Raw genomic sequence first — 110758 nt, 5'->3', positions numbered from 1 at the left:
CGAACACCTTCGGTCTGCATGCGCTGCTGCGCAATCTCGGTGCCGCGCCGCGCCTGTTGCCAATCGCCCGCGACACCAGAGCCTCTCTGGCCACCGCCTTCGATCTGGCGGCCGGGGCCGATCTTGTCGTCACCATCGGCGGCGCCAGCGTCGGCGATCATGATCTGGTCGCGGATGTCACCTCCGAACGCGGCATGGAGCGCGCGTTCTACAAGGTCGCCATGCGCCCGGGCAAGCCGCTGATGGCCGGTCGCCTGGGCGACGCCATGATGCTGGGCCTGCCCGGAAATCCGGTGTCTGCCATGGTCTGTGGCCATGTCTTTCTGGCGCCGGTCATCCGCGCAATGATCGGCCTCGCGGCGGCGCCCGCACCGCGCATCACGGCGCCGCTGGCCGCCGGTATCGCCACCAACGGCCCCCGCGAGCATTACATGCGCGCAACCCTGACCCCGCAGGGCATTCTGCCCTTCGCCGCACAGGATTCCGCCCTGCTGCACGTGCTGTCGCGGGCCGATGCCCTGCTTGTCCGCCCGCCCCGCGACGGCGCTCGCAAGGCCGGCGAGATGGCCGAGTATATTTCACTGCAAAGTTAAAGAATTCTTAATCGCCCACCGGCATTCTCGGGCGCATTCTAAACATGTTATCCACAGGGCCCATTGACACAAAACGGGAACATGCGTAGAACAAAACCCAAATCAATAAATTCCGAAGGGCGAATACCATGTTAACGAAAAAGCAACTCGATTTGCTCGATTTCATTAACAAGCGCATCCAGACTGACGGTGTTCCGCCCTCGTTTGACGAGATGAAAGAGGCGCTCGACCTGCGATCGAAATCGGGCATCCATCGGCTGATCACAGCGCTGGAAGAACGCGGATTCATCCGTCGCCTCGCCCACAAGGCGCGCGCGCTCGAGATCGTGAAACTGCCGGAATCCCTTGGCGGCGCGCCGACTGCGGCGACGCAGGCCTTTCAGCCGCGGGTCATCGATGGCGGCGGCACCGGCCCACGCGATCCGCAGGGCGCGCCGATGCATGTGGCGGAACTGCCGGTCATGGGGCAGATCGCCGCCGGCGTCCCGATCGAGGCGATCAGCCATGCCTCGCATGCCGTGGCCGTTCCCGGGCAGATGCTGCGCCATGGCTCGGATCATTATGCTCTTGAAGTCAAAGGCGATTCGATGATCGACGCCGGGATCAACGATGGCGATGTCGTGGTGATCCGTGAAACCGACGTGGCCGACAATGGCGATATCGTGGTGGCCCTGATCGAAGGTCAGGAGGCCACCTTGAAACGGTTTCGCCGCGCCGGTGGCGGGGCCATCGCGCTGGAGGCCGCGAATCCCGCTTACGAGACCCGCATCGTGCGCGAGGACATGGTTCAGGTGCAGGGCCGGCTGGTCGGGCTGATCCGCACTTACTGAGCCTTACGGCGTCCAGAGCCGTCGCCCGCTCTGATCCGCGACGGTGCGGACCTGCGGCGCGCCCTCCGAGAAGGTGACAGCCAGGGCGCCGCTTTGGCGCAGCGTTTCGGGAGTGAAGGCAAGGCAGGCGCCCGGATGCGGCCCGGGGGTGTTGAAGACCGCCAGGTCGGAGGAGCGACAGCCGGGAAAGGATGCCCGCCCCCGCTGGCCCGCGACATGCCAGAGCGTGCCGCCGCCCGGCATCGGCGCAGAGGCCAGGCCGCCGTCGACCTCTGGCCAGCGCAGGGCAGCGCCGGCCTGATCGGCACCGTCGCCATCGTTCTCGAGCCAGACCCGGGCGACGAAGCCGGAGCCGCGCGCGCGGCTCAACGCCCGGCCGCTCTCGCCGGTGAGGCCGACCAGACCGCCGGATGCGGCGATCAAGATCGCCGGCCTTTCCGCGGTGGACCAGAGCGCCAGAGCCGCGAGAACCGGCCCCGCGCCCAGCATCGCGACCCGGCCGCGCCAGAGCATGGAAAACAGCCCGCCCAGGGCCATCAGCGGCAAAACCAGAGCGCCCGGCGCCACCACATGCCGCAGCGCGCCATCCCATCCGGCGACCTCGTGCGCCACGGTCAGAACCCAGGCCAGGCCGCGCCCCAGAAACCAGAGCGCCGGCGCCTCGAGACCGAACGGCGCTAGGCAGGCCGCCACCACCGCGGCCGGCATCACGACGAGGCCCATCAGCGGCACGGTCGTGAGATTGGCCAACAGCCCCCATTGCGCGATCCGGTTGAAATGCGCCGCCGCGACCGGCGCGGTGGCCAGCCCCGCCACCGCCGAGGACAGCATGACCGCCACCAACGGCCAGAGCCAGCGCGGCATCATCTGCGGCGCGCCGCGCAGCCGCGAAAACACCGCCACCAGCGCCGTTGTCGCGGCAAAGGACATCTGGAATCCCGGGCCCAGCAGGGCCTCGGGCCGCAGGATCAGCACGATCATCGCCGCAACCGCCACCGCGCGCAGGCTGATCGCGCGGCGGTCGAACAGCACGGCCGTCAGGGCCACGGCAACCATGACAAAGGCGCGTTCCGTCGCCACGTTGCCACCCGACAGCGCCAGATAGCCCGCCGCCGCAACAAGCGCGGCAAGGGCCGCGATCTTGCGCCCCGGCACCCGCAACGCCACCACCGGCACCGCCGCCAGCGCCAGCCGCACGGCGCCAAAGACGAAACTGGCCAACAACCCCATGTGCAGCCCCGAGATCGCCAGCAGATGCGCAAGGTTGGTGTCACGCAGCGCCTGCTTGGTCGCTTCGCCCATGCCGGACCGGTCGCCGGTGGTGATGGCGGCGGCAAAGGCCCCGACCTCTCCGGGCAACGCCGCCTGAACCGCCCGCGACAGGCGCATGCGCAGGGCAAAGACCGGTTGCCCGCCATCGGGCTGTGCGCTCACCACCAGCGGCACCCGGGCATAGCCCACCGCACCGACCCCGAGAAACCAGGCGTGGCGGCGAAAGTCGAAACCGCCGGGTTCGACCGGGCCCTGGGGCGGCGACAGATGGCCGGTGGTCATCACCCGCAGGCCGGGGCGCGGCACCGCCCCCGGCGGCCCGTGCAAGGAGATACGCACCCGGGCCGGCACCTCGCGCACCCGATGCAGCCGCACCCGGTCCAGCGTCAGCCGCAAAGCGCCCGAGGCCGACCGGTCCATGCCGACAACACGGCCCTCGATCGGGCCATAGTAGCGAAAATCCAGAACCGGCGCGGCCACCGCCTGTGCCCGGGCGCCGGCAAGCGCCACCCCGGCCGCAACCAGACCGGCAGCAAGAAGGCCGGGCCCGAGCAGTGGCCCGGCCTTCCAGGCAACCAGGAACGCCACCACGGCGCAGCCGGCAAGCGCGATCAGCGCCCAGACCGGCGGCTCCTGGCGAAGCGCAAAGTACCCCCCAATGCCCAGAGCAAGCATCACCGGCGACCATGGCATCAGCGCGCCCCGCTGACCGAGGATCCCCTGACCGATTGCCTGCCACATCCACATGCTTGTTCCCGCCCGCTGCGGAGGGTAATCAGGCCTCAAGCTATCCCGCCATGGTTATCGAAAGGTTAACGGCCCCCATGTCCGACGTCTCTCAGGTGGTGACCCGTTTCGCCCCCTCGCCCACAGGTTTCCTTCACATCGGCGGCGCGCGCACCGCGCTGTTCAACTGGCTGTTCGCCCGCGGCCGTGGCGGCAAGTTTCTGCTGCGCATCGAAGACACCGACCGCGCGCGTTCGACCCCGGAAGCCACCGATGCGATCCTGCGCGGTCTCGACTGGCTGGGCCTCGATCACGATGGCGAGGTGATCAGCCAGCACGCCCGCGCCGACCGCCATGCCGAGGTGGCGCATCAGTTGCTCGCCGACGGCAAGGCCTACAAGTGCTTCTCGAGCCAGGAAGAGATCGCCGCCTTCCGCGAGGCTGCCAAGGCCCGGGGCACCTCCACCCTGTTCCGCTCGCCCTGGCGCGACGCCGACCCGGCATCCCATCCCGAGGCGCCTTTCGTGGTGCGCATCAAGGCGCCGCTCGACGGCGCGACGGTGATCCGCGACGCGGTGCAGGGCGATGTGACGATCCGCAACGACCAGCTCGACGACATGGTGCTGCTGCGCTCTGACGGCACGCCGGTCTACATGCTGGCGGTGGTGGTCGACGATCACGACATGGGGGTGACCCATGCGATCCGCGGCGACGACCACCTCAACAATGCCGCCCGGCAGATGATGATCTATCAGGCGATGGGCTGGGATGTGCCGGTCTGGGCGCATATTCCGCTGATCCACGGGCCCGACGGCAAGAAGCTCTCGAAACGCCACGGCGCGCTCGGGGTCGAGGAGTATCAGGCGATGGGCTACCCGGCGGCCGGCATGCGCAACTATCTGGCGCGGCTGGGCTGGAGCCATGGCGACGACGAGTTCTTTACCGACGGCCAGGCCATCGAGTGGTTCGGCCTCGACGGGATCGGCAAATCCCCCGCCCGGTTCGATTTCAAAAAGCTGGAAAATCTCTGCGGCCAGCATATCGCCGTCGCCGACGATGCTGCGCTGCTGCAAGAAGTGCAGGCCTATCTCGCCGTGAGCGGCCAGCCGCCCCTGACCGAAGCGCAGCGGGCAAAAATGCTGAGCGCCATGTACTGCCTCAAGGAGCGCGCGAAGACATTCCCGGAACTGCTTGAAAAGGCACACTTTGCCCTGACGAGCACCCCGATCGAGCCGGATGCCAAGGCGGCCAAGAACCTGGACGATGTATCCCGTGGTATACTGGACAGATTGACGCCGCAGTTGCAAAATGCTAGCTGGACCCGGGAAGAGCTGGAGGCGGTCACAGCCCGGGTTGGCGAGACCCTCGGGATCAAATTCGGAAAGATGGCAGGCCCGCTCAGGGCCGCTCTGGCCGGGCGCGCGGTGACCCCCAGCGTCTTTGACATGATGCTGGTACTGGGCAAGGACGAGACTATTCTGCGACTGACCCACGCCGCGACTGAGGCCGGTTGAGGTTTTGCAAACCGATTGACCGTCACGTGATTTATGGATTGCCGAGGCAGGATTGCGCGGCTCAAGGACGAAGGGATGACCATGGCAGACAGCAACAAGACCGCGAACCTCACGATTGGCGATCAGAGCTATGAGCTCCCGATCCACAGCCCGACCGTGGGGCCGGACGTGCTCGACATCCGCAAGCTTTACGGCCAGGCGGGTGTTTTCACCTATGATCCGGGCTTCACCTCGACGGCGGCCTGCGACTCGACCATCACCTATATCGACGGCGAAGAGGGCGTGCTGCTGCACCGCGGCTACCCGATCGACCAGCTGGCCAGCAAATCGCATTACCTCGAGGTCTGCTTCCTGCTGCTCTACGGCAACCTGCCCACCGCCACCGAGCTCGAGGATTTCGAAAGCCGGGTGACCAACCACACCATGCTGCACGAGCAGATGCAGTATTTCTTCCGCGGCTTCCGCCGTGACGCCCATCCGATGGCGATCATGGTGGGTGTGGTCGGCGCAATGTCGGCCTTCTACCATGACAGCACCGACATCTCCGATCCCTGGCAGCGCGAGGTCGCCTCGATCCGGCTGATCGCCAAGATGCCGACCATCGCGGCCTGGGCCTACAAATACCACACCGGCCAGCCCTTCGTGTATCCGCGCAACGATCTGGACTATGCGTCGAACTTCCTGCGCATGTGTTTCAGCGTTCCGGCCGAGGATTACGAGGTCAACCCGATCCTGAGCCGCGCGATGGACCGGATCTTTACCCTGCACGCCGATCACGAGCAGAATGCCTCGACCTCGACGGTGCGGCTGGCCTCCTCCTCCGGCGCCAACCCCTTTGCCTGTATCGCGGCCGGCATCGCCTGCCTCTGGGGGCCCGCGCATGGCGGCGCCAACCAGGCCTGTCTGGAAATGCTCAAGGAAATCGGTTCGCCCGAGAACATCCCCGAGTATATCGCCCGCGCCAAGGACAAGAACGATCCGTTCCGCCTGATGGGCTTCGGCCACCGGGTCTACAAGAACTTCGACCCGCGCGCGACGGTGATGAAGCAGAGCGCCGACGAGGTGCTTGATCTGCTGGGGGTCGAGAACAACCCGGTGCTGGCCACCGCCAAGGCGCTCGAGGAAGCGGCGCTGAGCGATCCCTACTTCGCCGAGAAAAAGCTCTTCCCGAATGTCGATTTCTACTCCGGCATCATCCTCGAGGCGATGGGCTTTCCGACCTCGATGTTCACCCCGATCTTCGCGCTGTCGCGCACCGTCGGCTGGGTGAGCCAGTGGAAGGAAATGCTGACCGATCCGCAGAACAAGATCGGCCGCCCGCGCCAGCTCTACCTCGGCGAGACCGCGCGCGACTACGTGGATATCGAAAAGCGCTGAGCCGCAGTGTCCTGACAGCTCAAGGGCGCCTCCGTCACCGGGGGCGCCTTTTTCGTGACCGGCGCACCTCTTGGCGGTCGGGCTTGCGTATTTGCCAAAGAGAAGAAGACCCTGCCGCTTCTTCTCTTTCCAAAGTACGCGGCTCCACGGCGGCGGCGGGCGCGGCGCTTACATGTGGATCGCCCGGTCAAAGGCATCCAGCACGCTTTCGTGCATCATCTCGCTCAGCGTCGGATGCGGGAAGACGGTGTGCATCAAATCTTCCTCCGTGGTCTCGAGCTGGCGGGCGACGATATAGCCCTGGATCAGCTCGGTCACTTCGGCCCCCACCATATGCGCGCCGAGCAGCGCGCCGGTTTTGGCGTCGAACACCGTCTTGATCAGCCCTTCCGGCTCGCCCAGGGCGATGGCCTTGCCATTGCCGATAAACGGAAAGCGGCCGATCCGGATCTCGTGGCCGGCCTCTTTCGCCTGCGCCTCGGTGAGCCCGACCGAGGCGATCTGCGGCTGGCAATAGGTGCAGCCGGCAATCGCATCGGGATCGACCGCATGCGGGGCGCCGCCGGCGATAAGCTCGGCCACCATGACCCCCTCGTGCGAGGCCTTGTGCGCCAGCCAGGGCGCGCCGGCGACATCGCCAATGGCATAAAGCCCCTCGACGCCGGTGCGGCAGTGCCGGTCGGTCACCACATGGGCCCGCTCGACCTTCACGCCAAGCGCCTCGAGCCCCAGGCCTTCGGTATTGCCTACAATGCCCACCGCCGAGATCACCGTGTCGAAGTCTTCCCTGGTGACCTTGCCGCCCTGCTCCAGATGCGCCGTGACCTTGCCCTTGCCGCGGTCCAGCTGTTTGACCATGCATGCCTCACGGATCACCATGCCCTGTTTCTCAAAGGCCTTCTTCGCGAAGGCCGAGATCTCGGCATCTTCCACCGGCAGGATGCGGTCGAGTACTTCGACCACCGTCGTCTCGGCGCCCAGGGTATTGTAGAAACTGGCGAATTCTATGCCGATGGCGCCCGATCCGATGACCAGAAGCTTTTTCGGCATGCGCGGTGGCACCAGCGCGTGCTTGTAGGTCCAGACCAGATCGCCGTCGGCCTCGAGCCCGGGCAATTCGCGGGCGCGGGCACCGGTGGCGAGCACGATGTTCTTCGATGACAGCTCTTCGGTGCCGCTGTCAGTCTTGACCCGGACCTTGGCGGCGCCGGGCAGTGTCGCCGCCCCCATGAAGGTGGTGACCTTGTTCTTCTTCATCAGGTGGCTGACGCCGGCGTTGAGCTGTTTCGCCACCCCGCGCGAGCGTTTGACAACGGCGTCGAGGTCGTAATCCACCGCATCGGCCCTGAGCCCGTAGGCGCCGGCGTTCTGCATCAGATGGAAGACCTCCGAAGAGCGCAGCAGCGCCTTGGTCGGGATGCAGCCCCAGTTCAGGCAGATGCCGCCCATGTGCTCGCGTTCGACAATCGCCACGCTGAGGCCAAGCTGGGCGCCCCGGATGGCGGCCACATAGCCGCCCGGCCCTGCCCCGATTACGATCATGTCAAAGCTCTGGCCTGCCATTCTGCGCCCTCCCGTTCATGTCGGCAAACGCTAGCCGATGGCCGGGGGAGCTTCAATCGCTATGGCTCAGACCGCCTGTTGCAGCTCCTGCAAGGTCTCGCCATAGCCGCCTTCGGCAAGATAGGCCTGCTCGGGCGCGGTGGCCCGCCGCGACAGCGCCTCGTTGCGATAGGGAAAACGGCCGAATTTGCGGATGATCTCGCGGTGAGCGCGGGCATGCAGCAGGTTGCCCTCGGCCTCGGGCATCCGCTCGGCCATCAGCCGCACGCAACGCTCCTGATCGCAGAGGTTTTCCGAATGCATCAGCGGCAGGTAAAAGAACTGCCGCGCCGGCGGGTCGATCTTGAGGTCATAGCCCTTGGCGATCGCGCTCTTGGCGGCGGCGATTGCCACCCGGTCCGAGCTGAAGGCCCTGGCCTCGCCCCGGAACATGTTGCGCGAGAATTGATCCAGCAGGATCAGATAGGCCAGGGTGCCGCTGGGATAGGTCAGCCAAAGCGCGTATCGCCCCTCCATCGCGCCGGTCCAGGCGTCGAGAAATCTGTCGCGGATCTTGGCGTCAAGCGCGGCATCGGCCACGTACCAGCCTTCGGGTCCAATATCGTCCAGCCAAAAGGCCAGAATATCCTCGGGTGCTACCATCTCTGGTCTCCTCACGTTCACCCCCCTTATATTCACGTTACATAATGTTTGGCTAAAATGGTGATCACAATTTGCGACAGAGTTAACACTTTATCCCGACTTTTCATCCTCTTCGGCCTCGGCAACGGCATATTCCTGCGCGAATTCGACGGCGACCATCGTGGCCGACGGGCCGACCGGCGCGTAAGAGGTGGTCTCTTCCACCTGCACCGAGGGCCGCACCATGGCGCGATAGGCGGCATAGGCCGACATCAGGATCATCAGCGAGCCGATATAGAGGAAATATCCGGTCGGGCCAAAGAACCCCATCGCCCAGCCGGTGATCAGCGGGCCGGAAATGGCGCCGACGCCATTGATGAAGATCATCCCGCCCGAGGCTGCGGCCATGTCCTCGACCTGAAGGTAATCGTTGGTATAGGCCATGAGCAGCGAATACAGCGGGTTCGACATGCCGCCGATCATGAAGGCGGCCACCAGCAGCACCGGGAAATAGCCGCCGGTCAGCGCGCCGAGAAAGGCCCCCAGGCCGCAAACCAGCGCCGCAGCAAGGATCAGCATCCGCCGGTCCATCCGGTCCGACAGCCAGCCCAGCGGATATTGCACCACCAGCGCGCCGATGTAGAAGGCCGCGACGAACATCGAAATCTGGCTCAGCGTCAGCCCCGCCTCGGCGCCATAGACCGCCGCCATGCCGAACTGGGCCGAGAACACGCCCCCCAGCAGGAACATGCCGACACAGCCCAGCGGCGAGATGCTGTAAAGCTCGCGCAGGCTCAGCGGCTTGGTGGTGTCGAAGGCCGGCGTTGGCGAAATCGACAACAGGATCGGCGCAAAGGACACCGAAACCAGCACCGAGATGATGACAAAGAGCGCATAGCCCGAAGGATCGGCGACCAGCAGCAGCCCCTGCGCCGCGACGATGCCCACCATCTGGACAATCATGTAGGCCGAAAGCGTCTGGCCCCGGGTTTCATTGGTGGCAGCATTGTTGAGCCAGCTTTCGGCGGTGACATAGACGCCGGAAAAGCAAAAGCCGATGATCACCCGCCCCAGCGTCCAGGCAATGGGATGGGTCAGTGCCGGATAGAGGATCAGCACCGCCGAGATGAACGAGCCCAGCGCGGCAAAGACCCGCACATGCCCGACGCGGCGGATCATTTCGGGCGCCATGCGCGACCCGCCTAGGAAGCCGACGAAATAGGCCGACATCACGATCGACATCTCGAGCGTCGTAAAGCCCTCGATCTCGCCCCGGACACCGAGCAGCGTACCTTGCAGGCCGTTGCCAACCATCAGGAGCATAATACCAAGGAGCAACGCCCAGGCGTTTGAAACCACGGCCATCATGGGCTTATCCCTTTCACTTCCGGCACTCTAGCGCCAGTTCGGTGTCAACGCTGGCCCAAAAGCGACTCGATGCGGGCTTGGCCTGACGCCTCTCAGATTACCTCTGCGGGATCAAGAGCGAGGCGTCGCCATAGGAGAAAAATCGGTAGCCGCTAGCGATGGCGTGATCGTAGACGCGCAAAATGCGGTCGCGGCCCATCAGGGCGGCGACAAGCATCATCAGGGTCGAGCGCGGCAGGTGGAAGTTGGTCATCAGCGCATCGGTGACACGAAAGGCGAAACCGGGATAGATGAAAATGTCGGTCTCGCCCTGCCAGGGCCGGATGGCGCCGGTGTCGCGGGCCGCCGTCTCGATCAGCCGCAGGGCGGTGGTGCCGACCGGGATCACCCGGCCGCCCGCCGCCTTGGTGGCCGCGATCTCGGCCGCGGCCTCTTCGCTGACGTCGCCCCATTCGGCATGCATCTTGTGGGTGGTCACGTCCTCGACCTTGACCGGCAGAAAGGTGCCGGCGCCGACATGCAACGTGACCTTGGTAAAGCCGACGCCCCGGGCCTCGAGCGCTGCCAGAAGCGCGGCGTCGAAATGCAACGAGGCGGTGGGCGCGGCCACCGCCCCTTTGCGCGCCGCCCAGACGGTCTGGTAATCCTCGCGGTCCTGCGCGTCGGCCGGGCGCAGCGCCTCGATGTAAGGCGGCAGCGGCATGGCGCCGGCCTCGGCCAGCGCGGCATCGAAATCCTCGCCTTCAAGGTTGAAGCGCAACAGGCCCTGGCCTTCGGCCCGGGCCTCCATCACCGCAGACAGGGCGTCGGAAAAGCGGATCACCTCGCCATCGGCCACCTTCTTGAGCGGCTTGATCAACGCCGACCAGGTGCCGTCTGCCTGCGGCTCGAGCAGGGTCACGCCGATGCGCGCCTCGGTCGGCCCCTGGGCGCCCTCGCGCCGCCGGCTGCCCGAGAGCCGCGCCGGGATCACCCGCGTGTCGTTAAGCACCAGCCGGTCGCCGGGGCGCAGCCAATCCGGCAGGTCGAAGACATGGGCATCGGTCACGGCGTCGCCCTCGGCCACCAGCAGGCGGGCCGAGGAACGGGGCCGCGCGGGGCGCGTTGCGATGCGGTCTTGCGGCAGGTCGAAATCGAAATCGGAGAGTTGCATGCGCTTCCTCTAGCCGAGCCTCCCTGCGGGGGCAATCGGCGGGTCTTGCATCCCCGCAGCAAATTGCTAGCGTCCCGGCAAATATCAGGAGTTTGCCCATGTCCCCCGACTTCGACGAGATCATCGACCGCCGCGGAACCCATTCCTCGAAATGGGATGCGATGGAGGGCCATTACGGCGTCTCGCCCGACGACGGCATTCCGATGTGGGTGGCTGACATGGATTTCCGCCCGCCGCAGGCGGTGCAGGCCAAGCTGGAAGAAATCGCCGCCCATGGTGTCTATGGCTATTTCGGCGATGCCTCGGCCACCAATGCCGCCGTCGTCTGGTGGATGAAGAACCGCCACGGCTGGGAGATCGAGGACAGCTGGATCCGCTATACGCCGGGGGTGGTGACCGGGGCGGCGCTCTGCATCCATGCCTTTTCCGAGCCGGGCGACGGCATTGTCGTCATGTCGCCGGTCTACCACGCCTTTGGCCGGATCATCCGCGCCGCCGGCCGCACGGCGGTGGAATGTGAACTGGCCAACCGCGATGGCCGCTACGAAATGGATTTCGACGCCTGGGATGCGCAGATGACCGGGCGCGAAAAGGTGCTGCTGCTGTGTTCGCCGCACAATCCCGGCGGCCGGGTCTGGAGCGCGGAGGAGCTGCGCGGCGTGGCCGAATTCTGCCGCCGCCATGACCTGATCCTGGTGTCGGACGAAATCCACCAGGACATCGTCTTTCCCGGGGCCAACTTCCTGCCCACCGATGTGGCGGTGCCCGAGGCCCGCGACAGGCTGATCGTGCTGGGCGCCACCAGCAAGACCTTCAACCTTGCCGGCCATCACACCGGCCATGCGATCATCCCCGACGCCAGGCTGCGCGCGAGATATTCCGCCGTCATGGGGGGCCTTGGGATTTCCACCAATGCCTTTGGCATGCACATGGTCGAGGCGGCCTACAGCCCCGAGGGCGCTGCCTGGGTCGATGCGCTGGTCGCCTATCTCGACGGCAACCGCAAGCTGCTGGACGAGGGGCTGAACGGGTTGCCGGGCGTCACCTCCATGCCGCTCGAGGCGACCTATCTGGCCTGGGCCGATTTCAAGGGCACCGGCATGGAGCATGAAGAGCTGCTGCGCCGAGTCGAGAAACACGCCCGCATCGCGGTGAACCACGGGCCGACCTTCGGCGCCGGCGGCGAGACCTTCCTGCGGTTCAATTTCGCCACCCCCCGCGCCCGGGTGGCCGAAGCGGTGGAGCGGCTGCAAAAGGCCTTTGGCGACCTTCAATAAGTGGCGGCGCGGGGGTTACCCGGCCCACCGCCGGGTTCCCACCAGAGCTGTGCAGAAATGCGCAGGTCTTGCGCGTTAATTCCGGTGTTCTGTGCGCCGATGCAAGCTATGTCTTGTGTCAACTCAAAGGAGGATGACATGGGACTTCTGATCGACGGCACATGGCACGACCAATGGTATGACACCAAGAAAACCGGCGGCGCCTTTGAACGCTCGACCGCGAAATTCCGCAACTGGATCACCGCAGACGGTGCGCCCGGCCCCAGTGGCGATGGCGGTTTTCCGGCCGAATGCGGACGGTATCACCTCTATGTCAGTCTTGCCTGCCCTTGGGCGCATCGCACGCTGATCTTTCGCAAGCTCAAGGGGCTCGAGGATTTCATCAGCGTTTCGGTGGTGCATCCCGACATGCTGTCAGACGGCTGGGAGCTCGACGCCGGCTATCCCGGTGCCACCGGCGACCGGCTCTATGGGCTGCCCTACCTGCGCGACATCTATCTCAAGGCCGATCCCAAGGTCTCGGGCCGGGTGACGGTGCCTGTTCTCTGGGACAAGGTGCGCAAGACGATCGTCAGCAACGAAAGCGCCGAGATCATCCGCATGTTCAACAGCGCCTTCGACGAAATCACCGGCAACCATGACGACTACTGGCCCGAAGCGCTGCGCGACGAGATCGAAGAGGTCAACGCCCGGGTCTATGACACGGTCAACAACGGCGTCTACAAGGCCGGTTTCGCCACCAAGCAAAAGGCTTATGACGCGGCTGTCCGGCCGCTGTTCGACACGCTCGACTGGCTGGAAGACCGGCTGAGCGGCAAACGCTATCTGATGGGTGACCGGTTGACCGAGGCCGACTGGCGGCTGTTCACCACGCTGGTGCGTTTCGATCACGTCTATCACGGCCATTTCAAATGCAACCGCGCGCGGATCGTCGATTACCCCAATCTCTGGGCCTATACCCGAGAACTCTATCAGGTGCCGGGCGTGGCCGAGACGGTAAATTTCGATCACATCCGACGGCACTACCACTACAGCCACGAGACCATCAATCCGCACCGGATCGTGCCGATCGGGCCCGACATCGATTTCAACGCGCCTCATGGCCGCGAATTGTCGGTTCCGAAAGCGGCGTGATGCTCGACCAGCGCCGCCAGATCCTCTGGCGGCGTCGTGCACGGCACGATGGCGGCGGCATTGCCGAAGAACTGAAAGATCGACCCGTCCGAGAAAAAGCCGGCGTTGGTGACAAAGATGATCCGTGCCTCGGGCTGGCGATAGGAGGCGAAATCGGCCACGGTCAGCGCCGCCCCGTCACCCAGCACGAGGTTGAGAACGATCACTTCGAATTCGGTGTCGGTCAGCGCCTGAATCGCCGGCGGAGGCGCATCTACGAGCACCACCCGAGCGCCGAAACGCTCGAGATGACGCGCCCATATGAGACCCAGCGACGGATTGGATTCGACGATCAATACGTGCATGTCCCTGACCTCAATGACCTCATGACCTGAACTCGTGAATGTCACCGTGCCCTGAGGTGCAGCCTCGGCCAAATTCCTTAACAAGTGATTAAAATCCGGAGCGCAGGCGATAATTCGCCCGCCGCGGCCCCAGCCCGGCGGGCGGCGGCCCGGCTTCGGGCTTGGCGCTTGTCCCCGGGCCGATGGCTGCTAGGTTGCCGTGAAATTGGCATATCCAGAGGGTCCTTCATGAGATTTTTCCGCCGTGCGTCCGTTTTGGCTTGCGTGCTTGCCCTGTCTTCGCCCGTCCTGACGTCACCCGCCCTGGCGCAGGACTGCGGCGGCTCGTTTTCGCAATTCGTGGCCGGGCTGAAATCCGAGGCTGTCTCCAAGGGCCATTCCGCCGCCGCCGTCGATCGCTTTTTTGCCGGCGTCCAGCAGGATCCGGCGGTGCTGCGCGCCGATCGGCGTCAGGGGGTGTTTCAGATGCCCTTTGTCGATTTCGCCCGCCGCCTGATCAGCCAGAACCGGATCGACAACGGCAAGGCCAACCGGCAGCGCCATGCCGACGTCTTCGCACGGATGGAGCGGGAATACGGCGTCTCGCCCGGCGTGCTGCTGGCGTTCTGGGCCTTCGAGACCGACTATGGCCAGGTGCAGGGCGATTTCAACACGTTGAATGCGCTGGTGACGCTGAGCCATGATTGCCGCCGGCCCGAGCTCTTCCGGCCGCAGGTCTTTGCGGCGCTGGACCTCTTTGAGCGCGGCAATTTCGATCCCCGCACCACCACCGGCGCCTGGGCCGGCGAGATCGGCATGGTCCAGATGCTGCCCGAGGACATCCTGACCAATGGCGTCGACGGTGATGGCGACGGCCAGGTCAGCCTCAAGACCTCGCCCCCCGATGCGCTGCTCTCGGGCGCCAACATGCTGCGCGATCTGGGCTGGCGGGCCGGCGAGCCGTGGTTGCAGGAGGTGACCGTGCCCGCCGATCTCGACTGGTCGCTCACCGGGCTCGACCAGCCGCGCCCCCCCTCGGACTGGCAGGCGATGGGCGTGCGCGTGCGCGATGGTCAGGCGGCGGATCTGCCGGCGGCGCTGATCCTGCCGCAGGGCCGCAAGGGCCCGGCGTTTTTCGCCTATCCCAATTTCAACGTCTACTTCGAGTGGAACAAGAGTTTTGTCTATGTGCTGACCGCCGCCTATTTCGCCAACCGGCTGGAAGGCGCCGCGGTGTTCGACGCCGGCACCCCGGAACCGGGCCTGGGCGACGAAGAGATGAAGCAGCTTCAGCGCAAGCTCCGGGCGCGCGGCCATGATGTCGGCGAGATCGACGGCATCCTTGGTGCCGGCACCCGCAACGCGGTGCAACAGGTGCAGCAGGAGCTGGGCTTGCCCGCCGACGCCTGGCCGACCCGCGATCTGTTGAACCGGCTGTAATCCCGGATGCGGCGCGCCCCCGGTGCGCCGCGCCGGCTGACGTCCCGCGTCAGGACGAAGTGCCGACGATCATGCGCGCCCGGCCCGGCCGGCCTAACGCCACGTAAGATTAGCGCTCTCGCCCCGCCGTCCCTATCCTCTGACCAACAGGGCAATCCCACCGGAGGGGCGATGAGACTGACCGTGGACGGCGTGGCGCATGAGGTGGATGTCGAGGCCGACATGCCGCTGTTGTGGGTTTTGCGCGACGAGCTGAAGATCAAGGGTGTGAAATACGGCTGCGGCATTGCCCAATGCGGCGCCTGTACCGTGCATCTCGATGGCGCCGCCGTCCGCTCTTGTCAGGTCTGGGCCGAGGATGCCGAGGGCGCGGAAATCACCACCATTCAAGGACTTGGCCAACCCGAGGCCTTGCACGCGGTGCAGGCCGCCTGGATCGAACATCAGGTGGCGCAATGCGGCTACTGCCAGTCCGGCCAGATCATGCAGGCCGCCGCGCTTCTGGCCGAAGACCCGGCCCCCAGCGACGCGGTGATCGATGAGGTGATGTCGGGCAATCTCTGCCGCTGCGGCACCTATCCGCGGATTCGCGCGGCGATCCACAGCGCCGCCGCCAGGCTGCGGGAGGCGTGACATGGGCCGGTTGAAGACCTTCACCCGCCGCGCCTTCCTTGTCGGCTCTGCCGCTGTCGCCGGCGGCGTCGCCTTTGGCATCTATACGGTGCGCAAGCCACATGAAAACCCGCTGGCCGACAGCCTAGCCCCGGGCGAGGCCGCGCTCACGCCCTATCTGCGGCTCGACGCCCGGGGGGTGACGCTGATCACCCCGCGCGCCGACATGGGCCAGGGCGCCTATCACGTGCAGGCGGCGCTTCTGGCGGAAGAGCTCGACCTCGATCTGGCAGAGGTCCGCACCGATCCCGGCCCGCCGGGGGCGGCCTATTGGAATACCGCGCTGGCCGAAGAGGCGGCGGAGTTCTCGGTACCCTCCGAAGGGCTGATGCGCACTGTCGCCGAAACCGCCGTCGGCGCGGTGATGAAGATGATGGGCATGCAGATCACCGGCGGCTCGACCACGGTGCCCGACCAGTTCGACAAGCTGCGCGCCGCCGCCGCTTCGGCCCGCGAAACGTTGAAGGCGGCCGCGGCTCACCAGACCGGCGTGGCGGCAGACAAGCTGCGCACCGAAAACGGCCAGGTTCTCCTGCCCGACGGCAGCGCCCTGCCCTATGCCGCGCTGACCCCCGCGCTGGCCCAGGTCGAGGTGGTGCAGGACGTGCCGCCACGCGATCCCTCGCAATGGCGCCAGCTCGGTCAGCCGATGCAGAGGATCGACATTCTGGCCAAGAGCACCGGCACCCAGGTCTATGGCATCGATGTCGAGATCGACGGCATGGCGCATGCCGCCGTCAAGCTGAACCCGGCGCAGGGCGGCGAAATGCGGGGGTTTGACGCCAGCGTGGCCGAAAAGATGCGCGGCGTTCAGGCGGTGCTGCCGGTTACCGGCGGCGTCGCCGTGGTGGCTGACAACACCTGGCGCGCCTTTCAGGCGGCACAGGCGATCGAGGTGCAATGGGGACCGGCCGAGATGCCCGCCACGATGGCGGATCATTGGCAGGCCTTGGCGGACGCCTTCACCGAGGACGCCCGCGACAGCCGCCAGCGCGACGACGGCGATGTCGACACGGCGCTCGAGGCCGCCGAGGTGATCGAGGCCGAGTACCGCGCGCCCTATCTCGCCCATGCGCCGCTGGAACCGATCAGCGCCGTCGTGCGCGTGAGGGACGGCAAGGCCGAGGTCTGGACCGGCACGCAAGTCCCTCGCTTCGTTCAGAAAAACGTCGCCGCCATTGCCGGGATCGCGGCCGAGGATGTCACGCTGCATGTGCAGATGATGGGCGGTTCCTTTGGGCACCGGCTCGAGGATGAGGTGGTCAGACGCGCTGCCGAAATCGCGGTGCAGATGCCCGGCGTGCCGATCAAGCTCACCTATTCGCGCGAAGAGGACATGACCCACGACTTTCCCCGCCAGATCGCCATGGCGCGGCTGCGCGGCACGGTCGACGCCGGCCAGGTCGCGGCGATGGATCTGTCGATCGCCAGCCCGTCGGTCATGGTCTCGCAGATGGGCCGCCAGGGCATTTCCGTCCCCGGCCCCGACAGCCAGATTGTCGCCGGCGCCTGGAACGCGCCCTTTGCCATTCCGCATCATCGGGTCACCGGCTACCGCGCCGCGCCGCTGGCGCCGATCTCGTCCTGGCGCTCGGTGGGCGCCTCGCACGCCGGCTTTTTCCACAATGCCGCGCTGGACGAGCTGATCCATGCCGCCGGGGCCGATCCGCTGGCGGAACGCTTGCGGCTCTGTAACGACCCGCTGGCGCGGCACGTGCTCGAGGCGGTGGGCGAGATGTCGTCGTGGGAGGGTGTGCTGGGCGATGGCCGGGGGCGCGGCGTGGCGCTGACCACCAGCTTCGACGTGCGCTGCGCCGAAGTAGTCGAGGTGCGGGCCACCGATGACGGCATCAGGCTCGAAAAGGTCTGGGTCGCGGCCGAGGTGGGCCGGGTGCTCGACCCGGTGAATTTCGAAAACCTGGTGCAGGGCGGCGTGATCTTTGCGCTGGGCCATGCGATCCACAGCGAGATCACCTATCGGGACGGCCGAGCGGAGCAGTCGAACTATGACGGCTATCCGGCCATGCGGCTATATCAGACCCCCAAGATCGCGGTGCGCGGGCTGGAGAACGGCGACAGGGTCCGTGGCATTGGCGAGCCGCCGGTGCCGCCCGCCGCCCCTGCCCTGGCCAGCGCGATCTTTGCCGCCACCGGCACACGGCTGCGCGAAATGCCGTTTGCGAAATTCGTCGATTTCGTCTGAAGCTCAGCGCTTCGGAAACACCGTGACAATCGCCAGGCCGGCGATCAGCAGCACCGCGCCCGCCAGCTTGGCGGGCGTCAGCACCTCGCCCACCACCACGGTCGCCAGCGCCCAGGCGGTCAGCGGCTCGATCAGCGCGAGGGTGACGGCGGTCGAGGCCGCGACCCGTCCCAGCCCCCAGGTGTAGAGCGCATAAGAGACGCCGGTGGCACAGATGCCGAGAAACAGCATCGCAGGCCAGATGCCCGGCGCCGCCAGCCACCCCAGCGGCACGATCAGGAAGACCGGCAGCACCGCGACGGCGGCAACGGTGAAGGTGGCGGCGGCCACGGTGGCCGAGGGCGCGCGCTGGCTGATGCGGCTGGTGGCCAGCGAATAGGCGGCATAAGCCGCGCCGCTCAGCGCCGCGAGGGCGACGCCGAACCCCGAGGCGCCGGCGTCCGCGCCCGACAGCACCAGCAACGCCGCGCCGCAGATCGAGATCGCCTGGCCGAAAGCACGCAGCCTGTCGGGCAACTGGCGTTTGATACCGATCTCATAGGCGGTGACCCAGAGCGGCGCCGAGCCGATGGCGATGGCCGTGCCGACCCCCACGCCGGTCTCGAAAACCGCCCAGAAAAACAACAGGTTATAAAGCCCGATCGCCAGCCCGGCAAAGATCACCACCGCCGGCGGCAAATCGCGAAAGGCCCGCCGGCTCTCAGGGCGCAGCGCCGCCAGAAAGATCAGCGCGGCGGCGCCGAAGGAGAGCCGCAGCGCCGCGACCACAAGTGGCTGCTTGCCCTCCGGCAACAGCGCCTGAACCGTGCCGGTGGTGCCCCAGAGCGCCGCCGCGGCGATCACCGCCGCGATGCCCATCATCCGTCCGCCCCGTGTCATGCCGCTGCCCCGCCAGAATGCCTTTTACCGCTGCCTATCGGGCCTGCGGCGGCGCGGCAATGCGCAAGATCTCAGCCAAGGCTTTCGGCAAATGCGGTGAAGTCTGCCAGCGCCGCCGGATCGGCCTCTTGCCCGGTGAAGCCCAGCAGATAGCCCCGGGTGCGCGCCACCCGGTCGGCCATCGGCTCGGTCTGGTCAAGCGCGTGATAGCCGAGCTGCATGAAATAGAGGATGCGGGCGCGGACATCGGCCTCGTAGCTGTCATATCCGTACCGTGCAAACATCGCGGTGACCGCCTTGATCCGGGCCTTGTCGGCCAGATCGATGCGGCGGCGCACCTGGCCGTCGCGGCGCGACCATTCGCGGATGGCGAAATCCAGCCCCTGATCGAAATGCGCCGGATCCATGAAACAGCGGAAGAAATTGCAGATCGCACCGGTGATCGTCGCCGCGGGCGCGGCACAATGGGCCTCGATCCGGGCGGTGTTGCGCGCCTCCCAATCGTCGAGCAATTGCGACAGAAGATCCTTGCGGCTCTTGAAATACCAGTAAAAGCTCGAGCGCGAGACCTCGAGCCGGGTGCCGATGGCCAGCACCTTGACCTCGGCCACACCATCGGTCACCAGAATATCGCGCGCCACGTTGAGCCAATCCTCGCGGGTGACCTTTATATGGCCGACCAGCGGCTCCTTGTCGGGATCGTCGCGGTGCAGCACCGGGCCGTTTGCCATGCGCTTGCCTCAGCTTTCCGGCGGCGCGCCGCCTTCGGCGCTGCGTCTGGTGATATAGGCGTGCAAGGCGGCGACGCGGGCGGGGTCGGTCCCGGGGCGTTTGCCGGCCGCGAGAATGCCCTGCCAGATGCCAGTGGCGCGTTCGGTGGCGTTCTGGCTGCCGGTTTCCTGCCAGCGGCCGTAATTCGACCAATCGGCGACCAGCGGCTGATAGAACTGGGTCTGATAGCGTTCCATGGTATGGGCGCAGCCAAAGAAATGGCCGCCCGGCTGCACCTCGGCCAGGGCATCGAGCGCCAGCTCCGCATCGGCGGCGGATGTGGGCGTGCAGAGTTCGGCCACCATTTGCAGAACCTCCATATCGGTGATCAGCTTTTCATAGCCCAGCGTCAGCCCGCCTTCCAGCCAGCCCGCCGCATGGATCACCACCGTCGCGCCGGACAGCAGGCAGCCCCAGAGGCCGAATTGCGTTTCATTCGCCGCCTGCGCATCCGCCGCCGCCCCGGCCGCGCCGCTGGCGCAGCGCCATGGCAGGCCGATGTGTCGCGCCAACTGGCCGGCGACCAGCGAGGCGGTGAAATGCTCGGGCGTGCCAAAGGCCGGCGCGCCGGATTTCATGTCGACGTTCGAGGTGAAGGTGCCATAGAGCACCGGCGCGCCGGGCAGCGCCAGCTGGTTGAGGGTAATCGCGGCCAGCGCCTCGGCATGGCTCAGCGTCATGGCACCGGCCACGGTGATCGGCGCCATCGCCCCCATCAGGGTAAACGGCGTGACAATCACCATCTGGCCATGGCGGGCAAAATCGATCAGTCCCTGGGCCATGGGAATATCGATCTGGCGCGGCGAATTGGTATTGATGACGGTGTAGCTCCAGGGCTCGGCGGCAAAAGCCGCGTCCGACAGCCCCCTGAAATCGCGGATCATCTCGAAGCTCTCGCGGACCTGCGGGCTGCCGCGGCCATAGACGAAAGGCGATTTGTCCATCAATGTGAGTTGCGCCTCGATCATGAAGTAATGGCGCAAACTGGGGGCAATGTCCTGCGGCTCGAGCAGCGCCGAGACCATTTGCAGCGCGTCGAAATGATGGGTGAGCTGCACCAGCTCGCGGAAATCGCGGCCGGTGCCGGGGCGGCGGCCGCGCAACCGGTCGGAGGCATGCGGCGTGCCGCCGCCGGGCTGAAACACCAGCCGGCCAAGCTCCAGCGTCACATCGCGCTCGGGTCGGCCGCCCTTCATCACCACACGGCGCGGCGCCGTGGCCAGCGCGGCGCGCACGATCTCGCGGCCGATGCGCACCATCTGGCTTTCGTCATCGACGCTTGCACCGGCGGACTTCAAAATCTGTCGCGCCTCAGGCAGCAGCACCTTGATGCCGGCGGTTTCCAGAAGGTTCAGCGCCGCCGTGTGGATCGCCGCGATCCGGTCGTCGGAAAAGGCCTTCATGATCGGGAACGGGCTGCGCAGCTCGGTGTAATCGATCTGGCGGTGATGCGCTTCTGCGCCGCGAGGGGCGCGCTTGCGGCGGCGAGATTTGGTCTGATCGCTCATCATGCCCTCATTGCCTTGCCTTGCGGGTCATAGGGCGAAGGCGCGATCACCCGCGCCGCCCGCGCCTTGCCCACCACATGCACCGTCAGGTCGGTGCCCACATTCGCCGCCTCGCGGTCCAGCATCGCCATCGCCAGCGACCGGCCGACGGAATGGCCATAGCCGCCCGAGGTGACGTAGCCCGCCAGCCGGTCGCCCTGCCACACCGGCTCGTAGCCGCTGGCGTCGGCGTCTTCGGCATCGATCGCCAGCGTGGCGATCACCCGGGCCGGGCCGTTGCCATCGCGTTCGGCGCGGGCCGCATCACTTCCGAAGAACTCTTTCGACCAGTCGATCCAGCGGTCCATGCCGGTCTGTGCCGGGGTGTAGATCTGGGTAAATTCGCGCGACCAGATACCAAAGCTCTTTTCCAGCCTCAGGCTGCCGAGCGCCTCATAGCCGATTTCGCGTATCCCGAGGTCCGCCCCCGCCGCCAGCAGCATGCGGCGCAGCGCGACATGTTCGGCGGCGGTGCAATTGATCTCGTAGCCCAGCGCGCCACTGACCGAGAGCCGGCCGACATGGGCGCGGATCAGCCCGATGTCGAAGCGCCCGCAGCCCATGAAGGGCAGCTCGGAAATCGGACCTTCGGTGAGCTGTTCCAGCACCCGGCGGCTGTTCGGGCCGGAAAGCGAAAACCCCACCACCGCATCCGAAATGTCGCGCAGCGCCACCCCGGGGCGCGCATGATCGGCAAACCAGCGCATGTGCCATTCACGCAGGTAGTAGCTGCCCATGATCCACCAGATGCCATCGCCCCAGTTGAACACCGTCAGATCGCCCTTGAGCCGTCCGCTGGGCGAGAGCATCGGCGCCAGCCGGGTGCGGCCCGGCCCCGGCAGCCGACCGGCCAGCAGGTGATCGAGCCAGGCGGCGGCCTCCGGCCCCGTCACCTCGAAACGCGAAAAGCCCGAAATATCCAGCAGCCCCACGGCCTCGCGCGTGGCGCGCACCTCTTGGGCCACCAGATCGAAGGCATTGGAACGGCGCAGGCTCGGATGTTCCTCGAACCCCTCGGGCGCAAAGTAGAGCGGCACCTCCAGCCCCCAGCTCTCGCCCCAGCGGGCGCCGGCGGCACGCATGGCGTCATGCGCCGGGGCCATCTTGAGCGGCCGGCCGGCCGGCAGTTGCTCGTTGGGATAGGTCATCACGAAGCGGCGGGAATAGAACTGGCCGGTGGTTTCGCGGATATAGGTCTTGTTCGCCGCGTAGTCGCCGTAGCGCGCGACATCCATGCCAAAGACATCGGCCTCGGTCTCGCCGTGGATCATCCATTCCGCCAGCGATTTGCCGACACCGCCGCCTTGCAGGAACCCGGCCATGACCGCGCAGGCGCACCAATAGCCGGGCTTGCCGCGCACCGGCCCGACCAACGGGTTGCCATCCGGCGAAAAGGTAAAGGCGCCATGCACCCAGGTCTTGACGCCGACGCTTTCCAGCACCGGGAAACGTTTGAAGACGTGGCACAGCTCGCTTTCGATCCGGTCGGGTTCCTCCTGCAACAGCTCGACCCCGTAATTCCAGGGTGCGCCGTCCATCATCCAGTGCTTGGGGGTCAGCTCATAGATCCCCACCAGCATCCCCTGCTGATCCTGCCGCGAATAGGTAAAGCCTTCGAGATCGACGCACATCGGCAGTTCCCGCTCCAGCCCCTGCAATTGCGGGATGGTGTCGGTGATCAGGTAATGATGCGCCAGCGGCGAGACCGGCAGCTCGACCCCGGCCATCCGCCCGACCTGCTTGGCCCAGAGCCCGCCGGCGTTGACCACATGTTCGCAGCTCACGGTGCCCTGCTCGGTCACCACCTGCCAGCCGCCGGGCACCTGATGCAGTTCGAGCACGCGGTTCTTCTCGATCACCTCGGCGCCGCGCTTTTTCGCGGCGATGGCATAGGCATGCACCGTGCCGGTGGTATCGACATACCCTTCGCGGTCGGCCCACATGCCGCCGAGGATGCCCTCGGTGTTGAGCACCGGCGAGAGCTGCGCCGCCTCGTCGGGGGTAATAAGGTGCACGTCGTCGATGCCGATGGATTGAAAGGTGCGGTAATTGGCCTGCAACCATTCCCAACGGTCGGGGGTGCCGGCCAGATGCATGCCACCGGTCATATGCATGCCGATGGACTGGCCGCTTTCGGCCTCGACCTCTGACAGCAGGTCGATGGTATAGCCTTGCAGCGCCGCGATATTTGGATCGGCGTTCAAGGCATGAAAGCCCCCAGCCGCATGCCAGCTCGACCCTGCGGTCAGCACGTCGCGCTCGATCAGGCAGACATCGGTCCAGCCATACCGGGCCAGATGATAGAGCACCGAGGCGCCCACGACGCCTCCCCCGATCACGACCACGCGGTATTGCGATTTCATGGCGCTCTCCCTGGCTGTCAGGGCGACGGTAGGACGGGTCTCTGATTCCGTCTAGACATTTTTGTCCAATGCTCTCGCGATGCCTTCAGCGACGCTGCGGCGACGCGAACAAATCGCCAGCCGGGGCTTTTCCCGTCGGGGCAAATCGCCTAGACGTCGCCGCGCGGGACGACAACCGGGCGAGATCATGAGCTACACCATTCTGGAACGCTGCGAGGCCAAGGGCCTGCGCATGACCGGCCAGCGACGGGTCATTGCGGCAGTGCTGGAAGACAGCGACGATCACCCGGACGTCGAAGAGCTTTATGCCCGCGCCTCGGCCCGCGACGCGGCGATTTCCATCGCCACGGTCTATCGCACGGTGAAACTGTTCGAAGAGGCTGGCATTCTGGAAAAGCACGAATTCGGCGACGGCCGGGCGCGCTATGAAGATGCCGAGCGCGACCACCACGACCATCTGATCGACATGAACTCGGGCGCGGTGATCGAATTCGTCGATCCCGAGATCGAGGCCTTGCAGGAAAAGATCGCCGAAAAGCTGGGTTATCGGCTCAAGGGGCACCGGCTCGAGCTCTATGGGGTGCCGCTCAAGAAGTAAGCGCCTTGGCTTCCCGCTGTGCAGAGGATAGTCAGGGCGGGATACTTAACATTGAAAGTAAGCTGATGCAGGTGCTGCGCGCGATCCTTTTCATGACGGCGTCGATGGCCTGCCTCGCGCTGAGCGATCTGTTCATCAAGCTTTCGGCGCAAAGCCTGCCGCCCGGGCAGGTGATGTTCTTTCTCAGCCTTGGCGGCACGCTTCTGTTCATGCTGATCGCGGCACTGCGCGGCATCCCGCTTGTCAGCCCGGCGTTCTGGCATCCGACCGTGATGTCCCGCAACCTGGCCGAGGTGCTCGCGGCCTTGGGGATGGTGACCGGCATCGCCTGGACACCGCTGCCGATGGTGGCGGCGATCATGCAGACTACGCCCCTGCTTGTCACCCTGGGCGCGGCGCTGTTTCTGGGCGAGGCCGTGGGCTGGCGCCGCTGGGCCGCGATCCTGGCCGGGCTGGTCGGCATGCTGCTGGTGATCCGGCCGGGCATGGCGGGGTTCGAGCCGGCGGCGCTTCTGGTGGCGCTTGGCGCCTGTGGGCTGGCGGCACGCGATCTTCTGACGCGACGGGTGCCGGCGGCGATCAATTCGCTGACCCTCTCGACCTGGGGATTTGGCGCGACGGTGCCGGCAGGGCTGGTGCTGATGCTGATCATGGGGCCGGACTGGAGCACCGGCGGCGGCGGATTTGCCTATATCGGCGTGGCCGTGGTGGTCACCACCTCGGGCTATTACCTCGTCACCGCCGCGATGCGGCTTGCGCCGGCGGCCATCGTCTCGCCGTTCCGCTACAGCCGGCTGGTCTTTACCATGGGGCTTGGCGTGATCGTCCTGGGCGACCGGCCCGATACGCTGACGCTGCTGGGCGCGGCGATCATCCTGATCTCCGGCCTCTACACCTTTTTCCGCGAACGACAGCTGGCCAGGGCGCCGGTCCAGGCCCCGGCCTGAGCAAGATTCGCGACAGGCCGCCCTGCCCGCACCATACGCAGGGCCTGCCGCAAGGGCAGCAGCGCGGCGTTGCGCTGCAACGGCGCACTTGTTAGCGCTAACCAAACTGGTTCCCAAAGCCCGAGGCCTCTGTTAAGGAGGCACCAACTTTATCGTCATGAGGGACATGCCCATGAGCACTATCATTGATATCCATGCACGCGAAATTCTCGACAGCCGCGGCAACCCGACCGTCGAAGTCGACGTCACCCTGGAAGACGGCACCATCGGCCGCGCCGCTGTGCCCTCGGGCGCCTCGACCGGCGCCTATGAGGCCGTCGAAAAACGTGACGGCGACAAGGCCCGCTACATGGGCAAGGGCGTTCTCGAAGCCGTGGCCGCGGTCAATGGCGAGATCGCCGACGAGATCGTCGGCATGGATGCGACCGAACAGGTCTCGATCGACCTGGCGATGTGCGAGCTCGACGGCACCGACAACAAGGGCCGGCTCGGCGCCAATGCCATCCTTGGCGTGTCGCTGGCAGTGGCCAAGGCGGCCGCAGATTACACCGCGCAGCCGCTCTTCCGCTATGTCGGCGGCACCTCGGCTCGTGTCCTGCCGGTGCCGATGATGAACATCATCAACGGCGGCGAACATGCCGACAATCCGATCGACATCCAGGAATTCATGATCATGCCGGTCGCCGCGGAGAACATCCGCGACGCGGTGCGCATGGGGTCCGAAGTGTTCCACACCCTGAAGAAAGAGCTCTCGGCCGCCGGCATGTCGACCGGCCTCGGCGACGAAGGCGGTTTCGCGCCCGAGCTGGGCTCGACCCGCGAGGCGCTCGACTTCATCCTCAAGTCGATCGAGAAGGCCGGCTACAAGCCCGGCGAAGACATCTATCTCGCCATGGATTGCGCCGCGACCGAATACTTCAAGGACGGCAAATACCAGATGAAGGGCGAAGGCAAATCGCTGACGTCCGAGGAAAATGCCGACTATCTTGCCGCGCTCTGCAACGACTACCCGATCATCTCGATCGAGGACGGCATGTCCGAGGACGACTGGGACGGCTGGAAAATCCTCACCGACAAGCTGGGCGACAAGATCCAGCTTGTGGGCGATGACCTGTTCGTCACCAACCCGACCCGCCTGGCCGACGGCATCGAACGCGGCGTGGCAAACTCGATGCTGGTCAAGGTGAACCAGATCGGCTCGCTCACCGAGACGCTGAAGGCGGTCGATATGGCCCACCGCGCGCGCTATACCAACGTGATGTCGCACCGTTCGGGCGAAACCGAGGACGCCACCATTGCCGATCTCGCCGTGGCCACCAACTGCGGCCAGATCAAGACCGGCTCGCTGGCGCGCTCGGACCGGCTGGCCAAATACAACCAGCTGATCCGCATCGAAGAGATGCTGGGCGAGACGGCGGAATATGCCGGGCGGTCGATTCTGAAGAAATAACCTTTTGCCGCCTCGGGTGGCATGGGTCTAGGGTCTCTCTATTCGCTTGGAGAGGCCCTTTTTGTTGCCGGACCTACGGATCATATCGCCCCGCACCCCCGCCGAGCTCGAGGCGGTCCGACAGCTGTGCTGGGAGTACCGGGCCTATCTGATGTCGCTCTCGGCCTTTGACGCCGAACTGGTCACCCTGTTCTACCCCGAGGCCAAATATGCCGCGCTGATGGAGCAGATCGCCGAGAGCCATGCGCCGCCGCACGGCTTCATCAGATTGGCAATGCTGGGCGAATCATCCGTAGGGTGCGGAATGGTGCATTCGCTCTCCCCAAGGTCGGCCGAAATCAAGCGAGTCTATGTCACAGACACCACCAGAGGCATAGGCGCAGGCTATGCACTCATGCAGTCCTTGATCGCAGAATGTCGGAGATTGCACTTTGAACGTATCCTGATGGATACGTCCAAACCGCTTGTTGCGGCGCAGAGGCTCTATCTGTCGCTCGGCTTTCGCCTGCGCGGCCCCTATCAACCGGTGCCCCCCGAAGCCGAGGGGCACCTGCTGTACTTTGAAATGACGCTTTAGCAGGGCGCCTTGTAGTAGGTCCCGTCGCCACGCGCGTAGGCGCAGCTGCCGGTGGCGGTGTTCTGCGCCACGACCGTCCCTGCCGCCGCGCCGGCCAGAGCCGAGATCAGGCGCCAGTTGTCATCAGCCTCGAGAGCGGAGGCCGCGATAAGGCCCGCTGCCGCGCCGCCGGTCACACCAACGACAGAACGTTGCTCAGGTGTCAGGGACTCGCAGGCCGCGAGGCCAGTGAGCGCAAAGGCCGCAGCCGCAATACTTGGGAGTTTCATCTGTGTCTCCTGGTTCCAGTGTTGATGACCCCGAACCTAGTGCCGCTGCGCGTCGGGGCCAGCCGGATTATGCCGCCAAGCGCGTTTTTGCGTAAAAACTTTTATGGTCGGCGAAACCCCGCCGAAACCGCTTTGGCCAAAGCGAAATAGTCAATCGGCTGACGTGCCGAATACCCACGTCAACATCTATAGGCAGAGACTATCATTGGTAATTCAGTGCAACTTACAAATTAGCCAAAGCGCCTCGACACAATCGATACAACCTGTGCGGTCGCTAAATCAGCCTGATTTACATATTGCGTGACGCGAACGCCACGGTAATCAATGTAACATCAATACCAACAACTGTTTAAAATCAACGTATTAACTCAAGTCCGCCGTTACTTCACATATTAAACAGCATCTGACATGCACCTTTTTGGTTGAATTGCTAATTTTGTTAAATATGATGAACTCAACTAAAAGATAACAAGATCCTACCGAGGCAGTGATGAAATACGAACGCTACATGACACTTCTGTTGCGTCTGTTCTGTGGGTACACGCTCCTGCTGTGTGCCCTCACGACAATCGGCGTTTACCGGGGGCCGTTTTCCCATTCATGGATGAACTTCGACTACGTGTCGCAGTTTCGCTTCATGACCGTCCCCCTCGTCCTGCTGATCCTGATCTTCGCACTGTGGCTGATGCTGGGCATCCGCACCCGCATCATCGCCTTTTCGTCGATGGTCCTGATCACGGTGTTGATCCTGTTTGATTTTACCGCCCCCTATGCTGTCTACGGTCCGGCGGCCGTCTGGGAATTCCTGCATGCCACAGGCTTCCTCTTCGCGCTGCTGATCCTGACAATCCAGGGCGGTGGCGAGACGGCCCTTGTCCGTGGTGGTTGGCAAGGCCTGTTCTAGCCTTCCCCGGCCGGAACCTTTTTTTACCACCAGCTCTACTAACTTGGACGGGATATATTCCCGTCCATTTTTCGTTTGGGCCTGCGCTTGCTCCGGCCCCTTCGGGCCAGGCCGGAGACGGCCACAGGCGCCGGTGCCCTGCCGGCGCCCAAGGACCGCGCCCCGCCACAACGACGCCAAGACCGCGGCGCCGGGCGACTGGGGACCTGAAATTTTGGAAATGATCATGTGCGGCCGCGCCGCATGGGCCAGATCGGGGCCACCCCGGTCCTGCCGAGGCGTGGCCCGGCCGGTGCGGGACCGGCCGGGTCTGGCGGCGCTCAGCCGCGGTGTTTCAGGACGTATTCCACCAACTGGCGGGTCGAGCCGTCCTTGCTCTCGGCGCTTTCCTCGCCGGCGACGATCGGGCCCAGCGCGGTGGCCAGCTCCTTGCCCAGTTCGACGCCCCATTGGTCGTAGGAGTTGATGTCGAGAATGACGCCTTCGACAAAGACCCGATGCTCGTAAAGCGCCACGATTTGGCCGAGTATCTCGGGCGTCAGCTGCGGATAGATCAGCGTGGTCGAGGGCCGGTTGCCGGGAAAGACCCGGTGCCGTGCCTGCCGTTCCATCTCGTCGCCCTCGAACTTGCCGGCCACCTTCTCGCGCGCCTCGTCGAGCGTGCGGCCGCGCATCAGCGCCTCGGATTGCGCCAGGCAATTGGCGACCAGAAGTTGATGGTGATGCGCCAGCTCGGGCTCATGACCTTCGGCGGCGACCAGAAACTCGCAGGGAATGACCCGCGTGCCCTGGTGAATGAGCTGATAGAAGGCGTGCTGACCGTTGGTCCCCGGCTCGCCCCAGACCACCGGCCCGGAATTGTGGCCAAGGTCCGATCCGTCAATGGCGACGCTCTTGCCGTTGCTCTCCATCTCGAGCTGTTGCAAGTAGGCCGGCAGGCGCACAAGCCGGTTGTCATAGGGCAGGACCGCGCGGGTGGCGTGGCCCAGCACCTGGTTGTGCCAGATCCCCACCAGCGCCAGCAGCACCGGCATGTTCTCGGCAAACTCCGCCTCCTTGAAGTGCCGATCCATCGCCTGGCCGCCACGCAGGAAGGCGCGGAAGGCATCGGAGCCGATGCCGATCATCAGCGACAGGCCAATCGGACCCCAGACGGAATAACGCCCGCCAACCCAATCCTCGAAGCCGAAGACGCGGGCCGGGTCGATGCCGAAAGCGCCGGTCTTTTCCTGATCCGTGCTCAGCGCCGCGAATTGCGCCGCCGGATCCGAGACCTTTTCCGACATCCAGGCTCGCGCGGTGCGGGCATTGGTCATCGTCTCGATGGTGGTAAAGGTCTTGGACGCCACGATCACCAGCGTGGTTTCCGGGTTCAGCCCGCGCAGCGTATCGGCAATGTCGGCGCCGTCGACGTTCGACACATAGTGCACCCGCGGGCCGTCCGCATATGGCGCAAGCGCCTTGTAGGCCATCACCGGCCCCAGATCCGATCCGCCGATGCCGATGTTGACCACATCGGTGATCGCGCCGCCCTGCCCCCGGAAGCTGCCGTCGCGCACCTGGCCGGCAAAGTCGCTCATCCGGTCCAGCGTCTTCAGGACGCCGGGCATGACATCCTCGCCGTCGACCGCCACCGGCGCGCCGTCGAGGTTGCGCAGCGCGGTATGAAGCACGGCGCGGCCTTCGGTTTCATTGATCTTCGCGCCCGAGAACATCGCATCGCGCTTGGTTGCGACGCCGGCGTTTTCGGCCAGTTCGAGCAGCGCCGCAAGCGTGGCGGCGTCAATGTTGGTCTTGGAAAAATCAAACAGGGTCTGGTCGAAACTGGTAGAGAAGGCCTCCGCGCGCCCGGGGTCTTCGAACAGCTCGGTGATTTTACGGGTCTCGGCGTCCTGCGCCAGAGACTTCAGCTTGGTCCACATGAATTCCATGTCCTTCGTAAGGCCGGTTGATCTGTTCAGGGCGCCCAATGCACCTGGGCCTGCGACAGCACGGCCGCCACCGGCGCTTCGCTGGGCTTGAGGTGGCGGGCACGTTCCAGCGCCTCGCGCTTTTCCGCGCCAAAGATGATGATGTGCTTGGACATGGCCCCATCGAGCACCGGCGCGGTCAGGGTAATCCGCGGCTCGGGCGCGCCGGGGGCACGCATTGCCATCAGCGCCGGCGCCTTGGGATCGAGCGCCTCGGCCAGCTTGTCGGCGCCGGGAAAGAGCGAGGCGGTGTGCATGTCGGCCCCCATGCCCAGCACCAGCACCTGAATGGGCAGCCGCGGGGTGATATTGGCCTCGAGCTCTTCCAACCGTTCTTCGGGCGCATCGCCCGGCAGATAGAGCGGCAGATACCGCGCCGCCGCCGCCCGTTCGACCAGAAGCCGCTGCCGCAGCAGGCGGGTGTTGGAACGCTCGCTGTCCTCGGGCACCCAGCGCTCGTCAGAGAGCATGACGTCGACCCGGCTCCAATCGAGATCGGCGGCGCAGAGATCGTCGAAGATCGGCCCCGGCGTGGTGCCGCCCGGCACCGCCATCAGCACCCGGTCCTCGTGTTCCAGTGCCGCACGCAGCTCGCCGGCCAGTTTGTTGGCGACGTCGATCGCCAGCATTTCACGGTCAGGATAGTCGACGAAGTCCATGACATGTCCTTTCTTGTCTCAGTTGCGGTGCCGGGAGATCAGGGCCTGATTTCCCGCCATTTGCGGCCGTCGCGGTGCATCAGCATCAGCGAATCCTCTGGCCCCGACGACATCGGGTCATAGAGTTTGGGCACATCGTTGCGCGCTTCCCAGCCCTCGATGATCGGATCGGTCCAGGCCCAGGCGGCCTCGACCTCGTCGCCACGCATGAAGAGCGTCTGGTTGCCGCGGATCACATCCATGATCAAGCGCTCGTAGGCATCCGGCACCTCTTCGGCATCGGGCCCCAGCGCGTCAGAGAACGACATGTCGAGCGGCACATCAACAAGACGCATGCCCCCCGGCCCCGGTTCCTTGATCGTCACCCCGAGCTCCATGCCCTCGTTCGGCTGAAGCCGGATGGTCAGGATATTGCGGTGGCGCCCGGCGTCATCGTCAAAGATTGAATGCGGGGTTTCCTTGAAGACCACGGCAATCTCGCTGGTGCGCGCCCGAAGCCGCTTGCCGGTGCGCAGATAGATCGGCGTGCCGGCCCAGCGCCAGTTCGAGATATGGCACTTCAGCGCCACGAAGCTTTCGGTGCGCGAGCGCGGATTCTCGGCATGGTCGCGATAGCTGCCTTCGTCGCCCTGGGCGTCATACTGGCCGCGCACGATGTGATGCGGCTCGACCGGTTCGAGCGCGCGGATCACCTTGAGCTTTTCGTCGCGCACCGCGCCCGGTTCGAATTTCGAGGGCGGCTCCATGGCAATCAGGCAGAGCAGCTGCATCAGGTGGTTCTGCACCATATCGCGCATCGCGCCGGATTTGTCGTAATAGCCGCCACGGCCGCCGACGCTGACGGTCTCGGCCACGGTGATCTGGATGTGGTCGATGTACTGGCTGTTCCACAGCGGCTCGAACAGCATGTTGCCGAAACGGACCGCCATCAGGTTCTGCACGGTTTCCTTGCCGAGGTAATGGTCGATCCGGTAGATCTGATCCTCGTGGAAATAGGCCGCCAGCGATTTGTTCAGCGCCTGCGCCGACGCCAGATCGCGGCCAAAGGGTTTTTCCACCACGATGCGCGCGTCGCGCTTGGCCAGCCCGTTGTTCTTGAGCCGCTCCGCGATATCGCCGAAGAGAGAGGGCGCCACCGAAAAGTAGAAGGCCTTGACGGTGTCCTTGCGCAGCAGTTCCTTGAGCTCCTGCCAGCCGCCTTCGCCCTGGGCGTCGACCTGCACATAGCTGAGACGGCTGAGAAACCCCTCAAGCTCGGGGCATTCCTCGGGCCGCCGACCGTCGAATTCATGGATCGCGTCGCGCACCATCTGGCGATAGCCCTCGGCATCCATCTCGGAACGCGCGGCGCCGATCACCTGGGCGTCCTGCGGCATCTGACCGGCGCAGAACCGGCGAAACAGGCCGGGAAGAATCTTGCGGCGGGCCAGATCGCCCGTGCCGCCAAACACAACCAGATCAAACGGGTTCACAGGGATGACACGTGAAACCATGAGCTATCCTTTTGCTGTCATTGGTCTTTTTTAAGACCGGCATCAGTTTCCGCCGCAACGCTGTTAGCGCTAACTTCCGGCTTCGGTGCCTCACTACCCGGTTGGTCGCGAAAAGTCTAACACGCATTTTGCGCATCACAATGGCGTCAGGCTCAGTGTTGAGCATTGGCAACGTTTCGCCCGCAAGTTACCCCGGAAGAAACGGGAGATATGCGACAAGTTCATGAAAGATCAAACGCTTTCCGACGCCAATGTCGGCAAATTCATCGACCCCGACCTGACCGCCAAGGGCGAGCCGCGCGCCAAGGTCGCGCTCAGCGATCCGCAGACCCTGTGGTTCAACACCGGCACCCTGTGCAACATCGAATGCGCGAATTGTTATATCGAAAGCTCGCCCAGCAACGATGCGCTGGTCTATATCACCGAGGCCGAAGTGGCGCGCTATCTCGATGAACTCGAGGCGCGGCGCTGGGGCGTGCGCGAGATCGGCTTTACCGGCGGCGAGCCCTTCATGAATCCCGAGATGGTCGCCATGGCGCGCGCTGCGCTGGCGCGCGGCTACGAGGTTCTGATCCTGACCAATGCCATGCGACCGATGATGCGCAAACGCGTGCAGGCGGGGATTGCCGAGCTTCAGGCGGAATACGGCGACAAGCTCACGCTGCGCGTCTCACTCGATCACTGGAGCCGGGTGCATCACGACGCCGAGCGCGGCGAGGGCAGCTACGAGTCCACGCTTGTCGGCATGCGCTGGCTGCGCGATCAGGGCGTGCGCATGGCGGTTGCCGGGCGGATCATCTGGGCCGAGAGCGAAGCGGCGGCGCGGCAGGGCTTTGGCCGGCTCTTTGCCGACGAAGGCTTTGCCATCGACGCCGACAGCCCGGCAGAGACGGTGCTGTTTCCCGAAATGGACACCCGGGTCGAAGTGCCCGAGATCACCACCGCCTGCTGGGGCATCCTGGGCAAATCGCCCAAGGATGTGATGTGCTCCTCCTCCCGGATGGTGGTCAAGCGCAAGGGCGCCGGGCATCTTTCGGTGCTGGCCTGCACGCTCCTGCCGTATGAGCCCGAGTTCGACCTCGGCCAGACGCTGGAAGAGGCCGAGCGCCCGGTCGCGCTCAACCATCCCCATTGTGCCAAGTTCTGCGTGCTGGGCGGGGCGAGCTGCTCGGGCTGAGCCGCGCGGCCCCGCCTGAGCAGGGCCGCAGGGCCAAAGCCCGGTCTCGCGTGCGGCCTTACTGTCCCAGCATCCAGCGGCCATCGGGCCAGAAGGCATGGAAGGCAAAGGCGAACAACATGTCATGTGGCAGGTCGCGGCCCGACGCGTCGCGCACCCGGATGGTGCCGACTTCCCTGCCCTGATCGATCCGGCTGGCGTCCAGCGCCGAGGCCTGACCTTTGCTCCAGGTCAGCGTGACGCCGGCTTCGCTAATCTTCTGCTGGGTGTCGAAACGCGACATCGGCCAGGCCCGGTCGCCGACCCGCACCACCCGCATCAGCGGCGGAATGCCATGCGGTGGCATCTCGCCGTTATAGAGGAAGGGCTGCTTCGAGCTGTCGTAGTTGCGATAGGGGTTGCGGCCGTAATCGCGGGACCATGACGGCTCTTTCATCACCAGCCCCTGGGGGTTGCGCTCCTTGAACTGCGCCCAGCTTTCCATCCAGGTCGGCAGGGTGTCGAGCACGGTGCCGGTCAGATCGCCGACAATCGCCTCGCCCAGGGCCTGCTGCCACCAGCTCTCGGTCTGGCGGTCATACATCACCATGTCGGAATTGCGCAGCTTGCCCGAAACCCCGAAGCTCAGCACACCGTGGCGCGTGCGCCGGTCGAAGGTGATGCCGGAGTTGCACAGCGGGCAGAAGGTGACGGCGATCGGCACCCCGGCCACGGTGTCATTGACGATTTCGTGCCAGGTCAGATATCGGATCGGATAGGCACGCGGCTCGGCGCCCCTGACCTCGACGGTGATGACCGGTTCGCGCGCCCCGATCCGGGTTTCGCGCGCCGCCGGAATGAAACCGGGATTGTCGAGCGCCGGTATGCCGTCCTTGGGCGGGCCGCCTGAGAGGATTTCGGACCAGGCGTCGACGGTGGTCTTGTTGAAATTGGTATCGGGCCATTCGCCCTGCCAGGCCCTCGGTTCGGCCGTGGCCAGCGTGGCCAGCGCCGCACAGACCGCGGCAAGAATGGTGGTTCTGAAAATCATGGCGCATCCCCTTTTCTTCAGGATGCGCCGCGCGGGGGGCCCTTGCCTAGCCCCCGGCACGCGGGTTTGATCATCCGTGCACACCCGCCCCCCGCGTCCCGGACCCCGATCCGGGACCTCGCGGTCGATGACCGGGAAACCCCGGATCACGTCCGGGGCAGGCTCCCGGATCACGTCCGGGGCAGGCTCCCGGACCAGGTCCGAGGCGGGCCCCTTCAGGCGCCCGCGAAGGAGGTCACTCGGTGACAGTCACCGTTTTCATCAGGTCCGGCGCGCCCACGACCGCACCATTCGGCCCGGTGCCGCGATGGATGGCGTCGACCACCTCCATACCTTCGGTCACTTCGCCGACGACGGTGTATTGCCCGTTCAGGAAATACCCCGGCTCGAACATGATGAAGAACTGCGAATTGGCGCTGTTGGGCGATTGCGAGCGGGCCATACCGACCACGCCGCGCTCGAAAGCGAGATCGGAGAACTCCGCCGGCAGGTCGGGCTTGTCCGAACCGCCGCGGCCCGCCATCTGCATCGAGAACCCTTCAGCCTGGGAATTGCCGAACTGCACGTCGCCGGTCTGTGCCATGAAGCCGTCGATCACCCGGTGAAACACCACGCCGTCATAGGCGCCGGCCGCCGCCAGCTCGGTGATCTGCGCCACGTGTTTCGGGGCGACATCTTCGAAGAGATCGATGCTGACGGTGCCGTTGGCCGCGCCTTCGATCTCGATTTCGAGACCGGTGGCGCCTGCCGGCGCACCCGCCAGACCTGCCAGCACCGGGCCGGCCATCACGCCGAGGGCAAGGGTCAGTTTACGCATCGGCGGCCACCTTGACCGAGATCATCCGGTCCGGCTCCGCAGGCGGCTCGCCGCGGGTGATGGCATCGACATGTTCCATGCCCGCGACCACACGGCCATAGACGGTGTATTGACCGTTGAGGAAATGGTTGTCCTTGAAGTTGATGAAGAACTGCGAATTGGCGGAATTCGGGTTCTGCGAGCGGGCCGCGCCCAGGGTGCCGCGGTCATGCGGCAGCTTGGAGAATTCGGCCGGCAGATCGGGCTTGTCGGAGCCGCCGGTGCCGGCCATGCGGATGTTGAACCCGTCTTCCATGTCGCCGTGCTGGACGTCGCCGGTCTGCGCCATGAAACCGTCGATCACCCGGTGAAAGGCGACGTTGTCATATTCGCCGGAGCGCGCCAGCTCTTTCATGCGCTCGGCATGTTTGGGGGCCACGTCGGGCAACAGCTCGATGGTGACAGTGCCGCCCTTGAGTTCCATCAGGATGGTGTTTTCGGGATCCTTGATCTCGGCCATAGGGCCCTCCTCTGCATGCAATTGGCCTGATACCTAATTTGCCAGCGCGCCCGCGGCAAGCACGCGATTGACCCTCCGGCCGTTAGCGGCCAAACAAGGCGCAACCTGAACCCTAGGGAAGGAACACCGAGATGGGCTGGAAAACTCTCGACGACATGGACCTCGACGGCAAGATCGTGCTGACGCGTGTCGACATCAACGTGCCGATGGATAACGGCAAAGTGACCGATGACACCCGCATTCAGCGCATCGTTCCGACGATCCGGGATATCCTCGCCAAGGGCGGCACCCCGGTGATGCTGGCCCACTTCGGCCGCCCCAAGGGCAAGCCGGTGCCCGAGATGAGCCTGCGACAGGTGGTGCCCGCGCTCGAAGCCGCGCTCGGCCAGGCGGTCACCTTTGTCGAACGCCCCTCGCGCGAGGCGCTGGACGATCTGGCCCCGGGGACCATCGTGCTGGTGGAAAACACCCGGTTCTCCGAGATGGAAGAGAAGAACGATCCCAAGATGGCGCAATTCCTCGCCTCGCTGGGCGACGTCTACTGCAACGACGCGTTTTCCGCCGCGCACCGCGCCCATGCCTCGACCGAGGGCGTGGCGCGGCTGCTGCCGGCCTGCGCCGGCCGGCTGATGCAGGCCGAGCTTTCGGCGCTGGAAAAGGCGCTCGGCCAGCCGGAGCGCCCGGTGGTGGCCGTGGTCGGCGGCGCCAAGGTCTCGACCAAGCTCGACCTGCTGGGCAATCTGGTCAGCAAGGTCGATCATCTGGTGATCGGTGGCGGCATGGCCAATACCTTCCTCGCCGCGCAGGGAATCGACGTCGGCAAATCGCTGGCCGAACATGACATGACCGACACCGCCCGCGAGATCATGGCCAAGGCCCAGGCCGCCGGCTGCAACATCCTGCTGCCCCTCGACGTGGTGGTCGCCCGCGAATTCAAGGCCGGGGCCGAAAACGAGACCGTCGCCGCCGATGCCTGCCCCGCCGACGCGATGATCCTCGACGCCGGGCCGGAGACGGTGAAGAAGGTGGCCGAGGTGCTGGAAGACGCCAAGACGCTGATCTGGAACGGCCCGATGGGCGCCTTCGAGATCGAGCCTTTCGACCGCGCCACCAATGCCGCCGCGAAACAGGCCGCCGAACTGTCCAAGGCCGGCAGGCTGATCTCGGTCGCCGGCGGCGGCGACACCGTGGCGGCGCTCAACAAGGCCGGGGCGGCCGAGGATTTCACCTATATCTCCACCGCCGGCGGCGCCTTTCTCGAATGGATGGAAGGCAAGACCCTGCCCGGCGTCGCCGCCCTCGGCTGACACCTCCGACCAAGGCCGGAGGCCCGGAGCAGGCGTTGCACACAGGCGCCCTCGCAGATCGTTGCGAGGGCATTTGACCTTGGGTGCCTGCTGGCGGACGAAGCGGTTGTTCACGCCGAAGCGGCGAATGACGGCACCCAGCCCGAAGCGGACGCTGCAGAATACCCGACCTGTTACATATCGGGGGCTTTTGCGTCCTTTTACAGACCTTTCGCGGGACCATTCTTTAGGGAAAACGCCTCCTCTTACATTCGCGTTTGAGTTGTTGTACATTGTGTCAGTATCGGCTTAACACGCAATATATGGAGTACTCCGGTTGGCTACCTTTTTTAGCGATGCATTCAATTTGGAAAAATCAGCGGTCGACGAGTACGGGGCTTTCGATGTGTCGATCATCAACGATTTGCCACTTTTTATTGATCCGTTCCTTCTCTTTCACAGCGAGAAGCAAGAATATCAGGACCTGCACGAGGGCATCATCGAATACCTGATCTTTCTGAGAGATAGGGCAGCGGACAGCAACGTCAGTGACGGAATGCTACGTAACTGGTATTGCTTCCCGGAAGTAAAACAAAACTGGTTTGGCTTCTCGATGGTTGGAAACGGTGGTTCCGGTCTCGGGATGGGCTTTGCAAGAAGTTTACACGAAAATTTGAATGTCATCTTCGCAAACTTTGGCGAGGAGAGCATCACCGAAAGCTCTCACTTGGAGAAAGTATGCTTGGTGTCGAGCGGAGTCGGACGGGATAACATAAGCGATTTCGTGACAAACCTTATCCAGGACTTTCTGTGCAAATACACGGAGAGCTTCGCCAAGGTGCATTTGCGTGAAGACCAAACACGAGAAGTCTGGATTGATAGGGCCGTTTTCAATTTCAAAACACAATCATGGCAGAGGAAGCGCTACGAACTGCCTTGGTACAAAGGTGATTATATTATCCTTACCCCCAAGGACATACTTACGAGGGACGACACATGGATCAATACTAGTGATTTAATCCATAGGTTCCAAGATATTCCTACAGCCATCCCTGACGGTAGCCTTAGGGCGTCCGTCAGCAACTACTTTGAGAGAGAACTCAAAGCACGCAAGAAGAAGGGGCGACATCCTACGAAAGCAGAGAGGGCTGAGGCAGCGACAGAGACTATCCGGCAGTTTCCTGAACTTATCGACTATTACATCAAGTTGAAAGAAGACACTGGCGATGATGCTACTGATTTGAGCTTTGAGAAGGTCTTCGCAACGGAATTGTTTTTCTCCAAGCGCCTCCGCGAAGTTCTCCAGCCTGTTCTGGCTGGAACCGATTTCTACCGCGTAAAGCCCGGCACGTACGAAGAAGCTCATATTCGACTCGCTTACCTGAAGCACGTCATCGAAGACATGGGAGGCTGGCGTATCTTCTATGACGAAAATGGAAATGCGGTCGAAAGAGAGAAAGACGTTCAGATACTGTACCGATTGGTTTGGTTCGGAACACCGTCGGATGCAGGTACCGAGGCCAATGATGGTCGCGGGCCGGTTGACTTCAAAATATCCCGCGGTAGAGAAAAGACGCTGGTCGAGATGAAGCTGGCAAAAAACACAAAACTTGAGATGAATCTCAAAAAGCAAACTGACATATATCAAGCATCATCAGATGCGCAACGCGCTATAAAGGCCATTGTTTACTTCTCGTATTCACAGTTGACTCGCGTTCAGCGAATATTGAAGCGGCTTGCTCTCGAAGACAGCAAAGACATTGTTCTCATCGATGCGCGCAAGGACAATAAAGCTTCAGGTTCGAAGGCCGTTTGAACGACCAAGATGGTGCGTAAGGTCATGACATGTGCACCATCCCTGTGAAAGGAGGAAAACAAAGCTGTGGATGTGGTGTACAAAGCCGGTGCGCTTTGCCTTGAGCCGTCAACAGTATTTTGCAAAGTCTGCTATCTGCGCATTGCAGCCGTTCGCGCGTAGCGCAGCATCAAATAGTCCGGCCTCCAAGCCCCCCTTCCCCCTGGATGGATCGCGCGCGCCGTCGCCCGCCCAGGCTCCCCTCGCGCAAGGCGCCCGGGCCCGCCGGCCCTTGTCCGAGGCCACGCCCGGTGCGCCGCGCCTGCCCTGTCGCCCCGTGGGCAACAGAGCGGCCAAGTTAGCGCCATCACGCCGCGCTGCACATTGCAAGCGCCGGCCCCCTCGCTTACCACTGCCAGACAGGGGGCGGTCACGCCCCGGTGATCAACTTTCGGGACGGACATTTCCATGAGCAACGACGCAATGGCCAAGCAGATGGCCAACAAGGACGGCTTTATCGCGGCACTCGACCAGTCGGGCGGCTCGACCCCCAAGGCGCTGCGTCTTTACGGCATCGAGGAAGACGCCTATTCCGGTGACGAAGAGATGTACGGCCTGATCCACGAGATGCGGGCCCGGATCATCAAATCGCCGGCCTTTTCCGGCGACAAGGTGATCGGCGCGATCCTGTTCGAACGCACCATGGACGGCGACATCGACGGCACGCCCACCGCCGAATACCTCTGGGACACATGCGGCGTCGTGCCCTTTCTCAAGGTCGACAAGGGGCTTTGCGAACCGACCGATGGCGTCAAGCTGATGAAGGCCATTCCCGGTCTCGACGCGCTCTGCGCCCGCGCCGTGGGCAAGGGCATCTACGGCACCAAGATGCGTTCGGTGATCGATGCGGCCAACCCGGCCGGCATCACCGCCATCGTCTCGCAACAGTTCGAGTTCGGCCGCGAGATCAAGGCCAACGGGCTGATGCCGATCCTCGAACCGGAGGTGACGATCACCATCGACGACAAGGCCGAAGCCGAGGCGATCCTGCGCGACGAGATCCTCAAGCACCTCGACAAACTGCCCGAAGGCGAGCAGATCATGCTCAAGCTGTCGCTGCCCAGCGAGGACAATTTCTACAAGCCGCTGATCGACCACCCCAAGGTGATGCGCGTCGTGGCGCTCTCGGGCGGCTATTCGCGCGACGAGGCCAACACGCTTCTGGCCAGAAACGAAGGGCTGATCGCCAGCTTCTCGCGCGGGCTGACCGAAGGCCTCTCGGCACAGCAGAGCGACGAGGATTTCAACGCCAAGCTGGGCGACGCGATCGACTCGATCTATCAGGCGTCGAAAGCGGGCTGAGCCCCGGCGCATTTCCGGAACGACACCGGGCGGCCCTGCGAGGCCGCCCTTTTCACGCGCTGCCGCCTCCTGTCGCCGGCGCCCCGGCAGTGAGCGGCAACCGCAACCGCAAGAGCGCGCCATTGGGCACATCGCCGACTTCGACCTCGCCATCGTGAAGCGTGGCGACCGATTGCACGATGGAGAGGCCGAGGCCGCTGCCTTCGCCGGGCTCGACCTGACCGAACCGCCGAAAGGCGATCTCGGAGTTGTCGGGGGACAGCCCGTGCCCGTCGTCAGTGACCTCGACCAATGCCCGATCCTCCTGCCGCAGGGTTCGGATCGCGATCCGGCCGAGCCCCGGCCCGCCATGGCGCAGCGCATTGTCGATCAGATTGCGGACGGCCTCGCCGATCAGCGTGGCATCGCCGCAGACCGGCAAGGGCTCGGGGCTGCGGTCGAAGGAAAAGGCGATATCCTGACCGAGCACCGCCGGCGCCAGATCGGCGGAGACTTCCTCGACCACGGCATTCAGGTCAAAGGGTTCCGGCGTGGCGGTGTTGCCATAGTGCAGCCGTTCCAGATGCAGCAGCTGCCCGGCCAGCCGCGCCGATTTGCGCGAGGCGGAAATCAGCTCCTGCTCGCGCTGGCGCCGGGCCTCGGGGTCGGTCACATCCGGCAGGGTCTCTGCCAGCGACAGGATCGCCGCCGCCGGATTGCGCAGCTGGTGCGCGGCGTCGGAGATAAAGGCCTGGTGGGTCTGGATCGAATGATCGACCTGGCCGAGCAGACGATTCAGCGTCGCGACGATCCCCGTGACTTCGGCCGGCACCGGCCGCCGGATGCGGCTCAGGTCGTCCGGCGACCGCTGTTCGATGGCGTCCTGAAGATCGCGCAGCGGGCGCAGGCCGAATTGCACGCCGAACCAGACGACGATGGCCAGCGTCGCGATCAGCGCGGCCATCAGGGCCACCGCGCGGCGGGCCAGCGCGGCGGCAAAGGCGTTGCGGTCGCTGATCCGCTGCCAGGCGGTCACCACGGTCTCGCCGGTCAGATTGCCGATGGTGGTGGTTTCCGACATCCGCAGCACGCGCACCGCCTCGCCGCGATAGAGGGCGCGGAAATAATGCGGGCCGTCGCCCGCGCGCGGCTCGCTCTGGCGCGGCGGATAGGCGTAGCCGGTGACATAGATGCCGCCGGGACCGGTCACGTGATAGAACAATTCGCCGCCGCCCGCGTCCGAGATCAGCCCGCGGGTGCGCGGCGACAGCGCGTCACCCTCGGAAATCGCCACATCGCGGGAAATGGCCAGCGCGGCGGCCAGCAGGCCGCGGTCGAACAGGTCTTCGGCGGTGGCCCGCGCCGTCTCGATCCGCCAGAATCCCAGCAGGATCGCCACCAGGATCAACGGCGCCAGGATCATCAGAAAGAGCCGCGCACGCAGCGACAGGGCGGTGCGGGTCATGCGCCGTCGACATCCAGCATGTAGCCCAGCCCGCGCGCCGTCTTGATCCGCACGCCGTAGGATTCCAGGCGCTTACGCAGCCGCGAGACATGCGGCTCGATGGCGCTGTCCTCGACATCGGCGCCGGTGCCGTAGACATGCGCCATGAGCTGCGGCTTCGACACGATCCGCCCGCGCCGTTCGAACAGGCATTCCAGCGTCGCGATCTCCTTGCGCGGGATCTCGAGCGGCCGGTCGCCATCGAGGAGCTGCCGCGCGCTGCGGTCGAAGACCAGCCCGCCAAGCCTGTCACGGGCCGAGAACACAAGATCCTTGCGCCGTGCCAGCGCCCGGAGCCGCGCCTCGAGCTCGTCCATCTCGAAGGGTTTGGTCAGGTAATCGTCGGCCCCGGCATCCAGCCCCGCCACCCGCTCTTCGGTTTCGCTGCGCGCGGTCAGGAGGATCACCGGCGTGCCGTCCCCGCGCCGCCGCAGCGCACGCAGGATATCCAGCCCGGACATGCCCGGCAGGTTGATGTCGAGCACCACCAGATCGGCGCCTTCCTGGGCGAGAAACCGGTCGGCCTCTTCGCCGTCATGCAGCGCGTCCACGGCATGACCACGGTCGCGCAGCCGATAGGCAATGCCGTGGGCCAGCTCCACGTTGTCTTCGATGATGGCAATTCGCATGGCGTGAACTTTGTCATGTTGCGCAAGTTTCGCGCAAGGTTGGAACGTCATTGTGTCTCCATTGGAGAGGGGATTCGTTCCCTTAATGGAAGACCGATTGCGCCGGACGGGAGACCGTGAGGCAATCGAAACCGTCCAGGGAGGACACCAATGACCATACGTACACTCGCATCCACCGTGGCTGCGGCCGCGCTTGTCGCCGCCACCGCCGCCTCGGCCGAGGTCGATTTTTCCGGGGAGACCATCGAATGGGTTATCCCGTTCTCGGAAACCGGCGGTTCGGCCAAATGGGCCAATTTCTTTGCCCCGCTGCTCTCGGAAGAGCTGCCCGGCAACCCCACCGTCGTCGTCAAGTTCATGCCGGGCGCAGGCTCGACCAAGGGCGCCAACTGGTTCCAGGAACAGGAACACGAAGACGGCACGCTGATGTTCGGCACCTCCGGCTCGACCCAATTCCCCTATCTGCTCGGCGATCCCCGCGTGCGCTATGAATACAGCGACTGGGTGCCGGTCATGGCCTCGGGCACCGGCGGCGTGGCCTATCTCAACGCCGAAGACGGCAAGAAATTCGACGGCTCGGCCAACAACCTGAAAGACATCGATTTCATCTACGGCTCGCAGGGCGCCACCCGCCTCGATCTGGTGCCGCTGCTCGCCTGGCAGATGCTGGGCATGAACGTCGAGCCGGTGTTCGGCATCAAGGGCCGCGGCGATGGCCGGCTGATGTTCGAGCGCGGCGAAGCCACCATCGACTATCAGACCTCCTCGGCCTACCTCGGCGCCGCCAAGGATCTCGTCGATGCCGGCACCGCCGTGCCGATGATGACCTGGGGCGCGCTGGATGACGATGGCAACATCGTCCGCGACCCGACCTTCCCGGACATCCCGACCTTCAAGGAAGTCTGCGAAGCCACCGAGGGCTGCGAAACTTCCGGCGAAGCCTGGGACGCCTGGAAAGCCTTCTTTATCGCCGGTTTCCCGGTGCAGAAAATCGCCTTCCTGCCGGCCGGCACGCCGGATGACGTGCGCGAGACCTATGAAGCGGCTTTCGACGCGGTGCGCAACCGCGACGACTTTGCCGAAATCGCCGCCAAGCGGGTCGGTAAATACCCGGTCTTCGTGGGCGAAGGCGCGGCCCGGGCCACCAAGGAAGGCACCACCGTGTCGGCCGATGCCAAGGCCTTTGTCACCAACTGGCTGCAAGAGGCCTACGGCGTCTCGCTGAACTGATAATCGAGCAGAAGCGCGGTCCGGGGCACGATTGCCCCGGGCCGCACCTCAGACTCCCCCCACCCAATTCAAAAGGCCGGTGCGATGGATATTCTCGCAACAGCCCTGCCCGCCCTCGGCGATGCATGGGCCCTGATTCTGCAACCTGTTGTTCTCGGTTATCTTGTTCTGGGTGTGGTCATGGGCCTCGCCGTGGGGGTCTTTCCCGGCCTGGGCGGCATCGCCGGGCTGTCGCTGCTGCTGCCTTTCATGTTCGGCATGGAACCGGTGCTGGGCCTTGCGCTGATGATCGGCATGGTCGCCGTGGTGCCGACCTCGGACACCTTTGCCAGCGTGCTCATGGGCATCCCCGGCTCCTCGGCGTCACAGGCGACGGTGCTGGACGGGTTTCCGCTGGCCAAACGGGGCCAGGCCGCGCGGGCGCTGGCCGCTGCCTTTTCCTCGTCGCTCTTCGGCGGGCTGGTGGGCGCGCTGTTCCTGACAATCTTCATTCTGGTGGCCCGGCCCATCGTGCTGGCCTTTGGCCTGCCGGAAATGCTGATGATCACCATCCTCGGCCTGTCGATGGTGGCGGTTCTGGCCGGCCGCGTCGCGCTCAAGGGGCTGGCCGCCGCCGGACTGGGCCTGATGATCGGCACCATCGGCGAGGCCGACGCCGGCGGCTCGCTGCGCATGGCGACCTATGACATTCCCTATCTCACCGACGGGCTGAAGCTGGTGATCGTCGGTCTCGGCATCTTCGCGGTGCCGGAAATCGTCTCGCTGCTGCGCCAGGACCGCTCGATCGCCAAGGACGCCAAGCTGGGCGCCGGCTGGGGCGCGGGCGTACGTGATTGGTTCGCCAACAAGTGGCTCTCGGTCCGCTGCTCGCTGATCGGCGTGCTGGTGGGCATCATTCCGGGCCTTGGCGGCTCGGTCGTCGACTGGATCGCCTATGGCCATTCGGTGCAGACCACCAAGGACAAGTCGAACTTCGGCAAGGGCGAGATCCGCGGCGTCATCGGCCCGGAAAGCTCGAACAACGCCAAGGAAGGCGGTGGGCTGGTCCCCACCCTGCTGTTCGGCATTCCCGGCTCGGGCTCGATGGCGATCTTCATCGGTGCCATCGCGCTGCTGGGCTCGGGCGATATCGAGGTCGGCCCCTCGATGCTGCGCGACAACCTCGACATCACCTATTCCATCGTCTGGCTGCTGGCGCTGGCCAATGTGGTGGGCACGCTGCTCTGCATCGCGGCGTCCGGCGGCATCGCCCGGCTGACCACGATCCGCTTCACCTATCTCGCGCCGTTCCTCTTCATGCTGATCTCCTTTGCGGCCTTCCAGTCGGGGCAGAACTTCGAAGACCTTCTGGCGCTCTTCGTGATCGGGCTGATCGGCATCTTCCTGCGCCGCTTCGACTGGTCGCGCCCGGCCTTCCTGATCGGCTTCGTGCTGTCCAACCCGGTCGAGAAATTCTCGAACCAGGCGTTCCAGATCGCCTCGTTCCGCTTCCGCAAGTCCTTCGAGGAGGGCATGGATTACGTGTTTTCGCCGATCGTGATCGTGCTGATCATCGTCACCGTGGTGTCGGTCGTGCTCGGTCTGCGGCAGGCCAAGTCGATCATGGCCGAAGGTGACGTCCAGTCCGGCTCGAAACGCGCGCCGCTGGTCTTCCTGCTGGTGATCTCGGCCTATCTCGTGACCGCGCTGATCAATGCCTGGCTGATCCCGAACTTCAACCTTACCGACAAGATCGTGCCGCTGGTGGTCGGAGGCATCGCCCTGACCTGCTGCCTGATCATGCTGGTGCAGATGATGCTGCGGCCGGAGACCGACGTGATCTTTGCCGACAAGGAAGTCTCGGGCGAGGACGCAGATGCGCCTTATGGTCTCTGGTCGACGCTGGCCTGGTTTGCCGCGCTGATCGGGCTGACCTTTGTCGTCGGCTTCATCCTTGCGCTCGTCGGCTTCATGACCGCCTTCCTGCGGGTCCGCGCCGGCGCCTCCTGGCAGAAGACTGCGATCCTTACCGCCGCCGGCGTCGCGCTGATGTGCGTCATGGCCGGGGCGCTCAATCGCGACTTTCCGCCGGGCCTGTTGCAGGACGCCGTCGACCTGCCCTGGCCGCTGAACTGAGAGGGATCGAGATGACACAGACCGGCATTCCCTTTGTCTTCATGCGCGGCGGCACGTCACGCGGCCCCTATTTCAACCGCGCCGACCTGCCCGAAGAACTCGACAGGCTGGCCGAGGTGCTGATCGCCGCGCTGGGCTCTGGCCATCCGATCAATATCGACGGCATCGGCGGCGGCGTTGCGGTGACCACCAAGGTCGCCATGCTCTCGCCCTCCGAGGATCCCTGGGCCGATGTCGATTACTTCTTTGCCCAGGTGTCCGTCAGCGACCGGCTGGTCGATTTCAAACCGACCTGCGGCAATATCCTCTCGGGGGTCGGGCCGGCCGCCATCGAACTGGGGCTGGTGACACCGACGACCGACGAGACCGAGATCCGGATCCGCGCGGTCAACACCGGCGCCAAGGTTGTGACGAAACTCCAGACCCCGGGCGGCGTGCTGACCTATGACGGCGCGGCCGAGATTGCCGGCGTTCCGGGCAGCGCCGCGCCGATCGCGCTCAACTTCATGGGGGTTGTCGGCTCGTCGACCGGAAAGTTCCTGCCCACCGGGCAGCTGCGCGACGAGATCGACGGGATCGAGATCACCTGCATGGATGTCGCGATGCCGATGGTCCTTGCCCGCGCCGCCGATTTTGGCCTGAGCGGCCATGAAACCCTGGCGGAGCTGAACGAAAACAAGGCGTTCTTTGCCCGCATGGAGGCGGTGCGCATCGAGGCCGGGGCCCGGATGGGCATGGGCGACGTGGCGCAATCGGTCACCCCCAAGTTCGGGCTGTTCGCCCCGGCCCGCGACGGCGGCACCATTGCGGCGCGCTATTTCATGCCCTGGGACACTCACCCCAACATGGCGGTCACCGGCGGACAATGCATGGCCTCCTGCGCCCTGACCCCGGGCACCATTGCCGACGGCCTGCTCGACCGGCCGACGGCAAGCCCGGCCAATGTGGTGCTGGAGCATCCATCCGGCACCATCGAGGTGCTGGTGAACTTTGACGCAAGCGAGGGCTTCGCACTGAATTCGGCCGGGCTTTTGCGCACCGCGCGCAAGCTGGCGGATGGCCGGGTCTACGTGCCGGCGCACATCTGGCAAGGCCCCTGAGCCGGCCGTCTGCCCATCCGCATATCCGTTCTTCTGTCGCATCGAGGGAAAAGGACCCATGTCAGAATACGATCAACTCCGCTCCGCTGTCGCCAATCTGGAAAGGCTTCGCTTCGACCTGGTCAAGAAGATCGAGGCACGCGAAGGCGATACCCGCACCATGACCGAGCTGCACCAGCGGGTGAGCAAGGCACTCACGGCGCTCTCGGGGCAAGGCTGACTGGCGGGATTGATCCGGCCGGGAAATTTGGTATACCTCGGTATACACAAATGACGGAGGCACCATGTCGGAGATTGCCAAGGCTCGGGCGCATCTGCATGCGGCGCTGCAAGAGGTGACCCGCGACCTTGCGGAGTACCCCGGCCCGATTGCCGGCTGCGACGCGCAATACACCCACCTTCTGGCCACGCGGACCCGCATCCGCAACGCCCTGACAGCCCTCGATGGCGAGGTGTTCGTCGCCACGCCGCGCAGCCTGCACCCCGGCGCGGGGGTGGAAAGCCGATGAAGGTCCACATCCTCGACGATTGGTTCGACACGCTGCGCGGCCTGCCCTGTTTTCGCCTGCTCGACGGGCACGAGGTGACGGTCTGGACCGATCACGCGCCTGACGAGGCCGCCCTGGCAGACCGCCTGCACGACGCCGAGGCGCTGGTGCTCTTTCGCGAACGGACCAAGGTGACCCGCGGGCTGTTGCAACGCCTGCCGAACCTGCGGCTGATCTCGCAGCGCAGCGTCTATCCGCATGTGGATGTTCCGGCCTGCACCGACACCGGCGTGCTGCTGTGTTCCAACATGCATTCCGGCACGCCGTCTTATGCCGCGGCGGAGCTGACCTTTGGCCTGATCCTCGCGGCGATGCGGCAGATCCCGCAACAGATGGCCTCGGCCCGGGCCGGGCATTGGCAGATGGGCGTCGGCAAGACCCTGCGCGGCCGCACGCTGGGTCTTTACGGCTATGGCCGGATCGCCGGCGCCGTGGCGGACTACGCCCGCGCCTTCGGAATGAAGGTGGTCTGGTGGAGCTCCGAGGCCGGCCGGGCCCGCGCCCGGGCAGCGGGCGAAACCGTGGCCGAAAGCCGCGCGGCGTTTTTCGCCGAAAGCGACGTGGTCTCGATCCATATCCGGCTGAAGCCCGACACCCGCGGTATCGTCACCGCAGCGGATTTCGCCGAAATGCAGGACGGGGCGCTCTTTGTGAACACCTCACGCGCGGGGTTGGTGGCACCGGGCGCGCTGCTTGACGCGCTGAACGCCGGGCGCCCCGGCATGGCGGCGGTCGATGTATTCGAGACCGAGCCGCTGACCGATCCCGACGATCCGCTGTTGTCGCACCCCAGGCTGATCTGCACGCCGCATATCGGCTTTGTCACCGAGGACGAATTCGATCTTCAGTTCAGCGATATCTTCGCGCAGGTGAACGCCTTTGCCGAAGGCCGGCCGATCCACATGATCAACCCCGAGGTCCGAATCTGACCCTCCCCCCCGCCCCGGAGCCTTGCCAAAGACGGCCGCAGTCCTGCGCGCCGTCTTTTTCTTTGTGCAGCCGCGCTTTTGCCGTCTGGGCGACGGAAACAAGGGTTGACCGCTTATGTATCCAGTTGTATACATATGGATACCAATGCCGAGGAAATGAGATGAGCGACCAGGACGACGCGTCACAGCCCGGACCGCAAGGCAGTTCGACCTACACCCGCCTGCTGGACGAGATCCGCGAGGGGCAATTGCTCCCCGGTGATCGCCTGCGCGAGACCGAGCTGGCCGAGCGTCTGAACGTCTCGCGCACGCCGGTGCGCGAAGCGATCCGACAGCTCGAGGCCGACGGGCTGGTCGCCCATGTGCCGCGCCAGGGCGCCACCGTGCGCAGCCTCGATTATGCCGAGGTGATGGAGCTTTACGAGATGCGCGCCGTGCTTGAGGGCACCGCCGCGCGGCTGGCGGCGCGGGCCGCCTCGGATGTGGAACTGGACGAACTCGGCGCGCTGAACGACCAGCTGGCCGAAGCCGGAACCGGCCCCGAGGCGACGCGGATCAACCGCATTTTCCACGCCACGCTTCTCGATGCGGCCAAGAACCGCTTTCTTGCCCGGTCGATGCTGTCGCTGCAAAAGGCGCTGCTGATCCTCGGGCCGTCGCAGCTCCTGGACGGCCAGCGCGCCGACGAGGCGGTGAGCGAGCATCGCGACATCATGGCGGCACTTCAGGCCCGCGACGGCGCCGCCGCCGAGGCGCAGATGCGCGCCCATATCGAAGCCGCGCAGCGCATGCGCATCCGCGCCCTGCGCGAGCGCGACCGGGGCCACGACGACACCTAGAGGACAGCCATGACAGCCATTCCCGACAGCTACGACATCGCCGTGATCGGCGGTGGCAATGCCGCGCTTTGCGCCGCGATCACCGCCGCCGAAGCGGGCGCACGGGTTCTCATCCTGGAGACCGCGCCCAAGCCCTATCGCGGCGGCAATTCGCGCCACACCCGCAATTTTCGCTGCATGCACAGCGGCCCCCTGGGCCCGCTGGTCGAGAGCTATTCCGAAGAGGAATATTTTTCCGATCTGATGAAGGTGACCGGCGGCAAGACCGACGAACACCTGGCGCGCCTCGCCATCCGCACCTCCGAGGACTGCCTGCCCTGGATGGAAGCGCATGGCGTGCGGTTTCAACCCTCGCTGTCGGGCACACTGTCACTGGCGCGGACGAATGCCTTTTTCCTCGGCGGCGGCAAGGGCCTGGTGAACGCCTATTACCGCACCGCCGAGGCGTTGGGGGTCGAGGTGCTCTACGAGGCGGCGGTGACACATCTGGACCTCGCGGATGACCGGATCGCCCAGGTGACCTTTACCCACGCCGGCGAAGAGAAGACCGTGACACCCAAATCTGTCGTCGTCGCCTCGGGCGGGTTTCAGGCCGATACCGATTGGCTCGCCCGCGCTTGGGGACCGGCAGCCCGGAATTTCCTGATCCGCGGCACCCCCTACAATCGTGGCGTCGTGCTGTCCGACCTGCTGGACCAGGGCGTCGAACAGGTGGGCGACCCGACGCAGTGCCACGCCGTCGCCATCGACGGCCGTGCGCCGAAATTCGATGGCGGCATCGTCACCCGGCTGGATTGCGTGCCGTTTTCCATCGTGGTCAACAAGGAGGCGCAGCGCTTTTACGACGAGGGCGAGGATGTCTGGCCCAAGCGCTATGCCATCTGGGGCCGGCTGGTAGCGGCACAGCCCGATCAGGTGGGCTATGTCATCATCGACGCGAAATCGCTCAAGCTCTTCATGCCCTCGGTGTTTCCACCGATCGAGGCCGCGACGCTCCCGGAGCTGGCGGAAAAGATGGGCCTGCCGCCAGACAAGCTCTGCGCCACGGTCGACGAGTTCAACGCCGCCTGCGGCGATCCTTCGGGATTTCACCCGACCGAGCTTGACGGCGTCTCCACCAGCGGCCTCACTCCGCCCAAGACCAACTGGGCCCGCCCGATCACCGAGCCACCGTTTTACAGCTACTCGCTGAGAACCGGTGTCACCTTCACCTATCTGGGGCTCAAGGTGGACGAAAACGCGCAATGCCGCATCGGCGACCGCCCCGTCACCAATCTCTGGGCCGCAGGCGAGACGATGGCCGGGTCGATCCTCGGCCAGGGTTATCTCGCCGGGTTCGGCATGACCATCGGCACCGTCTTTGGACGTATCGCAGGCAAGGAGGCCGCAGCCCATGCAAACTGACCTGATCCAGGAAGCCCGCCGCCAGGCCGAGATCTGCAACGCCTGCCGCTATTGCGAAGGCTATTGCTCGGTCTTCCCTGCCCTGCACCGCGAACGTGCTTTCAGCGACGGCGACATCACCCAGCTCGCCAATCTCTGCCACAACTGCCGCGGCTGCTACTACGCCTGCCAATACACCGCACCGCACGAGTTCGACCTCAACCTGCCCCGGGCGCTGGCCGAGGTGCGGCAGGCAAGCTGGAAGGATCACGCCTGGCCGCGCGGCTTTGCGCATCTGTTCGACCGGTCGGGCGTGCTGATGGCCGGCGGGCTGGTGCTGGGCTTTGCGCTGATCTTCGCCCTGGCGCAGGCGCTGCGCCCCGACAGCGGCGCCGGTTTCTACGCCTATATGTCCCACGGGCTGATGGTGACGATCTTTACCCCGGCGTTCCTGCTGCCCCTGCTCGCCATCGCGGTGTCGCTGCGCGGCTATTGGCGCACCGTCGGCGGCGGCCCGGTCCGGCCCGGCGATATCTGGGGCGCGCTGCGTTCGGCCGGCCGGATGAAGAACCTCGACGGCGGCCATGGCGACGGCTGCAACTTCGAGGACGAGGACCGTTTCAGCCAGGCGCGGCGGCATTTTCATCAGGCTGTGCTTTACGGCTTCCTGCTGAGCTTTGCCTCGACCGCGAGCGGCACCGTGCTGCACTACGCCTTCGGAATAGAGGCGCCTTATGGATTCTTCAGCCTGCCCAAGCTGCTCGGGGTTCCCGGCGGCCTGCTGCTCAGCGTGGGGTGTGCCGGGCTCGCCTGGCTCAAGCTCAAGGCCGATCCCGAGCTGGGGGCCCCCGCCGCCTGGGGCGGCGAGATGGCCTTTGTCCTGCTGCTCTTTGCCGTCGCGGTCTCGGGCCTCGCGCTTTACGCCGCGACCGGCACCTCCGCCGTGGCCTGGCTGCTGCCGTTGCATCTCGGCGCGGTGCTGACCTTCTTTCTGCTTACGCCCTATTCCAAGATGGCGCATGGCTTCTATCGCATGGCCGCGCTGACCCGCGACGCGGCGCAGAACAGGGCCGCCTGAGCCGCCGCGTCGCGGCTCATTTCAGGCCATGGAAGTTCCGGAAATATTCGATGGCCCGGGGCGCCGCAAAGGCCGTGTCATGTCCGTTCTGGCCGGGATCGGCAAAATCGCTCAGGTCGATCACGGTCACCGGCAGCCCGCCCAGCTCGTCCGCCGTCGTGATCTCGCCCAGCCGCCGCGGTCGGCCGGCGATCCAGGCCGCCAGATCGAGGATCGAATCGCGGGTCGATGTCATCAGGATGAAGGGCTGCGGAAACGGCGTGATCCGGCCCGCCTGCACGACAAAGACTTCCGGGTCGATATCGGGCGAGATCAGCGTCACGCCGCTGATCTTGTGCAGAACGGCGGTGTTCCGGGCGATCGAGATCTGCCGCGCGTCTCCATCACCAGTTGCGACCCCATGGAATGCGCCACCAGATAGACCTTGCGGTGCCGCGTCAGCGCCACGAGCAGCTCTTCCAGCGCGTCGCGGGAGTGGATCACGCTGTCACGGTCATAGACATAGCCGCGCGGATCGCCGCCGGACGGCCAGGAAAACGACACGACCGGAACCTCGGCATCGAAGTCATGCGCCATTTGGGCCAGCCGATAGGTCGCCTCGGCATTGTTGGTGTTGTAGCCGTGCACATAGACAAAGACCTCCTCCGCCCCGCCCGGCGCCTTGGCCACCCCGGCCAGGAAATCCGCCAACGTGGGAAAGGCATAGGCCCCCGAGAGCACGAAATGCCGGGCCGGATCGGGTGCGGCCTCCGGCGCCGGGCGCTCGATCCGACCATCGCGATGCACCGGCGGCACCGACACGTCGAGCCGCGAGAAATACAGCCGCGTGCCACGCCGCCCGGAAAACTGCACCCCGTTGTCATGTTTCAGCACCCGGTTCGAGGCGACGAAAATCTGCCGCACATCGCCTTCGTCGGCGCCCCGAACCAGATGCAGCACGCCGCGCGGCGCACAGGCGGCAAGCGCAAGCATCGCCACGAAAAGAAGCACCAGAACCCTCATGCCCAAGTGATACCCCGATGCCGGCGGCTGGCCAAGATTTCTGACGGCAACGGGCGAGAATCGCACATAATTCACGCAAGGATTCGCAATAGGGATTCACATGGCGAATCACCTGTGTCATAGTGGCCCTACAGCATCCGTCAGAGATGCATTGAGGCAGACCATGAGCACACATCCGACCCGCCGGAACATCGTCCCGTTAAGCGTGTTCGCCATCGCGTTCACTCTGGGGGCCTATTTCACCTTTGCCGCCGTGCAAGGGGATTACGGCTTGTTCCGGCGGGCGGAAATCCTCGACAATGCCGCCCGCCTCGAGGCCGAGCGCGACGTGTTGCGCGCCGAGCTGGCGGAAATGGAAAATCTCACCCGACGGCTGTCCGACGAATATCTCGACCTCGACCTGCTCGATCAGCAGGCGCGCGAGGTGCTGGGCCTGATCCGCAGCGACGAGATCGTCATTCGCTGACCCGCCCTTCGCAGGTGCAGCGGGAAAGCCCCCTTTCCACCCGGGGGCCGCTTGGGCTAGGCTATAGTTTAACACTAAACAATTCGCCTCCGGGAGGGCGCCGCAATGGCCGCGCGCAGAGCGACGAAAAAACCCAACATTTCCAAGGACGAGCTGACGCAATATTACCGCGACATGCTGTTGATCCGGCGGTTCGAGGAAAAGGCCGGCCAGCTTTACGGCATGGGGCTGATCGGCGGCTTCTGCCACCTCTACATCGGTCAGGAGGCGGTTGTCGTCGGCCTCGAGGCCGCCGCCGAAGAGGGCGACAAGCGCGTCACCTCGTATCGCGACCATGGCCATATGCTGGCCTGCGGCATGGACCCGGGCGGCGTGATGGCCGAGCTGACCGGCCGCGAGGGCGGCTATTCCAAGGGCAAGGGCGGCTCGATGCACATGTTCTCGAAAGAAAAGCATTTCTACGGCGGCCATGGTATCGTCGGCGCCCAGGTGCCGATTGGCGCGGGCCTGGCCTTTGCCGACCGCTACAAGGAAAACGGCCGCGTCACCTTCACCTATTTCGGCGATGGCGCCGCCAACCAGGGCCAGGTCTATGAAACATTCAACATGGCCGCGCTCTGGGCTCTGCCAGTGGTTTTTGTCATTGAAAACAACCAATACGCCATGGGCACCGCCCAACAGCGCTCGACCTCGACCCCCGATCTGCACACCCGCGGCGAGGCCTTCGGCATCCCCGGCGAGGTGGTCGACGGCATGGATGTGCTGGCGGTCAAGACGGCGGGCGAAAAGGCGGTGGGCCACTGCCGCGCCGGCAAGGGCCCCTATATCCTCGAGGTGAAAACCTACCGCTACCGCGGCCATTCGATGTCGGACCCGGCGAAATACCGCACCCGCGAAGAGGTGCAGAAAATGCGCGAGGAACGCGACCCGATCGAACATGTCCGCGCCATGCTGCTCGAGGGCAAACATGCCAGCGAAGAGGATCTCAAGGCGATCGACAAGGAAATCAAGAAGGTGGTCAACGACTCCGCCGAATTTGCCCGCGAGAGCCCGGAACCGGCGCTCGACGAACTCTGGACAGACATCTACGCGGAGGCCCGCTGATGCCCGCACATTTCGAAATTCACGTCGCCGATCCGGTGCGCGCCCGGACCTTCTACAGCGGCCTCTTTGGCTGGTCCTTCGAACCGATGCCCGGCGCTGAAGAAATTGCCTATCACCTGATTTCCGGCCCCGGCCTCGACGCCGGCCTCACCGGCGGCATGATGCAGCGCATGGGCGAGGCCCCGGCCTCCGGCACCCCGGTGCGCGGCTGCACGCTGACCTTCGAGGTTGCTGATTGCGACGACCGCTACGCATGGGCGCTGGCCAATGGCGGCGCCGAGGCGCTGCCGCCCGCCGATTACCCCGGCATCGGCCGTGCCGCCTATGTCGAGGACGGCGAAGGCAACATCGTGGGCTTCCTCGCGCCCGAAAAAGGAGAGCCGTGAGCCATGGCCACCGAAATTCTCATGCCCGCCCTCTCGCCGACGATGGAAGAAGGCACGCTGGCCAAATGGCTGGTCAAGGAAGGCGACAGCGTCAGCTCGGGCGACATCATCGCCGAGATCGAGACCGACAAGGCGACGATGGAGTTCGAAGCGGTCGACGAAGGCACGCTGGGTCGGATTCTGATCTCCGAAGGCACCCAGGGCGTCAAGGTCAACACCCCCATCGCCGTGCTGGTGGAAGAGGGTGAAAGCGCCGAGGATATCAAGACCGAGGCCGCAACGACCACCGCCCCGGCCCCCGAGCCGGGGCCTCCGGCCCAGCCGCGCGACGCAGACGCGGACAAAGACCAGGAAGCCGCCCCCCCCGGATCAGGTCCGGGGCAGGCAGGATCAGGTTCGGGACCATCCCAGGCCGAACCCGACTGGCCCGAAGGCACCGAAATGCGGCAGCAAACCGTGCGCGACGCGCTGCGCGACGCCATGGCCGAGGAAATGCGCGGTGACGACGACGTCTTTCTGATGGGCGAGGAGGTCGGCGAATACCAGGGCGCCTACAAGATCTCCCAGGGCCTGCTCGACGAGTTCGGCCCCAAGCGTGTCATCGACACCCCGATCACCGAACACGGCTTTACCGGTCTCGCCGTCGGCGCGGCCTTTGGCGGGCTGAAACCCATCGTCGAATTCATGACCTTCAACTTCGCCATGCAGGCGATGGACCAGATCGTCAATTCCGCCGCCAAGACGCTTTACATGTCCGGTGGCCAGATGGGCGCGCCCATGGTGTTTCGCGGTCCCAATGGCGCCGCCGCCCGGGTCGCCGCGCAGCACAGCCAGGATTTTGCCGCCTGGTTCAGCCATATCCCGGGGCTCAAGGTGGCGATGCCCTATTCCGCCTCGGACGCCAAGGGGCTGCTGAAGACCGCGATCCGCGATCCCAACCCGGTGATCTTCCTCGAAAACGAGATCCTCTACGGCAAGAGCTTCGACGTGCCGGTGCTCGAGGATTTCACCCTGCCCTTCGGCAAGGCCCGGATCTGGCGGACCGGCGCCGACGTCACCCTCGTCAGCTTCGGCATCGGCATGACCTATGCCCTCGAAGCGGCCGAGAAGCTGGCAGAGGACGGCATCGACGCCGAGGTGATCGACCTGCGCACCCTGCGGCCGATGGACAGCGCGGCGATCCTCGAAAGCGTGAAAAAGACCAACCGCTGCGTCACGGTCGAAGAGGGTTTCCCGCGCGGCTCGATCGGCAATCAGATCACCGCCCTCCTGATGGAACAGGCCTTCGACTGGCTCGACGCACCGGTGATCAACTGCACCGGCAAGGACGTGCCCATGCCCTATGCCGCCAATCTGGAAAAACACGCGCTGACCTCGACCGCCGAGGTGATCGAGGCGGTGAGGAAGGTCACCTATCGCTGATGGAGGTGCACGGCCGCGATATCGAGACCGAATGTTACCGTGTCACCCATGAGGTGGACGGGCAGAAGGTCATGGCCCTGGTGCCCGAGCGGCTCGCCGCCGATCTGCGGCTGGCCGGGCGGCCCTCGCATCAGGACGCCTATGTCTGGATGGCCGGCCACAAACAAGAGATCGAGACCGCCATCACCAGGCTCGCCCGCGGCCAACGACCGAAACCGCCCTTTGACACCATCACCCTGATCCCTTCTTCTGTTTGAAAATACCGTGGGGAGCGTGAGGGGGCTGGCCCCTCGCTCCGCCCCTGGCCCCCAGCGCCCCCAGTGCCATGTCCGGAGACGACACCATGCCCACCGAAATCCTGATGCCCGCCCTCAGCCCGACGATGGAAGAAGGCACGCTGGCGAAATGGCTGGTCAAGGAAGGCGACAGCGTGGCCTCCGGCGACCTGCTGGCCGAGATCGAGACCGACAAGGCGACGATGGAATTCGAAGCGGTCGACGAGGGCGTGATCGGCAAGCTGCTGGTCGCCGAGGGCAGCGCCGGGGTCAAGGTCAACACCCCGATCGCGGTGCTTTTGGGTGAGGACGAAAGCGAAGACGACATTGCCGAGCCCGCCGCGCGCCCCGCGCCGGAGGCGGCCCGGCCGTCCGACGCGGATGCCGAGGCGGCGCCCGCAGGGCGCTCCGAGACAGCCGCCCCCCCGGCCGGAGAGCGCGGCGACGGCGCCCGCATCTTCGCCTCGCCGCTGGCCCGGCGCATCGCCGCCGACAGGGGCATCGATCTTGCGCAGATCACCGGCTCGGGCCCGCGCTGCCGCATCGTCAAGGCCGATGTCGAAGCCGCCGGCGCCCCGAAACCCGCCGCAGCCGAAGCCCCGGCGCAGGCCGCGCGCCCCGCGCCGGCCCCGGGCCCCGACGCAGGCCAGATCGCCGCGCTCTATGCCGACCGCGACCATCAGGAGATCACCCTCGACGGCATGCGCAAGACCATCGCCGCCCGGCTCACCGAGGCCAAGCAGCAGATCCCGCATTTCTACCTGCGCCGCGACATCCACCTTGATGCGCTGCTGTCGCTGCGCGCCGAGATCAACCGCCAGCTCGCCCCGCGCGAGATCAAGCTCTCGGTCAATGATTTCGTCATCAAGGCCTGCGCGGCCGCGCTGCAACGGGTGCCCGAGGCCAATGCGGTCTGGGCCGGCGACCGCATCCTCAGGCTCACGCCCTCTGACGTGGCGGTCGCGGTGGCGATCGAGGGCGGGCTGTTCACTCCGGTGCTACGCGACGCGCATCAGAAATCGCTTTCGGCGCTCTCCACCGAAATGAAGGATCTCGCCGCCCGCGCCCGCGACCGCAAGCTCAGCCCGCAGGAATATCAGGGCGGCAGTTTCGCGATTTCCAATCTCGGCATGTTCGGCATCGAGAACTTCGACGCCGTCATCAACCCGCCGCATGGCGCCATTCTCGCGGTTGGCGCCGGGGTGCAGAAACCGGTGGTTCAGGCGGATGGCACGCTGGGCGTGGCCACCGTCATGTCGGTCACCCTCTCGGTCGATCACCGGGTGATCGACGGCGCCCTCGGGGCGCAGCTGCTGGCGGCGATCAAGGACGGGCTGGAAAGCCCGCTGGCGCTGCTGGCCTGAGCCGACGTCGCAGCGGTCAGCTGGCCACGTCGATGGTGGCGCTGACCGCCTTGCGCCAGCCCGCATACCGTTTGTCGCGGATGTCTTCGGCCATCGCCGGGTCGAACCGCGCCTCGCATTCCCAGCTCGCGGCAAATTCCGCCATGTCCGGCAGGAGGCCCGCCCTGTGCCCGGCCAGCCAGGCCGCACCCATGGCGGTGGTTTCCAGCACCCGGGGCCGTTCCACCGGCGCGCCGATGATGTCGGCAAGGAACTGCATCGCAAACCCCGAGGCGCTCATCCCGCCATCGACGCGCAGCGCGGTGTCGCCGGCGCCGTCCCAGTCGGCGCACATCGCCTCGAGCAGGTCGCGGGTCTGAAAGCCCACGCTTTCAAGCGCCGCCCGGGCAAATTCCGCCGGGCCCGACCCGCGCGTCAGACCAAAGATCGCGCCCCGGCACTCCGGTTTCCAGTAAGGTGCGCCCAGCCCGGTGAAGGCCGGCACCAGGATCAGTTCCTGGCCGGCATCGGCGGCCTCGGCCAGCGTTTGCGTCTCGCCGGCGCTCTCGATCACCTTCAGCCCGTCGCGCAGCCATTGCACCACCGCGCCGGCAATAAAGATCGAGCCTTCGAGCGCATAGGTGGGCTTGCCGTCCAGCTGATAGGCAATGGTGGTCAGCAGACGGTTCTGCGAGGTCACCGGGGTGTCGCCGGTGTTCAACAGCGCAAAACAGCCGGTGCCATAGGTGGATTTCATCATGCCCGGCTGGAAACAGGCCTGCCCGACGGTGGCCGCCTGCTGGTCGCCGGCGATGCCGAGGATCGGGATCGTGCCGCCCAGAAGATCGGTTTCGCCGAAATCGGCGGCGCAATCCTTGACCTCGGGCAGCATCTCGCGCGGGATGCCCAGCTTGTCGCAGATGGTCTGCGACCAGCGGCCCTTGTGGATGTCATAAAGCATGGTGCGCGCCGCATTGGTGGCATCAGTCACATGCGCGCGCCCGCCGGTCAGGTTCCACACCAGCCAGCTGTCGACGGTGCCAAAGATCAGTTCGCCCGCCTCGGCCCGCGCCCGCGCGCCTTCGACATTGTCGAGAATCCAGGCCAGCTTGGTGCCGGAGAAATAGGGATCGAGCAACAGCCCGGTGCGCGCGGTCACCACCTCCTCGAAACCTTCCGCTCTGAGATCGGCACAGACTTCGGCGGTGCGCCGGTCCTGCCAGACGACGGCGTTATAGACCGGTTCGCCGGTCTCACGGTCCCAGACGACGGTGGTCTCGCGCTGGTTGGTGATGCCGATGGCGGCGATCTCGCCGGCGGTCTCGATCGCCTTGCGGCAGGTCGCCAGCGTGGTGTCCCAGAGGTCCTTCGGATCGTGTTCGACCCAGCCGCTCTGCGGAAAATGCTGGGTGAACTCCTCCTGCGCCGAGGCCACGAGCGCCAGGGCGTCATCAAACACCATGGCGCGGGTCGAGGTGGTGCCCTGATCGATGGCAAGGATATGGGTCATTCGGTGGCCTCCCTTTTCGGCGCGTTCCCGCGCGTCGTGCGTTCGTTTCCCTGGGTTCTTGCGCGCGGTTTCTTTCGTATTGCCGACATTCGGCCTTCGCTTTCGCCAGCCCCCGCTTTCGTTTCAGCACATTCCGGCGCGTCAGGCCAGCGCAATTCGGCGCGCCCCTCGCGGAGCGCGCCGTTTTTTTCAGCCCGGGCCCATGCTGTGATCAGCGCAGGCGCGCCTCGGTCTTGGCGTCAAAGAACATGGCGGTGGCCGGATCGAATTCGACCGCCACCCCGGTGCCTTCGGGAATCGCCTCGTCGCCGCGGGTCTCGACGATGATGCGCTCGCCATTGGCCGAGATCAGATAGTCATAGGCCACCCCGCCCAGCCGTTCGCGGATGTCGATGCGCACCGGGCTCTCGGCCTCGCGCACGGTGAGGTTTTGCGGCCGGATGCCGATGATCACCTCGCTGCCCTCGGCCGGCAGGGCGACATCGGTGGGCACCTGCATGTTGTCGAGCCCCGGCACAATCACGCCCTGCCCGTTCACCCGCGCGGCGAGAAAGTTCATGCTGGGCGACCCGATAAAGCCCGCCACGAATTTGTTGTCGGGGTTCTGATACAGCTCCATCGGGCTGCCCACCTGCTCGATATGACCGGCGCGCAGCACCACGATCTTGTCGGCCAGGGTCATCGCCTCGACCTGATCGTGGGTGACATAGATCATCGTCGCGCCGATCTCCTTGTGCAGGCGCGCGATCTCGACCCGCATGTCGACGCGCAGCTCGGCGTCGAGGTTCGACAGCGGTTCGTCAAACAGAAAGACCTCGGGACCGCGCACGATGGCGCGGCCGATGGCCACGCGCTGGCGCTGGCCACCGGACAATGCCTTGGGCTTGCGGGCAAGGTAATCGTCGAGTTTCAGGATGCGGCTGGCCTCGGCGACCTTGGACTTGATCTCCTGTTTCGGATGGCCGTTCATCTTGAGCCCGAAGCCCATGTTTTCCTCGACCGTCATATGGGGATAGAGCGCATAGGTCTGAAACACCATCGCCACCCCGCGTTCGGCCGGATCGGCGCGGGTCACATCGCGACCGCCAATCGAGATATTGCCGTCCGAAGTCTCCTCCAGCCCGGCGATCATCCGCAGGAGCGTGGACTTGCCGCAGCCCGAGGGGCCGACAAAGACGCAGAACTCGCCGTCCTCGATCTGAAGATCCACTCCGTGGATGACCTGAACATCGCCATAACGTTTCACGGCACTGTTGAGTGCGACACCTGACATTCTCTTTCCTCTCCCTCGGGAATTAGGTGGTGATCATTGCGCGATCGGATACGGCCAGACGGCCGCCTCCCCCCCGATCTGCGCCGCCGTCCGCTGCAAGGCGGGCCGGAATTTCTCGATATCCTTGAGTGACATGCGAAAGGTCGACGTGACCACGGAGAGCGACCCAATCACCCGGTTCGATCCGCCGAGGATCGGGGCGGCAATCGAGATGATGCCCTCTTCGTGTTCTTCGCGGTCAAAGGCCACGCCCTCGGCCCGGATCTGCGCCAGTTCCGGCAGCAGCGTCTTCTCGCTCTTGTGGGTGTTGGGCGTGAAGGCCTCGTAGGTCTGGCATTCCAGCGCCGCGGCGCGGCGGGTGTCGTCCATGAAGGCCAGCATGACCTTGCCCACCCCGGTGCAATGCGCCGGCGAGCGGCGGCCGGGGGTGGCCATGGTCTTGAACCCCTCGTCGGGTGTGGTCTTTTCGACAAAGACCACCCGGCCATGTTCCATCTGCGCCAGATGCACCGTCTCTTTCACGTCGGCGGCCAGGGTCTGAAGGAACGGCAAGGCCAGCGGCCCCAGCGACGACTGGTTCCAGGCGTGTCGCGCGATCCGCACCAGACGCATGCCCGGCACATAGACATGCCGTTCGTCATCGAAAGCCAGCATGCCTTGATTCGTCAGGGTCTGTAACAGGCGATGGGTGGTCGCCTTGGGGTAAGGGCTGACCTCCAGCACCTCGGAAAACCGCACCGACCGGCCGAACGCCACAACCATATCCAGCAGTTCCAAGGCCTTGCCGACAGTTCCGTCCGATGTGACTTGCTTGTTCATCCCAATGCCTGCTCTCCTGAGCCCCGGAAGAGCCCGGGGAAGTAATTCTTGACTCTTCTAGCAGTATGGGACTAAAAGATCAACATGCAAAACATTTGTTCCACTATTCGGGACTTTGCAGCTGTGGAGGAGAAAGGGAGAGAGATGCTCTACACATCGTTGAAACTGACGGCGGCACTGGCCGCGTCCACGTTGATTTCTTCGGCGGCCTTGGCTGGCGAACTGGTGATCAACACAGATACGTCCGACCCGGCGCCGAAAGCCGCCTTCGAGGCGTTGATCAAAGGCTTCGAGGCGGAAAACCCCGATGTCACCGTCACCTGGAACCTGTTCGACCACGAAGGTTACAAGACCTCGATCCGCAACTTTCTGACCGCAGATTCGCCGGATCTGGCCAATTGGTACGCCGGCAACCGCATGCTGCCCTATGTCAACGCCGGGCTGTTCGAGCCGGTCGATGATGTCTGGGAAGAAAACGGCCTGAAGGACTCGCTCGCCTCCTCGGTCGGATCGATGACCATCGACGGTAAGATCTGGGGCGTGCCCTACACCTATTACCAATGGGGCGTGTACTACCGGAAAGACATCTTCGAAGAGCAGGGCATCGCCGTTCCCACCAACTGGGACGAGTTCAAGGCGGCCGGCGCCAAGCTGAGCGAAGCCGGCATCACCCCGATCACCATCGGCACCAAGTACCTCTGGACCGCCGGCGGGGTCTTTGACTACATCAACCTGCGCACCAACGGCTATGATTTCCACATGGCGCTGGGCAAGGGCGAGGTGTCCTGGACCGACGACCGGGTGAAAGCCACGATGAACAACTGGAAAGAGCTGATCGACGCCGGCTTCTTCCTGGAAAACCATGCCGCCTATTCCTGGCAGGAGGCGCTGGCGCCGATGGTCCAGGGCGATGCGGCAATGTATGTGATGGGCAACTTCGCGGTGGCGCCGCTGCGCGAGGCCGGCCTGTCGGACGATCAGCTGGGCTTTTTCCAGTTCCCGGTGATCAACCCCGATGTGCCGCTGGCCGAAGAGGCGCCGACCGACACGATCCACATCCCGGCCAATGCCAAGAACAAGGAAGACGCCAAGAAATTCCTGGCCTACCTGGCCCGGCCCGAGGTGCAGACCGAGATCAACAAGACGCTCGGACAGCTTCCGATCAACAAGAACTCGGAAGTGGGCGAGGACAAGTTCCTGCAAGCCGGCTACGAGATGCTCTCGACCACCGACGGCGGCATCGCGCAGTTCTTTGACCGCGACTACCCGGCCGAGATGGCCAAGGCGGGCATGGAAGGCTTCCAGGAGTTCATGGTCAAGCCCGAGCGCATGGACGCGATCCTCGAGCGGCTCGAAAAGGTCCGCGCCCGGGTCTACAAGTAACACCCCCGCCGGGTGACACCGCGGCGCCCCGGGCCTGCCCCGGGGCCTCGCCCTTCATCCACCCCCGAATCCGACCATGAGGTCCCGGGCCAGGCCCGGGACAGGCTTCCTGTTGTCCGGAGGTATTGCCATGACCGCCCCCGCCCTTCCCGATACCCACCCGCCCGCACAAAAGACGTGGTGGCAGCAGAACCAGCAGCGGCTTGCGCCATGGCTGTTCCTGGCACCGGGGATTTTCATGTTCATGATGTACGTGATCATCCCGATTTTCCAATCGGTGAACATTTCCTTCTACGAATGGGATGGTCTGGGCGAGGCCACCTGGGTCGGGGCCGACAACTACATCGAACTGATGGACGACGAGGCCTTCTATACCTCGCTCAAGAACAACGTGATCTGGCTGGTGCTCTACATGCTGGCCATTCCCGGCGGGCTGCTGGTGGCGCTGTTCCTCAACCAGACGGTGCGCGGCATCCGCATCTACAAATCGCTGTTCTTCTTCCCCTTCGTGATCTCGCAGGTCGTGGTCGGCCTGGTCTTTGCCTGGTTCTACGATCCCAACTTCGGGTTGATGAACATCGCCCTGGGCTGGTTCGGGATCGAGCCCATCGCGGTGCTGGCCAACGAGGATTACGTCACCTACGGCATCATCGCCGCCGGCCTCTGGCCACAGACCGCCTATTGCATGATCCTCTATCTCACCGGGTTGAACGCCGTCGACCCCGAGCAGATCGAGGCCGCACGGCTGGACAATGCCAAGGGCGTCAAGATGCTCTGGTACGTGATCCTGCCGCAGCTGCGCCCGGCCACCTTCATCGCCGTGGTGGTCACCGTGATCGGCGCGCTGCGCTCCTTCGACCTGATCTCGATCATGACCGATGGCGGGCCCTGGGGCAGCTCGCGGGTGCTGGCCTTCTACATGTATGAACAGGCGTTCAGCGAATACGGCTTCCGCATGGGCTACGGCGCGGCCATCGCCGTCGTGCTCTTTCTGATCATGATGATCTATATCACCGGCTTCCTTTACAAAATGTACCGCGACGAGAGAGGGCGCTAAGATGTTTCCGACCCCTATCGAAAAGACCTCATCCGGCGCGCAGATCGCCTACAAGATCGCCCTGCCCGTCGCGCTCATCGTCTGGCTGCTGCCGCTGATCGCCGTGGCGCTGACCTCGGTGCGCTCGGCCGGCGACATCACCGCCGGCAACTATTGGGGCTGGCCCACCAGCTTCAACCTGATCGAGAACTACACCGCGATCTTCGAGCAGACGCCGATCGGCAAATACATCCTGAACTCGTTCAAGGTGACGATCCCGACGGTGATCGGCGCGGTGGCGATCTCCTGCATGACCGGCTTTGCGCTGGCGGTCTACAAGTTCAAGGGCAACCTGCTGTTGTTCTTCATGTTCGTCGCCGGCAACTTCGTGCCGTTCCAGATTCTGATGGTGCCGGTGCGCGATCTGACGCTCGATCTCGGCATGTACAACACCTGGTATGGCCTTGCGCTTTTCCACATCGCCTTTCAGGCCGGGTTCTGCACGCTTTTCATGCGCAACTTCATCAAGGCCCTGCCCTACGAGCTGATCGAGGCCGCGCGCGTCGAGGGCATCAGCGAAATCCGCATCTTCTGGTATGTGGTCATGCCGCTGATGAAACCGGCGCTGGCGGCGCTCTCGGTGCTGATCTTCACCTTCATCTGGAACGACTATTTCTGGGCCACCGTGCTGACCCAGGGCGCCGATCAACAACCGATCACCGCCGGGCTCTATTCGCTCAACGGCCAATGGGTCGCCGCCTGGCACCTGGTCTCGGCCGGGTCGATCGTGGCTGCCCTGCCGCCGGTGCTGATGTTCTTCCTGATGCAGCGCCACTTCATTGCTGGTCTCACCCTCGGAGCCGTAAAATGATCCAAAGCTGGCGTTTGGATGACTCCCGTCAAACGCTGGTGCTGGCTTCCCGGAAAGACCACCTCGCCGAGGTGGTCTACTGGGGGCCGCGCCTGCCCGACGACGAAGACCTGGAGACCCTGGCCCGGGCCCATGCCATCGACGTGACCGGCGGCATGCTCGATGCCAACCCGGAGCTGTCGCTCTGCCCCGAGGCGACGCGCAGCTTTCCCGGCCAACCCGGGCTGGTGATCCGCGATGCCTCCGGCCAGCCCTTCCTGCCCAAGTTCTGTTTCGACAGCGCCGAGGAAGACGACACCCGGCTGACCCTGAGCTTTCGCGATCAATCCGGTGTGCTGGGCTATCGCGCGCTGTTCTCGATCGATCCGCAGACCCATGTGATCGAGGCAAGGGCCGAGATCGAGGCGACCGCGCCGATGCACCTGCACTGGCTCTCGGCCCCGGTCTTTCCGGCGCCCCAGGCCAGCGACGAGATGATCGATTTCGCCGGCCGCTGGTGCGGCGAGTTCCAGATGAACCGTACCGCCTGGTCTGCCGGCATCCGCTACCGCGAGAACCGCACCGGCCGCACCGGCCACGAACATTTCCCCGGGCTGATCGTGCCCTGCCGAGGCGCCACTAATGCCACCGGCCATGCCTACGGGTTTCACTACGGCTGGTCCGGCGGCCACCGGATGATTGCCGAAGAGCTGCCCGACGGCCGCCGTCAGGTGCAGTTTGGCCACGCCTCCCGGATCGAGACCGAGGCGGCCACCCGCTTTGCCACCGCGCCGCTTTACGCGATGTTCTCCGATGATGGCCTGAACGGTTGCGCCGTGGCCTTTCAGCGGCATCTGCGCGACCGGATCGTCACCTTCCCCGATCCCGCGCGCGCCCGTCCGGTGCATTACAATTGCTGGGAAGCGGTCTATTTCGATCACAACCTGCCCGAGCTGAAAGAGATCGCCGACCGCGCCGCAGACCTCGGCGCCGAGCGCTTCGTGCTCGATGACGGCTGGTTCGGCGACCGCGATGACGACACCACCTCGCTCTCGGACTGGGAGGTCGATCCGCGCAAGTACCCCGAGGGGCTGACGCCGCTGATCGACCATGTGCACGGGCTGGGCATGTCCTTCGGTATCTGGTTCGAGCCCGAGATGATCAACGAGGATTCCAACGTCTTCCGCGCCCACCCGGACTGGGCGCTTGGCGGCGAAGACCAGATCCTCGGCCGCCAGCAGATGGCGCTGAACATGGCGCTGCCCGAGGTGCGCGATTTTCTGTTCGACCGCATCGGCAAGGTGCTGGGCGACAATGACATCGACTACATCAAGTGGGATCACAACCGCGTCCTGCCGATGCCCGATGCGGCCCAGACACGCGGATCCTATGCGCTGATCGATCAGCTGCGCGCGGCCTTTCCCAAGGTCGAGATCGAGAGCTGCGCCTCTGGCGGCGGGCGGATCGATTTCGGCATCCTCAAGCGCACCCACCGGGTCTGGCTGTCCGACAGCAACGACGCCATCGAGCGGCTGAGGATGCAGCACAACGCCGCGCTTTTCCTGCCGATGGTGGTGACCGGCAGCCATGTCGGGCCGCGCACCTGCCACACCTCGGGGCGCACCATCGACATCCGGATGCGGGCCTGGGTCGCGGCACAGCGGCACATGGGCTTCGAGATGGACCCGCGCGAGCTGACCGAGGACGAGGTGAAGGTGCTGACCGAGGTCACCGCCTGGTGGAAGGACAACCGCCACTGGATGGCCGGCGCCGATATCCTGCGGCTCGACAGCTCCGACCCGGCGGTGATCGCCGAGCAGCAGCTGGAACAGGGCGGCAGGCAATTCGTGGTCTTTGCCGGCAAGGCCGAGACCTCGGCGCAGATCGCCCCCCGGCCGCTGCGCCTGACCCGGCTGTCGCCGGACCGGTATTACCGGATCGAGCTCCTCAACCGGGGTGATGCGCCCGCCCTGTCGCGCGGCGATCAGGCGATCAAGTCCGAGCCGCTCACCCTGAGCGGCGCCTATCTGATGAGCCACGGGCTGACCCTGCCCTGGAGCTTTCCCGAAACCATGTGGGTCGTGAAAGGAACGCTGGTATGAGCGACGAACGCCGCAACCGCGCCTGGTATGGCAAATTGGACAAGGACGGGTTCATTCACCGCTCCTGGATGAAGAACCAGGGGTTCCCGGATCACGCCTTCGACGGCCGGCCGGTGATCGGCATCTGCAACACCTGGTCGGAACTCACGCCCTGCAACTCGGGCCTGCGCGAGCTGGCCGAAGGGGTCAAGCGCGGCGTCTGGGAGGCCGGCGGCTTTCCGGTGGAATTCCCGGTGATGTCGCTGGGCGAGACCCAGATGAAACCCACCGCCATGCTGTTTCGCAACCTGCTGGCGATGGATGTCGAGGAATCGATCCGCGCCTATGGCATCGACGGTGTCGTGTTGCTCGGCGGCTGTGACAAGACCACGCCGGGCCAGCTCATGGGGGCGGCCTCGGTCGATCTGCCGACCATCGTGGTCAGCTCCGGCCCGATGCTGAACGGCAAGTGGCAGGGCAAGGACATCGGCTCCGGCACCGACGTCTGGAAGTTCTCCGAGGCGGTGCGGGCCGGCGACATGACGCTGGCCGATTTCATGGCCGCCGAGTCGGGCATGAGCCGGTCCAAAGGCGTCTGCATGACCATGGGCACCGCCTCGACCATGGCCAGCGTGGTCGAGGCGATGGGCATGAGCCTGCCCACCAACGCCGCCCTGCCCGCCGTCGACGCCCGCCGCATGGCGCTGGCGCATATGACCGGCAAACGCATTGTCGGCATGGTGGAAGAAGGCTTGAAACTGTCTGACATCATGACCCGCGAGGCCTTTGAAAACGCGATCCTCGCCAATGCTGCTGTCGGCGGCTCGACGAATGCGGTGGTGCATCTGCTGGCCATGGCCGGCCGTGTCGGCGTCGACCTGACGCTGGACGATTTCGAGATCGGCAGCGAAATCCCCCTGCTCGTCAACTGCATGCCCTCGGGCAAGTACCTGATGGAGGATTTCTGTTACGCCGGCGGCATGCCGGTGATCCTGAAGGAATTGCAGCACCTGCTGCGGCCCGCCAAGACCGTGCTCGACTGCGATATCAGCACCTATGCCGAAGGCGCCGAATGCTGGAACCGCGACGTAATCCGCAGCTTCGACGAGCCGCTGAAACCCGCCGCCGGCCTGCGGGTGCTCAAGGGCAACCTTGCGCCGCGCGGCGCCATCGTGAAGCCCTCTGCCGCGACCGATGCGCTGCTGGAACACGAGGGCGAGGCCTATGTCTTCGAGAACATCGAAGAGCTGAAGGCCACGATCAACTCCGACGACCTGCCGGTGACCAAGGACAGCATTCTGGTACTCAAGGGCTGCGGCCCCAAGGGCTATCCGGGCATGGCCGAGGTCGGCAACATGCCGATCCCGTCCAAGCTGGTGAAACAGGGGGTGCGCGACATGGTGCGGATCTCGGATGCGCGGATGTCGGGCACCGCCTTTGGCACCGTCATCCTGCATGTCTCGCCCGAGGCCAACGAGGGCGGCACCCTGGCCCTGGTGAAAACCGGCGACCGCATCCGCGTCTCGGCCAGCTCCGGCGCGCTCGAGTTGCTGGTCTCTGACGCCGAGCTGGCCGAGCGCCGCGCCACCTGGCAGCCCGACGCGCCGCGCTACACCCGCGGCTATGCCAAGATGTACGTCGACCACGTGCTTCAGGCCGATCAGGGCGCCGATCTTGATTTTCTGGTTGGCAAGGACACCCGCCCCGTGACACGAGAGAGCCATTGAATGACCAAGACTGCAACATTTCACGACCTTGAGGGCAAAAGCGTTTTCATCACCGGCGGCGGCGCCGGCATCGGTGCCTCGATCACCGATGGCTTCATGACGCAGGGCGCGCAGGTGGCCTTTGTCCAGCGCTCCGACGCCAGCGGCTTTTGCGACGAGATGGAGGCCAAGCACGGCCGCCGGCCGCTGTTCCTGCAATGCGACATCACCGATATCGACCGGCTGAAATCCTGTATCGCCGAGGCGGCCGAAGCACATGGCCCGATCACCGCGCTGATCAACAATGCCGCCAATGACAAGCGCCACAGCGCGGAAGAGGTGGACGAGGAATTCTGGGACTGGTCGCAGGCGATCAACCTCAAGGCCTATTTCTTTGCCTGTCAGGCAGTGATGGCGGGAATGCGCGCGGCCGGCGGCGGCTCGATCATCAATTTCACCTCGATCAGCTACATGATGGGCAATGCCGGTTACGTCAGCTACACCACCGCCAATTCCGGCATCAACGGCATGACCCGGTCGCTCGCGCGCGAGTTCGGGCCGGATAAAATTCGGGTAAACGCCCTTGCCCCCGGCTGGGTTCTGACCGAAAAACAGCTCGACATGTGGGCCACGCCGGAGGCGCTGGCCGAACATCTCTCGCGGCAGTGCCTCAAGGATCATCTGGCGCCCCAGGACATCGTCGATGCGGTGCTTTTCCTGGCGTCGGAGACCAGCCGGATGATGACCGGCCAGGCCATGGTCGTGGATGGCGGAGTTGTTGTAACAGGCTGATATTATGACTAAAATTGCGGATTGGATCGCGGTCGACTGGGGCACGTCGAACCTGAGGGCTTGGCTGATGGGCAAGGACGGGGTGATCGGCATGGTCACCTCTGACAAGGGCATGGGCGCTCTGGAACGGGACGGCTTCGAGCCGGAACTGCTGCGGCTGGTGGGCGATTGCCTGCCCGAGAGCGGCACGGTGCCGGTGATCGCCTGCGGCATGGTGGGCGCGCGTCAGGGCTGGCACGAGGCGCCTTATGTCACCACCCCCTGCGCCGCGCCCGGCGTGGCTCAGGCCGTGACGCCGGAGGTCCGCGACCCGCGGCTCAAGGTCCGTATCCTGCCCGGCGTGTCGCAGGCCAGCCCGGCGGACGTGATGCGCGGCGAGGAAACCCAGATCGCCGGCTTTCTGGCCGCGCACCCGGAGTTCGACGGCGTGCTCTGCCTGCCCGGCACCCATACCAAATGGGTGCATATCAGCGCGCGCGAGATCGTCAGCTTCCGCACTTTCATGACCGGCGAGATTTTCGCCCTGCTTTCGGGCCAATCGGTGCTGCGCCATTCCGTAGCAGGCGACGGCTGGGATCAGGCGGCTTTCGACGAAGCGGTCACCGACGCCATGAGCGCGCCACAGAAATTCACCGCGCGGCTGTTTTCGCTGCGTGCCGGATCGCTGCTTGACGGCACCGAGGCTGCGACCTCGCGGGCGCGGCTCTCAGGGTTGTTGATGGGGCTCGAGATTGCCGGGGCAAAGGAATACTGGCTCGGCCGCGAGATCGTGCTGATCGGCGCGCCGAAACTCAACGCATTGTACAAGGCGGCGCTGGCGCCGCAGGGGGCCTCCGTCAGTGAAACAGACGGGGCCGAAATCGTATTGGCGGGCCTCAGGGCCGCCCATGAGGAGAGCATGACATGAGCCGCGAAATCATTGCCATTCTGCGAGGCGTGACGCCGGATGAGGTTCTGGAGATCGGCGAGACGCTGGTTGACGCCGGTATCGACCGGATCGAGGTGCCGCTGAATTCGCCCGAGCCGTTCAAGTCAATCGGCATCCTCGCCGAGGGGTTGAAAGGCCGCGCCACCATCGGCGCCGGCACCGTGCTGACCCCCGAGCAGGTGGACGAGCTCAAATCCGTCGGCGGCACGCTGGTGGTCTCGCCCGACTGCAACCCGGCCGTCATCGACCGCTCGAAGGAGCTGGGCATGCTGTCCTTTCCCGGCGTGGCCAGCCCGACCGAATGTTTCACCGCCCTGCGCCACGGCGCCGACGGGCTGAAGTTCTTCCCTGGCTTCCTGGTGGGCGCCAAGGGCCTCGCCGCGATCTCGGCAGTGCTGCCGAAAGGCACCAAAACCTATGCCGTCGGCGGTGCCGGGCCCGAGAATTTCGGAGAATGGTTCGACGCCGGGGTGACCGGTTTCGGCATCGGCTCGGCGCTTTACAAGCCCGGCATGACGGCGGGTGAGGTCGGTGAAAAGGCACGGGCCATCGTCGCCGCTTATGACGCCGGCCAACCGGCATGAAACGCACCCTCGGCACCTGCTATTACCCCGAGCATTGGCCGCGCGCGACCTGGGAAGAGGACGCGCGGCGCATGGCCGAGGCCGGGCTGACCTGGGTCCGGATCGGCGAATTTGCCTGGTCGCGGCTCGAGCCGCAACCGGGGCAGTATGACTTTGGCTGGCTCGATGACGCCATCGACGTGCTGGGAACCGCCGGGCTGAAGGTCGTGCTGGGCACCCCCACCGCCACCCCGCCGCGCTGGATGGTCGACCGTCACCCCGACATGCTGGCCGTGGATGCCGAGGGCCGGCCCCGCAAGTTCGGCTCGCGGCGGCATTATTGCTTTTCCCACCGGGGTTACCGCGAGGAATGCGCGGTGATCACCGGCAAGCTGGCCGAACGTTATGGCCGCAATCCCCATGTCGCCGCCTGGCAGACCGACAACGAATACGCCTGCCACGATACCGTGCTCTCCTATTCCGAAGCCGCGCGGCAGGGCTTTCGCGGCTGGCTCCGGGCGCAATATCCCGGAAAGGGCAACGACGGCGATATCGACGCGCTGAACCGGGCTTGGGGCAATGTCTTCTGGTCGATGGAATATGACAGCTTCGATCAGATCGACCTGCCCAACCTCACGGTAACCGAGCCGAACCCGAGCCATGTGCTCGATTTCCGCCGCTTCGCCTCGGATGAGGTGGTCAGCTTCAACCGCCTCCAGGTCGAAATCATCCGCCGCCATTCCGACGCGCCGATTTCCCATAACTACATGGGAAAGATTACGGATTTCGATCACTACAAGGTCGGCGACGATCTCGATATCGCTGCCTGGGACAGCTATCCTCTGGGCTTTCTCGAAGATCGGCTGACCGCCACCGAGGCCCACCGCCGGACATATGCGCGCCAGGGCGACCCGGATTTCCAGGCCTTTCACCACGATCTCTACCGCGCCGTGGGACGTGGCCGGATGTGGGTGATGGAACAGCAGCCCGGCCCGGTGAACTGGGCGCCCTACAACCCCGCCCCCCTGCCCGGCATGGTCCGGATCTGGACCTGGGAGGCCTTTGCCCATGGCGCCGAGGCGGTCTGTTATTTCCGCTGGCGGCAGGCGCCTATGGCGCAGGAACTGATGCACGCCGGCATGTTGCGGCCCGACAGCGCCGACGCTCCGGCGATCGTCGAGGCGCGCGAAGTGGCGGCAGAGCTGGCCGATGCGCCCGATGTTGCCAGGGCGCAGGCGCCCGTGGCGCTGCTGTTTGACTACGAGGCCGATTGGACCTGGCAGATCCAGCCGCATGGCCGGGGGCTGAGCTATTTCGATCTGGTGTTCGAGACCTATCGCGGGCTGCGCAAGCTCGGCCTGTCGGTCGACATCCTGCGACCCGGTGGCGATCTCTCGGGCTATCGCCTGATCGTGGCGCCGGGGGCAATGTACCTGCCCGAGACGGTGAAGACCGCCCTGGCCGAGAGCGGCGCCGTGGTGCTGCTCGGTCCGCGCAGCGGCGCCCGCACCGAGAACATGGCCATCCCGGTGCCGCTGCCGCCGGCGATGCCGGGGCTCGATGCGCTGGTGTCCCGGGTCGAAAGCCTGCGGCCCGACATGCCGGTGGCGCTGAAGACCACCGGCGCGGTGACGCTGTATCGCGAATTTGTCGAAGGCTCGGCCGAAGTCATCGAGGAAAGCGTCGATGGCGCGCCGGTGCTGATCGCCCAGGGCCCGCTGGCCTATGTCAGCGGCTGGCTGGATGCGGCGGCGCTGGCCCGGGTGCTGAACTGGGCCTGCGACAAAGCCGGGCTGGAGACCTGCGAGATGCCCGAAGGCGTGCGCCGGCGCGAGACCGGAGCGGAATGCTTCTGGTTCAACTACAGCGAAAGCGCCGCAGAAGTGGCCGGGCAGACTCTGCCGCCGATCTCGGTAACACGTGTGTAATCAAGAGCTTCCGGGGCGGTTTTCACGCCCCGGATTTGAGGATCTGATCCATCGACATCGACGGCTGATCACAGCCCGCCTCGCCCACGATCCGGGCCGGCACGCCGGCAACGGTCTTGCAGGGCGGCACTTCCGAGAGCACCACCGACCCGGCGGCGATGCGCGAGCAATTGCCGATGCGGATATTTCCCAGCACCTTGGCCCCGGCACCGATCAGCACGCCATCGCCGATCTTGGGGTGGCGGTCCTGCTCTTCCTTGCCGGTGCCGCCAAGGGTCACCGAATGCAGCATCGAGACATTGTCGCCCACCACCGCCGTCTCGCCGATGACAATCGAATGGGCGTGGTCGATCATGATGCCCTTGCCGATGCGCGCGGCCGGATGGATGTCGATGCCAAAGACCTCCGACACCCGCATCTGGATGAAATAAGACATGTCGCGGCGGCCCTGATGCCAGAGCCAGTGACCGATGCGGTAGGATTGGATCGCCTGAAATCCCTTGAAGAACAGCAGAGGCTGCAAGAACCTGTGGCAGGCGGGGTCGCGGTCATAAACGGCGGAGATATCGGCCCGCGCCGACTGCCCGATCGCAGGATCGGCGGCATAGGCCTCGTCGCAGATCTCGCGCAGGATTTGCTCTGACATCTCGCCGGAGGCCAGTTTGAGCGAAATCCGATAGCTCAGAGCCCGTTCGAGCGAAGGATGGTGCAGCACGCTTTGGTGGATCAACCCGCCGAGCAGCGGCTCATCGCCCACCGCGGCCTCTGCCTCGTCGAGGATCCGCGCCCAGATCGGGTCGACCTCTGCAATATGCGTCTGTGTCCGGGCCATGGCATCCTCGTCTCCGGTGTCCGTGCCCTGTGATATAACACGCCTGCGGCCGAGGCCAAACGCAAACCTGTGATAAGGTGTATTCCAGCCGGTGAACGCCGGCAAGAAAGCCAGCGCCGCCAAGGCGATACCCCGATCGCGCTGCGCGACCTGCGTTATGTCCGCGCAGCGGGACGCCGTACCGCCCGCCACTCCAGCAGCATGCGAAACACCGTCTCGAGGCAGCGGCAATAGCGCTCTTCGCCCAGCGCAGGCTCGGCCGCCAACGGCCGCGCCCGGGCGGCGGCCATCAACGTGCCGTTGCCCCAGAGCCGATGCGGCCGCCCGAGGCGCTTGGCATAGCGGTCGGCGAAATCCGCCTCTTCGATCATCCGGCGGCAGAGCCCGTCGCGCGCCTCTGCCGGCACCATCAGCAGCGCCCGGGCCGCCGCCGTCACATCGCCATGCAGAACCGGCCGCATCGCCTCAGCCCGCCCAGCGCGCGAAAAGGCCCGGGCCGTAGATATCCGACACCTGCGCCACCTCGACCGCCAGCCCCGTGCCGGCCCCGTCCTGCGCCTGCATCGCCGCACCATAAGTAAAGCCCGGCGTGTCCACCATCGCCTCGCGCAACACACCGCTCTGGTCCAGCACCCGCACCAGATAGCTCTCGCGCGCTTCGGCCAGGGGCACATCGGCCAGGTCCCAGCTGTCGCCATCCACCCGCGTGCGGCGGATCCAGCTCAGTTCAAGATCGCCGCCGGCCCAGCGTCCCCGCAGATGTGCCGGGCTGTAGGGCCGAAGGCCATTGCCGTCAAAAGCGTGTTCCTCATGGGTGTAAGACGGATCGCCCACCGGGCGACGCGCCGGCCCGACCCGGTAGTGCCGCGTCACCCGGCGTTGCGACGAGGCCAGGCTGATCTGTTGCGGCGCGCCGTCAAGCAGCACCACATATGACCCCGTGGGCCAGGTCTGCGGCATCAGCGCATCGGTGCCGAGCTGCCCGCGCAGCCGGTGGCTCAGCACCCAGGTGTCGGTGTCGATGAGCTGGGCATCGCGAAACTGGAACAGTTCCCAGCCGTCGGGCGTGCCATCGCCAATGGCGCAGAGATTGGCGCCGGAGAGAAGCTGCGCCTCGGTGACGGAAGAGAACATCCCGCTGGTCAGTCGCACCTGAAGCCCCGCCCCGCGGTCGATCAGCCCCGCCGCCGCCGCGGTCATCGCGCTCTCGGTCACGCCAAAGGTGGCCCGGGCGGCAAAGGTGTCGGACAGCGCGTAATCGGCATCCTGCGCCGAAGCATAGAGCGCCACGGTGCCCGGCCAGGGCTTGGCCACCAGCGCCAGATGCGGCGCATGCGGCACCTCGTCGCCGGACATCAGCGGCAGGTCCATGAACAGCGGCAGCACCGGCACCGGGGCCACAAAGGGCGTGACCGTTCCCGGATCCTCCGGCACATCCACCGGGTCGTAAACCTCGGGCTCGATCCGCACCGCCTCGATGATCTGTTCGCGCCCGGTCTCCATCCGGTCGACGCGATAGAGCGCACGGCCCGCCTCCTCGGGCAACGAGACAATATCGCCCGGCCCGATATCGAGCCGCGAGGGCGGTAGCGCAAAACGCGCCTGTTCGCGCGCCACCCGCGCCTCGGCCAGCCAACGCTCGACCGTCTGCCGCCCCTCGGCGCGGGTCATTACCAGCGGCATCTCGCTGCGCGAGACCGCATGGGTCGCGTCGTCCGGCAGCACCGCCTCTTCTGCAATGGTCTCGTAATCGCCGTCCGAGCGGATGAACTCGAGCCGCACCCGCCCCGCCATCTCGGCCTCCGAGGCGCGGCTCTGCATCAGTATGCCGTCGAGATCGGGGCTTTCGGCGAGCCGCTCGGCATCGATCACTTTGGCGGTCTGGCCGTCACGCATCCGGAAATGCAGCACCCCGTCGCGTTCCACTGCATCAAAGCCAAAGCGCAGCATCAGCGGCTGCAACAGCCGCCGCATGTCGCCACTGTCGGCCGCGGTATAGCCCCGCACGAAGCCATGAAGGTGCGAGACGTCATACGCCAGCACCCCGGCCTCTTCGCAGATCTCCGCCACCAGCCGGGCCAGCGACAGCCCCGAGACCCGCCCGTTGAGCCAATGCCCCCGCATGTAATTGCCGCTGTCGCTCCAGAGCGTCTCATTGCCGGGAAAGGCCGGAAAGGGCCGCGCGTCCCAGGCCCAGGCAAAGGCGCGGGCCATGTCGATCATGGTGCCGCCATATTCTTCGGAAATCGGGTTGTTGGCCGGATCGCCCCAGAATTCGGTGACCGCCCTCAGGTATTGCCGCTGGATCAGTTCGTCCCGCCGGCCATTGGAAAACCGCGGCAGGCTGCTTTCGCTGGACTTCGGGTCGAGGAACTTGTTGGGCTGGTTGCTGCCCTTGTCGACGGCGGCGCAGCCGAATTCGGTGAACCACACCGGCTTGCTCTGTGGCACCCAGGCGGTTGAACCCGCCTGGCGCACGCCGCCGATGCGGTCATGGTGCTTGTGCTCCCACCAATTGCGGATGTCCTTGTAGCGAAACACCCAAGGCTCGTCATGGGCGCCATCGCTGATCGGTTCGCGGCGCTGCGCCGCACGCGCCTCGGGCGTGTCGTAATACCAGTCATAGCCTTCGCCGCCCGCGACATTGCCGCGCAGATAGTCGAGGTTGTAGATCGCACCGAAAGCGGCATCGGCGTGGTCATCGCCGGCGCGCCAGTCCGACAGCGGCATGTAATTGTCGATCCCCACGAAATCGATATTGGCATCGCTCCACAGCGGATCGAGATGGAAATAGGCGTCGCCCGATCCGTCCTGCGGGTGATAGCCGAAATACTCCGACCAATCGGCGGCATAGCCGATCTTCACCCCCGGCCCGAGGATCTCGCGCACATCCGCCGCAAGCTGCACCATCGCCGCCACCGCCGGAAAACTGCCACCCGCGCCCCGGATCTGCGTCAGCCCGCGCATCTCGGATCCGATGCAGAAGGCATCCACCCCGCCAGCCGCCGCACAAAGCGCGGCATAGTGCAGGATGAAACGGCGATAACTCCATTCCTCGGGCCCGTTATAGGTGACCGTCTTGCCGATCACCTCATCCGTGCCGCCCAGCGCAGCGATCACCCCGCCCGAGGTCGCACTTTGTCCGTCGATGGCAAAATCCCCGACCTGCGCCGTACCAAAGAAGGTCGCAACCTCGGCCTCAGCCGCCGCTGTGCCATCCGGGCTGCCGGGCAGCCCCGGCGCGGCCGAAGTGGTGATCCGCCCGCGCCACGGCAACACCGGCTGATCTATCGCTGCGCCGTAGGGGTCGGGCAGGCCGTTGGCCGACATCTGCTCCATTAGGATGAACGGATAGAACATCACCGCCTGCCCGCGCGCCTGAAGCGCCCTGATCCCCTCGAGCACCGCGCCGTCGGACGGGGTGCCACCATAGACCGGCGTGGCATCGCTCTCCTGCACCACGGTTTCGGCCGCGCTCCGCGCCAGTCCGCTGACCCGCCATTTGGCGCCGCGCCCGTCAAACTCGGTCTGCTCGACCTTGGGCCGCAGGCTGCACGCTCCGCAGCGCAGGTCATCGCCGAACCAGCTCACCACCAGCGAGGTTGCGCCCATGTCGGGGCATTCCGCGACCAGCTGGTCGAGCGAGGTGTCGAGATCGCTGCGCCCCGAGGGCGTGTTGACATTGGCCATCCGAGACTGGCCCGCGCCATAGCGATAGGCCACCGGCGTGGTGGCCAGGGCATATTCGCCGGTGCCGGGAATCAGCGCCACGCCGCGCAGGTTGTGCGGCACCTCTGCCGGCCCCTCGGGCGTGTCGGTCTGCACCGGCTTGGTCACCTCGAAGCTGAACTGCGGCACCCGGTTGCCAAAGGGCGAGAGGTCAAGCTCTTCCAGCACCACATAGGCGGTGCCGCGATAGGCCGGCACCGCGCCGCTGCCTTCGATCGCCTCGATCTTGGGATCGGGCAATTGATCGGCGCTGCCGGGATAGACCTTGAGGTTCAGATCCTCGGGCGAGATTTCCTCGCCATCGGCCCAGATCCGGCCAATCCCGGTGATCTCGCCCTCGCAGATCGCAATCGCCAGGCTGACCGAATAGGAATAGGTGGTTGTTGTCACCTCGGGCTGCGCGGGCGCGCCCTTGCCACCGCCGCCGCCACTGGTCTCGGTATCCACATGTTCGGTAAAGGCGCTGGCCCAGATCACATGCCCCGACATCCGCGTGCGGCCATAGCTGCGCGCCACCGGCGCGCCCTCACCGGCGCGATTGACCCGAAACCGGTCGATGCGGTTGCCCTCGACCACCACCTCCGATCCCTGCCCCATCAGCCGCTGGTCGATGGCGCGCCCGATCGAGGCGCCGACGAACCGGCCGACAGCGGTCATCGACAAGCCCAGGAACGTGCCGCCGACGGCGCTGCCAAGCGCGGCACCGGCGGCGGAAAGAACGATTGTCGCCATCAGGTCGTCTCCTCTGGAAAGGCAAATCGGGCCGCGATGCGCCGCGCCCAGGGGCCGCTCAACGGGCTCTCGATCACCCCGTGACCGCTGTAGGAATGGATGAAACTGGCCGCCGCACCGGTGCGCGCCTGAAGGCCCAGATGTTTGGCCACCGCTCCCTCGCGCATACGAAACAACAGAACGTCGCCCGGCGCCTCGGCGGTGCGCGACTTGGCGCGCAGATGCCGGCGGGCGGCCTGCCACAGCCGCTCTTCGCCCTGCGGCTCGGACCAGTCGCGCGAATAGGCCGGGGCCGCTTCGGGCTCGGCTCCGATTACCTCGCGCCACACCCCGCGCAACAGCCCGAGACAGTCGCAGCCTGCCCCCCGGACCGACGCCTGGTGCAGATAGGGCGTGCCGATCCAACGCCGCGCCGCGGCCACCGCCCTCTCGCCGCCGCTCATCTCCGGCTCCCGCCGGATTTCGCCCCGGCCCGCGCCGGGTTGACGATCAGCCAGTCGTCCTCGGGCACATCCGGGAACCCCCGGAAATTCAGCAGATTGTTGAACTTGAATCGACAGGTTTCGAGCCGCTTGTCGCAGCCCGCCGTCAGCCGCACCAGATCGCCCGCAGCCATCTGCGCCCGAAGCGGTGCCCAAAGCTCGATCCTGCGCCCGGCCCCCTCCGTACTGTCGCGCTTGATCGGCCCCGAGAGCCCCTTGGCCGTGCCGGAAAGCACCTCCATCCGCCCGCGCTGAAACCACTCCGGTTCAAAACCATTGTCGGTAAACACCGCCACGCTCGAGGTCTCGTCGACCTCCTGAACCGCGCCTTGCCAGTGATAGCCGGGCGTCGTCAGGTCAAAGCCGCAGGCCCGATCCCCCAGCACGGCGGTGCAGGGCGACTGGTAGACCCGCCCGAACGGCCGGTTCAGCGCCTCCGCCAGCCCACGCAGCTCGGCCTCGAAGGCACCGTCCACCCGCCGCATCTCGCCGATGGTACCGCGAAACAGCATGTGCCGCTGGGCCACGTTCTTCCAGTTCACCAGCCAGGCTCGCACCGTTGCCCCATCATAGCGCCCGGCGAGGATATCCGCCTCGGTGATCGCCGCATCTGACAGCGCCCCCACCGCCTCGGAATTGTCGACCGAAAGCCCGGTGCCCTGCTGAAACGCCATGGCCGACAGCCCGGTATCGGCGCGAAAGCTCAGCCCCTCGAAATCCAGCGTGCGGTCATGATCGGTAAAGCCGAACGCCACGCCATCGGTGCGGTCGATCGCCCAGGCCCGGCACAGCGTCGTCAGACCGCTTTCCAGATGCGCAGCCAGGGCCTCGGAAAGCGCCTTCACAGCCGCACCTCCACCACCGGCACCGAGGGCACCTCGCCCGCCTGGAACGAGGCCACAGAGGTGGCAATCCGGTCGGTGTCAAAGCGCACCGGCACGTCAAATTCGAAGCCCGCGGTGATCTCCACGTCCTGCAAGGGCGGCGTGGCAAAGGTGACCAAGCCGCTGGACACGTCCACCTCGTAATGCACCCCTTCCTGCAATTCGTCGCCCTGCACCCCCATCCGCACCGTGCCCTGCACCGGCTTGGTGATCCGCCGGGCGTATGCGGCAGCGCCGGATCGATAGGTCTTGAACAGCGGATAGGTGACCGAGGCGCCATCGCCCAGGGCGATCACCTGGTCGCGATAGGCGACCTCCTTGCTCGGCGGCGCCGATTTGTAATCCGACCAGTCCTTCCAGCGAAAGCCGTACATCTGGCCCTGACGCGCCTCGAAAAACCCGATCAGCCGTTCGATATCGTCAAGCGAGCGCAGCCCGACCCCCGCGTCATACCGCCGGCGCGATTGCGCCCAGGGCGTGTTGCGCTCTTCGAAGCCATTCGCCAGCGTGACGATATCGGTCCGCCGCTCCGGCCCGCCGACCGAGCCAAAGCTCAGGTTGGCGGGAAACCGTACCTCGTGAAATGCCATCGTCTCCCCTCCCCGGTTACCTGTTGCGCGTGCCGCGTGCGAGCACCCGGCTCATCTGCGCCGCGATCTGGCTCTGGCTGCGCTGGAAGCCCTGCGCATCCGGCGTCTGGATGTTCATCACCACGTTGATCGGGCCGGCGCCGCCCTGGGCCTGCACCCCGAGCTTGCCGTTCGCCCCCCGGGCCAGCGGCATGATCGCTTCCGGCCCGGCCTCGCCCATCAGCCCCATGCCGCCGCGTATCGGAAAAGCCACCGGGCCGCTGACGATCCCGCCATTGGCAAAGGGCGTCACCCGCCCCTGACTGAAGGCACCGCCTTTCTCGAAAGGCACAAGAGGCGTCAGCGCACCGCCCAGAAGCGCGCCGAAGTGATCGGTCACCGGTTTCACCGCCGCGTTGAAGGCGGTGTTGATCATCGACTTTCCGACGATCCCCAGCGCATCCGACAGGTTCATCCCATCGAGGATCACGCCGTCGATCGCCTTGCGCAGACCGCCCGAAAGTGTCGTGCCCAGCGAACGTGCCTGATTGCCAGTCGCGGCAAACGTCTGGTGTATCCGCTTGAGTTCGCTGTCGAACCCGGCCGCCAACGCGCCCGCCGAGCCCAGCGATTGCGCCAGTGCGTCGACTTGCAAATCGAGATCGTCCAATCCGTCCAGTTCCGCCATCACTCCGTTCCTTTCTCATCGTCCGGGAAGGCCGCGATCAGCTGATCCAGCCGGTCCCGGGTCAGCGCGCCACCGCCGCCGCCCACCCCCAGCATCAGCATCAACTCGGCCGGGGTCAGCGCCCAGAATGCCGCCGGTGTCAGCCCCAGCCCGCGCAGACCCGCGGCCATCAGTTTGGGCCAGTTGATCCGGCTCACCTCTCCTGTGCCTCCGGCAGCATGAAGGCCCGCGCCAGAAGTTCGGCCGCCGCGCGCGCCGCGCCCATCGGCCCGCCGGCAATCTCGGCCCGCACCAGATCGCGCGGCCCGCCCTGCCAGCCACCGCCCCGCAGCCCGGCCACGATCAGCGCCAGCACGTCGCGGCTTGAAAACCGCCCCGCCTCGAACCGCGCCACCAGATCGACCAGCGATCCTTCCTCCAGCGCCTCTTCCAGCTCGGCCAGAGCGCCCAGTGTCAGCTTGAGCACCTGCGCCTCGCCATCGATCACCAGCGTGACCTCGCCCCGCCACGGATTGCCCATGGCTCAAAGCGCCACGAAGGTCAGCGCGCCAGCCGAGGCAAGCGAAAGTTCATATGTGGCCTCGCCGTCATGGCTGCCGGCATATTCCAGGCTCGTCACCTGAAAGGGCCCTTCGACGGTGCCGAAATCCGGGATTATGACCTGAAAATTCGGCACCTCGCCGTCAAAGAAGATCTGCCGCGCGCGTTCGTCGGTGCTGTCGTCCTTGAAGATGCCGGCGCCCGAGATCGCCGCGCTTTTCACCCCCGCACCGCCCAACAGCTCGCGCCAGCCCCCGGCGCTTTCCAGCGAGGTCACATCGACCGGTTCCGCATTGAAGCTGATCCGCGAGGCACGCAGGCCCACCATGGTTTCGAATTGCCCAGCGCCGCTGAGATCGACCTTGATCAAAAGGTCCTTGCCGTTTTGAGCCGCCATATCGCGTCCTCCGATAAAGAATGTCAGTTGTCTTCCACCCGGGCGCGAAAGATCATGTCGATCCGCCGCGTGCCGTCGCTTCGGTCCAGCGTCGCCTTGGCCTGTCGGAACCAGAGGCCGACAAGACGCCCGCGGCTCAACGCCGGCGGCACAGCGTCCAGCGCATCGCTCACCGCCGCCGCCGCCTCCTTGGCCTGCTGAAAGCCCTGGGCGTCAGAGATCACCGAAATCCGCAGATCATGCGCCGCCCCCCGGCCGGTCATGTCCGACCGGTCGCGCGCCGTTTCGGCGCCCAGCGTCACATAGATCGCGGGCAGCGTCCCCGCCGGCACCGCATCATAGACCGCCGTCCCGACGATCGCGCCCAGCGCCGTATCGCCAGAGAGCTGGCTGTACACCGCCGCCTGCAAGGCGGCCGCCACCGCATAGCTCATGCCGCCACCTCCTCTTCGGCAAAACACGTGAGATACCGGGCATCGGCGCCCTTCTCTGCCACCGCCTCGATCCGCCAGCTCCGCGTTCCCTCGCGAAACCGCTGGCCTGCCACCGGCCGTTGCGGATCGCCCACCGGCGCGGCCCGCACCACGATGCGATAGCCGGTCAGAGAGCTGGGCCCCGCCTCACCCCGGGCAAACCGTCCGCTGCGGGCGGTGATTTCCGCCCAGAGCGTGCCCTGCGGCAGCCAAAGCCGGTCAAACCCGCCGGCGCCGTCCGGCACATCCTGCGGCGCCTCGAGCACCAGCGCCCGGTTGATCCGCGGCGCGCTCATCCCAGGCCCCCTGCGACGAAACCGGCCCGCATCATCCGGTAGCGTTCGATCAGCGTGGTCACTCCAAACGGCATGCAGCCCTGCCCCAGCGCCGTCTCGTCGCGGTATTCGTAGTAATGCGCCGCCAGCAGCATCACCGCCTGCCCCAGATCGGCCGGAAGCCCGGCCCAGTCCGGCGCATATCCCGCGCTGAAGGCAACGGCCGCGCTGCCCCCTGCCGGGATCACCGGCAGACAGCTCCCGGTGGCGCGCAGCTGCGGCGCCTGGGCATCGGGGCGCAGCCGGTAATCGCCGGGGTCTACCACCTCCGCCGTGCCCGCCGCATCGGTGATCGTGACCGAACTCACCGCCGTCACCGGCGCCACCGGAAGGCGCTGGGCCGCCGTTTCTCGCCATCGCTCCACCGTATAGGTGAACGGCCGCAGGATCAGCGCCTTGCCGGTGCGCGCCTCGATCGCCGCGATAGCCGCGCGCAGAAAGCTTACCAGCACCGCATCCTGCACGCCTGCCCCGGCAAAGCCGCTGCCCAGCCGCAGATGCGCCTTGAATTCCTCGACCGGAAGCGCCGCCAGGGGCACATTGGTCTCTTCTACCAACATCATTTCGGTAACTCCGTCTTCGGCCCCCACGGCCCCATGCTTTCCCGCCGTCCGGTTTCAGGCGCGCGCCACCCACGTTGCTCGAACGGAGGGGAGCAGCCAGACAACGCCGGTCAACCGACGCGCGCCCGCCGAAGGGCCTCGCCCCCCGGCCTCACCGCCCCGGATTACGAGACGGCGAAGCGCAGCACCTTGATCGCGGCAAAGTCGCTCACATCGCCGCCCACGCGTTTGGTGGCATAGAACAGCACGTTCGGCTTGGCGCTGAAGGGGTCGCGCAGCACCCGCAGATCGGGGCGCTCGGCTACGGTATAGCCCGCCGCAAAATCACCAAAGGCGATGGAATCGGAGCCGCTGGCAATGTCCGGCATGTCCTCGGCGATCAGCACCGGATAGCCCAGCAGCCGCGCCGGCTCGCCCGCCGCAAGACCGTCCGACCACAGGAAGCGCCCGTCACCATCCTTGAGCTTGCGCACCTCGCCGGCGGTTTTCGAGTTCATTACGAAGGTGCCATTGGCGCGGTACTCCGCCCCCAGCGCATAAACCAGGTCGATGATCGCATCGCCATTGCCCAGCGCGCTGTCGAGACCGGTCGGCACATAGCCGATATTGCCCCAGGCCCAAATGTCATTGTCCACCACCGGATGGGTCAGAAAGCCGGTCGGCTTGTCGATGCCGTCACCGCTGACAAAGGCCGCCGCCTCGGCGCGGGCAAATTTCTCGGCGATGCGCCCGGCCAGCCAGCTCTCGATGTCAAAGGCCGCATCGTCCAACAGCCGCTGCGACGCCTTGGGCAGCGCCGAGAGCTCATGCAGCGGAATGGTGATCCGGTCGATGGTCGGCGTACCGGTCTCGGCGCTCGCCGCGGTCTCGCTGGCCCAGCCGGCGCCCAGATCGGTGGTATCGACCAGCACGTCATAAGAGGTCGCTTCGACATTCACCACGCTGGCCACCGCCCGGATCGACGCGCCGGAATGCAGCACCGACTTGATGGTCTCCGACATTTGCGGATCGACCAGAAAGCCGCCATCAGAATTCACCGCGGTCGACATGCTCTTCTGGTCCAGCTCCAGCCCGCGCAGCCCGTCGTCATCACCCGAGCGCAGATAGGCGTCAAAAGCCTTCTGATGCGGTGCGTCGTAATCGGTCGCGGCAAGCGCCGGGCGGGCCGCAGCAAGGGTCTTGCGTTCAAACATGGTCATTTTCTCTTCCTGCTTCTGAACTCTGGTTTCGATCTCGGCCCGAAAGGCCTTCAACTCGGTGACAAAGCCGCCAACCGCGGTCTTCATCTCCTGCGCCGGGGACAAAGGATCCCCGCCCGCTGCCTCTGCATCGGTCATTTCCATCCGCTTCTCCTGTTGTCCCGCGCTAGCCGTTGCGCGCGATCTCCTGGCGCGCCGCCTCGAAAACCGCGGCCAATTCCCGCAAGGTGTCGTCCGGGCGCTCGCCCTTGGCCGCCACCCGCGCACTGGGCAGCATCGGAAAGGTCACCAGCGACACCTCCCAAAGCTCCAGTTCCTGCAAGAGCCTCTTGCCCTTGTTGGGGCCCCTGTCCGATGTCACCGCTTTCCGGGTGCGATAGCCGATCGACAGCCCGTCGATCGCCCCCGCCGCCAAAAGCGCTGCCGCCTCGCGTCCCTTCGCAACCGCCTCTAGAATGCGCCCCTTGACGAAAAGCCCGCGCCCATCCTCGCGCACCTCGTCCCAGACGCCGATCGGCTGCGCCGGGTCATGCTGCCAGAGCATCCGCACCTGCCGCCGCTCCGCCGTCAGCCGCTTCAAAGAGGCCGCATAAGCCCCTTCGGCCACCACATCTCCGCCCTGATCGCAGGCCCCGAACAGGCTCGCATAGCCCTCGATCACCTGCCCGTCGGTCACGCTCAACCCGGTGTCGAACCGCGCAAATTTCGTCTCTAGATCCATATTCGTCTCCACATGTGCCGCCGTCGCAAGCCGCGCTCTGGTGGCCGGGCTTTCGTCCGGCGCCCCGCCTACCTCACTGCACCACCAACAGGCTCTGAAACGCCTGCCCGACAATCGCCGCCGCCACCCCGTAGACCGCCAGCCACAGCCGCCGTTCCAACCGCTCCAGCAGCGCCTCCATCCGGTCGAGCCGTTTGGTCATCGCCGCAAACTGCAACTCCGCCACCCGCTCATGTGCCTCCAGACGCAGCGCCGGCGCGCAATCGAAAGCCTCGAACCCCGGACGCTCACCCATCCTCGGGCTCCGCCGGCAGCCCAAGCAGCCGCCGCTTTTCCGCATTGCTCAGGAACTCCGCGGTGCTCACCCGCGCCCATTGCGCCTCGCGCTCCGCCGCCAGGGCCGGCACCTGGTCGAGATCGGGCTTCAGCGCCACCGCCTCGCCGCCAAATTGCACCAGCCAGGCCGAAATCGCCGCCGTCACCCGCGCCGCCAGCGGCAGCACCGTCAGGCGATAAAACGCCCGGTGCGCCTCCTGGTAATTGGCATAGGTCGCCTCCCCCGGAATGCCGAGCAGCATCGGCGGGACACCATAAGCCAGCGCAATATCGCGCGCCGCCGCATCCTTGGTCTTGTGAAACTCCATGTCTGCGGGCGAAAACCCCATCGGCTTCCAGTCCAGCCCGCCTTCCAGCAGCATCGGCCGCCCGGCATTGCGCGCGCCCTGATGGTTTGTCTCGATCTCATGGCTGAGCCGGTCGAACTGCTCGGCGCTCATCGTGCCGGAGCCATCGGCACCGCGATAGACAATCGCCCCCGAGGGCCGCGCGGCGTTGTCCAGCAGCGCCTTCGACCACCGCGAAGCCGAATTATGCACATCCAGCGCCTGCGCTGCGGCCTGCATCGGCGCCATGCCGTAGTGGTCGTCCTGCGGATGAAAGCTCTTGATATGACAGATCGGCGAAACCGGCCCGCTCACGTCGAACCGATGCTTGCGCCCGCCCACGGCATAATCATAGGCCACCGGCCAGCCATCCCGCCCCGGCACCAGCGACATCCGGTCAGAGCGCAGCACATGCAGCTCCAGCGGCAGCCCGTCATCACCGGCCACGGCCTCGACATAGCCATTTCCCGACAGCAAGAGATGGCCGTAAAGCGTCTCGAGCAACTCCGCCCGCCCCTGCGCCGGGTTGGGCCGGGTGATCAGGTCCAGCAGCGGATGCACCTCATAACGCCGGTCGGCGTCCTGCAATACCAGCGGCAGGGCCGCCGCCGCCTCGGAAATCAGCTTCACCGCGCGAAAGCCTACCGGATTGCCGGCAAAACCCGCCTTGGTCAGCGACACCGTATCGCGCGGGCTCCAGGCCACCCGGCCCGCGCCCTGCCAGGCCACAACCCGCCCCGTGGCGCTGGCCTTGGTCTCGCCCGCGCTCTCCGCCTTGTTGTCCCGCCGCAGAAAATCAAACATCGCGTCCCGTGCTCCTTCATCGCCCTTCGGGCATGGCGCGGCCTGCTCCGGGGCCGCATCCGGCCCGGCTGGCATCGCCGTGTCGTCTTCGGAATTCAGCGCAGCCGCGCCATTTCATCTTGCCCCGCAAACGCCCGCCGGAGGCTCCCCGGCCTGACAAGACCACTCTGCTACGAAAAAGTTAAACCCGCTTGATCACAGCGTACGCACCTGCGGCCGCTGTCTTTCCTGCGCCGCGACAACCAGCTCGGTCAGCGCCCAGACCAGCGCGTCCACCCGGTCCGGGCTGCCCTTGCCCTCGAAGCCGCGCAACGCCATCAGGCACATCTGCTCTTCCAGCGCTGCCAGCCCCGCGCTGTGAAACACCCGGCCCTGCTCATAAAGCGCCGCCACCGGTTCCGCCCGCGCCACCTTGCCGCGACTGGCATGCACTGCGGTATAGGCCACCGCGCCATCCTCCTGCCGGATCACGCTCTCGACCAGCGCGCCGCCCTGGTTGACCTCGGCGACGATGCGATCGGCCCGATGCTCGCGATAGGCCCGCACCGCGCGCTCGGCCCAGGTCTTCGGGCTCGCCGCCGCGACGCTGGCATCCTCCAGCACATGCACCTCCCACTCCTGCACCGGGCCGCACATCCTCACCCCCGCCACGACGATGCCGCAGGCGTCAGAGCCGGAATGCCCGCTCACCGGCGGATCGACGGCCACCACGATGCGATCAAGCTCCGGCACCTTGCGCCCGCGACAGCCATCCAGCATCTCATGCGTCCAGAGCGCGCCCTCGAGATCTGTCAGCATCTCGCCATCGAGCTCCTGCCGCGCCAGCCGTGTGTCGCGATAGCGGTCGCGGACTTCGCGCAGGAAGGATTCCGCCAGATGCGCCCGGTTCGCCTCGGTCGGCGCCCGCGTCACCACCGTCGACGGCGAATCCAGCAGCGTCTTCAACACCTCCGCATTGCGCGGCGTCGTGGTCACGCAGACCCGCGGATCGTCGCCCAGCCGCAGGGCAAACTGCAACATGTCCCAGGTGCTCTCGCCATTGGGCCATTTCGCCAGTTCGTCCACCCAGGCCGCATCAAACTGCGGGCCCCGCAGCGCCTCGGGGTCATTGGCCGAAAACGCCTTGGCCTCCGCTCCATTGGGCCAGACCAGGCGGCGCTTGCTGGCCTCCCATTTCGGCACCCGGTCGGGCGGCGAACAGGCAAGAATGCCGCTGTCGCCAAAGATCATCACGTCGCGCACCTGGTCATAGGTCTCGCCCACCAGAGCCACCCGCGCGGCGCGCCCCGCATCCCTCGGTCGCGCCCCTTCCACCATGTCGCGCACCCATTCCGCACCGGCCCGGGTCTTGCCCGCACCGCGCCCGCCAAGGACCACCCAGGACCGCCAATCGCCCTCGGGGGGCAATTGGTGCGGATGGGCCCAGAACTCGAACAGGAAAGGGAGAGCCAGAAGCTCTCCCTCGCTGAGGCTATCGAGGAACTCGTCCTGCACCGCAGCACTTGCGCAGCTTAGCAAGACGGCACCCGATCTCAGATCGTGCCCTTTCAAGGTCGATCCCATATGCGCCTTCGATAGCGGCTTCTCTTCGTGCATATTCAGCAAGTTGCGCCTCCGTTTCCATCGCCAGCTTCATCCAGCCGCGAATTTCCGCGAGCGTCTTGCTGACATCCTTGAGTGCTGTGACCTCCCCGCTCCGCACCTGTTGCTTCAGGTCTCTGAGCGCCGCCTCGAAGTCTTCGAGACTTTCCCGAACGACCAGAAGTTTGCCTTCCAGGCGGTCGACTTCCTGTTTCGCGGTGATGAGTGTCATTGATACGTCACCTTCCATGCTGGGATTGCCCCCGCACGAGCGACACAAAAAAACGGCCGCCCGGGTTTCCCCGGGGGCCGTTTGCCCATGTCTTCCAGCATGTCACAACTTATAGGAGAAACCGTTCGCCAAGTCAAGGCAAAGTGAGTTAACGCTTTGTTACCGCACCGTTTTCCGCATCGACAGGCACCAATCCCAGACCGCTTCCACCTCCGGCCGCAGCGCCACATCGTTGCGGGCCAGCAGATAGAAATGCCGCGCGCCCAGGTAGTCACCCGGCCAGACCTGAACCAGCCGTCGCTCGGCAATGTGCCGTTCCACCAGCACCTCCGGCGCCAGCACAACGCCCTGGCCCATGGCCGCTGCATCGATGGCAAGCGCGGTCTGACTGAACTTTGCGCCGCGCTGCGCGCGCTCTCCCGACAGTCCGAGCACCTGGTCGAAAAACTCCGGCCAGCGGCCATGCGGCTCATGCAGCAAAGTGGCACGCTCCGGCGCCGCACGCGCCAGCCCGGCCACCTGCGGCGCCGCCACCGCGATCTGCCGGTTTTCGAACAACAGCTCCGCCCGCAACGCGGCGCCAAAAGGCGCGCGCCCCTGCCGGACCGACAGATCCACAGGATCTGAGTAAAAACTCGCGAGCCGCTCGGTCGCACGGATCTGAAGCTCCACATCCGGATGCGCCTCGGTCAGCGACCGCATGTTGGGGATCAGCCAACAGGCGGCAAAACTCGGAGTAACGCTGATCGTCACCTCGGCGGTCGCCGGCTGCAACCGCGCCGTTGCGGTCTCGATGCTGGAAAACGCGCGTTCCACCGCCTCGTGATAGGCGCGGCCGGCGGCGGTAAAGGCCAGATCGCGGTGGCGGCGCTCGAACAATTGCACCTGCAACCGCGCTTCCAATGCCCGCACATGCTGCGCCACCGCGCCCTGGGTCACGCCCAGTTCCTCCGCCGCGGCGCGAAAGGTCATGGCCCGGCCCGCCGCTTCAAAGGCCCGCAATGCATTCAATGGCGGTAGATTTCTCATGCCAATAGTTTTCCTACAGTCACGCAGGCCATCATCTGGCTTCACGACACGCCTTGCCTGCCGCATATCTACCACATCCAAGCCGCAGGAAACAGGAATTCTACAATGAGCCAATCCCTTACCGCCCAGGACCTCACCCATTCCGCCCGGCACGGCATCACCCGGGCCGCGCCTGTCACCGTGATCAAATGGCTCGCCTCGATCTTTCAGATCATGGGGTATGCCGCCACCGGCTTCGGCCTCGTGCCGTGGAACATCTACCTGTTCCTGCTCGGTCTGATCGGCTGGTTCGTTGTCGGATTGCTATGGAAAGATCGTGCCGTGATCCTGATCCACGTCATCGCCTTCGGCTCAATGGTGGCCGGAATCTTCGCCGCCTGAAACGCAAAAGGCAGGCCACAAGGGCCTGCCTTCCGGTCCAGCGTCACGCCACTCAGTTGCCGCTGCGCTCGGCCTCGATCTGCCGCCACTTGGCGACATTGGCGTTGTGTTCTGCCAGGGTCTCGGCAAAGGCGTGCCCGCCGGTGCCATCGGCCACAAAGAACAGGAAATCGGTGTCTTCCGGCGCCACCGCCGCCTGAATCGCAGCCGCCCCGGGGTTGGCGATTGGCGTCGGCGGCAAGCCATTGATGACATAGGTGTTATAAGGCGTCGCGCCACGCAGCTCGCTCTGCCGCAGCCCGCGGCCCAGCACGCCCTTGCCCTCGGTGATGCCATAGATCACCGTCGGGTCGGTCTGAAGCCGCATGCCCTCGTTCAGACGGTTGACAAAGACGCTCGCCACCATCCCGCGCTCGCCGGCCACCCCGGTTTCCTTTTCGATGATCGAGGCCAGGGTCAGCATCTCTTCCGGCGTGTCGAAGGGAAGTCCCTCGCTCCGGTTGGCCCAGGCCTCGGCCACGATGGCCGTCTGCCGCCGCTGCATTTCCTCGACAATCGAGGCCCGCGTCTGGCCGACCCGAAGCTCGTAGCTGTCCGGCGCCAGAGTGCCTTCCGGCGGCAGCTCCGCCACCGCACCTTCCAGCACGTCGAGCGCCTTGAGTTCCTCGACAACCTGCCAGCTGGTCACCCCCTCGGCCAGCGCGATCCGGTAGCGGGTATCGGCAGCTCCGCGGACGCGGCTGTAGTCTTCCGGCACCTCGTCTTCACCCGGCACGAACTTCGCCAGCTCGACAAAGCGCTGGGTCTCGGGGTCAAGCTCGCGCACTTCGGCGGTAACCCGGTTGACGCCGATCCGATAAACAACCTCGGTGCCGCAGGTGCTGGCCCCGCCCCGGGTCACGGTATCGACGATCTCGGCCATGCTCGCACCCTCGGGCACAAGGAAAGACCCCGCCTTCAGCGCGTCGGTCTTGTCGGCATAGTCGGCACCGACGCGAAACAGAAAGCCGCTGGAAATCGCACCCTGCCCGGCCAGATCGCGAGAGACACGCGAAAAGTTCGACCCCCGCGCCACCTCGAGGCAGATCGGCGCCTCCAGCGGCCCTTCCGCCGAATATTCCCCCTGCGCCCAGAGCAAGGCGCCGCCAGCCAGAAAGATGGCGACGACAAAGAAGCTCAGGGCATTCGAGGCGATACTGCGCCACATGTATTTCAGACCTTCTTGAAGATGACCGAAGCGTTGGTGCCGCCAAAGCCAAAGGAGTTCGACAGCGCGTAATTGATTTCGCGCTCGCGTTTTGCATTCGGCGCCAGGTCAACCTTGGTCTCTACCGCCGGATTGTCGAGGTTGATGGTGGGCGGCGCCACCTGGTCGCGGATCGCCAGTATCGAGAAAATCGCCTCGATCGCGCCGGCGGCGCCCAGAAGGTGCCCGGTGGCCGATTTGGTCGAGGACATGGTCACCTTCGACGCCGCCTCACCCATCAGCCGCTCAACCGCGCCAAGCTCGATGGTGTCGGCCATGGTCGAGGTGCCATGCGCATTGATGTAATCGATCATCGACGGGCCAACGCCGGCCTTTTTCAGCGCCATCTTCATGCAACGCTCGGCGCCTTCGCCATCCTCCGACGGGGCGGTGATGTGATAGGCGTCGCCCGACATGCCGTATCCCACGACCTCGGCGTAGATTTTCGCGCCACGTGCCTTGGCGTGCTCGTATTCCTCCAGCACGACAACACCGGCGCCCTCGCCCATGACAAAACCGTCGCGGTCGGCATCATACGGCCGGCTGGCGGTTTCCGGCGCGTCGCCGCGCTTGGTGCTCAGCGCCTTGCAGGCGTTGAAGCCGGCAATGCCGATCTCGGAAATCGCCGCCTCGGCACCACCGGCGATCATCACCTCGGCATCGCCGTCCTTGATGATCCGGGCCGCATCGCCGATCGCATGGGCGCCGGTCGAACAGGCGGTCACCACCGAATGGTTCGGCCCCTTGAAGCCATAGCGGATCGACACCTGGCCCGAAATCAGGTTGATCAGCGCGCCGGGAATAAAGAAAGGCGACACCCTGCGCGGCCCGCGTTCCTTGATCAGCACGGCGGTCTCGGCGATCGAGTTCAGCCCGCCAATGCCCGACCCGATCAACACACCGGTGGTCTCGAGGCTTTCCTTGTCCTCCGGCGTCCAGCCGGCATCCTTCACCGCCTGCTCGGCGGCGGCAACGCCGTACAGGATGAAATCGTCGACCTTGCGGCGTTCTTTCGGCGCCATCCAGTCATCGGCGTTGAAGGTGCCGTCGGTGCCGTCGCCATGCGGCACTTCGCACGCATAGGTGGTGGCCAGTTGGCTGGCATCGAACCGGGTGATCGTGCCCGCGCCCGATTTGCCTTCCAGAATCGCCTTCCAGCTCTCCTCGACGCCGCAAGCCAGCGGTGTCACCAGACCAAGCCCTGTCACAACTACTCTGCGCATGGTGTTGCCCCTTTGAAACAAGTTGCACGCTCTTACCCCGACAGGGGGAAGAGGGGCAAGGGAAAGCGATGCCGGATGGGCAAGCCCCCGCGTATCGGAACCCTATGTCGGAAGCCGGCTCTGCGGCAACTGACAAGCCCTGTCACGGCCGCTTGCCGCGCCGTGCGTCACGACGGAAAACGGCGCACCTAAAAAGGCACGCCGTTCCCATAAAATCCTGACGGATCAAAGCGTTCTTACGCTTCTTTCGCGTCGTTGATGAATTTGACCGCATCGCCGAAGGTCTGGATATTCTCGGCGGCGTCATCGGGGATCTCGATGCCGAATTCTTCTTCGAACGCCATCACCAGTTCCACGGTGTCAAGGCTGTCTGCGCCGAGGTCGTCGATGAACGACGCGCCTTCGACAACTTTGCCTTCTTCGACACCGAGGTGTTCCACAACGATTTTCTTCACGCGATCTGCGACGTCGCTCATATCTTTAATCCTCATCGTCTTGGGCCTTTGGCCCTGTTTTGCCCGTGCCCCGAGGGGTTCGAACTTTACTTGCCCCTCCCGAGGCGGCGGTTGGCCTTTGGCCTGTTCCCCGCATAAGCAGGTCGATCCAGGCCAGCACGAGCCCCCCCGGATTTCCACGCGCCTATAGCATAAGAGCAGCGATTGGCAAACGCTTTCCGGGAGAACCGGTCATGGCGTCAGATCATGGCCATTCCGCCGTTCACATGCAGCGTCGCACCCGTCACATACCCGGCTTCCGGGCTCGACAGATAGAGGACTGCGGCGGCGATTTCCTCGGGCGTTCCCATGCGCGCGGCGGGAATCTGCACGTTGATCTTTTCCTTCTGGTCGTCGGTCAGCTTGTCGGTCATCGCGGTGGCAATGAAACCGGGCGCAATGGCGTTCACCGTGATGCCGCGGCTCGCCACCTCATAGGCCAGCGATTTGCCCATGCCGATCATCCCGGCCTTCGACGCGGCATAGTTCGCCTGCCCGGGGTTGCCGGTGGCGCCAACAATCGACGAGATATTCACGATCCGCCCCCAACGCGCCTTCATCATTCCGCGCATCACCCCCTTGCAGAGCTTCATTGACGAGGTGAGATTGACGGAAAGCACCGAATTCCATTCGTCATCCGACATCCGCATGAACAGGTTATCCCGGGTGATGCCGGCATTGTTCACCAGGATATCGACCGCGCCCATCGCCTCGGCGGCCTGTTTCGGCAGCGCTTCGACGGCGTCCAGATCGCTCAGGTTGCAGGGCAGCACATGCGCCCGCTCGCCCAGTTCCGCCGCCAGTTCCTGCAAAGGCGCCTCGCGCGTGCCGCTCAGGCCGACGGTCGCCCCCGCCCCGTGCAGCGCCTTGGCGATCGCGCCGCCGATGCCGCCCGATGCCCCGGTCACCAGCGCAGATTTCCCGCTCAGATCAAACATCCGCTCTTCCTCTTGTCTTGCTTGTGGCGCCGGCGCTCAGGCCAGCGCATCCTTTGCCGCCACCACGTCTTCGGGCGTGCCGATGTTGCGGGTGGCGATATCCCGATCGATCCGCCGCACCATGCCGATCAGCGCCTTGCCGGCGCCGATTTCCCAAAGATCGGTGACGCCGTGACGGGCCATCCACTGCACGCTCTCGCGCCAGCGCACGGCACCGGTGATCTGATTGACCAGAAGCGAGCGGATTGTCGCCGGATCGCTCACCGCCTCGGCCACCACATTGGCCACCAGCGGCACCTTGGGCCGGTGGATCTGCACATCGTCCAACGCATCGGCCATCACATGCGAGGCCGGCTCCATCAGCTTGCAATGGAACGGCGCGCTCACCGGCAGCAGCACCGCGCGCCGCGCGCCGGCCGCCTTGGCCAGCTCGACCGCGCGTTCCACCGCCGCCTTGTGGCCTGAGACGACCACCTGACCGGGGTCATTGTCATTTGCCGCCGCACAGATCTCGCCCTGTGCTGCCTCGGCCGCGACCTTGCGCGCGCGTTCGAGGTCAAGCCCCAGCAGCGCCGCCATCGCGCCCTCGCCGACCGGCACCGCCGCCTGCATTGCCTTGCCCCGGGTGCGCAGAAGACGTGCACAATCGCCGATGCTCAAAGAACCCGCGGCGGCCAGCGCCGAATATTCCCCCAGCGAATGCCCTGCGACATAGTTGGCCGCCGTCACATCGATGCCCTCGGCCTCGAGCGCGCGCATCGCCGCCAGCGAGGTCGCCATAAGCGCCGGCTGGGCATTCTGCGTCAGGGTCAGATCGGCCGCATCGCCTTCCCAGATCAGGTCAGAGAGCTTTTCGCCGAGCGCCTCGTCGACCTCTTCAAAAACGGCTTTCGCCGCCGGATAGGCATCAGCGAGGGCCTTGCCCATACCGATCGCCTGTGCCCCCTGTCCCGGAAAAACAAATGCGCGGCCCATACCATCCCTCTGTTGCAGCGTCGTTTTGCCATGGATACGCGCCACGAAACCCGACTGCAATGTCTATGCCACGCCGCAGTGCGGAGAAATTCAAAAGAAAAACCGGCCGCGCCAGTCAGGCGGACAGCCGGTCGAATCGGTTCGGCGGTGCGACCCAGCCGCCCCGCTCAGCCGCGCGAAGACTTTGGCGTTCGGGCGAAATACAGCAGATAGCCACCAGTCAACGCAAAGAAGAAGGAGGCGCAGAGCTTTATCATCATCAGTTCCGGCAGCGTCGCGGCATTGGGCGCGACCCACATGCCCAGGCTTGCGACCACCAGCGACAGGCCAACCAGTCGGACAAACCACCGTGCAATCATGTCCGCGTTCATTTCGGTCTCTCTCTCGGGGTCGGCGCGCATCAAGAGGCTGGCTACGGTCATCTGGCTTCTCCCATTGGCATATTGGAGAGGTTCCGCGCGAATTCCGGCAGGAATGCGGCACAAACAGGGAAAAGAGGCGGAACGATCCGCCCCCGGGGCGTCAACGGGCCGTCAACGGGCCGCAGCCGCCCCCAGCCCCCTTGCCATTTGTGCCCGAGGCTGTATATCGGGCCATCCTTTCGCAAGACGTATGAACCGCGCAGTCTCTCGTGGGTTGGGGGCGAAAGGACATGGCCCCGCCCTTTGAAATGCGCCTTGATATAAATGGAGTGCACATGCCCCTTTATGAGCATGTCTTTATCTCGCGCCAGGATCTCTCCGGCGCGCAGGCCGAAAGCCTCGTCGAGCATTTCGGCACTGTCCTGTCCGACAACGGCGGCAAGGTCGTCGACACCGAGTACTGGGGTGTCAAGACCATGGCCTACAAGATCAACAAGAACCGCAAGGGCCACTATGCCTACATGCGCACCGACGCCCCGTCGGACGCCGTGCAGGAAATGGAACGCCTGATGCGCCTGCATGACGACGTGATGCGCGTGCTGACCATCAAGGTCGACGAGCACCAGGAAGGTCCGTCGATCCAGATGCAGAAACGTGACGAGCGCGAAGACCGCCGTCGTGAACGCCGCTAAGTCGAAGGAGAGCTAACCCATGGCCGCAAAACCGTTTTTCCGCCGCCGCAAGGTCTGCCCCTTCTCGGGCGACAATGCACCCAAGATCGACTACAAGGACACCCGCCTTCTTCAGCGCTACATTTCCGAGCGCGGCAAGATCGTGCCGTCCCGGATCACCGCCGTCTCGGCCAAGAAGCAACGTGAACTGGCCCGCGCCATCAAACGCGCCCGCTTCCTCGCGCTGCTGCCCTACGCTGTGAAGTAAGGAGTTAAGCACATGCAAGTCATCCTTCTCGAACGCGTGGCCAAGCTCGGCCAGATGGGCGACGTCGTCGACGTCAAGCCCGGCTTCGCCCGCAACTACCTGCTGCTGCAAGGCAAGGCGCTGACCGCGTCGAAAGCCAACATCGAGGCATTCGAGGCGCAGAAAGCCCAGCTCGAAGCGCGCAACCTGGAAACCAAGAAAGAAGCCGAAGCTCTGGCATCGCGTCTCGACGGCCAGCAGTTCGTCGTGATTCGCCAGGCCTCCGACGGCGGTTCGCTCTATGGCTCGGTCACCACCCGTGACGCGGCCAACGTGGCCACCGAAGAGGGCTTCTCGATCGACCGCAAGCAGATCCTGATCCGTCAGCCGATCAAGGAACTGGGCCTGCACGAGATCGAGGTGCACCTGCACCCCGAGGTGATGGCCACCGTCAACCTCAACGTCGCACGTTCGCCTGAAGAGGCCGAACTGCAAGCCTCGGGCAAGTCGATCCAGGAACTGGCCGCGGAAGAAGAAGCCGCCGCCGAATTCGAGATCGCGGAACTGTTCGACGATATCGGCTCGGCCGCTTCGGACGACGACGATCTGGCCGAAGTGGTCCAGGACGACTCCGGCGAAGAACAACCGGAAGAAGACCGCGGCTGATTTCCCGGTCCATCCCTATACTTTCGAAGGCCGTGCGTCCCCGACGCACGGCCTTTTGTCATTTGGCATACCTGAAAGGATGGCCCGCGTATCCGCCAGCAGCTTTGCCGTGTATCGCCCAGACGCGGTACAACACCAAGGAAGGCAAACGGGCCGATGCTTCGACATAAAGAGTACCGGTAAAAGTATACAGTAACGATTACGGAAGATTGCAGCCATGGCACAGAAAGGACTGGTTCAGAACGTCGCCCCGGCACCCGGCGCGGTCTTCTATTCGCTTGCATCGGCCCGTGTCCTTCGATTGATCGACGCCCCGCTCTCCGCGGCAGAGCGCAGCCACGCAGACATTCTGGCTGCCCGCAACGCCGCGCTGGCGGAGGCCAGCACCACCCGCCGCGTGGCGGAAGCGATCGCGCGCATGAAAACGCGGTTCGGAAACGACGGCCGGTAAATTCCTTGTCCCCGGATGCCTCCGGCCTATGGAAAGGTCGCCTCTCCCTCCCGAGGCGGCCTTTTCAAGTCTGACACGGCGGCGCGAGAAATCCCGAAACGGTGTAGACTGCCCTTGCGTGTGACAGGGAGCGACTGACATGACCGATCCGTTTCAGAACGTCGATGCCGCGGGGCCCGAATTCATCAAGATCTTTGCCGATACCATGGAAATCCGTCAAAGCGACCCGACAATGGAGGCGCTCGTTGCCGGCTATCTCTCGCGGCTGGATTTCGCCAAGGACAGCCTGACCGTCGAAATCGGCGCCGGGGCCGGCGCGGTGACCCGCCGTATCGCCAAACATGCCGCGCCGGCGCAGGTGATCGGCTACGAACCCTCGGCAGGCTTTGTCAAAGAGGCAAGGGCCCGCGCGCCCAACTTCGACAATCTGAGATTTGAACAGGCCGACGGCGCCACCCTGCCTGTCGCCGACAACAGCGTCGACAATGCCATCCTGCACACCGTGCTGACCCACGTCGTTGCGCCGGAGACCCTCTTGGCCGAAGCCGCGCGCGCGCTCCGCACCGGCGGCTGGCTGGTCGTGGCAGATGTCGATTTTTCCAAGGCCGCGCTTGCCAGCGCCGCCAATGATCCGCTTGATTGCTGTGCCAAGGAATTCGTCCGCACCTATGTGACCGACCCGCACCTCGTCGGCCGGCTGCGCGGGCTGATTGCCGACGCCGGCCTGAGACTCGACCATTTCGATGTGCAAAGCCGCGTCATCATCACTGAAGCCCAGATGCTGCCCTGGGTAGAGATCACCACCCGCGACATGGTGACCCGGGGGCTGATCGGTCAGGGGCTGGCCGATGCGCTGATCGCCGAACATGCTCAGCGCGCCGCCGATGGCCGGCTCTACGGATATCAGGCCATTGCCACCGCCATCGCGCAAAAGATCTGATAGTACCCAAGAAAAAAGGCCGCCCCCCGAGGGGGAACGGCCCGAATTCAGCACATGAGGTGTGCTGATTATTCTTCGTCGAGCTCTTCGACAGCCTTCTGAAGCTCTTCCTTGGAGACCTCTTTCTCGGTCACCTCGGCCAGCTCGAGAATGTAGTCGACGACCTTGTCTTCAAAGATCGGCGCGCGCATCTGCTGCTGCATCTGCTGGTTCTGCTGCACGAATTCAAAGAACTGGCGTTCCTGACCGGGGTACTGGCGCGCCTGGTTCATGATCGCCTGGGTCATCTCGGCGTCCGACACCTGCACTTCGGCTTTCTGGCCCAGTTCGGCCAGCAGAAGCCCCAGGCGCACGCGGCGCTCGGCCAGCTTGTTGTGCTCGTCGGTCGGCTCGATCTCGGGGTGATCGTGGCCTTCCACGTCCGGGTTTTCCTCGTGCCACAGCTGGTGCGCGATCTGTTTGGCCTCGGCCTCCACCAGCGTCGGCGGCAGGTCGAATTTCACCATCTCGTCCAGCTTGTCGAGCAGCGCCCGCTTGGTCACCTGGCGCGCGGCACCGGCGTATTCGGCTTCCAGACGCTCCCGGATCTGCTCTTTCAGCGCATCCAGCGACTCGGCGCCGAATTTCTTGGCCAGTTCGTCATCGAGCTCTGCCGCAACCGGCTCCTTCACCTCTTTGATGGTGCAAGAGAAAACCGCTTCCTTGCCGGCCAGATGCTCGGCCTGGTATTCCTCGGGGAAAGTGACGGTGACGTCCTTTTCCTCGCCGGCCTTGGCGCCGACCAGCTGCTCCTCGAAACCCGGGATGAACGAACCGGAGCCCAGCACCAGCGGGTAATCCTCGGCCGAGCCACCTTCGAAGGCTTCGCCGTCGACCTTGCCGACGAAATCAAAGACCACCTGATCACCGTCTGCGGCGGCCGCACCTTCGTCGCGGGCCTTGAAGTCCTGCGCGGTCTCGGCGAGGTTCTTCAGCGCCTCGTCCACCTCGTCGTCACCGGCCTTGGCGGTCATCTTCTCGAGCGAGATGGATTTCAGATCGACCTCGGGGATTTCGGGCAGCTTTTCATAGGACATCTCGACATTGACGTCGTCGCCCTCTTTCCAGTCCTCGTTGGTCATCTTGATCTCGGGCTGAAGCGCCGGCTTGTCGCCGCTGGCTTCGAAATGCTGGTTCATCGCGCCGTCGATGGTTTCCTGCATCGCTTCGCCCAGCAGACGCTGGCCGAACTGCTTCTTCAGCAGCGGCATCGGCACCTTGCCCTTGCGAAAGCCCTTCATCTCGATCTCGGGCTGGGCTTCGGCCAGCTTTTCGTTGACCTTTTCTTCCAGCTCGGCGGCGCTGACGGTGATCGCGTATTCGCGCTTCAGACCTTCGTTCAGAGTCTCGGTGACCTGCATCCCATTCCCCATAAGTTCGAGGGCGAGTCCCAGCCCGCCTATTTCAAATCTGGGGTCTTCTAAGCGCCCCCGCCCAAGCGTGCAAGGCGGATCTGCACGTCCGGGCGGCTACCGGGCAGAGTTTCGCCCCGCCACGGCCCAGAGCACCGCAAGCCCGGCCAGAATGCTGAGACCGGCCTTGCTCACCGGCTCCATCGTGCCCTGAATCAGAAGCGCATGCGCCACCGTCCCGGCAACGATCACCAGCGCCAGCCCGCGATGCGCCCGGCGCCAGAGCCGAGAGGCCAGGCGGCGGCGCAGCACGGCCAGCGTGGCGCTGGCAAACAGCGCCCACATCGCCAGCACGCCCCAGATCGAAAACGGCGTCGGCGACCGCAGGAGCAGCACGTCGATCACATCCGGCGGGCTGGTGATCCAGAGCCCCACCACATGTCCGATCACCGCCAGCACCAGCGCCGCACCCGCAAACCGGTGCAGCCGCCGGCTCTGCCTCGGCGACAGCCCCGGCAGCAGGCCTGCCGCCAGCAGGGGCTGCACCGCCAGCAGCATCAGCCCGACCACCCCGGCAAAGCCGGCCGCGATATAGACCGGTCGGCGATAGGCCAGCAAGGGGCTGTCCGCCGCCGCGATCAAGGGAAGGCCCAGCGCCAGCCCGAGCCCCGCCCAGATCAGCGCCGCAGGCAGCCGGCCCGGCCCCCTCACGCCGGTTGCAGGACGAAATGCGCCTCCAGACTGGTGTCGCGCGCGCTGCCCATCACCGGGCGCAGAAACACCGTCTCATAATCGCCGCTGTCATAGGCCAAATGGCCATGCGGCTGGCCAAAGGCCGGCACGATCTGCGGCATCTCCAGCCGGAACATGCCGTTCTCGTCGGTCAGCGTCGCGCCGTGGCTCTGCGGGTCGCGTTCGTGGCCTTCGGTGGTATGCGCCCAGATCTGGATGCGCTGGCCGGCAAGCGGCGCGCCGTCGCCGGCGCGGCGCACGGTGCCGCTCATCCAGAAGCCGCCGCCGCCGATGCGGTCGACGATCGGCGCGCCGGGGCGGTAATTGTTGGCACCACCCCGCATCGTGCGCGTCGGCGTGACCGACTGCGCGGCCAGGGGTGATATCAGTCCCAGAGCCAGAGCCGCGCCACCGGCGGCAATCAGGTGTCGGCGTCGGATTGGAAGTTGAGGCATGGAAACTCTCCTGTCGGACAGGCCCGCAGCCGGGCGCTGTCGGCAACCGTTACAATTACCTGACCGAGTTTACCGTCTTTGGGCGCAGCCCCCAAGAACCGGAGCCGCCTGCGCCAAACACATTGCGCCCACGATTGCGTGAGCCGGGGCGGCGCGGCCCCTGCCCGCCCGCTTTCGGGTCCGGTTATTCAAAGTAATCCGCATGCGCCGAATGGATCTGGGTGACGGTCTCGTCCAACCGCCGCAGATGGCGCCGCATGACATCGCGCACAGCCTGTTCGTCGCGCGCCGCCAGCGCCTGCGCGATATCGCAGTGATCGCCAAAAACATCGCTCAGGGCCCGTTCCTGGCCAAAGCTCAGCACGCAGAGCCGATCGACCGTCTGCTTGCATCGTTCGATCGTCTCGAAGGCCAGCGGCCGGCCGCCGAGTTCGCAGATCAGTCGGTGGAAATCATAGTCCATCGCGTGAAATCGGTCATTCTGGCCAGCGTCGATCACCGCCCGCTGCTCGGCCAGGCTGGCCTCGAGCAGCCCGGCCTTTTCGGCGTCCCAGACCGCGCAGGCCTCCCGGATGACCTCGAGCTCGACCGCCAGCCGGATGAACCGCGAATTCTGGATCTCGTCCATCGAGAAACCGCGTACCACCGTGGCGCGCTGCGGCCGGATCAGCAGCAGCCCCATGTTGCCCAGCCGGTTGAAGGCATCGCGCACCGGCTGCCGCGACACGCCCATGCGGTTGGCCACCTCGGCCTCGGACATCTTGGTCCCCGGCAGGAGCTTCAACGTCGAGATCTCTTCGTAGAGCGCATTGAAGACCATGTCGGTCGATGTCCGTGCCACCGGCGTATCCATAGTTTTCAGCATGCCGTCACTCCCCGTCGTCTATATGTCAAATTCCCTTACGAAAGCGCTGCTGCCAAGCTGGAGCCTCGGAATGTCGCGTTTCACGTCGAAAACGCGCGGAATTCTGCCATTATAGACCAGTCTCACCGTGTCATGCCGTTAAATAATGACTTGTGCGGCGGAATCAATTCAAACGTGGCGGTTGGCCCGCGCTAGCGGGCGCCGCCGTTGCCGCCGGCCCATGCGCGCCGGCGAGCGGCGGAAAGGCAAGCCTTCCCGCCGGAGGCCTCATCGCTCGAGGGTCATGAAATAATCGAAGATCTCCGGAACATTGCCCTCGCCCAGGCCGGCGTCGACCGCAGCCTGAAGATTGTGCGAGGTGCCCTCGGCAATCTCGGCCCGCGTGCCCAGATCCTTGGCCATCTCGAGGAAATAGCCCAGATCCTTGTTGGCATTGTTGATCGAAAAGCCCAGGTCGCTGACGCCATCCACGGCATAGTTCTTGCAGAAGCCCATGAACGGCGAATTCGACGGGCCGGTCGACATGATGTGGTAGAGCTGCTGGCGATCGACACCCGCCCTGTCGGCAACGGCAAAGGCCTGGCTCATGGTGCAGACCGTGGTCATGCCCATGAAATTGTTGATCAGCTTGGTGGTGTGACCGGCCCCGAGCGCGCCCAGGTAGAAGACATTCTCGCCCTGCTCTTCCAGCACCGGCTTGACCTTGTCAAAGGTCGCCTTGTCGCCGGCGGCCATGATATTGAGCAGCCCGTCGGTGGCATGGGCCGGGGTGCGGCCCAGCGGCGCGTCGATCATGCCGGCGCCCTTTTTGGCCAGGTCGGCGCCGATCTTGCGGGTCGAGGCCGGGATCGAAGTGCCGAAATCGATCAGCACCGCGCCTTCGCGAATGCCGGCAAGGATGCCGTCCTCGGCATAGACGATCTTTTCGACCACGTCCGACTTGGTCAGACAGAGCATCACGATGTCGCTGGCCTCCGCCAGTTCCCTGGCCGAGGCCGCCTCGCGCGCCTTGCCACGCGCGAGGCATTTTGCCACGGCCTCGGTATTGAGATCCATCACGATGAGCTCGTAGCCCCGCTTCTGAAGGTTCTCCACCATATTGCCGCCCATGAGGCCGAGGCCGATGAACCCGATGACAGGTTTGGTCATGCCATGTACTCCGTTAAGTTGGTCTTGAGGATTGTCTTTCATAGGAAATCTTCCCGATGCGGCGTGAAGATATCCAGCAGCGTACCGGCCTCGAGACAGGTGGCGCCGTGTTCGATATTGGGCTGCTTGTAGAGCGAGTCGCCGGCGGCAACGATGTAGGTCTCGTCGCCCACCGTGAATTCGAATTTGCCCGAGATCACATAGGTGATCTGCTCGTGTGGATGGTGGTGGCGCGCTGCCACCGTGCCGGTGTCGAAATGCACCTCGACCACCATCGCATTGTCATTATAGGCGCCGACCTTCCGGGTCAGCCCGCCACCGGCGTCGAAGAGCTGGTTTTCGCTCCCCGGGAAGTAGTTCTTTACTGTCATGTCTCATCTCCGTGTCGTTGGGGTCCCTCGTGCTCGGCTCATGATTTTGCGAGTTTTTTGAGGGTAATTTTGAATGTGTTTTCGTCCGGGTCGGTGAAGTAGAGGTCGGCGTCGTAGCCCTGGTCGTCCATGAAGTTGAAGATGCGTTTGGGTTCGGAGCGCCGGTAGGGCACCAGCAGGGTGGCGATGCGGTGGCGTCTGGCGGCGGGGTATGTCGCGTGCAGGCAGGTGCTTTCGGGCAGGCCGGCGTAATCGGCCGGGTCGACGCCGGGGAAGCCGGTGACCTGGCTGAGTTCGGGCTTGCCGGCCTCGGACCAGACCACCTGGCCGTAGAAGCCCGCCGTCTCGCCGGTCATGCGGAAGGAGGTCCGGCCGAGGTCGTAGGGCTGGTTGGCATGCAGCAGCCAGTCGATGGTGACGGCTGCGTCGGCATCGACGCTGTCGACGATGACGAAGTAGCTGCCGTTCACGAAGTAGACTTCGCGGCCGGCGCGGGTGACCTCGGGCGAGAGGCTCTGATAGGCGGCGGTGGCGTCGCCGTGGATGTAGATGTGGTCGTCGCGCTGCTCGGCGGCGAGGATCGTGCCGGTTGCGGCCATGGCGCGGGCCTTGTCCTTGTCGGCATATTGGCCCTTGCCATTGATCAGGATGGCGTTTTTCGACCGGGTCTGGCGCCGCCAGTTGCGGTGCATCGATGAGTTGAAGGCGACGTAATAGCCCGATTGCACCGCCAGGTCCTCGCCGAAGGCGGCCAGGCAGAAGGCGTTCTGGTCGCCGTGGCTGTGGCTGATCGAGCCGAACGTGCTGCTTTTGAACACGAACTGGATATGGCGGTCGGGGTCGGCCATCTCGTGCTGGATGCCGACCCAGCCGATGCCCTTGAAGTGGCGCATGCCCGAGGGCGGATCCGTAGCTTCGACCAGGGGGAAGTCGGTGAGATAGGTCAGCTCGTCAAAATGGGTGTCCCACCAGCCCCAGTTGTAGAAGGCGCCCTCGGTGCCGGGGTTCAGCCGGGCCAGCTCCTCATGGTACCATTGATAGGCGCCATTGCCGGTGACGCCGGCGTATTGCCGCAGGTTGATGCCGGTCTTGATGCAGGGCAGATCGCCCTGGGTGCTGTCGTCGCCGAAGGTGGCGCGGCGGGTGTTCGGCGCCTTGCAATAGAGCGGGAAGTCGCCGGTGTTGCGGAAGAAGGGGCGCTGGTAGAGGTCGATGCCGGCAAAGCTCTTCAGCCGGTTGGCGGCCTCGATCAGATAGGCCATGCCCATCATCCAGTAGTTGGTGCCCTCGGCCCAGCCGCCATCGGCATCGCCCCAGGGCGAATAGACCGTGGCGAGGAACTCGATGCAGTAGTTCAGCCAGTCGCGGGCCTCGCCGCTGCCGTTCTCGCCCTCGTCCTCGCCCAAGAGCGCGATACAGGCCGGCACCAGGGTCAGCGAGACCGAGCGCACCGCATGGCTGTCATAGGGAAAGAGGTGGATCTTGGCGTTGAGGATGGCGTGTTCGGCAATGTCGCGGGTGCGTTCGTGCAGCGCGTCGCGCACCAGCCTGCGCTCGTCGTCGGAGAGCTGGTCGTAAAGCCAGTCGTAGCCCCAGGCCAGGGCATTGGTGACGCGGTAGGCCCATTCGTCGGTATAGGCACGGCTGGTCACCCCCATCGGATCCCAGGAAGCCACCTCCAGCAGCCAGTCCCTGGCGCGGTCGAGCATCGCCTGGTCGCCGGTCACCTGGCCGCCGATGGCGAGGTGACGGATGGCATAGATCACCTCCTGCAACTCGATGTAGGTCTGGCGCCAGACCGGCGCGGTGCGCTGGTGGCCGGGATAGCCCGCCGGCTCGCGGGTGATCTCGCGGTCCATCCAGGGCAGGACGGATTTCTCGTAGAAGCGCGCCCAGGTGCAATGGTCGGGATCGGCCTTCACCGCCTTGCGGAAGGTCTCGAGCCGGGCGGCGTCGAGCCAGAGCCGCGGGTGGCTTTCGGGGGCCTCGGCAAAGCGGCTGGCGCGGCCGGGCAGCGGGGTTTCCGGCAAGCCCTCGGCCAGGGTGAACTGCCGGGTGGCGCTCCAGCCGGTGACCGGCTGGCCCTCGGCGTCGCAGACCGCATAGGCCCAGTGCCAGGTGCCGGGCTCGAGCACCCGGTCGGGGGTGAAGAAGTTGAGCGGCACCGGCCCGTGGGTTCGGGTCTCGGCGGCGGGAAAGGCCGGGTCCTGCGACAGGCGCAGCAGATAGAGCGCCTCGTCTTCGATCACCGGCAGCCAGGTGAAGCGCGGCGGGTTCTCGACGATCGGGGTCTCCGCGTCGGGCGCATACTGGATCGTCAGGCGGCCGGTTCTGGGTTCGTCGAGCGTGGGGGCGGTGGCGCCGGGCATCGGGATATCCTGTTGCTTGCGGGGAAGATTCGGGGAGCCTGCGGCCGGCGACGGCCGCAGGCGGGTCTGTCCGGGGGGCTCTGGCCTAGCCGCCGTACTGGCGCTCGTAGGCCGAGTTCATCACCTCGAGCACCTCCTCGTAACCCATCTTGTTCAGGGTCTCGATGTAGCTGTCCCAGTCCTCCTGGATGTCGCCGGAGCCGAGAATCCAGGCCTGCTGGCGCTCCAGCATGTAGGTCTGGATCGAGGGGAAGTACCGGTCGTAGACCTCCTGCTCCTCCTTGTTGAAGGCGACGCCCAGGAACTGCTCGATCAGCAGGTCCTCGGTGTCATAGAGCTCGATGCCCTTGCGCGCGCTGTCGCGGGTCCATTGCCATTCGTAGCGGTAGTCCTGCGGGTAGCCGCGATAGACCTGCGCGCCCTCGAGATACATCTGGCTGTTGACCGGCTGGCCCGAGCTCAGCACCTCGTCCTTGTAGACCGGCGCGCCGTCGATCATGTCCCAGGTCTTGCCCTCGACGCCGAAGTTGGCGAGCAGCGCCCCTTCTTCCGAGAACCAGTAGTCGAAGTACTTGATGGTCTCGACCGGATGGTCGTTGGAATAGGAGATCGCCCAGCCGTCGGGCTTCATCGGGATGCGGCGGTTTTCCTCGATGCGCACGCCCGAGACCGATTTCGGCGGCAGGAAGGGGATGAAGTTGAAGCCTTCGACCTTGTCTTCCAGCGCCACGTTGTAACCCGAGGTGGAAGCGAACCAGTCGTGCGTCATGCCGCCCAGGTTCTCGCCCAGCAGATAGTCGCGCGCCGAGGAGCCGCGGGTGAAGACCTCGGGGTCGATCAGGCCTTCCTCGTACCATTGCGCGATATTGGCCAGACCGTCGCGATAGGCCTCCTGGGCGTAAGGATGCACCACGCGGCCGTCCTTGACGTAGAACTGGTGATAGACATCCGCCCCGGTCGAACGCGCATCCCAGAGCGTCAGCAGCCGCAGCACCTCTTCCCAGTCGCGCACGAAGAAGGGGATCTCGTCCTGCACGCCGTTGCCGTTGGGGTCCTGATCGCGGAAGGCCACCAGCACGTCGTAGAGTTCTTCCACGTTGTCGGGCGCCTCCAGCCCCAGCGCGTCGAGCCAGTCCTGGCGGACGAACCAGGCGCGGGCGTATTTGCCGTCCGGCAGATAGGGGATGTAATAGACATTGCCGTCATAGGCCTTGATCGCATCCCAGATCTCGGGATGGTCGTCGAACCAGGCCTTGATGTTGGGCGCATGGTCCTCGACCAGATCGTTGAGCGGCACGAAGGCGCCCTCGGGGCCGTACTGGTTGACCGGCTGCTTGATCAGGTTGCCGCCGACGATGTCGGGCAGATCGCCGGTGGCGAGCAGCAGGTTCATCGCCTCGTTGTTGTCCTTGGTGTTGCGGCCCGAGGTCTGGTCGATCAGGTGGATATTGGTTTTCTCGCGGGCCACTTCCTCGACCGGGTAGAGCTTCGAGGTGTCGCCGCCGGGGCCATAGCCCTGGGCGCGCGGCCAATGCATGTGGATCGTCAGCTCGAGCGGCTCCTCGGTGATCGGCAGATGGCTTTCGGCAGACGCCGGCACGGCGATGGCCGCCGTCAAGGCCGTCGTCGCCAGCATGGTCAGTGACAGGTTTCGCATGGTGTCCTCCCTTTATGCGAATTCATTCGGTCTTCGGTTGCCAGGCCCTCGGGAGGGCCTCGGGCGTTCGCGCCCGGACAGGGCTCCGCCGGAGCCCTGTCCGGGCGCCGCTCACTCCTTCACCCCGCCGAGCAGGATGCCCTTGGAGAAGTATTTCTGCAGGAAGGGGTAGATCATCAGGATCGGGATGATCGAACAGACGATGATCGCCGCGGTCACGGTCTCGACCGAATAGGCCGCGGTCAGCAGCGAGGTGGCGAACTCCTCGTCGTCCGAGAGCTCGACGATCACCTTGCGCAGATAGACCTGGAGCGGGATCTTGTCCTCGTCCTGGAGCAGCACCATGGCCCAGAAGAAGCCGTTCCAGCGCGACACGATGCAGAACAGCGCCACGGTGGCGATCGCCGGCTTGGAAAGCGGCACATAGACCTTCCACAGCACCTGGAACTCGTTGGCGCCGTCCATCCGCGCGGCCTCTTCGAAGCTCCGCGGAATGCCCTCGAAGAAGTTGCGCAGCAGGATGATGTTGAAGCCGTTGACCGCAAAGCCGATGATGATGCCGAAGTAGCTGTCGAGCAGGCCCAGATCGCGCATGTTCAGGAAGAACGGAATGAGGCCGGCGTTGAACCACATGGTGAAGGCCACCACCAGGTTCCAGAACCGCCGGCCGTAGAGCTGCGGCTTGGACAGCGCATAGGCGCCGGGGATGATGAAGGCCAGGCTCATCAGCGTGCCGCCGATGGTGTAGATGAAGGTGTTGGCGTAAGACGACCAGAACAGCGGCTCGGAGAGCACCTGCTTGTAGGCCTCCAGCGTGAAGCCCACCGGGGTCAGGATGACATTGCCGGCGCGGGCCTCGAAGCCGGTGCTCATCGACATCGAGGCGATGTAGATGAAGGGATAGAGCGTCGAGATGGTGAACAGGCCGATCAGCACCATGTTGACGATGACAAAGAGCCTGTCGCCGCGCGAATAGAGGTTCATGTTGGTCATGTCCGGTCCTCCCTTACCAGAGCGAGGTGCGCGAATAGCGCTTGGAGATCGTGTTCGCCGTCATCACCAGCACGAAGGCCACCACCGCGTTGAACAGGCCCGCGGCCGCCGCCAGATCGTATTGCCCGCCCTGGATGCCCTGGCGGTAGATGAAGGTATTGACCACATCCGCCGTCTCGTAGGTCGCCGGCTGATAGAGCAGGATGATCATCTCGAAGCTGATCTCGAGCATGTTGCCGATGCGGATGATCAGCATGATGATGATCGTCGGCAGGATCGAGGGAATGGTGATCTTCCACATCATCTGCCAGCGGCTGGCACCATCGACCACGGCCGATTCATACAGCGTCGGCGAGACCCCGGCGATGGCCGCCAGATAGACGATCGACTGGAAGCCCGCCTCCTGCCAGATGCCGGTGCCGACAAAGATCGGCCGGAACCATTCGGGCTTGGTCAGGAAGTAGATCGGCTCCACCCCGATCCAGCCGAGGAAGGTGTTGACGATGCCCGCGGAGGGGCTGAAGGCGGTGATCACGATGCCGGCGATGATCACGCTCGAGATGAAGTGCGGCAGATAGACGATGGTCTGCGCCGTCTTCTTGAAGCTCTGCTTGAGGATCTCGTTGAACATCAGCGCCAGGATGATCGGCATCGGAAAGCCGAAGAGCAGCCCGTAGAAGGAGATGATGATGGTGTTCTTCAGCGCCCGCAGGAACTGGTCGTTGCCGAACAGCGTCTGGAAGTGCTCGAAGCCGATCCAGGGGCTGGCCGCCACGCCGCGGAAGATCGAGTAATCCTTGAAGGCGATCTGAAGCCCGTACATCGGCTTGTAGAGAAAGACCGCCAGCCACAGGATGGTCGGGATCAGCATGACATAGAGCTGCCATTCCCGGCGCAGGTGGTCGCCCACCCTCTGGATGCGGCTCGGCCGGCGCGCGCGCCGCGCCTCGGAGGCGTCGAAGATCAGCTCTTCGGTCGCCGGGCCGGCGGCGCCGGTGAAGTTGGGATCGTTGCTCATTGTTCCAGCACCTGCCCGGGCAGCGTCCGGCCGGTCTCGGCGTCGAAGACCTTGATCAGATGCGGCGCGATGGTGAAGCCCGAGATGCCGTCGAGGATGTGCATCTGGCCCACCGTCTCGGTGCGGATGACAAAGGGCTCGCCCTGCAGGCTGGCATGGATCAGCGCCTCCGAGCCCAGGGTCTCGACCAGATCGACATCGAGGCCGACCCGGGTCGGGTCGGAGGCCCCGGCGACCGCGACGAACTCGGGCCGGATGCCGAGAATGACCGTCTGGCCGACCGCGTTCTGCAACGACGGGATCGGTTGCAGCTGGATGCGCTGGCCGTCGAACTCGGCCACCGGGCCGCGATCGCCGGCCACCACCTGCGCGCGGATCATGTTCATCGGCGGCGAGCCGAGAAAGCCCGCGACAAAGGTGTTGGCCGGGTTCAGGAAGAGCTCCATCGGGCTGCCGATCTGCTCGATCCGCCCGTCGTGCATGACCACGATGCGATCGGCCAGGGTCATCGCCTCGACCTGGTCGTGGGTGACATAGATCGAGGTCGCGCCGAGCCGCTTGTGCAGCCGCTTGATCTCGGCCCGCATCTGGGTGCGCAGCTTGGCGTCGAGGTTCGACAGCGGCTCGTCGAACAGGAAGACCTTGGGCCGGCGCACGATGGCACGGCCCATGGCGACCCGCTGGCGCTGGCCGCCCGAGAGATCCGCCGGCCGCCGCTCGAGATAGGGCGTGAGCCCGAGGATGCCGCCGACCTCATCGACCGAGGCGGCGATGTGGTCCTTGCTTTCCTTGCGGATGCGCAGCCCGAAGGCGATGTTGTCGGCGACGTTGAGATGCGGGTAGAGCGCGTAGTTCTGGAACACCATCGCCACGTCGCGATCCTTCGGCGCCACCCGGTTCACATGCCGGCCGTCGATCGTCAGATCGCCGTCGCTGATCTCTTCCAGCCCGGCGATCATCCGCAGCGTCGTCGACTTGCCGCAGCCCGAGGGCCCGACCAGCACGACAAACTCCTTCTCCGCCACCTCGAGGTCGATGCCATGCACCACCTGCACCGCGCCATAGGCCTTGACGATGCCCTCCAAACGAACTCCCGACATGTCCTCTCCTCCGTTAAAGTTGCCGGCGCCCGGCCCCCGCCGGTCCCGCCTGTGCGGATGCCGCCCCCAATCAGTTGCATGGCGGTGCGATTCGGGGCTAACTTAAGACTGGTATACTAGTAACAAATCTGGAATACTAGTATGAAGTTCGGCAGGGCGCCCGCCAGACCCCCCAAGGGGCCCGGCGCGCCGGCGCCGCAGCCACAGCCATCAGGGGGCAGCCGCCGGCCCCGCACAGGGAGACCCGAGGGATGCCACACAGCCTGTCCAGCGACCGGCGCACCGCCGTCGACGAGATCTTCGACCACCTGCGCGCCGAGATCGACGCCCTGCGCCTGCGCCCCGGCGACCGCATCTCCGAGGCCGAGATCGCCGCCCGCTTCGGCGTCTCGCGCCAGCCGGTGCGCGATGCCTTCACCCGGCTGGCCAATCTCGACCTGCTGCTGATCCGGCCGCAGCGCGCCACCGAGGTGAAGCGGTTCTCGGCCCGCGAGATCGAGAAGTCGCGCTTTGTCCGCGCCGCCGTCGAGGCCGAGGTGCTGCGCCGCGCCGCCCTGGCCGCCGCCGAGACCCAGGCCGCCGCCCGCCAGGCCCTGACCCAGGAACTCTCCCGCCAGCGCGCCGCCCTCGCCGCCGGCGACGCCCATGGCTTCAGCGCCCTCGACTACGCCTTCCACCGCGCCCTCTGCACCATCGCCGGCGCCGCCTTCGCCTTCGAGGTGATCGCCGCCGAAAAGGCCAAGGTCGACCGCCTCTGCCTGCTCGGCCTCGCCAAACAGGACCGCATGCCCCAGCTCCTCGCCGACCACGAAGCCATCGCAACCGCCATCCTCCAAGGAGACCCCGAAACCGCCGTCGCCAACGGAATGAAACACCTCAAAAGACTCGACTCCACCCTCGAAAAAATAACCAAAGACAACGCTTCATACTTCGAAAATGAAAAGTGACAGGG

At 65.1% G+C, this 110758-nt stretch carries 110 protein-coding genes (1 of these 110 cut by a window edge); 49 read left to right on the top strand and 61 right to left on the bottom strand.

Annotated elements, in window-relative coordinates; translation table 11 throughout:
• Together BMW90_RS11700 and lexA are read left to right on the top strand one after the other, a co-directional pair.
• Window positions 1-593: the 3' portion of a molybdopterin molybdotransferase MoeA gene (locus tag BMW90_RS11700; RefSeq protein ID WP_074836690.1), read on the top strand. Its footprint begins 586 nt before the window's first position; only the last 593 of its 1179 coding nucleotides appear in the window; the start codon falls outside the window, past its left edge; the stop codon is at window positions 591-593.
• Window positions 594-721: 128 nt separating this feature from the next.
• Window positions 722-1423: a transcriptional repressor LexA gene (lexA, locus tag BMW90_RS11695; protein WP_048532031.1), complete on the top strand. Its 702-nt coding sequence runs from the start codon at window positions 722-724 to the stop codon at window positions 1421-1423.
• 3 nt (window positions 1424-1426) lie between these two features.
• Here lexA and BMW90_RS11690 read toward each other — a convergent pair whose 3' ends face one another.
• Entirely contained in the window at window positions 1427-3442 is a 2016-nt protein-coding gene (locus tag BMW90_RS11690; protein WP_074836689.1) for a ComEC/Rec2 family competence protein, read from the bottom strand.
• A 77-nt stretch (window positions 3443-3519) separates the two neighbouring features.
• Between BMW90_RS11690 and gltX the strand changes: the two genes are divergently transcribed.
• Window positions 3520-4935: a glutamate--tRNA ligase gene (gltX, locus tag BMW90_RS11685; protein WP_074836688.1), complete on the top strand. Its 1416-nt coding sequence runs from the start codon at window positions 3520-3522 to the stop codon at window positions 4933-4935.
• Window positions 4936-5016: 81 nt separating this feature from the next.
• The gene (gltA, locus tag BMW90_RS11680) at window positions 5017-6312 is read left to right on the top strand and encodes a citrate synthase (protein ID WP_048533809.1); all 1296 of its coding nucleotides are present in this window, start codon (window positions 5017-5019) and stop codon (window positions 6310-6312) included.
• A gap of 168 nt (window positions 6313-6480) precedes the next feature.
• Here the strand turns inward: gltA and lpdA are convergent, their stop codons facing one another.
• The 4 genes from lpdA to queA all read right to left on the bottom strand — a co-directional run bounded on the left by lpdA (window position 6481) and on the right by queA (window position 11017).
• Window positions 6481-7875: a dihydrolipoyl dehydrogenase gene (gene lpdA, locus BMW90_RS11675; protein ID WP_074836687.1), complete on the bottom strand. Its 1395-nt coding sequence runs from the start codon at window positions 7873-7875 to the stop codon at window positions 6481-6483.
• 66 nt (window positions 7876-7941) lie between these two features.
• Entirely contained in the window at window positions 7942-8517 is a 576-nt protein-coding gene (locus BMW90_RS11670) for a DUF924 family protein (RefSeq protein WP_048532035.1), read from the bottom strand.
• Between the two features lie 90 nt (window positions 8518-8607).
• Window positions 8608-9864 carry an MFS transporter gene (locus tag BMW90_RS11665; protein WP_074836686.1) on the bottom strand — a complete coding sequence of 419 codons (1257 nt, stop codon included), beginning with the start codon at window positions 9862-9864 and terminating at the stop codon, window positions 8608-8610.
• A gap of 97 nt (window positions 9865-9961) precedes the next feature.
• Window positions 9962-11017, bottom strand: coding sequence for a tRNA preQ1(34) S-adenosylmethionine ribosyltransferase-isomerase QueA (gene queA / locus BMW90_RS11660; RefSeq protein ID WP_074836685.1), 1056 nt, complete (start codon window positions 11015-11017; stop codon window positions 9962-9964).
• Between the two features lie 98 nt (window positions 11018-11115).
• Here queA and BMW90_RS11655 point away from each other — a divergent pair, with 98 nt between their 5' ends.
• On the top strand, window positions 11116-12294 hold the full coding sequence (locus tag BMW90_RS11655; RefSeq protein WP_074836684.1) for a MalY/PatB family protein: 1179 nt from the start codon (window positions 11116-11118) through the stop codon (window positions 12292-12294).
• A 138-nt stretch (window positions 12295-12432) separates the two neighbouring features.
• Window positions 12433-13428 carry a glutathione S-transferase family protein gene (locus BMW90_RS11650; RefSeq protein WP_074836683.1) on the top strand — a complete coding sequence of 332 codons (996 nt, stop codon included), beginning with the start codon at window positions 12433-12435 and terminating at the stop codon, window positions 13426-13428.
• Here BMW90_RS11650 and BMW90_RS11645 read toward each other — a convergent pair.
• A complete protein-coding gene (locus tag BMW90_RS11645) occupies window positions 13392-13772 on the bottom strand; it encodes a response regulator transcription factor (RefSeq protein WP_048532040.1) in 381 nt (126 codons plus the stop codon). The two genes, BMW90_RS11650 and BMW90_RS11645, sit on opposite strands and share 37 nt — an antisense overlap.
• 228 nt (window positions 13773-14000) lie before the next feature.
• On the opposite strand from BMW90_RS11645, the gene BMW90_RS11640 reads away from it, so the two are divergent.
• The 3 genes from BMW90_RS11640 to BMW90_RS11630 all read left to right on the top strand — a co-directional run bounded on the left by BMW90_RS11640 (window position 14001) and on the right by BMW90_RS11630 (window position 18066).
• The gene (locus BMW90_RS11640; RefSeq protein ID WP_074836682.1) at window positions 14001-15191 is read left to right on the top strand and encodes a lytic murein transglycosylase; all 1191 of its coding nucleotides are present in this window, start codon (window positions 14001-14003) and stop codon (window positions 15189-15191) included.
• A 171-nt stretch (window positions 15192-15362) separates the two neighbouring features.
• Window positions 15363-15824: a (2Fe-2S)-binding protein gene (locus tag BMW90_RS11635; protein ID WP_074836681.1), complete on the top strand. Its 462-nt coding sequence runs from the start codon at window positions 15363-15365 to the stop codon at window positions 15822-15824.
• Window position 15825: 1 nt separating this feature from the next.
• A complete protein-coding gene (locus BMW90_RS11630; RefSeq protein WP_074836680.1) occupies window positions 15826-18066 on the top strand; it encodes a xanthine dehydrogenase family protein molybdopterin-binding subunit in 2241 nt (746 codons plus the stop codon).
• Window positions 18067-18069: 3 nt separating this feature from the next.
• Here BMW90_RS11630 and BMW90_RS11625 read toward each other — a convergent pair whose 3' ends face one another.
• The 4 genes from BMW90_RS11625 to BMW90_RS11610 all read right to left on the bottom strand — a co-directional run bounded on the left by BMW90_RS11625 (window position 18070) and on the right by BMW90_RS11610 (window position 23626).
• Window positions 18070-18945 (bottom strand): DMT family transporter, encoded by an 876-nt coding sequence (locus tag BMW90_RS11625; RefSeq protein WP_074836679.1) that lies wholly within the window; start codon window positions 18943-18945, stop codon window positions 18070-18072.
• A 71-nt stretch (window positions 18946-19016) separates the two neighbouring features.
• Complete coding sequence (locus BMW90_RS11620; RefSeq protein ID WP_074836678.1) at window positions 19017-19676, bottom strand: TetR/AcrR family transcriptional regulator; 660 nt, start codon at window positions 19674-19676, stop codon at window positions 19017-19019.
• Between the two features lie 9 nt (window positions 19677-19685).
• Window positions 19686-21224, bottom strand: coding sequence for a trimethylamine methyltransferase family protein (locus BMW90_RS11615; RefSeq protein WP_139211341.1), 1539 nt, complete (start codon window positions 21222-21224; stop codon window positions 19686-19688).
• Entirely contained in the window at window positions 21224-23626 is a 2403-nt protein-coding gene (locus BMW90_RS11610) for a GcvT family protein (protein WP_074836676.1), read from the bottom strand. Before BMW90_RS11610 ends, BMW90_RS11615 begins: the two co-directional genes overlap by 1 nt.
• Before the next feature lie 187 nt (window positions 23627-23813).
• Between BMW90_RS11610 and BMW90_RS11605 the strand changes: the two genes are divergently transcribed.
• From BMW90_RS11605 to BMW90_RS11590, 4 genes are all read left to right on the top strand, one after another.
• A complete protein-coding gene (locus BMW90_RS11605) occupies window positions 23814-24224 on the top strand; it encodes a Fur family transcriptional regulator (protein WP_048532048.1) in 411 nt (136 codons plus the stop codon).
• A 65-nt stretch (window positions 24225-24289) separates the two neighbouring features.
• Window positions 24290-25171, top strand: a complete 882-nt coding sequence (locus BMW90_RS11600; RefSeq protein ID WP_048532049.1) for a DMT family transporter — start codon at window positions 24290-24292, stop codon at window positions 25169-25171.
• 172 nt (window positions 25172-25343) lie between these two features.
• A complete protein-coding gene (gene eno / locus BMW90_RS11595; protein ID WP_074836675.1) occupies window positions 25344-26621 on the top strand; it encodes a phosphopyruvate hydratase in 1278 nt (425 codons plus the stop codon).
• Window positions 26622-26772: 151 nt separating this feature from the next.
• Entirely contained in the window at window positions 26773-27198 is a 426-nt protein-coding gene (locus BMW90_RS11590; RefSeq protein ID WP_083416035.1) for a GNAT family N-acetyltransferase, read from the top strand.
• Here the strand turns inward: BMW90_RS11590 and BMW90_RS11585 are convergent.
• Complete coding sequence (locus BMW90_RS11585) at window positions 27195-27467, bottom strand: glycine zipper 2TM domain-containing protein (RefSeq protein ID WP_048532051.1); 273 nt, start codon at window positions 27465-27467, stop codon at window positions 27195-27197. The genes BMW90_RS11590 and BMW90_RS11585 overlap by 4 nt on opposite strands.
• A gap of 490 nt (window positions 27468-27957) precedes the next feature.
• Here BMW90_RS11585 and BMW90_RS11580 point away from each other — a divergent pair, with 490 nt between their 5' ends.
• A complete protein-coding gene (locus BMW90_RS11580) occupies window positions 27958-28371 on the top strand; it encodes a hypothetical protein (protein WP_074836673.1) in 414 nt (137 codons plus the stop codon).
• A gap of 320 nt (window positions 28372-28691) precedes the next feature.
• Here the strand turns inward: BMW90_RS11580 and pgi are convergent, their stop codons facing one another.
• Genes pgi through zwf form a run of 3 tightly spaced genes read right to left on the bottom strand, consistent with a single transcriptional unit; the run spans window position 28692 to window position 32493 of the window.
• A complete protein-coding gene (pgi, locus tag BMW90_RS11575; protein ID WP_074836805.1) occupies window positions 28692-30293 on the bottom strand; it encodes a glucose-6-phosphate isomerase in 1602 nt (533 codons plus the stop codon).
• A gap of 35 nt (window positions 30294-30328) precedes the next feature.
• Window positions 30329-31000, bottom strand: coding sequence for a 6-phosphogluconolactonase (gene pgl, locus BMW90_RS11570; RefSeq protein WP_048532054.1), 672 nt, complete (start codon window positions 30998-31000; stop codon window positions 30329-30331).
• Between the two features lie 38 nt (window positions 31001-31038).
• Window positions 31039-32493: a glucose-6-phosphate dehydrogenase gene (gene zwf, locus BMW90_RS11565; protein ID WP_048532055.1), complete on the bottom strand. Its 1455-nt coding sequence runs from the start codon at window positions 32491-32493 to the stop codon at window positions 31039-31041.
• Between the two features lie 223 nt (window positions 32494-32716).
• Here zwf and BMW90_RS11560 point away from each other — a divergent pair, with 223 nt between their 5' ends.
• Entirely contained in the window at window positions 32717-33670 is a 954-nt protein-coding gene (locus BMW90_RS11560) for a radical SAM protein (protein WP_074836672.1), read from the top strand.
• Between the two features lie 58 nt (window positions 33671-33728).
• Here the strand turns inward: BMW90_RS11560 and BMW90_RS11555 are convergent, their stop codons facing one another.
• The 3 genes from BMW90_RS11555 to BMW90_RS11545 form a co-directional block, all read right to left on the bottom strand.
• Window positions 33729-34700 (bottom strand): DUF3179 domain-containing protein, encoded by a 972-nt coding sequence (locus tag BMW90_RS11555; RefSeq protein WP_048532057.1) that lies wholly within the window; start codon window positions 34698-34700, stop codon window positions 33729-33731.
• A 235-nt stretch (window positions 34701-34935) separates the two neighbouring features.
• Window positions 34936-35517, bottom strand: coding sequence for a peptidylprolyl isomerase (locus BMW90_RS11550; protein WP_074836671.1), 582 nt, complete (start codon window positions 35515-35517; stop codon window positions 34936-34938).
• Window positions 35510-36016 (bottom strand): peptidylprolyl isomerase, encoded by a 507-nt coding sequence (locus tag BMW90_RS11545; protein WP_048532059.1) that lies wholly within the window; start codon window positions 36014-36016, stop codon window positions 35510-35512. Before BMW90_RS11545 ends, BMW90_RS11550 begins: the two co-directional genes overlap by 8 nt.
• Window positions 36017-36147: 131 nt before the next feature.
• On the opposite strand from BMW90_RS11545, the gene BMW90_RS11540 reads away from it, so the two are divergent.
• The 3 genes from BMW90_RS11540 to BMW90_RS11530 all read left to right on the top strand — a co-directional run bounded on the left by BMW90_RS11540 (window position 36148) and on the right by BMW90_RS11530 (window position 40459).
• Window positions 36148-37323, top strand: a complete 1176-nt coding sequence (locus tag BMW90_RS11540; protein ID WP_074836670.1) for a phosphoglycerate kinase — start codon at window positions 36148-36150, stop codon at window positions 37321-37323.
• Between the two features lie 316 nt (window positions 37324-37639).
• Window positions 37640-39118: a hypothetical protein gene (locus BMW90_RS11535; protein ID WP_074836669.1), complete on the top strand. Its 1479-nt coding sequence runs from the start codon at window positions 37640-37642 to the stop codon at window positions 39116-39118.
• Between the two features lie 447 nt (window positions 39119-39565).
• Entirely contained in the window at window positions 39566-40459 is an 894-nt protein-coding gene (locus tag BMW90_RS11530; RefSeq protein WP_074836668.1) for a fructose bisphosphate aldolase, read from the top strand.
• Window positions 40460-40511: 52 nt separating this feature from the next.
• On the opposite strand, the gene BMW90_RS11525 is transcribed toward BMW90_RS11530, so the two are convergent.
• Both BMW90_RS11525 and BMW90_RS11520 read right to left on the bottom strand, forming a co-directional pair.
• A complete protein-coding gene (locus BMW90_RS11525) occupies window positions 40512-41903 on the bottom strand; it encodes a sensor histidine kinase (protein WP_074836667.1) in 1392 nt (463 codons plus the stop codon).
• Window positions 41900-42571, bottom strand: a complete 672-nt coding sequence (locus BMW90_RS11520) for a response regulator transcription factor (RefSeq protein WP_048532064.1) — start codon at window positions 42569-42571, stop codon at window positions 41900-41902. Before BMW90_RS11520 ends, BMW90_RS11525 begins: the two co-directional genes overlap by 4 nt.
• Before the next feature lie 150 nt (window positions 42572-42721).
• Here BMW90_RS11520 and BMW90_RS11515 point away from each other — a divergent pair, with 150 nt between their 5' ends.
• The 9 genes from BMW90_RS11515 (at window position 42722) to tcuB (ending at window position 51793) form a co-directional block, all read left to right on the top strand.
• Window positions 42722-43801 (top strand): type 2 periplasmic-binding domain-containing protein, encoded by a 1080-nt coding sequence (locus BMW90_RS11515; protein ID WP_048532065.1) that lies wholly within the window; start codon window positions 42722-42724, stop codon window positions 43799-43801.
• Between the two features lie 84 nt (window positions 43802-43885).
• Window positions 43886-45916: a tripartite tricarboxylate transporter permease gene (locus tag BMW90_RS11510; protein ID WP_074836666.1), complete on the top strand. Its 2031-nt coding sequence runs from the start codon at window positions 43886-43888 to the stop codon at window positions 45914-45916.
• Window positions 45917-45927: 11 nt separating this feature from the next.
• Window positions 45928-47016 carry a 4-oxalomesaconate tautomerase gene (locus BMW90_RS11505; RefSeq protein WP_074836665.1) on the top strand — a complete coding sequence of 363 codons (1089 nt, stop codon included), beginning with the start codon at window positions 45928-45930 and terminating at the stop codon, window positions 47014-47016.
• Between the two features lie 58 nt (window positions 47017-47074).
• Window positions 47075-47236, top strand: a complete 162-nt coding sequence (locus BMW90_RS26680; RefSeq protein ID WP_158499032.1) for a hypothetical protein — start codon at window positions 47075-47077, stop codon at window positions 47234-47236.
• A 64-nt stretch (window positions 47237-47300) separates the two neighbouring features.
• Window positions 47301-47525, top strand: coding sequence for a hypothetical protein (locus tag BMW90_RS11500; RefSeq protein ID WP_074836664.1), 225 nt, complete (start codon window positions 47301-47303; stop codon window positions 47523-47525).
• Window positions 47522-48493 carry a D-2-hydroxyacid dehydrogenase family protein gene (locus BMW90_RS11495; RefSeq protein WP_074836663.1) on the top strand — a complete coding sequence of 324 codons (972 nt, stop codon included), beginning with the start codon at window positions 47522-47524 and terminating at the stop codon, window positions 48491-48493. Before BMW90_RS11500 ends, BMW90_RS11495 begins: the two co-directional genes overlap by 4 nt.
• Window positions 48494-48654: 161 nt before the next feature.
• On the top strand, window positions 48655-49332 hold the full coding sequence (locus BMW90_RS11490) for a GntR family transcriptional regulator (RefSeq protein WP_048532070.1): 678 nt from the start codon (window positions 48655-48657) through the stop codon (window positions 49330-49332).
• Between the two features lie 18 nt (window positions 49333-49350).
• Window positions 49351-50736: an FAD-dependent tricarballylate dehydrogenase TcuA gene (tcuA, locus tag BMW90_RS11485; protein ID WP_074836803.1), complete on the top strand. Its 1386-nt coding sequence runs from the start codon at window positions 49351-49353 to the stop codon at window positions 50734-50736.
• The gene (tcuB, locus tag BMW90_RS11480) at window positions 50726-51793 is read left to right on the top strand and encodes a tricarballylate utilization 4Fe-4S protein TcuB (protein ID WP_074836662.1); all 1068 of its coding nucleotides are present in this window, start codon (window positions 50726-50728) and stop codon (window positions 51791-51793) included. Before tcuA ends, tcuB begins: the two co-directional genes overlap by 11 nt.
• A 16-nt stretch (window positions 51794-51809) precedes the next feature.
• On the opposite strand, the gene BMW90_RS27195 is transcribed toward tcuB, so the two are convergent.
• Both BMW90_RS27195 and BMW90_RS27000 read right to left on the bottom strand, forming a co-directional pair.
• Entirely contained in the window at window positions 51810-52115 is a 306-nt protein-coding gene (locus BMW90_RS27195; protein WP_074836661.1) for an alpha/beta hydrolase, read from the bottom strand.
• On the bottom strand, window positions 52112-52783 hold the full coding sequence (locus tag BMW90_RS27000; RefSeq protein ID WP_074836660.1) for an alpha/beta hydrolase: 672 nt from the start codon (window positions 52781-52783) through the stop codon (window positions 52112-52114). Before BMW90_RS27000 ends, BMW90_RS27195 begins: the two co-directional genes overlap by 4 nt.
• Window positions 52784-52958: 175 nt before the next feature.
• Between BMW90_RS27000 and BMW90_RS11465 the strand changes: the two genes are divergently transcribed.
• From BMW90_RS11465 to BMW90_RS11440, 6 genes are all read left to right on the top strand, one after another.
• Complete coding sequence (locus tag BMW90_RS11465) at window positions 52959-53261, top strand: FtsB family cell division protein (protein WP_048532073.1); 303 nt, start codon at window positions 52959-52961, stop codon at window positions 53259-53261.
• A 105-nt stretch (window positions 53262-53366) separates the two neighbouring features.
• Window positions 53367-54365: a pyruvate dehydrogenase (acetyl-transferring) E1 component subunit alpha gene (gene pdhA, locus BMW90_RS11460; protein ID WP_048532074.1), complete on the top strand. Its 999-nt coding sequence runs from the start codon at window positions 53367-53369 to the stop codon at window positions 54363-54365.
• On the top strand, window positions 54365-54751 hold the full coding sequence (locus BMW90_RS11455; protein WP_048532075.1) for a VOC family protein: 387 nt from the start codon (window positions 54365-54367) through the stop codon (window positions 54749-54751). Before pdhA ends, BMW90_RS11455 begins: the two co-directional genes overlap by 1 nt.
• Before the next feature lie 3 nt (window positions 54752-54754).
• Window positions 54755-56173: a pyruvate dehydrogenase complex E1 component subunit beta gene (locus BMW90_RS11450; RefSeq protein WP_074836659.1), complete on the top strand. Its 1419-nt coding sequence runs from the start codon at window positions 54755-54757 to the stop codon at window positions 56171-56173.
• Window positions 56173-56430: a hypothetical protein gene (locus BMW90_RS11445; RefSeq protein WP_074836658.1), complete on the top strand. Its 258-nt coding sequence runs from the start codon at window positions 56173-56175 to the stop codon at window positions 56428-56430. Before BMW90_RS11450 ends, BMW90_RS11445 begins: the two co-directional genes overlap by 1 nt.
• A gap of 86 nt (window positions 56431-56516) precedes the next feature.
• On the top strand, window positions 56517-57812 hold the full coding sequence (locus tag BMW90_RS11440; RefSeq protein ID WP_074836657.1) for a pyruvate dehydrogenase complex dihydrolipoamide acetyltransferase: 1296 nt from the start codon (window positions 56517-56519) through the stop codon (window positions 57810-57812).
• A 16-nt stretch (window positions 57813-57828) separates the two neighbouring features.
• On the opposite strand, the gene glpK is transcribed toward BMW90_RS11440, so the two are convergent.
• The 3 genes from glpK to BMW90_RS11425 form a co-directional block, all read right to left on the bottom strand.
• Entirely contained in the window at window positions 57829-59301 is a 1473-nt protein-coding gene (gene glpK / locus BMW90_RS11435; protein ID WP_074836656.1) for a glycerol kinase GlpK, read from the bottom strand.
• Window positions 59302-59512: 211 nt separating this feature from the next.
• Complete coding sequence (locus BMW90_RS11430) at window positions 59513-60574, bottom strand: ABC transporter ATP-binding protein (RefSeq protein ID WP_074836655.1); 1062 nt, start codon at window positions 60572-60574, stop codon at window positions 59513-59515.
• A gap of 33 nt (window positions 60575-60607) precedes the next feature.
• Window positions 60608-61393, bottom strand: a complete 786-nt coding sequence (locus BMW90_RS11425; protein WP_074836654.1) for an IclR family transcriptional regulator — start codon at window positions 61391-61393, stop codon at window positions 60608-60610.
• Window positions 61394-61537: 144 nt separating this feature from the next.
• On the opposite strand from BMW90_RS11425, the gene BMW90_RS11420 reads away from it, so the two are divergent.
• The 9 genes from BMW90_RS11420 (at window position 61538) to BMW90_RS11380 (ending at window position 72660) form a co-directional block, all read left to right on the top strand.
• The gene (locus BMW90_RS11420; RefSeq protein ID WP_048532082.1) at window positions 61538-62776 is read left to right on the top strand and encodes an ABC transporter substrate-binding protein; all 1239 of its coding nucleotides are present in this window, start codon (window positions 61538-61540) and stop codon (window positions 62774-62776) included.
• Between the two features lie 130 nt (window positions 62777-62906).
• Window positions 62907-63833: a carbohydrate ABC transporter permease gene (locus tag BMW90_RS11415; RefSeq protein WP_048532083.1), complete on the top strand. Its 927-nt coding sequence runs from the start codon at window positions 62907-62909 to the stop codon at window positions 63831-63833.
• Between the two features lies 1 nt (window position 63834).
• Entirely contained in the window at window positions 63835-64683 is an 849-nt protein-coding gene (locus tag BMW90_RS11410; protein WP_048532084.1) for a carbohydrate ABC transporter permease, read from the top strand.
• Window positions 64680-66764, top strand: a complete 2085-nt coding sequence (locus tag BMW90_RS11405; protein WP_074836653.1) for an alpha-galactosidase — start codon at window positions 64680-64682, stop codon at window positions 66762-66764. The genes BMW90_RS11410 and BMW90_RS11405 overlap by 4 nt, the downstream gene beginning before the upstream one ends.
• Window positions 66761-68470 carry an IlvD/Edd family dehydratase gene (locus BMW90_RS11400; RefSeq protein WP_074836652.1) on the top strand — a complete coding sequence of 570 codons (1710 nt, stop codon included), beginning with the start codon at window positions 66761-66763 and terminating at the stop codon, window positions 68468-68470. The genes BMW90_RS11405 and BMW90_RS11400 overlap by 4 nt, the downstream gene beginning before the upstream one ends.
• On the top strand, window positions 68471-69241 hold the full coding sequence (locus BMW90_RS11395) for an SDR family NAD(P)-dependent oxidoreductase (protein WP_074836651.1): 771 nt from the start codon (window positions 68471-68473) through the stop codon (window positions 69239-69241).
• Between the two features lie 4 nt (window positions 69242-69245).
• On the top strand, window positions 69246-70148 hold the full coding sequence (locus tag BMW90_RS11390; RefSeq protein WP_074836650.1) for a 2-dehydro-3-deoxygalactonokinase: 903 nt from the start codon (window positions 69246-69248) through the stop codon (window positions 70146-70148).
• Window positions 70145-70753 (top strand): 2-dehydro-3-deoxy-6-phosphogalactonate aldolase, encoded by a 609-nt coding sequence (locus BMW90_RS11385; protein ID WP_074836649.1) that lies wholly within the window; start codon window positions 70145-70147, stop codon window positions 70751-70753. Before BMW90_RS11390 ends, BMW90_RS11385 begins: the two co-directional genes overlap by 4 nt.
• Window positions 70750-72660, top strand: a complete 1911-nt coding sequence (locus tag BMW90_RS11380) for a beta-galactosidase (protein WP_074836648.1) — start codon at window positions 70750-70752, stop codon at window positions 72658-72660. Before BMW90_RS11385 ends, BMW90_RS11380 begins: the two co-directional genes overlap by 4 nt.
• A gap of 22 nt (window positions 72661-72682) precedes the next feature.
• Here the strand turns inward: BMW90_RS11380 and cysE are convergent, their stop codons facing one another.
• The 20 genes from cysE to BMW90_RS11280 all read right to left on the bottom strand — a co-directional run bounded on the left by cysE (window position 72683) and on the right by BMW90_RS11280 (window position 89112).
• Window positions 72683-73492, bottom strand: coding sequence for a serine O-acetyltransferase (gene cysE / locus BMW90_RS11375; RefSeq protein ID WP_048532091.1), 810 nt, complete (start codon window positions 73490-73492; stop codon window positions 72683-72685).
• Between the two features lie 155 nt (window positions 73493-73647).
• Window positions 73648-73953, bottom strand: a complete 306-nt coding sequence (locus BMW90_RS11370) for a DUF7742 family protein (protein WP_048532092.1) — start codon at window positions 73951-73953, stop codon at window positions 73648-73650.
• 4 nt (window positions 73954-73957) lie between these two features.
• Window positions 73958-77953: a baseplate multidomain protein megatron gene (locus BMW90_RS11365; protein ID WP_074836647.1), complete on the bottom strand. Its 3996-nt coding sequence runs from the start codon at window positions 77951-77953 to the stop codon at window positions 73958-73960.
• Window positions 77953-78396 carry an NlpC/P60 family protein gene (locus BMW90_RS11360; RefSeq protein WP_074836646.1) on the bottom strand — a complete coding sequence of 148 codons (444 nt, stop codon included), beginning with the start codon at window positions 78394-78396 and terminating at the stop codon, window positions 77953-77955. Before BMW90_RS11360 ends, BMW90_RS11365 begins: the two co-directional genes overlap by 1 nt.
• A complete protein-coding gene (locus tag BMW90_RS11355; RefSeq protein WP_074836645.1) occupies window positions 78393-79280 on the bottom strand; it encodes a DUF2163 domain-containing protein in 888 nt (295 codons plus the stop codon). The genes BMW90_RS11360 and BMW90_RS11355 overlap by 4 nt, the downstream gene beginning before the upstream one ends.
• Window positions 79277-79909 (bottom strand): DUF2460 domain-containing protein, encoded by a 633-nt coding sequence (locus BMW90_RS11350; protein WP_074836644.1) that lies wholly within the window; start codon window positions 79907-79909, stop codon window positions 79277-79279. Before BMW90_RS11350 ends, BMW90_RS11355 begins: the two co-directional genes overlap by 4 nt.
• A gap of 16 nt (window positions 79910-79925) precedes the next feature.
• Window positions 79926-80576, bottom strand: coding sequence for a phage tail tape measure protein (locus tag BMW90_RS11345; RefSeq protein ID WP_074836643.1), 651 nt, complete (start codon window positions 80574-80576; stop codon window positions 79926-79928).
• Window positions 80576-80773: a rcc01693 family protein gene (locus BMW90_RS11340; RefSeq protein WP_048532098.1), complete on the bottom strand. Its 198-nt coding sequence runs from the start codon at window positions 80771-80773 to the stop codon at window positions 80576-80578. Before BMW90_RS11340 ends, BMW90_RS11345 begins: the two co-directional genes overlap by 1 nt.
• Window positions 80770-81096 carry a GTA-gp10 family protein gene (locus BMW90_RS11335; protein WP_074836642.1) on the bottom strand — a complete coding sequence of 109 codons (327 nt, stop codon included), beginning with the start codon at window positions 81094-81096 and terminating at the stop codon, window positions 80770-80772. The genes BMW90_RS11340 and BMW90_RS11335 overlap by 4 nt, the downstream gene beginning before the upstream one ends.
• Window positions 81097-81099: 3 nt before the next feature.
• Complete coding sequence (locus BMW90_RS11330) at window positions 81100-81513, bottom strand: phage major tail protein, TP901-1 family (RefSeq protein WP_048532100.1); 414 nt, start codon at window positions 81511-81513, stop codon at window positions 81100-81102.
• 23 nt (window positions 81514-81536) lie between these two features.
• Window positions 81537-81947: a DUF3168 domain-containing protein gene (locus tag BMW90_RS11325; protein ID WP_074836641.1), complete on the bottom strand. Its 411-nt coding sequence runs from the start codon at window positions 81945-81947 to the stop codon at window positions 81537-81539.
• Window positions 81944-82282 carry a head-tail adaptor protein gene (locus BMW90_RS11320; RefSeq protein WP_074836640.1) on the bottom strand — a complete coding sequence of 113 codons (339 nt, stop codon included), beginning with the start codon at window positions 82280-82282 and terminating at the stop codon, window positions 81944-81946. The genes BMW90_RS11325 and BMW90_RS11320 overlap by 4 nt, the downstream gene beginning before the upstream one ends.
• The gene (locus BMW90_RS11315; RefSeq protein WP_074836639.1) at window positions 82279-82884 is read right to left on the bottom strand and encodes a head-tail connector protein; all 606 of its coding nucleotides are present in this window, start codon (window positions 82882-82884) and stop codon (window positions 82279-82281) included. Before BMW90_RS11315 ends, BMW90_RS11320 begins: the two co-directional genes overlap by 4 nt.
• A gap of 164 nt (window positions 82885-83048) precedes the next feature.
• Window positions 83049-84227, bottom strand: coding sequence for a phage major capsid protein (locus BMW90_RS11310; RefSeq protein WP_074836638.1), 1179 nt, complete (start codon window positions 84225-84227; stop codon window positions 83049-83051).
• A 22-nt stretch (window positions 84228-84249) separates the two neighbouring features.
• The gene (locus tag BMW90_RS11305) at window positions 84250-84804 is read right to left on the bottom strand and encodes an HK97 family phage prohead protease (protein WP_170850542.1); all 555 of its coding nucleotides are present in this window, start codon (window positions 84802-84804) and stop codon (window positions 84250-84252) included.
• A 73-nt stretch (window positions 84805-84877) separates the two neighbouring features.
• Window positions 84878-85099, bottom strand: a complete 222-nt coding sequence (locus BMW90_RS11300; RefSeq protein WP_048532105.1) for a GTA head formation protein, RCAP_rcc01685 family — start codon at window positions 85097-85099, stop codon at window positions 84878-84880.
• Window positions 85092-86270, bottom strand: a complete 1179-nt coding sequence (locus tag BMW90_RS11295; RefSeq protein ID WP_074836636.1) for a phage portal protein — start codon at window positions 86268-86270, stop codon at window positions 85092-85094. Before BMW90_RS11295 ends, BMW90_RS11300 begins: the two co-directional genes overlap by 8 nt.
• A gap of 195 nt (window positions 86271-86465) precedes the next feature.
• Window positions 86466-87833, bottom strand: a complete 1368-nt coding sequence (locus tag BMW90_RS11290; RefSeq protein ID WP_170850541.1) for a DNA-packaging protein — start codon at window positions 87831-87833, stop codon at window positions 86466-86468.
• Entirely contained in the window at window positions 87742-88083 is a 342-nt protein-coding gene (locus BMW90_RS26365) for a hypothetical protein (protein WP_074836635.1), read from the bottom strand. The genes BMW90_RS11290 and BMW90_RS26365 overlap by 92 nt, the downstream gene beginning before the upstream one ends.
• A 159-nt stretch (window positions 88084-88242) precedes the next feature.
• Window positions 88243-89112 carry a LysR substrate-binding domain-containing protein gene (locus tag BMW90_RS11280; RefSeq protein WP_074836634.1) on the bottom strand — a complete coding sequence of 290 codons (870 nt, stop codon included), beginning with the start codon at window positions 89110-89112 and terminating at the stop codon, window positions 88243-88245.
• A gap of 105 nt (window positions 89113-89217) precedes the next feature.
• On the opposite strand from BMW90_RS11280, the gene BMW90_RS11275 reads away from it, so the two are divergent.
• Entirely contained in the window at window positions 89218-89493 is a 276-nt protein-coding gene (locus BMW90_RS11275; protein WP_244526492.1) for a DUF6552 family protein, read from the top strand.
• A gap of 52 nt (window positions 89494-89545) precedes the next feature.
• Here the strand turns inward: BMW90_RS11275 and mltG are convergent, their stop codons facing one another.
• The 6 genes from mltG to BMW90_RS11245 all read right to left on the bottom strand — a co-directional run bounded on the left by mltG (window position 89546) and on the right by BMW90_RS11245 (window position 94791).
• Window positions 89546-90700 (bottom strand): endolytic transglycosylase MltG, encoded by a 1155-nt coding sequence (gene mltG, locus BMW90_RS11270; RefSeq protein WP_074836633.1) that lies wholly within the window; start codon window positions 90698-90700, stop codon window positions 89546-89548.
• 5 nt (window positions 90701-90705) lie between these two features.
• Window positions 90706-91962 (bottom strand): beta-ketoacyl-ACP synthase II, encoded by a 1257-nt coding sequence (gene fabF, locus BMW90_RS11265; protein ID WP_048532109.1) that lies wholly within the window; start codon window positions 91960-91962, stop codon window positions 90706-90708.
• A gap of 236 nt (window positions 91963-92198) precedes the next feature.
• Entirely contained in the window at window positions 92199-92438 is a 240-nt protein-coding gene (locus BMW90_RS11260) for an acyl carrier protein (protein ID WP_048532110.1), read from the bottom strand.
• Window positions 92439-92656: 218 nt separating this feature from the next.
• The gene (gene fabG, locus BMW90_RS11255; protein ID WP_074836632.1) at window positions 92657-93394 is read right to left on the bottom strand and encodes a 3-oxoacyl-[acyl-carrier-protein] reductase; all 738 of its coding nucleotides are present in this window, start codon (window positions 93392-93394) and stop codon (window positions 92657-92659) included.
• 36 nt (window positions 93395-93430) lie between these two features.
• Window positions 93431-94369 (bottom strand): ACP S-malonyltransferase, encoded by a 939-nt coding sequence (gene fabD / locus BMW90_RS11250; protein WP_074836631.1) that lies wholly within the window; start codon window positions 94367-94369, stop codon window positions 93431-93433.
• Window positions 94370-94536: 167 nt separating this feature from the next.
• Window positions 94537-94791, bottom strand: coding sequence for a hypothetical protein (locus tag BMW90_RS11245; protein WP_139211339.1), 255 nt, complete (start codon window positions 94789-94791; stop codon window positions 94537-94539).
• Window positions 94792-95066: 275 nt separating this feature from the next.
• On the opposite strand from BMW90_RS11245, the gene rpsF reads away from it, so the two are divergent.
• The 5 genes from rpsF to BMW90_RS11220 all read left to right on the top strand — a co-directional run bounded on the left by rpsF (window position 95067) and on the right by BMW90_RS11220 (window position 97706).
• The gene (rpsF, locus tag BMW90_RS11240) at window positions 95067-95423 is read left to right on the top strand and encodes a 30S ribosomal protein S6 (RefSeq protein WP_048532114.1); all 357 of its coding nucleotides are present in this window, start codon (window positions 95067-95069) and stop codon (window positions 95421-95423) included.
• Window positions 95424-95442: 19 nt separating this feature from the next.
• Entirely contained in the window at window positions 95443-95670 is a 228-nt protein-coding gene (gene rpsR, locus BMW90_RS11235; RefSeq protein ID WP_005982441.1) for a 30S ribosomal protein S18, read from the top strand.
• 12 nt (window positions 95671-95682) lie between these two features.
• Complete coding sequence (gene rplI, locus BMW90_RS11230; RefSeq protein WP_048532115.1) at window positions 95683-96315, top strand: 50S ribosomal protein L9; 633 nt, start codon at window positions 95683-95685, stop codon at window positions 96313-96315.
• A gap of 217 nt (window positions 96316-96532) precedes the next feature.
• The gene (locus BMW90_RS11225) at window positions 96533-96766 is read left to right on the top strand and encodes a hypothetical protein (RefSeq protein ID WP_074836629.1); all 234 of its coding nucleotides are present in this window, start codon (window positions 96533-96535) and stop codon (window positions 96764-96766) included.
• Window positions 96767-96905: 139 nt separating this feature from the next.
• Window positions 96906-97706: a methyltransferase domain-containing protein gene (locus tag BMW90_RS11220; protein WP_074836628.1), complete on the top strand. Its 801-nt coding sequence runs from the start codon at window positions 96906-96908 to the stop codon at window positions 97704-97706.
• Between the two features lie 68 nt (window positions 97707-97774).
• On the opposite strand, the gene tig is transcribed toward BMW90_RS11220, so the two are convergent.
• From tig to BMW90_RS11165, 11 genes are all read right to left on the bottom strand, one after another.
• Window positions 97775-99106 (bottom strand): trigger factor, encoded by a 1332-nt coding sequence (gene tig / locus BMW90_RS11215; protein ID WP_074836627.1) that lies wholly within the window; start codon window positions 99104-99106, stop codon window positions 97775-97777.
• Window positions 99107-99214: 108 nt separating this feature from the next.
• Complete coding sequence (locus BMW90_RS11210) at window positions 99215-99808, bottom strand: ferric reductase-like transmembrane domain-containing protein (protein WP_244526491.1); 594 nt, start codon at window positions 99806-99808, stop codon at window positions 99215-99217.
• Window positions 99805-100284, bottom strand: a complete 480-nt coding sequence (locus BMW90_RS11205; protein ID WP_074836626.1) for a peptidase associated/transthyretin-like domain-containing protein — start codon at window positions 100282-100284, stop codon at window positions 99805-99807. Before BMW90_RS11205 ends, BMW90_RS11210 begins: the two co-directional genes overlap by 4 nt.
• A gap of 184 nt (window positions 100285-100468) precedes the next feature.
• Complete coding sequence (locus BMW90_RS11200; protein WP_074836625.1) at window positions 100469-101149, bottom strand: GntR family transcriptional regulator; 681 nt, start codon at window positions 101147-101149, stop codon at window positions 100469-100471.
• 267 nt (window positions 101150-101416) lie between these two features.
• Window positions 101417-102298, bottom strand: a complete 882-nt coding sequence (locus BMW90_RS11195) for an NAD(P)-dependent oxidoreductase (RefSeq protein ID WP_048532120.1) — start codon at window positions 102296-102298, stop codon at window positions 101417-101419.
• Window positions 102299-102336: 38 nt separating this feature from the next.
• Window positions 102337-102669 (bottom strand): cupin domain-containing protein, encoded by a 333-nt coding sequence (locus BMW90_RS11190; protein WP_074836624.1) that lies wholly within the window; start codon window positions 102667-102669, stop codon window positions 102337-102339.
• 38 nt (window positions 102670-102707) lie between these two features.
• Window positions 102708-105038: a DUF4962 domain-containing protein gene (locus BMW90_RS11185; RefSeq protein WP_074836623.1), complete on the bottom strand. Its 2331-nt coding sequence runs from the start codon at window positions 105036-105038 to the stop codon at window positions 102708-102710.
• Between the two features lie 85 nt (window positions 105039-105123).
• Window positions 105124-106695 (bottom strand): extracellular solute-binding protein, encoded by a 1572-nt coding sequence (locus BMW90_RS11180; protein WP_244526490.1) that lies wholly within the window; start codon window positions 106693-106695, stop codon window positions 105124-105126.
• 111 nt (window positions 106696-106806) lie between these two features.
• The gene (locus BMW90_RS11175; RefSeq protein ID WP_048532123.1) at window positions 106807-107688 is read right to left on the bottom strand and encodes a carbohydrate ABC transporter permease; all 882 of its coding nucleotides are present in this window, start codon (window positions 107686-107688) and stop codon (window positions 106807-106809) included.
• Window positions 107689-107701: 13 nt separating this feature from the next.
• Window positions 107702-108706: an ABC transporter permease gene (locus BMW90_RS11170; protein ID WP_082154489.1), complete on the bottom strand. Its 1005-nt coding sequence runs from the start codon at window positions 108704-108706 to the stop codon at window positions 107702-107704.
• Window positions 108703-109806, bottom strand: a complete 1104-nt coding sequence (locus BMW90_RS11165) for an ABC transporter ATP-binding protein (RefSeq protein ID WP_048532124.1) — start codon at window positions 109804-109806, stop codon at window positions 108703-108705. Before BMW90_RS11165 ends, BMW90_RS11170 begins: the two co-directional genes overlap by 4 nt.
• Window positions 109807-110057: 251 nt before the next feature.
• Here BMW90_RS11165 and BMW90_RS11160 point away from each other — a divergent pair, with 251 nt between their 5' ends.
• Window positions 110058-110753, top strand: a complete 696-nt coding sequence (locus BMW90_RS11160) for a GntR family transcriptional regulator (RefSeq protein WP_074836622.1) — start codon at window positions 110058-110060, stop codon at window positions 110751-110753.
• Window positions 110754-110758: the final 5 nt, after the last annotated feature.

The sequence above is a fragment of the Marinovum algicola genome (genome assembly GCF_900109145.1).
Taxonomy (GTDB): Bacteria; Pseudomonadota; Alphaproteobacteria; order Rhodobacterales; family Rhodobacteraceae; genus Marinovum; species Marinovum algicola.
Note: the sequence above shows the minus strand (reverse complement) of the source record. Positions and strands in the feature narration are given on the sequence as shown.

What these genes read in the sequence shown, in the direction of transcription:
- BMW90_RS11670 (WP_048532035.1), bottom strand. Translation starts at nt 8,517, where the DNA reads ATGGTAGCACCCGAGGATATTCTGGCCTTTTGGCTGGACGATATTGGA.
- BMW90_RS11465 (WP_048532073.1), top strand. Translation starts at nt 52,959, where the DNA reads ATGAGCACACATCCGACCCGCCGGAACATCGTCCCGTTAAGCGTGTTC.
- BMW90_RS11665 (WP_074836686.1), bottom strand. Translation starts at nt 9,864, where the DNA reads ATGATGGCCGTGGTTTCAAACGCCTGGGCGTTGCTCCTTGGTATTATG.
- BMW90_RS11185 (WP_074836623.1), bottom strand. Translation starts at nt 105,038, where the DNA reads ATGCCCGGCGCCACCGCCCCCACGCTCGACGAACCCAGAACCGGCCGC.
- BMW90_RS11540 (WP_074836670.1), top strand. Translation starts at nt 36,148, where the DNA reads ATGGGCTGGAAAACTCTCGACGACATGGACCTCGACGGCAAGATCGTG.
- BMW90_RS11655 (WP_074836684.1), top strand. Translation starts at nt 11,116, where the DNA reads ATGTCCCCCGACTTCGACGAGATCATCGACCGCCGCGGAACCCATTCC.
- lexA (WP_048532031.1), top strand. Translation starts at nt 722, where the DNA reads ATGTTAACGAAAAAGCAACTCGATTTGCTCGATTTCATTAACAAGCGC.
- BMW90_RS11450 (WP_074836659.1), top strand. Translation starts at nt 54,755, where the DNA reads ATGGCCACCGAAATTCTCATGCCCGCCCTCTCGCCGACGATGGAAGAA.
- BMW90_RS11325 (WP_074836641.1), bottom strand. Translation starts at nt 81,947, where the DNA reads ATGAGCTATGCGGTGGCGGCCGCCTTGCAGGCGGCGGTGTACAGCCAG.
- lpdA (WP_074836687.1), bottom strand. Translation starts at nt 7,875, where the DNA reads ATGGCAGGCCAGAGCTTTGACATGATCGTAATCGGGGCAGGGCCGGGC.
- BMW90_RS11370 (WP_048532092.1), bottom strand. Translation starts at nt 73,953, where the DNA reads ATGCGGCCGGTTCTGCATGGCGATGTGACGGCGGCGGCCCGGGCGCTG.
- queA (WP_074836685.1), bottom strand. Translation starts at nt 11,017, where the DNA reads ATGCAACTCTCCGATTTCGATTTCGACCTGCCGCAAGACCGCATCGCA.
- BMW90_RS11650 (WP_074836683.1), top strand. Translation starts at nt 12,433, where the DNA reads ATGGGACTTCTGATCGACGGCACATGGCACGACCAATGGTATGACACC.
- rplI (WP_048532115.1), top strand. Translation starts at nt 95,683, where the DNA reads ATGCAAGTCATCCTTCTCGAACGCGTGGCCAAGCTCGGCCAGATGGGC.
- rpsF (WP_048532114.1), top strand. Translation starts at nt 95,067, where the DNA reads ATGCCCCTTTATGAGCATGTCTTTATCTCGCGCCAGGATCTCTCCGGC.
- BMW90_RS26680 (WP_158499032.1), top strand. Translation starts at nt 47,075, where the DNA reads ATGTCAGAATACGATCAACTCCGCTCCGCTGTCGCCAATCTGGAAAGG.
- zwf (WP_048532055.1), bottom strand. Translation starts at nt 32,493, where the DNA reads ATGGTTTCACGTGTCATCCCTGTGAACCCGTTTGATCTGGTTGTGTTT.
- BMW90_RS11585 (WP_048532051.1), bottom strand. Translation starts at nt 27,467, where the DNA reads ATGAAACTCCCAAGTATTGCGGCTGCGGCCTTTGCGCTCACTGGCCTC.
- BMW90_RS11580 (WP_074836673.1), top strand. Translation starts at nt 27,958, where the DNA reads ATGAAATACGAACGCTACATGACACTTCTGTTGCGTCTGTTCTGTGGG.
- glpK (WP_074836656.1), bottom strand. Translation starts at nt 59,301, where the DNA reads ATGACCCATATCCTTGCCATCGATCAGGGCACCACCTCGACCCGCGCC.
- BMW90_RS11425 (WP_074836654.1), bottom strand. Translation starts at nt 61,393, where the DNA reads ATGAACAAGCAAGTCACATCGGACGGAACTGTCGGCAAGGCCTTGGAA.
- BMW90_RS11175 (WP_048532123.1), bottom strand. Translation starts at nt 107,688, where the DNA reads ATGACCAACATGAACCTCTATTCGCGCGGCGACAGGCTCTTTGTCATC.
- BMW90_RS11205 (WP_074836626.1), bottom strand. Translation starts at nt 100,284, where the DNA reads ATGCCTCAACTTCCAATCCGACGCCGACACCTGATTGCCGCCGGTGGC.
- BMW90_RS11260 (WP_048532110.1), bottom strand. Translation starts at nt 92,438, where the DNA reads ATGAGCGACGTCGCAGATCGCGTGAAGAAAATCGTTGTGGAACACCTC.
- BMW90_RS11495 (WP_074836663.1), top strand. Translation starts at nt 47,522, where the DNA reads ATGAAGGTCCACATCCTCGACGATTGGTTCGACACGCTGCGCGGCCTG.
- BMW90_RS11530 (WP_074836668.1), top strand. Translation starts at nt 39,566, where the DNA reads ATGAGCAACGACGCAATGGCCAAGCAGATGGCCAACAAGGACGGCTTT.
- BMW90_RS11200 (WP_074836625.1), bottom strand. Translation starts at nt 101,149, where the DNA reads ATGCTGAAAACTATGGATACGCCGGTGGCACGGACATCGACCGACATG.
- fabD (WP_074836631.1), bottom strand. Translation starts at nt 94,369, where the DNA reads ATGGGCCGCGCATTTGTTTTTCCGGGACAGGGGGCACAGGCGATCGGT.
- BMW90_RS11385 (WP_074836649.1), top strand. Translation starts at nt 70,145, where the DNA reads ATGAGCCGCGAAATCATTGCCATTCTGCGAGGCGTGACGCCGGATGAG.
- BMW90_RS11445 (WP_074836658.1), top strand. Translation starts at nt 56,173, where the DNA reads ATGGAGGTGCACGGCCGCGATATCGAGACCGAATGTTACCGTGTCACC.
- BMW90_RS11415 (WP_048532083.1), top strand. Translation starts at nt 62,907, where the DNA reads ATGACCGCCCCCGCCCTTCCCGATACCCACCCGCCCGCACAAAAGACG.
- cysE (WP_048532091.1), bottom strand. Translation starts at nt 73,492, where the DNA reads ATGGCCCGGACACAGACGCATATTGCAGAGGTCGACCCGATCTGGGCG.
- BMW90_RS11410 (WP_048532084.1), top strand. Translation starts at nt 63,835, where the DNA reads ATGTTTCCGACCCCTATCGAAAAGACCTCATCCGGCGCGCAGATCGCC.
- BMW90_RS11170 (WP_082154489.1), bottom strand. Translation starts at nt 108,706, where the DNA reads ATGAGCAACGATCCCAACTTCACCGGCGCCGCCGGCCCGGCGACCGAA.
- BMW90_RS11490 (WP_048532070.1), top strand. Translation starts at nt 48,655, where the DNA reads ATGAGCGACCAGGACGACGCGTCACAGCCCGGACCGCAAGGCAGTTCG.
- BMW90_RS11180 (WP_244526490.1), bottom strand. Translation starts at nt 106,695, where the DNA reads ATGCGAAACCTGTCACTGACCATGCTGGCGACGACGGCCTTGACGGCG.
- BMW90_RS11345 (WP_074836643.1), bottom strand. Translation starts at nt 80,576, where the DNA reads ATGGCGGAACTGGACGGATTGGACGATCTCGATTTGCAAGTCGACGCA.
- BMW90_RS11555 (WP_048532057.1), bottom strand. Translation starts at nt 34,700, where the DNA reads ATGATTTTCAGAACCACCATTCTTGCCGCGGTCTGTGCGGCGCTGGCC.
- BMW90_RS11295 (WP_074836636.1), bottom strand. Translation starts at nt 86,270, where the DNA reads ATGTTTGATTTTCTGCGGCGGGACAACAAGGCGGAGAGCGCGGGCGAG.
- BMW90_RS11220 (WP_074836628.1), top strand. Translation starts at nt 96,906, where the DNA reads ATGACCGATCCGTTTCAGAACGTCGATGCCGCGGGGCCCGAATTCATC.
- BMW90_RS11600 (WP_048532049.1), top strand. Translation starts at nt 24,290, where the DNA reads ATGCAGGTGCTGCGCGCGATCCTTTTCATGACGGCGTCGATGGCCTGC.
- BMW90_RS11690 (WP_074836689.1), bottom strand. Translation starts at nt 3,442, where the DNA reads ATGTGGATGTGGCAGGCAATCGGTCAGGGGATCCTCGGTCAGCGGGGC.
- pdhA (WP_048532074.1), top strand. Translation starts at nt 53,367, where the DNA reads ATGGCCGCGCGCAGAGCGACGAAAAAACCCAACATTTCCAAGGACGAG.
- tig (WP_074836627.1), bottom strand. Translation starts at nt 99,106, where the DNA reads ATGCAGGTCACCGAGACTCTGAACGAAGGTCTGAAGCGCGAATACGCG.
- fabG (WP_074836632.1), bottom strand. Translation starts at nt 93,394, where the DNA reads ATGTTTGATCTGAGCGGGAAATCTGCGCTGGTGACCGGGGCATCGGGC.
- BMW90_RS11590 (WP_083416035.1), top strand. Translation starts at nt 26,773, where the DNA reads ATGTCGCTCTCGGCCTTTGACGCCGAACTGGTCACCCTGTTCTACCCC.
- tcuB (WP_074836662.1), top strand. Translation starts at nt 50,726, where the DNA reads ATGCAAACTGACCTGATCCAGGAAGCCCGCCGCCAGGCCGAGATCTGC.
- BMW90_RS11520 (WP_048532064.1), bottom strand. Translation starts at nt 42,571, where the DNA reads ATGCGAATTGCCATCATCGAAGACAACGTGGAGCTGGCCCACGGCATT.
- BMW90_RS11400 (WP_074836652.1), top strand. Translation starts at nt 66,761, where the DNA reads ATGAGCGACGAACGCCGCAACCGCGCCTGGTATGGCAAATTGGACAAG.
- gltX (WP_074836688.1), top strand. Translation starts at nt 3,520, where the DNA reads ATGTCCGACGTCTCTCAGGTGGTGACCCGTTTCGCCCCCTCGCCCACA.
- BMW90_RS11440 (WP_074836657.1), top strand. Translation starts at nt 56,517, where the DNA reads ATGCCCACCGAAATCCTGATGCCCGCCCTCAGCCCGACGATGGAAGAA.
- BMW90_RS11350 (WP_074836644.1), bottom strand. Translation starts at nt 79,909, where the DNA reads ATGGCATTTCACGAGGTACGGTTTCCCGCCAACCTGAGCTTTGGCTCG.
- BMW90_RS11195 (WP_048532120.1), bottom strand. Translation starts at nt 102,298, where the DNA reads ATGACCAAACCTGTCATCGGGTTCATCGGCCTCGGCCTCATGGGCGGC.
- BMW90_RS11625 (WP_074836679.1), bottom strand. Translation starts at nt 18,945, where the DNA reads ATGACACGGGGCGGACGGATGATGGGCATCGCGGCGGTGATCGCCGCG.
- BMW90_RS11390 (WP_074836650.1), top strand. Translation starts at nt 69,246, where the DNA reads ATGACTAAAATTGCGGATTGGATCGCGGTCGACTGGGGCACGTCGAAC.
- BMW90_RS11525 (WP_074836667.1), bottom strand. Translation starts at nt 41,903, where the DNA reads ATGACCCGCACCGCCCTGTCGCTGCGTGCGCGGCTCTTTCTGATGATC.
- eno (WP_074836675.1), top strand. Translation starts at nt 25,344, where the DNA reads ATGAGCACTATCATTGATATCCATGCACGCGAAATTCTCGACAGCCGC.
- BMW90_RS11300 (WP_048532105.1), bottom strand. Translation starts at nt 85,099, where the DNA reads ATGGGTGAGCGTCCGGGGTTCGAGGCTTTCGATTGCGCGCCGGCGCTG.
- BMW90_RS11305 (WP_170850542.1), bottom strand. Translation starts at nt 84,804, where the DNA reads ATGGATCTAGAGACGAAATTTGCGCGGTTCGACACCGGGTTGAGCGTG.
- BMW90_RS11635 (WP_074836681.1), top strand. Translation starts at nt 15,363, where the DNA reads ATGAGACTGACCGTGGACGGCGTGGCGCATGAGGTGGATGTCGAGGCC.
- BMW90_RS11290 (WP_170850541.1), bottom strand. Translation starts at nt 87,833, where the DNA reads ATGGGATCGACCTTGAAAGGGCACGATCTGAGATCGGGTGCCGTCTTG.
- BMW90_RS11500 (WP_074836664.1), top strand. Translation starts at nt 47,301, where the DNA reads ATGTCGGAGATTGCCAAGGCTCGGGCGCATCTGCATGCGGCGCTGCAA.
- gltA (WP_048533809.1), top strand. Translation starts at nt 5,017, where the DNA reads ATGGCAGACAGCAACAAGACCGCGAACCTCACGATTGGCGATCAGAGC.
- BMW90_RS11620 (WP_074836678.1), bottom strand. Translation starts at nt 19,676, where the DNA reads ATGGCAAACGGCCCGGTGCTGCACCGCGACGATCCCGACAAGGAGCCG.
- BMW90_RS11335 (WP_074836642.1), bottom strand. Translation starts at nt 81,096, where the DNA reads ATGGGCAATCCGTGGCGGGGCGAGGTCACGCTGGTGATCGATGGCGAG.
- BMW90_RS11165 (WP_048532124.1), bottom strand. Translation starts at nt 109,806, where the DNA reads ATGTCGGGAGTTCGTTTGGAGGGCATCGTCAAGGCCTATGGCGCGGTG.
- BMW90_RS11395 (WP_074836651.1), top strand. Translation starts at nt 68,471, where the DNA reads ATGACCAAGACTGCAACATTTCACGACCTTGAGGGCAAAAGCGTTTTC.
- BMW90_RS11405 (WP_074836653.1), top strand. Translation starts at nt 64,680, where the DNA reads ATGATCCAAAGCTGGCGTTTGGATGACTCCCGTCAAACGCTGGTGCTG.
- BMW90_RS11360 (WP_074836646.1), bottom strand. Translation starts at nt 78,396, where the DNA reads ATGAGCGGCGGCGAGAGGGCGGTGGCCGCGGCGCGGCGTTGGATCGGC.
- BMW90_RS11630 (WP_074836680.1), top strand. Translation starts at nt 15,826, where the DNA reads ATGGGCCGGTTGAAGACCTTCACCCGCCGCGCCTTCCTTGTCGGCTCT.
- BMW90_RS11365 (WP_074836647.1), bottom strand. Translation starts at nt 77,953, where the DNA reads ATGGCGACAATCGTTCTTTCCGCCGCCGGTGCCGCGCTTGGCAGCGCC.
- BMW90_RS11310 (WP_074836638.1), bottom strand. Translation starts at nt 84,227, where the DNA reads ATGGAAATGACCGATGCAGAGGCAGCGGGCGGGGATCCTTTGTCCCCG.
- mltG (WP_074836633.1), bottom strand. Translation starts at nt 90,700, where the DNA reads ATGTGGCGCAGTATCGCCTCGAATGCCCTGAGCTTCTTTGTCGTCGCC.
- BMW90_RS11320 (WP_074836640.1), bottom strand. Translation starts at nt 82,282, where the DNA reads ATGAGCGCGCCGCGGATCAACCGGGCGCTGGTGCTCGAGGCGCCGCAG.
- BMW90_RS11430 (WP_074836655.1), bottom strand. Translation starts at nt 60,574, where the DNA reads ATGTCAGGTGTCGCACTCAACAGTGCCGTGAAACGTTATGGCGATGTT.
- pgi (WP_074836805.1), bottom strand. Translation starts at nt 30,293, where the DNA reads ATGTGGACCAAGCTGAAGTCTCTGGCGCAGGACGCCGAGACCCGTAAA.
- BMW90_RS11330 (WP_048532100.1), bottom strand. Translation starts at nt 81,513, where the DNA reads ATGGCGGCTCAAAACGGCAAGGACCTTTTGATCAAGGTCGATCTCAGC.
- BMW90_RS11245 (WP_139211339.1), bottom strand. Translation starts at nt 94,791, where the DNA reads ATGACCGTAGCCAGCCTCTTGATGCGCGCCGACCCCGAGAGAGAGACC.
- BMW90_RS11280 (WP_074836634.1), bottom strand. Translation starts at nt 89,112, where the DNA reads ATGAGAAATCTACCGCCATTGAATGCATTGCGGGCCTTTGAAGCGGCG.
- BMW90_RS11505 (WP_074836665.1), top strand. Translation starts at nt 45,928, where the DNA reads ATGACACAGACCGGCATTCCCTTTGTCTTCATGCGCGGCGGCACGTCA.
- BMW90_RS11510 (WP_074836666.1), top strand. Translation starts at nt 43,886, where the DNA reads ATGGATATTCTCGCAACAGCCCTGCCCGCCCTCGGCGATGCATGGGCC.
- BMW90_RS11315 (WP_074836639.1), bottom strand. Translation starts at nt 82,884, where the DNA reads ATGATGTTGGTAGAAGAGACCAATGTGCCCCTGGCGGCGCTTCCGGTC.
- BMW90_RS11615 (WP_139211341.1), bottom strand. Translation starts at nt 21,224, where the DNA reads ATGAGCGATCAGACCAAATCTCGCCGCCGCAAGCGCGCCCCTCGCGGC.
- BMW90_RS11605 (WP_048532048.1), top strand. Translation starts at nt 23,814, where the DNA reads ATGAGCTACACCATTCTGGAACGCTGCGAGGCCAAGGGCCTGCGCATG.
- BMW90_RS11550 (WP_074836671.1), bottom strand. Translation starts at nt 35,517, where the DNA reads ATGCGTAAACTGACCCTTGCCCTCGGCGTGATGGCCGGCCCGGTGCTG.
- pgl (WP_048532054.1), bottom strand. Translation starts at nt 31,000, where the DNA reads ATGGACTTCGTCGACTATCCTGACCGTGAAATGCTGGCGATCGACGTC.
- BMW90_RS11645 (WP_048532040.1), bottom strand. Translation starts at nt 13,772, where the DNA reads ATGCACGTATTGATCGTCGAATCCAATCCGTCGCTGGGTCTCATATGG.
- fabF (WP_048532109.1), bottom strand. Translation starts at nt 91,962, where the DNA reads ATGCGCAGAGTAGTTGTGACAGGGCTTGGTCTGGTGACACCGCTGGCT.
- BMW90_RS11610 (WP_074836676.1), bottom strand. Translation starts at nt 23,626, where the DNA reads ATGAAATCGCAATACCGCGTGGTCGTGATCGGGGGAGGCGTCGTGGGC.
- BMW90_RS11420 (WP_048532082.1), top strand. Translation starts at nt 61,538, where the DNA reads ATGCTCTACACATCGTTGAAACTGACGGCGGCACTGGCCGCGTCCACG.
- BMW90_RS11190 (WP_074836624.1), bottom strand. Translation starts at nt 102,669, where the DNA reads ATGACAGTAAAGAACTACTTCCCGGGGAGCGAAAACCAGCTCTTCGAC.
- BMW90_RS26365 (WP_074836635.1), bottom strand. Translation starts at nt 88,083, where the DNA reads ATGACACTCATCACCGCGAAACAGGAAGTCGACCGCCTGGAAGGCAAA.
- rpsR (WP_005982441.1), top strand. Translation starts at nt 95,443, where the DNA reads ATGGCCGCAAAACCGTTTTTCCGCCGCCGCAAGGTCTGCCCCTTCTCG.
- BMW90_RS11515 (WP_048532065.1), top strand. Translation starts at nt 42,722, where the DNA reads ATGACCATACGTACACTCGCATCCACCGTGGCTGCGGCCGCGCTTGTC.
- BMW90_RS11545 (WP_048532059.1), bottom strand. Translation starts at nt 36,016, where the DNA reads ATGGCCGAGATCAAGGATCCCGAAAACACCATCCTGATGGAACTCAAG.
- BMW90_RS11455 (WP_048532075.1), top strand. Translation starts at nt 54,365, where the DNA reads ATGCCCGCACATTTCGAAATTCACGTCGCCGATCCGGTGCGCGCCCGG.
- BMW90_RS11225 (WP_074836629.1), top strand. Translation starts at nt 96,533, where the DNA reads ATGGCACAGAAAGGACTGGTTCAGAACGTCGCCCCGGCACCCGGCGCG.
- BMW90_RS11160 (WP_074836622.1), top strand. Translation starts at nt 110,058, where the DNA reads ATGCCACACAGCCTGTCCAGCGACCGGCGCACCGCCGTCGACGAGATC.
- BMW90_RS11560 (WP_074836672.1), top strand. Translation starts at nt 32,717, where the DNA reads ATGAAAGATCAAACGCTTTCCGACGCCAATGTCGGCAAATTCATCGAC.
- BMW90_RS11275 (WP_244526492.1), top strand. Translation starts at nt 89,218, where the DNA reads ATGAGCCAATCCCTTACCGCCCAGGACCTCACCCATTCCGCCCGGCAC.
- BMW90_RS11380 (WP_074836648.1), top strand. Translation starts at nt 70,750, where the DNA reads ATGAAACGCACCCTCGGCACCTGCTATTACCCCGAGCATTGGCCGCGC.
- BMW90_RS11640 (WP_074836682.1), top strand. Translation starts at nt 14,001, where the DNA reads ATGAGATTTTTCCGCCGTGCGTCCGTTTTGGCTTGCGTGCTTGCCCTG.